86 protein-coding genes (2 of these 86 running past the window's edge) are annotated in these 115,343 nt (G+C 38.1%); 41 read left to right on the forward strand and 45 right to left on the reverse strand.

What is annotated here, in order from left to right; all coding sequences use genetic code 11:
* Window positions 1–2,399 carry the 3' portion of a PAS domain S-box protein gene (locus tag DK846_RS03910; RefSeq protein WP_181391606.1) on the forward strand. 337 nt of this gene lie to the left of the window's left edge, so only the last 2,399 of its 2,736 coding nucleotides appear in the window; the start codon falls outside the window, past its left edge; the stop codon is at window positions 2,397–2,399.
* 9 nt (window positions 2,400–2,408) lie between these two features.
* Here the strand turns inward: DK846_RS03910 and DK846_RS03915 are convergent, their stop codons facing one another.
* Window positions 2,409–3,095: a DUF4013 domain-containing protein gene (locus tag DK846_RS03915; RefSeq protein ID WP_109967580.1), complete on the reverse strand. Its 687-nt coding sequence runs from the start codon at window positions 3,093–3,095 to the stop codon at window positions 2,409–2,411.
* 365 nt (window positions 3,096–3,460) lie between these two features.
* Here DK846_RS03915 and DK846_RS03920 point away from each other — a divergent pair, with 365 nt between their 5' ends.
* A complete protein-coding gene (locus DK846_RS03920) occupies window positions 3,461–3,874 on the forward strand; it encodes a hypothetical protein (RefSeq protein ID WP_181391607.1) in 414 nt (137 codons plus the stop codon).
* A 173-nt stretch (window positions 3,875–4,047) separates the two neighbouring features.
* On the forward strand, window positions 4,048–4,674 hold the full coding sequence (locus DK846_RS03925; protein WP_109967582.1) for a YIP1 family protein: 627 nt from the start codon (window positions 4,048–4,050) through the stop codon (window positions 4,672–4,674).
* Between the two features lie 43 nt (window positions 4,675–4,717).
* On the opposite strand, the gene DK846_RS03930 is transcribed toward DK846_RS03925, so the two are convergent.
* The 5 genes from DK846_RS03930 to DK846_RS03955 all read right to left on the reverse strand — a co-directional run bounded on the left by DK846_RS03930 (window position 4,718) and on the right by DK846_RS03955 (window position 8,793).
* Window positions 4,718–5,380 carry a cysteine hydrolase family protein gene (locus DK846_RS03930; RefSeq protein WP_181391608.1) on the reverse strand — a complete coding sequence of 221 codons (663 nt, stop codon included), beginning with the start codon at window positions 5,378–5,380 and terminating at the stop codon, window positions 4,718–4,720.
* A 50-nt stretch (window positions 5,381–5,430) separates the two neighbouring features.
* Window positions 5,431–6,243, reverse strand: a complete 813-nt coding sequence (locus tag DK846_RS03935; protein WP_109967584.1) for a hypothetical protein — start codon at window positions 6,241–6,243, stop codon at window positions 5,431–5,433.
* 199 nt (window positions 6,244–6,442) lie between these two features.
* Window positions 6,443–7,093 carry a YczE/YyaS/YitT family protein gene (locus DK846_RS03940; RefSeq protein ID WP_109967585.1) on the reverse strand — a complete coding sequence of 217 codons (651 nt, stop codon included), beginning with the start codon at window positions 7,091–7,093 and terminating at the stop codon, window positions 6,443–6,445.
* A 265-nt stretch (window positions 7,094–7,358) separates the two neighbouring features.
* A complete protein-coding gene (locus tag DK846_RS03945) occupies window positions 7,359–7,859 on the reverse strand; it encodes a hypothetical protein (RefSeq protein WP_109967586.1) in 501 nt (166 codons plus the stop codon).
* A gap of 478 nt (window positions 7,860–8,337) precedes the next feature.
* Window positions 8,338–8,793 (reverse strand): IPT/TIG domain-containing protein, encoded by a 456-nt coding sequence (locus DK846_RS03955; protein WP_181391609.1) that lies wholly within the window; start codon window positions 8,791–8,793, stop codon window positions 8,338–8,340.
* 169 nt (window positions 8,794–8,962) lie between these two features.
* Here DK846_RS03955 and clpB point away from each other — a divergent pair, with 169 nt between their 5' ends.
* The 4 genes from clpB (at window position 8,963) to DK846_RS03975 (ending at window position 16,386) form a co-directional block, all read left to right on the forward strand.
* The gene (gene clpB, locus DK846_RS03960; protein WP_109967589.1) at window positions 8,963–11,554 is read left to right on the forward strand and encodes an ATP-dependent chaperone ClpB; all 2,592 of its coding nucleotides are present in this window, start codon (window positions 8,963–8,965) and stop codon (window positions 11,552–11,554) included.
* 347 nt (window positions 11,555–11,901) lie between these two features.
* A complete protein-coding gene (locus tag DK846_RS17990) occupies window positions 11,902–12,120 on the forward strand; it encodes a histone family protein (protein ID WP_281269815.1) in 219 nt (72 codons plus the stop codon).
* A 172-nt stretch (window positions 12,121–12,292) separates the two neighbouring features.
* The gene (locus tag DK846_RS03970) at window positions 12,293–15,826 is read left to right on the forward strand and encodes a PAS domain S-box protein (RefSeq protein ID WP_109967591.1); all 3,534 of its coding nucleotides are present in this window, start codon (window positions 12,293–12,295) and stop codon (window positions 15,824–15,826) included.
* Window positions 15,827–16,002: 176 nt separating this feature from the next.
* A complete protein-coding gene (locus tag DK846_RS03975; protein WP_109967592.1) occupies window positions 16,003–16,386 on the forward strand; it encodes a tetratricopeptide repeat protein in 384 nt (127 codons plus the stop codon).
* Between the two features lie 97 nt (window positions 16,387–16,483).
* Here the strand turns inward: DK846_RS03975 and DK846_RS03980 are convergent, their stop codons facing one another.
* The 4 genes from DK846_RS03980 to uraA all read right to left on the reverse strand — a co-directional run bounded on the left by DK846_RS03980 (window position 16,484) and on the right by uraA (window position 20,196).
* Window positions 16,484–17,848 (reverse strand): PFL family protein, encoded by a 1,365-nt coding sequence (locus DK846_RS03980; RefSeq protein WP_109967593.1) that lies wholly within the window; start codon window positions 17,846–17,848, stop codon window positions 16,484–16,486.
* A gap of 9 nt (window positions 17,849–17,857) precedes the next feature.
* Window positions 17,858–18,130, reverse strand: a complete 273-nt coding sequence (locus tag DK846_RS03985; RefSeq protein ID WP_109967594.1) for an ACT domain-containing protein — start codon at window positions 18,128–18,130, stop codon at window positions 17,858–17,860.
* A 202-nt stretch (window positions 18,131–18,332) separates the two neighbouring features.
* Window positions 18,333–18,575, reverse strand: a complete 243-nt coding sequence (locus tag DK846_RS18285) for a zinc-ribbon domain-containing protein (protein ID WP_109967595.1) — start codon at window positions 18,573–18,575, stop codon at window positions 18,333–18,335.
* 373 nt (window positions 18,576–18,948) lie between these two features.
* The gene (gene uraA, locus DK846_RS03995; protein ID WP_109967596.1) at window positions 18,949–20,196 is read right to left on the reverse strand and encodes a uracil permease; all 1,248 of its coding nucleotides are present in this window, start codon (window positions 20,194–20,196) and stop codon (window positions 18,949–18,951) included.
* A 197-nt stretch (window positions 20,197–20,393) separates the two neighbouring features.
* Between uraA and DK846_RS04000 the strand changes: the two genes are divergently transcribed.
* Window positions 20,394–21,008, forward strand: coding sequence for a response regulator (locus DK846_RS04000; RefSeq protein WP_109967597.1), 615 nt, complete (start codon window positions 20,394–20,396; stop codon window positions 21,006–21,008).
* A gap of 33 nt (window positions 21,009–21,041) precedes the next feature.
* On the opposite strand, the gene DK846_RS04005 is transcribed toward DK846_RS04000, so the two are convergent.
* The 3 genes from DK846_RS04005 to DK846_RS04015 form a co-directional block, all read right to left on the reverse strand.
* A complete protein-coding gene (locus DK846_RS04005) occupies window positions 21,042–22,439 on the reverse strand; it encodes a response regulator (protein ID WP_109967598.1) in 1,398 nt (465 codons plus the stop codon).
* Entirely contained in the window at window positions 22,440–25,580 is a 3,141-nt protein-coding gene (locus DK846_RS04010; RefSeq protein ID WP_109967599.1) for a PAS domain S-box protein, read from the reverse strand.
* Between the two features lie 257 nt (window positions 25,581–25,837).
* Window positions 25,838–30,409, reverse strand: coding sequence for a PAS domain S-box protein (locus DK846_RS04015; protein ID WP_181391610.1), 4,572 nt, complete (start codon window positions 30,407–30,409; stop codon window positions 25,838–25,840).
* Between the two features lie 942 nt (window positions 30,410–31,351).
* Between DK846_RS04015 and DK846_RS04020 the strand changes: the two genes are divergently transcribed.
* The gene (locus DK846_RS04020; RefSeq protein WP_181391611.1) at window positions 31,352–31,855 is read left to right on the forward strand and encodes a hypothetical protein; all 504 of its coding nucleotides are present in this window, start codon (window positions 31,352–31,354) and stop codon (window positions 31,853–31,855) included.
* A 149-nt stretch (window positions 31,856–32,004) separates the two neighbouring features.
* Here DK846_RS04020 and DK846_RS04025 read toward each other — a convergent pair whose 3' ends face one another.
* A complete protein-coding gene (locus tag DK846_RS04025; RefSeq protein WP_109967602.1) occupies window positions 32,005–32,625 on the reverse strand; it encodes a hypothetical protein in 621 nt (206 codons plus the stop codon).
* Window positions 32,626–32,933: 308 nt separating this feature from the next.
* Here DK846_RS04025 and DK846_RS04030 point away from each other — a divergent pair, with 308 nt between their 5' ends.
* The 3 genes from DK846_RS04030 to DK846_RS04040 all read left to right on the forward strand — a co-directional run bounded on the left by DK846_RS04030 (window position 32,934) and on the right by DK846_RS04040 (window position 37,581).
* Entirely contained in the window at window positions 32,934–33,197 is a 264-nt protein-coding gene (locus DK846_RS04030; protein WP_181391612.1) for a hypothetical protein, read from the forward strand.
* Between the two features lie 338 nt (window positions 33,198–33,535).
* Window positions 33,536–35,449 carry a transporter substrate-binding domain-containing protein gene (locus tag DK846_RS04035; protein WP_109967604.1) on the forward strand — a complete coding sequence of 638 codons (1,914 nt, stop codon included), beginning with the start codon at window positions 33,536–33,538 and terminating at the stop codon, window positions 35,447–35,449.
* A gap of 653 nt (window positions 35,450–36,102) precedes the next feature.
* Window positions 36,103–37,581, forward strand: coding sequence for a hybrid sensor histidine kinase/response regulator (locus DK846_RS04040; protein ID WP_109967605.1), 1,479 nt, complete (start codon window positions 36,103–36,105; stop codon window positions 37,579–37,581).
* Window positions 37,582–37,830: 249 nt separating this feature from the next.
* On the opposite strand, the gene DK846_RS18290 is transcribed toward DK846_RS04040, so the two are convergent.
* A complete protein-coding gene (locus tag DK846_RS18290; RefSeq protein WP_109967606.1) occupies window positions 37,831–38,004 on the reverse strand; it encodes a Lar family restriction alleviation protein in 174 nt (57 codons plus the stop codon).
* Window positions 38,005–38,584: 580 nt separating this feature from the next.
* The gene (locus DK846_RS04050) at window positions 38,585–39,127 is read right to left on the reverse strand and encodes a DUF1697 domain-containing protein (RefSeq protein WP_109967607.1); all 543 of its coding nucleotides are present in this window, start codon (window positions 39,125–39,127) and stop codon (window positions 38,585–38,587) included.
* Between the two features lie 277 nt (window positions 39,128–39,404).
* Here DK846_RS04050 and DK846_RS04055 point away from each other — a divergent pair, with 277 nt between their 5' ends.
* The gene (locus DK846_RS04055) at window positions 39,405–41,489 is read left to right on the forward strand and encodes a HAMP domain-containing methyl-accepting chemotaxis protein (RefSeq protein WP_181391613.1); all 2,085 of its coding nucleotides are present in this window, start codon (window positions 39,405–39,407) and stop codon (window positions 41,487–41,489) included.
* Between the two features lie 125 nt (window positions 41,490–41,614).
* On the opposite strand, the gene DK846_RS17405 is transcribed toward DK846_RS04055, so the two are convergent.
* The 3 genes from DK846_RS17405 to DK846_RS04065 all read right to left on the reverse strand — a co-directional run bounded on the left by DK846_RS17405 (window position 41,615) and on the right by DK846_RS04065 (window position 44,662).
* The gene (locus tag DK846_RS17405) at window positions 41,615–41,809 is read right to left on the reverse strand and encodes a hypothetical protein (protein ID WP_181391614.1); all 195 of its coding nucleotides are present in this window, start codon (window positions 41,807–41,809) and stop codon (window positions 41,615–41,617) included.
* 165 nt (window positions 41,810–41,974) lie between these two features.
* Window positions 41,975–42,541, reverse strand: coding sequence for a chemotaxis protein CheW (locus DK846_RS04060; protein WP_109967609.1), 567 nt, complete (start codon window positions 42,539–42,541; stop codon window positions 41,975–41,977).
* 9 nt (window positions 42,542–42,550) lie between these two features.
* Window positions 42,551–44,662: a HAMP domain-containing methyl-accepting chemotaxis protein gene (locus DK846_RS04065; RefSeq protein WP_109967610.1), complete on the reverse strand. Its 2,112-nt coding sequence runs from the start codon at window positions 44,660–44,662 to the stop codon at window positions 42,551–42,553.
* A gap of 1,000 nt (window positions 44,663–45,662) precedes the next feature.
* Here DK846_RS04065 and DK846_RS04070 point away from each other — a divergent pair.
* A complete protein-coding gene (locus DK846_RS04070; protein ID WP_109967611.1) occupies window positions 45,663–47,843 on the forward strand; it encodes a PAS domain S-box protein in 2,181 nt (726 codons plus the stop codon).
* Window positions 47,844–47,947: 104 nt separating this feature from the next.
* On the opposite strand, the gene DK846_RS04075 is transcribed toward DK846_RS04070, so the two are convergent.
* The gene (locus DK846_RS04075; protein WP_109967612.1) at window positions 47,948–49,006 is read right to left on the reverse strand and encodes an ABC transporter substrate-binding protein; all 1,059 of its coding nucleotides are present in this window, start codon (window positions 49,004–49,006) and stop codon (window positions 47,948–47,950) included.
* Window positions 49,007–49,374: 368 nt separating this feature from the next.
* Here DK846_RS04075 and DK846_RS04080 point away from each other — a divergent pair, with 368 nt between their 5' ends.
* Entirely contained in the window at window positions 49,375–49,632 is a 258-nt protein-coding gene (locus DK846_RS04080; protein WP_109967613.1) for a hypothetical protein, read from the forward strand.
* Between the two features lie 351 nt (window positions 49,633–49,983).
* Window positions 49,984–50,433 carry a hypothetical protein gene (locus DK846_RS04085; protein WP_146201116.1) on the forward strand — a complete coding sequence of 150 codons (450 nt, stop codon included), beginning with the start codon at window positions 49,984–49,986 and terminating at the stop codon, window positions 50,431–50,433.
* Window positions 50,434–50,575: 142 nt separating this feature from the next.
* Here the strand turns inward: DK846_RS04085 and DK846_RS04090 are convergent, their stop codons facing one another.
* From DK846_RS04090 to DK846_RS04115, 6 genes are all read right to left on the reverse strand, one after another.
* Window positions 50,576–51,736, reverse strand: a complete 1,161-nt coding sequence (locus DK846_RS04090; protein ID WP_109967615.1) for an AAA family ATPase — start codon at window positions 51,734–51,736, stop codon at window positions 50,576–50,578.
* Between the two features lie 179 nt (window positions 51,737–51,915).
* Entirely contained in the window at window positions 51,916–53,169 is a 1,254-nt protein-coding gene (locus DK846_RS04095) for a GntP family permease (protein ID WP_109967616.1), read from the reverse strand.
* Between the two features lie 324 nt (window positions 53,170–53,493).
* Window positions 53,494–54,282 carry a hypothetical protein gene (locus DK846_RS04100; RefSeq protein WP_109967617.1) on the reverse strand — a complete coding sequence of 263 codons (789 nt, stop codon included), beginning with the start codon at window positions 54,280–54,282 and terminating at the stop codon, window positions 53,494–53,496.
* A gap of 405 nt (window positions 54,283–54,687) precedes the next feature.
* Window positions 54,688–54,999, reverse strand: a complete 312-nt coding sequence (locus DK846_RS04105; protein WP_109967618.1) for a hypothetical protein — start codon at window positions 54,997–54,999, stop codon at window positions 54,688–54,690.
* A gap of 77 nt (window positions 55,000–55,076) precedes the next feature.
* On the reverse strand, window positions 55,077–57,968 hold the full coding sequence (locus DK846_RS04110) for a hypothetical protein (protein ID WP_109967619.1): 2,892 nt from the start codon (window positions 57,966–57,968) through the stop codon (window positions 55,077–55,079).
* Between the two features lie 98 nt (window positions 57,969–58,066).
* A complete protein-coding gene (locus DK846_RS04115) occupies window positions 58,067–58,441 on the reverse strand; it encodes a hypothetical protein (RefSeq protein ID WP_146201117.1) in 375 nt (124 codons plus the stop codon).
* Between the two features lie 578 nt (window positions 58,442–59,019).
* Here DK846_RS04115 and DK846_RS04120 point away from each other — a divergent pair.
* Genes DK846_RS04120 through DK846_RS04130 form a run of 3 tightly spaced genes read left to right on the forward strand, consistent with a single transcriptional unit; the run spans window position 59,020 to window position 60,349 of the window.
* Window positions 59,020–59,529 carry a hypothetical protein gene (locus DK846_RS04120; RefSeq protein ID WP_109967621.1) on the forward strand — a complete coding sequence of 170 codons (510 nt, stop codon included), beginning with the start codon at window positions 59,020–59,022 and terminating at the stop codon, window positions 59,527–59,529.
* A 32-nt stretch (window positions 59,530–59,561) separates the two neighbouring features.
* Window positions 59,562–60,113, forward strand: coding sequence for a hypothetical protein (locus tag DK846_RS04125; RefSeq protein WP_146201118.1), 552 nt, complete (start codon window positions 59,562–59,564; stop codon window positions 60,111–60,113).
* The gene (locus DK846_RS04130) at window positions 60,110–60,349 is read left to right on the forward strand and encodes a hypothetical protein (protein ID WP_109967623.1); all 240 of its coding nucleotides are present in this window, start codon (window positions 60,110–60,112) and stop codon (window positions 60,347–60,349) included. The genes DK846_RS04125 and DK846_RS04130 overlap by 4 nt, the downstream gene beginning before the upstream one ends.
* Before the next feature lie 306 nt (window positions 60,350–60,655).
* Here DK846_RS04130 and DK846_RS04135 read toward each other — a convergent pair whose 3' ends face one another.
* The 6 genes from DK846_RS04135 to DK846_RS04160 all read right to left on the reverse strand — a co-directional run bounded on the left by DK846_RS04135 (window position 60,656) and on the right by DK846_RS04160 (window position 67,038).
* Complete coding sequence (locus tag DK846_RS04135) at window positions 60,656–62,125, reverse strand: methyl-accepting chemotaxis protein (RefSeq protein ID WP_109967624.1); 1,470 nt, start codon at window positions 62,123–62,125, stop codon at window positions 60,656–60,658.
* A 117-nt stretch (window positions 62,126–62,242) separates the two neighbouring features.
* The gene (locus DK846_RS04140; RefSeq protein WP_181391615.1) at window positions 62,243–63,733 is read right to left on the reverse strand and encodes a PAS domain S-box protein; all 1,491 of its coding nucleotides are present in this window, start codon (window positions 63,731–63,733) and stop codon (window positions 62,243–62,245) included.
* 83 nt (window positions 63,734–63,816) lie between these two features.
* Complete coding sequence (locus tag DK846_RS04145) at window positions 63,817–64,038, reverse strand: hypothetical protein (protein WP_109967626.1); 222 nt, start codon at window positions 64,036–64,038, stop codon at window positions 63,817–63,819.
* Window positions 64,035–64,892: a HAMP domain-containing protein gene (locus DK846_RS04150; protein ID WP_181391616.1), complete on the reverse strand. Its 858-nt coding sequence runs from the start codon at window positions 64,890–64,892 to the stop codon at window positions 64,035–64,037. Before DK846_RS04150 ends, DK846_RS04145 begins: the two co-directional genes overlap by 4 nt.
* 977 nt (window positions 64,893–65,869) lie before the next feature.
* A complete protein-coding gene (locus DK846_RS04155) occupies window positions 65,870–66,535 on the reverse strand; it encodes a 4Fe-4S dicluster domain-containing protein (RefSeq protein WP_109967628.1) in 666 nt (221 codons plus the stop codon).
* Between the two features lie 65 nt (window positions 66,536–66,600).
* Entirely contained in the window at window positions 66,601–67,038 is a 438-nt protein-coding gene (locus DK846_RS04160; RefSeq protein WP_109967629.1) for a methyltransferase family protein, read from the reverse strand.
* A gap of 627 nt (window positions 67,039–67,665) precedes the next feature.
* Between DK846_RS04160 and DK846_RS04165 the strand changes: the two genes are divergently transcribed.
* Both DK846_RS04165 and DK846_RS04170 read left to right on the forward strand, forming a co-directional pair.
* A complete protein-coding gene (locus DK846_RS04165) occupies window positions 67,666–69,774 on the forward strand; it encodes a HAMP domain-containing methyl-accepting chemotaxis protein (protein WP_109967630.1) in 2,109 nt (702 codons plus the stop codon).
* A 21-nt stretch (window positions 69,775–69,795) separates the two neighbouring features.
* Window positions 69,796–70,344, forward strand: coding sequence for a chemotaxis protein CheW (locus DK846_RS04170; RefSeq protein WP_109967631.1), 549 nt, complete (start codon window positions 69,796–69,798; stop codon window positions 70,342–70,344).
* Window positions 70,345–70,383: 39 nt separating this feature from the next.
* Here DK846_RS04170 and DK846_RS04175 read toward each other — a convergent pair whose 3' ends face one another.
* Together DK846_RS04175 and DK846_RS04180 are read right to left on the reverse strand one after the other, a co-directional pair.
* Complete coding sequence (locus DK846_RS04175) at window positions 70,384–71,016, reverse strand: flavodoxin family protein (protein WP_109967632.1); 633 nt, start codon at window positions 71,014–71,016, stop codon at window positions 70,384–70,386.
* A gap of 278 nt (window positions 71,017–71,294) precedes the next feature.
* Window positions 71,295–71,675, reverse strand: a complete 381-nt coding sequence (locus DK846_RS04180; protein WP_181391617.1) for a methyltransferase family protein — start codon at window positions 71,673–71,675, stop codon at window positions 71,295–71,297.
* A 355-nt stretch (window positions 71,676–72,030) separates the two neighbouring features.
* Here DK846_RS04180 and DK846_RS04185 point away from each other — a divergent pair, with 355 nt between their 5' ends.
* The 7 genes from DK846_RS04185 to DK846_RS04215 all read left to right on the forward strand — a co-directional run bounded on the left by DK846_RS04185 (window position 72,031) and on the right by DK846_RS04215 (window position 85,323).
* Window positions 72,031–73,893 carry an amidohydrolase gene (locus DK846_RS04185; protein WP_109967634.1) on the forward strand — a complete coding sequence of 621 codons (1,863 nt, stop codon included), beginning with the start codon at window positions 72,031–72,033 and terminating at the stop codon, window positions 73,891–73,893.
* A gap of 273 nt (window positions 73,894–74,166) precedes the next feature.
* The gene (locus DK846_RS04190) at window positions 74,167–75,387 is read left to right on the forward strand and encodes an ABC transporter substrate-binding protein (protein ID WP_109967635.1); all 1,221 of its coding nucleotides are present in this window, start codon (window positions 74,167–74,169) and stop codon (window positions 75,385–75,387) included.
* Between the two features lie 655 nt (window positions 75,388–76,042).
* Window positions 76,043–77,386 carry a hypothetical protein gene (locus tag DK846_RS04195; RefSeq protein WP_219970614.1) on the forward strand — a complete coding sequence of 448 codons (1,344 nt, stop codon included), beginning with the start codon at window positions 76,043–76,045 and terminating at the stop codon, window positions 77,384–77,386.
* Between the two features lie 309 nt (window positions 77,387–77,695).
* Entirely contained in the window at window positions 77,696–78,514 is an 819-nt protein-coding gene (locus tag DK846_RS04200; protein WP_109967637.1) for a hypothetical protein, read from the forward strand.
* A 342-nt stretch (window positions 78,515–78,856) separates the two neighbouring features.
* Window positions 78,857–81,271, forward strand: a complete 2,415-nt coding sequence (gene kdpA, locus DK846_RS04205) for a potassium-transporting ATPase subunit KdpA (RefSeq protein WP_109967638.1) — start codon at window positions 78,857–78,859, stop codon at window positions 81,269–81,271.
* The gene (gene kdpB, locus DK846_RS04210) at window positions 81,264–83,369 is read left to right on the forward strand and encodes a potassium-transporting ATPase subunit KdpB (protein ID WP_109967639.1); all 2,106 of its coding nucleotides are present in this window, start codon (window positions 81,264–81,266) and stop codon (window positions 83,367–83,369) included. The genes kdpA and kdpB overlap by 8 nt, the downstream gene beginning before the upstream one ends.
* Window positions 83,370–83,373: 4 nt before the next feature.
* The gene (locus DK846_RS04215) at window positions 83,374–85,323 is read left to right on the forward strand and encodes a DUF4118 domain-containing protein (RefSeq protein ID WP_109967640.1); all 1,950 of its coding nucleotides are present in this window, start codon (window positions 83,374–83,376) and stop codon (window positions 85,321–85,323) included.
* Between the two features lie 45 nt (window positions 85,324–85,368).
* Here the strand turns inward: DK846_RS04215 and DK846_RS04220 are convergent, their stop codons facing one another.
* The 5 genes from DK846_RS04220 to DK846_RS04240 form a co-directional block, all read right to left on the reverse strand.
* Window positions 85,369–87,177 (reverse strand): KUP/HAK/KT family potassium transporter, encoded by a 1,809-nt coding sequence (locus DK846_RS04220; RefSeq protein ID WP_109967641.1) that lies wholly within the window; start codon window positions 87,175–87,177, stop codon window positions 85,369–85,371.
* A gap of 96 nt (window positions 87,178–87,273) precedes the next feature.
* Entirely contained in the window at window positions 87,274–87,966 is a 693-nt protein-coding gene (locus DK846_RS04225; RefSeq protein ID WP_146201119.1) for a hypothetical protein, read from the reverse strand.
* 129 nt (window positions 87,967–88,095) lie between these two features.
* A complete protein-coding gene (locus tag DK846_RS04230) occupies window positions 88,096–90,270 on the reverse strand; it encodes a PAS domain S-box protein (RefSeq protein ID WP_109967643.1) in 2,175 nt (724 codons plus the stop codon).
* Between the two features lie 260 nt (window positions 90,271–90,530).
* Window positions 90,531–93,707, reverse strand: coding sequence for a methyl-accepting chemotaxis protein (locus DK846_RS04235; RefSeq protein WP_109967644.1), 3,177 nt, complete (start codon window positions 93,705–93,707; stop codon window positions 90,531–90,533).
* A gap of 398 nt (window positions 93,708–94,105) precedes the next feature.
* A complete protein-coding gene (locus DK846_RS04240; RefSeq protein WP_109967645.1) occupies window positions 94,106–95,308 on the reverse strand; it encodes a serine hydrolase domain-containing protein in 1,203 nt (400 codons plus the stop codon).
* An 823-nt stretch (window positions 95,309–96,131) separates the two neighbouring features.
* Between DK846_RS04240 and DK846_RS17550 the strand changes: the two genes are divergently transcribed.
* The gene (locus tag DK846_RS17550; protein ID WP_181391618.1) at window positions 96,132–96,305 is read left to right on the forward strand and encodes a hypothetical protein; all 174 of its coding nucleotides are present in this window, start codon (window positions 96,132–96,134) and stop codon (window positions 96,303–96,305) included.
* A 243-nt stretch (window positions 96,306–96,548) separates the two neighbouring features.
* Here the strand turns inward: DK846_RS17550 and DK846_RS04245 are convergent, their stop codons facing one another.
* The 4 genes from DK846_RS04245 to DK846_RS04260 all read right to left on the reverse strand — a co-directional run bounded on the left by DK846_RS04245 (window position 96,549) and on the right by DK846_RS04260 (window position 99,519).
* Complete coding sequence (locus DK846_RS04245) at window positions 96,549–97,166, reverse strand: tetratricopeptide repeat protein (RefSeq protein ID WP_109967646.1); 618 nt, start codon at window positions 97,164–97,166, stop codon at window positions 96,549–96,551.
* A 220-nt stretch (window positions 97,167–97,386) separates the two neighbouring features.
* A complete protein-coding gene (locus tag DK846_RS04250) occupies window positions 97,387–97,800 on the reverse strand; it encodes an IPT/TIG domain-containing protein (RefSeq protein WP_109967647.1) in 414 nt (137 codons plus the stop codon).
* A 131-nt stretch (window positions 97,801–97,931) separates the two neighbouring features.
* The gene (locus tag DK846_RS04255; RefSeq protein ID WP_109967648.1) at window positions 97,932–98,126 is read right to left on the reverse strand and encodes a hypothetical protein; all 195 of its coding nucleotides are present in this window, start codon (window positions 98,124–98,126) and stop codon (window positions 97,932–97,934) included.
* 208 nt (window positions 98,127–98,334) lie between these two features.
* Window positions 98,335–99,519, reverse strand: a complete 1,185-nt coding sequence (locus tag DK846_RS04260) for a M24 family metallopeptidase (protein ID WP_109967649.1) — start codon at window positions 99,517–99,519, stop codon at window positions 98,335–98,337.
* A gap of 518 nt (window positions 99,520–100,037) precedes the next feature.
* Here DK846_RS04260 and DK846_RS04265 point away from each other — a divergent pair.
* The 4 genes from DK846_RS04265 to DK846_RS04280 all read left to right on the forward strand — a co-directional run bounded on the left by DK846_RS04265 (window position 100,038) and on the right by DK846_RS04280 (window position 105,584).
* On the forward strand, window positions 100,038–103,967 hold the full coding sequence (locus DK846_RS04265; protein WP_181391619.1) for a methyl-accepting chemotaxis protein: 3,930 nt from the start codon (window positions 100,038–100,040) through the stop codon (window positions 103,965–103,967).
* A 117-nt stretch (window positions 103,968–104,084) separates the two neighbouring features.
* Window positions 104,085–104,495, forward strand: a complete 411-nt coding sequence (locus tag DK846_RS04270) for a hypothetical protein (RefSeq protein ID WP_109967651.1) — start codon at window positions 104,085–104,087, stop codon at window positions 104,493–104,495.
* Between the two features lie 142 nt (window positions 104,496–104,637).
* Window positions 104,638–105,054, forward strand: coding sequence for a pyridoxamine 5'-phosphate oxidase family protein (locus DK846_RS04275; RefSeq protein ID WP_219970616.1), 417 nt, complete (start codon window positions 104,638–104,640; stop codon window positions 105,052–105,054).
* A gap of 14 nt (window positions 105,055–105,068) precedes the next feature.
* Window positions 105,069–105,584: a MarR family winged helix-turn-helix transcriptional regulator gene (locus DK846_RS04280; protein WP_219970618.1), complete on the forward strand. Its 516-nt coding sequence runs from the start codon at window positions 105,069–105,071 to the stop codon at window positions 105,582–105,584.
* A gap of 63 nt (window positions 105,585–105,647) precedes the next feature.
* On the opposite strand, the gene DK846_RS04285 is transcribed toward DK846_RS04280, so the two are convergent.
* Entirely contained in the window at window positions 105,648–106,142 is a 495-nt protein-coding gene (locus DK846_RS04285; RefSeq protein ID WP_109967652.1) for a helix-turn-helix domain-containing protein, read from the reverse strand.
* A gap of 105 nt (window positions 106,143–106,247) precedes the next feature.
* Here DK846_RS04285 and DK846_RS04290 point away from each other — a divergent pair, with 105 nt between their 5' ends.
* From DK846_RS04290 to comE, 6 genes are read left to right on the forward strand one after another with little or no spacing between them, the layout of a single operon-like run.
* Entirely contained in the window at window positions 106,248–107,027 is a 780-nt protein-coding gene (locus DK846_RS04290) for an ATP-binding cassette domain-containing protein (RefSeq protein ID WP_109967653.1), read from the forward strand.
* Between the two features lies 1 nt (window position 107,028).
* Window positions 107,029–107,733 (forward strand): GTP-binding protein, encoded by a 705-nt coding sequence (locus tag DK846_RS04295; protein ID WP_109967654.1) that lies wholly within the window; start codon window positions 107,029–107,031, stop codon window positions 107,731–107,733.
* 1 nt (window position 107,734) lies between these two features.
* Complete coding sequence (locus DK846_RS04300) at window positions 107,735–108,430, forward strand: (Fe-S)-binding protein (protein WP_109967655.1); 696 nt, start codon at window positions 107,735–107,737, stop codon at window positions 108,428–108,430.
* Window positions 108,427–109,653, forward strand: coding sequence for a methanogenesis marker 16 metalloprotein (locus DK846_RS04305; RefSeq protein WP_109967656.1), 1,227 nt, complete (start codon window positions 108,427–108,429; stop codon window positions 109,651–109,653). Before DK846_RS04300 ends, DK846_RS04305 begins: the two co-directional genes overlap by 4 nt.
* Entirely contained in the window at window positions 109,650–110,924 is a 1,275-nt protein-coding gene (locus DK846_RS04310; RefSeq protein WP_109967657.1) for a cysteate synthase, read from the forward strand. Before DK846_RS04305 ends, DK846_RS04310 begins: the two co-directional genes overlap by 4 nt.
* A complete protein-coding gene (comE, locus tag DK846_RS04315) occupies window positions 110,917–112,023 on the forward strand; it encodes a sulfopyruvate decarboxylase subunit beta (RefSeq protein WP_109967658.1) in 1,107 nt (368 codons plus the stop codon). The genes DK846_RS04310 and comE overlap by 8 nt, the downstream gene beginning before the upstream one ends.
* A 55-nt stretch (window positions 112,024–112,078) precedes the next feature.
* On the opposite strand, the gene DK846_RS04320 is transcribed toward comE, so the two are convergent.
* On the reverse strand, window positions 112,079–113,410 hold the full coding sequence (locus DK846_RS04320; RefSeq protein WP_181391620.1) for a PKD domain-containing protein: 1,332 nt from the start codon (window positions 113,408–113,410) through the stop codon (window positions 112,079–112,081).
* Between the two features lie 225 nt (window positions 113,411–113,635).
* Here DK846_RS04320 and DK846_RS04325 point away from each other — a divergent pair, with 225 nt between their 5' ends.
* Complete coding sequence (locus DK846_RS04325) at window positions 113,636–115,021, forward strand: hypothetical protein (protein WP_146201120.1); 1,386 nt, start codon at window positions 113,636–113,638, stop codon at window positions 115,019–115,021.
* A gap of 131 nt (window positions 115,022–115,152) precedes the next feature.
* Window positions 115,153–115,343, forward strand: the start of a protein-coding gene (locus tag DK846_RS04330; protein ID WP_181391621.1) for a NosD domain-containing protein. 3,055 nt of this gene lie beyond the right edge of the window; 191 of the gene's 3,246 nt are visible here — the first part of the coding sequence; its start codon is at window positions 115,153–115,155; its stop codon lies beyond the right edge, outside the window.

The following is a 115,343-nucleotide window of genomic DNA, read 5'->3' on the forward strand; positions in this document are numbered from 1 at the left end:
TATGTTACGCAAATGAGGAGGATGGAAATTACACAATTATATCTACTATAGGATCTGAAGGTATCACAAATGGAACTGACCGATATCTAGGGTTCTCAAGAGCAAGTACAAATTATTCATTCGAAGAATACCTGACTGACAATGAAGGCAGAATAATCAGACAGACAGTAAAACCATTACCATATGATCCCAGGACACGACCTTGGTATAAAACAGCCATAACTTCTGATAAACCTTCCTGGACTCCGATATATATGTGGGTTGAGGGAGTAGTAAGCCAGGATGCAGTTATTCCGGTACACTCAATTGATAATCGTATTATCGGAGTATTGGACACCTCATTAACACTTATAGGTATATCTGATTTTTTACAAAATCTGGAAATTTCCCAAAATGGAGAGGCATTTATATTAGAAAAATCCGGACTTCTTATCGCTTCATCAGAGTCAAATAATACATATTCTAATGAAAATGGGACCTTAATCCGCCTATCAGCTCTAAATTCATCTGATTTAATAATACAAGCAACAACCCGATATCTGATAAACCAAGCCCACTTAAATGGTAATATCACTGTACAAGAGCAATTTAAACTCGATATCAACAATACTCGTGAGTGGATTCAGGTTACGCCATACCAGGATCAATATGGATTGGATTGGCTCATTGTTGTTGCCATTCCTGAATCAGACATAATGGGTAAGATTAATCATAACAATAATTTGACATTTCTTCTTATTGTTACCGTAGTAATATGTATTATATTCCTTTGTATTGGTCTTGCACGATGGATTACCAGACCAATCTTATCATTAAACCGATCTGCCCGATCACTTTCCAGAGGAAATTGGACAGACTGGACTGATCTTGATCGACATGATGAAATTGGTGAGCTTTCTCAGTCATTCAAGCAAATGGCCAATCAATTGCGGACTACATTTGTTTCTTTAAAAAGTAGTGAGGAGCGATACATCAGGTTATTTCAATCTTCAGCAGATGCAATTCTTCTCTTTGATAATTTCACTCTTGTCCAGATGAATAAAGCCGGAGAAGAGATGTTTAATATTGCATCAAAGGATGCAATTGGTTTAGATATCAGAAATTTATTTGCCGATATTGGACTCGGGATTGGAGATATGATCCGCCAGGGATCAGAAAGTGGGAAATCCTATTTGGATCGGACTATATCACGGACCAATAACAGCGAAGAGCAGTATATGAATATCCGTCTTACGCATATTCCCGATGAAAATAGAAATTTAAGTCTGGTTCATATAAGAGATATTTCAGATCAACGAAAAGCCATTATTGCATTTGCAGAGCAGGATGCATTAAAAGAATCCTATAACCAAATTAATACAATCCTACAATTACTCCCAGATCCAACCTTTGTTATAAATGCAGAAGGACAGATCATTATCTGGAACCGGGCAATTGAGAAGTTAACAGGAAAAAACTGGGATGAGATGATTGGAAAGAAGAATTATGCATATTCTAAAGCACTTCATAATACAGAAAAACCAATTCTTATTGATATAGCTCTCTCTCCAAAAAGGTATGGTTTGGATTTATATCCAGATATCGAACAATCCGGAGATCTATTAAAAACGAGTTTCGATATTGATGTATCAGGAGAAAGAAAGTTTTTCTCTTGTCTGGCCGGACCATTGTACAATAAAGTCGGTGAGATAATTGGAGCCATTGAATCTATCAGGGATATCACATCACACAAACTAAATGAAGAAGCCCTGCTTATCGCTAATAAAAAATTAAATCTTCTTTCAAGTATTACTCGTCATGATATTCTGAATAAGATAATGATTACGAAAGCACATCTCTTCCTTCTTGATGATACCAATCTTACATCTGAACAAATAGAATCTACTTCAGCGATCAAACGTTCAATGATTGAAATCGAGCATTTCGTGTCGTTCACAAAAACGTATCAGGAACTTGGATTACATGTACCAATTTGGCAGGATGTAGGTGAAACATGTAATAGGGTTATAAAGGACATCAATGTAGGGTCAATAATCATCCTAAATAACGTTTTTGGTATTTCTATCCTTGCTGATCCTTTATTTGAGAAAGTCTGTTACAACATAATCGAAAATGCTATACGTCATGGAGAAAATCTTTCAGAGATTTCAATTTCTGGTGTTGAGCAAAATGGAAAACTCACGTTAATATTTGAAGATAACGGGATCGGAATCTCAACAGAAAATAAAGAGATCATATTTGAACGTGGGTTTGGAAAAAATACAGGATATGGATTATTTCTTACCAGAGAAATCTTATCGATTTCAGATATTAGTATAATTGAGAGTGGACAACCCGGTTTCGGATGTCGTTTTGAAATTCTTGTCCCAAAAGGGAAATTCAGATTTAATAATAAATAGTAAAAAAAGTTAGATTCCTGAATCATACAGGAGAGAGTAAAATCTGCTCGACATAAGTGAGATAAATGGTCCCAGGAACATACTCAAAACCCATCCAACAATCCATCCGACTACAGGAATTATGATGAGCATTAGTTCTATGATAGTTACAACTGTCATTAGTATAAAAACCACTACCATGAGGGCTAAAAGGGAAACGATATAATGAATCCACCCGATTCTACCAATGGTAGATACGATCTCTCCAATCGCGAATGCCTCACCCATGGATCCGGTTCTTGCAAACCTGACAGATCCAATGATACCAACCATTCCAAAGATTATTGCCAGGAATATAAAAATAAGAATTCCGGTTATAAATCCACCAAGAATTGGTAGTACAGAATTAATCGTAATTTCCTTTCCTGAGATGATGATTCCAAATAATGCATAACCAATTGTAGCAAAGAGTACCAGCATCGGTATAATCATGTATACAATGTTTATGATACATAATTTGACCCCATCAATAAAGAGACCAAAAAAAGATTCTTCTTCATATACTGGCTGATTTCCCCTCATTACCCGAACTGTATATCCATACATAATTGGAAAGATAATCGAACTGATAACGAGCATAATCCATCGGACCCATTTTCCAAATAGAGCTTCCTGAGCAAATCCCCAGGATTCACTTAATGCATCACTTATTCTCATGATATCACTATATGATGCTGTAATGTGCTGCTCCGATTATTATATAGATCGGTCATTTTGGAACTTCATGAATTTATTATTAGAATGTATTTTCATTCTAAACGTTTTATAAAAGATATCAATGATGTACAAAATTTTTTTTGAATCAAATGTGAATTTTTTATAGTTAAGAGGCCACGTAAAAATTTATTAAATTATAATCATTATTAGGCTCTACATATATCTATATACGTACTTCAACACCAGATTGGGTGTTGATAAGAGAATAAAATATGTTACAGTTATTTTATACAAATATGATTAAGATTTTACAAATTGTTCTAATCTTGATTCTATTGTTATTAATTCATCCAGTCTCTGCTGTATTGTTCTACAATAATGGAACCGATATTCCTGGTGCTCATCTTGTTGAATTCTTAAACAATGACACAAATTTCTCATCATCTCCATTCCCAATACAGTTCTTTTACAATACTCATTGTGGATCATGTGTATCATCTGTAAAATTTATCGATAATTTTACCATAAAGCACCCGGATATAGGGGTTGAATATCATGATCTATACAATAACACTGAGAGTTTTGCATTATATGAAGAAGCAAAAAAGCAGTATAACCGATCAGATCTATATTATCCAGTAATTTTTATCGGTGATATTGGGATTATGGGAAGTCCTGATATTGTGACTTACACCGATCTTCTAACACTCTGGTATCAGAATCATGTGAAGACTGATCCCCTTACAGAAGTCAGATCATGGGTAAGATCAGTTATCTGATGAACATCTTTTTTTCTACATACTTGTAAGAATTCACTAATTAAGAAAAAGAAATACAATGGTAGTTGATATTACAATCATAGTAGCAACAAAACAATTAATTTAGAAGAATTTTCTAAAATTCTTCATATTTTTCTATAACCTTCAAATACTTATCAAGAAAATAAAAATGTATGTTCGAAGACCTTATTCCTAATATCAGGGGGTTGCTATTATCACCTGTTGAAACCTTTGAAAATCTTAAAAAATCATCATTATCTGAATCTCACCAGCATTTTGTAATTCTTCTTCTCGTATACACAGTTCTTGTAGGTGTTGTCACTGCAATATCTTCACTGATGGCCTACTACAATATGATGATTCAACTTATCTCAATTCCAATAATCGGTCAATTTCTTCTCCCTAAAATCGAATTATTTAAACCAATTATTCTCAATTTAAGTTTTTTTTCTGTATATTTACTTTTTATAACTCTGTTTTTTGGAATTTTTCTCAAAGGGTTTTTTCTCCATGTTTTTGTGATACTTCTTGGAGGAGAACAGGGAGTAACAAAAACAATTCAGGTTCTTATGTATTCAATAACTCCATTCTTGCTTCTTGGATGGATACCATATATCTCCATATTAGGGTTGATTTGGACTCTGATATTATGTGTTATCGGTTTTCATATCATACAGGAAATTCCGGTCTGGAAATCGGCTCTTATAATTATAATCCCAATTATCTTTTTATTTACGGGATTAATTTTGGTTTTTTTTATAACATCATCACTCATTACTGCCACATCAGGAATAGTCTAATTACCTGATTTTCCATTTTCTCATCAAGGTATTTGTACACAATTTATCCGTATATTTCTTTCAGATATTCATTACATGAAATTGATCGAAGTTTGTCAGAACGGAAACTGCAATATTTCTCTTCCTCAAGAACCTGATGGATTTCTTTTTCAATGCCTTTAGTAAGATCAGAAATAATTGTCACTTGAGCATTTCTCTCAAGCCATCCTTCCATTGCGTACCTGATACAAAAATCTGATGCAACACCTATCATTGTTACATCTATCTTTGTAGTTGTATTATCTGCATATATTGTCGATATGAACTTGTCACGTTCAATTTTTAATTGTGGATTAATTGGATTATCAATAAGATAAAACAATGAATCATAAGCTACTTTTTTTGAGGGAGACGTGATATGGATATCTAGATTATCATTCATCCCCCACATATCGAACCGGTTTTTTAGTAGATAGTATTTGTGTGACAGATCAGGAACATCTATAGATAAATTCCAATCAGGTGAACCAAAAACACAATGAATTGGAAACTGTTTTCCTTCCTCAGATAAATAATATTCCTCTGCAAAATGAGTATCTAATACAATGAATATGTAATCAAAGTCTGTATTTTTTACCAATTTTAGAAAATTATTGGTTTTATTAATTAGGTTTTCAGCATCACGAACGTATAAATTACCATTTTTTGTGATGAATCCATTTTGCATATCACCGATATGTAATATTTTTATACATTTCATCCATATGTGCTTAAAATTTAATCTTTTAAATAATATCGGGGACAGGTAAATGAAATGGGAAATGGATCACTCATATTGCCATCACCATTTACAAGAACCAGATCATAAGGAATTGTAACATTATCTACTTGACAGCATGACAATGCATCGGGAGCTATCAGCGGATATGAAAAATTCATAAAAGTATACTTCGATATTATCGTCTTCCAGTCATACGTTTGAATATCCTGTATTCCAGGGAGAATATACAGAGTTATTGGATATTGAGGATCACCAGCCCAATATATTTTTATATCTTCAGGATTTCCACAGGAAGTAACAGATAATGGAGCATCTACACGTTCAATACTCAATCTTGTAGGGTTCTCTTCAATCTTTGGCTTTACATAATCATAATCGATCGAAGAAAACCCCATTCCCTGAGAATAATTATTGGCAGAGAGGGTTCTTTTATCAGAATCAATTATGGTATAATTGCCTGGCTTTACAAGAACATCAGGAAAGGCCCACCACCAAGTATTTGATACATTATACACTGGCTGGCCCTTTGTTTGCCAAGGACCGTATGAAGTACCATCTTCATGAATCAACGTTATAGTTCCCGATATCTGGGTTCCGTTACCCTGATTCCAATGATTAGTACCAATCTGAAGAATATGTGCCGGATAGGCAAGTGTAAGCTGTGGATCTGATGTAGATATTCCGGTAATTAATTTTCCGTTAGCTGATGTCCAGGTGCAATCATCCCACGCTTTAAGATTATTGCCATATACGCCGACGGATAACATAATGAGAATAAGAACGACGAATATGATAAATCTGGATTCCATATCTTTACCTACAAAATTCTTCAGATCCCATGGGATAGTCTCATTTAAAGTATTAATATATTGAGGATCTCTTTTGTAGTAATTATTTTGGTTATATCCGGATAATTGTAATAACGTTTCAATATACCAAACATTGATGGAAATTCAAAAAAGACTTCAGATGAAAAATAAAAAAGGGCTATTTAGATTCATATTCCGGTTACTTTGACAACCAATCTTGAAAATGAACTTTTTTCATTAAACCACCAATAAGGATTATAATATAGCCAACAAGGACAGCAGAAATGATTGTTCCTTCTCTAACTCCATTTAATGTCCCAAAATTCACAAGGGATATGATAATTGCTCCAGACACTAACGCAGAATCAAAAATAATCTTTATGATACCAAATCTTATCCGGGTTTTCACTGCAATTATCTGGACAAGGCCCTCTCCCGGATTCATTAAAACATTGGCTGAGACCTGAAGATAAATACCAAGAGCCAAAATAACACATCCAATTAATAAAACAATTATTTGGAAGATATATAAAAAGGGTTGAATTGATGAAACAATCAGCATACCCAAATCAACGAATAAACCTAAAAAAAAACCTACAAAAATCTGTGGATATTGATCGCGAGGAAATTTTGTACCCAAGAGACATATTTCTCCAATTAGAAATATGAGGCTAAAAATAAAAGTAAGAGAACCGAAAGTGACTGGATATATAAGACAGAGCACATAGGGTATACTGGATATGGGTGGGGTCCCAAGTGTTGATTTTGTTATGAGACTAATGCCTAAACCCATAAAAAAGAGACCCAGAATGAGTATGGCATATCGTTTTAATAAACCGATACTGAACATTTTTAAAATTCTCTCATTATTTAAGACAAGATATGGATTAAGTATAATGGTCTAAATTATTGCACATTGAATAAAAATATCCATATCAGTAATTATTCGATGTTTGTATCAATACCTAAATCTCTTGTAAACAACATCTATCATTCGAATTTTAGATTATATACAAGGTCGAAGATGTGATTTATTTGTACAAGAGGATGATTCAGTTGTTTGCAGCTATTTATTTGCGATATCAGAGCACCTGTTTTTCAAAAAAAGAAGAAAATTATTGAGGATATACGAGGGTATTATTAATCTCATGGATAATATCAGAATATTTAGATACAGCTTTCTGATTTGAAAAAATGAAGAGAATAATTTTCAGGTATCCAGACGTGTTTTCAACTGCTATAGTATTTATAAATCCACTTGCGTCTTTTCCGGCTACAACAATTCCACCATTTTGATACGATTTTGTCTGTTCAATAGTTATGTTTTTGCTCGTAGCTATTTCTTCAACAAAATTTCTCAACTCTGTTTCTCCTAATACCTGATTCTGTGGTTCTTTTTTATATCCAAATATTACCGACGCACTTGTATCAGACTCTTCTATCGTAAATTGGACTCCCTTATTATCAGAAGTTCCAATTTCGTTGTATTGCCACGTAGGTGGAACTTTGAATGAATATCCATTATCCGTAGACTGAGATACCCAATTTGATGTATCTACGGCCAGAACAGGTATAGCAATCGAAAATAAAAGTAAAAGTATCAAAAATCGATTCATGATCTCAGATCAACACTCAGAAAGATAACATTACCTCGCCCAAGCATCATGTTTACAAAAATGTTTATAAGATAACCCGGAATTTTGTCATAGAAGTTCAACATCGCATCGAAAAATACAACTATTCAAAAATAATCTAATACTTATATTGTTATTTTATACCATATGATGTATACTTGAATTATCCAATTTGAAATATAATATGAATATAATAAATAGTAGAGAGACAATTCTAATCTTTCTTCCTTGCATCAACTGGTTTTACCGAAAATTTTTATTCATTTTTCAATGGAATATAATGATACAGACAGATTTGAGAATTTTTTCATTGATATAGCACTTGACTCAAAACTCATCCGTTTAATATTTCTACAACTTCCAGATATTTCCGGATACGAAAAAAGTTATAACCCGGTATCTTTCTCAAAAACTAGGTCGGAAAATGTGAGGGTTATGAGAATTCTGACGCCGTTCCAGATTATTTAGTTACCATGAACGTTACATTGGATGGAAAGATTTCTCCTGCTTCTTTCACTGTAACATTCCATGCACCTAGTGTGCTGGTTTGTGGAATATTAAATGAACCAGTCAAAGATGTGGGTGATGTCACATTTACTGCATTAGCAATAATACTTTTTGAATTTTTCGTATCCCCATTTTCCAGATAGACCTTGATATTTTTTGATAATTCAGTTCCATTTAAAATAAACGGGACTGTCTCCCCTAACTTTCCTGTTGCCGGAGTAATTGAGGTTACTGAGGCTTTTACGTTTGATGAGATAACCGTAGTTTTAGGAGATGGATCTGTTGTAGATACAGCTGATGAAACTCCTGTACATATAAGACACAAAATTAAGGCCAAAGAAAAATACATTACTTTTGTAGTCATGCAAGTCCCTAATTTAGTATAGTAATTTGCTAATAGGTTTCTCATGACTTTTACTGGATCTCTGCAGGTTTCCATGAATTTAGTTTAATGAAAAAAATCTGAGTACTCATGGTGCACCTATGTGAGTGCACACGCGGACAAACTATTTGAAAAAAGGAATTATACAAGTAGTATATTGATAATTTCGAATTGAAAAATCAGGATTGATTCATTTATGAACTTCAACAATTTTACTCTCAAATCTCAGGAAGCAGTCCAGAAAGCTATGGAGATTGCTGTTGCAAAACAAAATCAGGGAATTGAAACAGCGCATCTTCTGAAGGGAATGTTAATTGTTGACGAGAATGTTATCCCATATCTGCTGAAGAAACTGAATGTAAATCTAGATAATTTCTCTCGTTCATTAGATCGCATCGTTGATTCATATCCCAAAGTAAGTGGTGGTGAGCAATATCTCTCACAAGATTCAAACAGGGCGTTGCAGAAAGCATCATCAATTTCCCAGGAATTTAAAGATGAATTCGTTTCCATAGAACACCTGCTATTAGGAATATTATCAGTGAATAATCCTACAACTAAATTGCTCAAAGAGAATGGAGTTTCTGAAAAGGATCTAAAAAATGCAATACAAAACCTCAGGAAAGGATCAACCGTACAAAGTCAGACTGCTGAAGAAACATACAATGCACTGAATCAGTATGCAAAAAATCTGAATGACTTAGTTAGTAGTGGAAAATTAGATCCTGTTATCGGACGAGATGAAGAGATCCGTAGAGTGCTCCAGATTTTATCCCGAAGGACAAAAAATAACCCAATACTTATAGGAGAGCCCGGGGTTGGAAAGACGGCTATAGCAGAAGGGCTTGCTCACCGGATCATCGATGGTGATGTACCAGATAATCTAAAAACCAAACAAATTTTCTCACTTGATATGGGAGCCCTCATTGCCGGGGCAAAATATAAGGGAGAATTTGAAGAGAGACTCAAGAGTGTTATCAAGGAGGTGATATCTGCTGAAGGTGAGATAGTCTTGTTTATCGATGAAATTCATACTCTCGTCGGAGCAGGCGCAAGCGAAGGGGCTATGGATGCAGCAAATATTCTAAAACCAGCTTTGTCCAGAGGAGAACTCCATGTCATCGGGGCTACAACCCTGAAAGAATATCAACGATATTTTGAAAAAGATAAAGCGCTTGAGCGGAGATTTCAGCCAGTAATGGTAGACGAACCTGATATTCCGGATGCAATCTCCATACTTCGGGGAATAAAAGAGAAATATGAGACTCATCATCATGTTCGAATCAAGGATGAAGCAATCATCGCTGCCGTGGAGCTCTCACAACGATATATATCTGATCGATTCCTTCCTGATAAAGCAATAGATCTGATAGATGAAGCAGCATCCAAGCTTCGTCTTGAGATAAACTCGGTTCCGGAAGAACTAGAAATAATTGAGCGAAGAATTCGCCAATTAGAAATAGAGCGAGAAGCAATCAAACGAGAAAAAGACCTGGATAAACTAAATTCTCTAAATGAGGAGATCGGAAATTTATCAGAAGAGAGAAACCAGCTGAAGGTTAAGTGGCAATCAGAAAAGGAAATTGTAGAACAGATTCAACAGCAGAAGAACGAAATTGAGACTTTAAAATACGAGGCAGAGAATTCAAACCGTAAAGGCGACCTTGGAAAGGTTGCTGAAATAAGATATGGCCTTATTCCTGCGATTGAAAAGAATATTGAATCATTAAAGACGAAACTCACTGATTTGCAAAAAGATTCCGCAATGGTGAATGAAGAAGTAGATGCAGAGGAGATAGCCGAAGTTGTTTCCCGATGGACCGGGATTCCTGTAAGCAGGATGTTACAAAGTGAAAAACAGAAACTTCTCACTCTTGAATCTGAATTACACAAACGAGTCGTTGGCCAGGATGAAGCTATTGAAGCTGTGTCGGATGCTATTCGGAGAAGTAGAGCAGGCCTTCAGGATACGAAACGTCCCATCGGCTCCTTTATTTTTCTTGGAACTACCGGTGTAGGAAAGACGGAACTTGCCAAGGCTCTTGCAGAATTTTTGTTTAATAATGAAAACAGTATGGTTCGGATAGACATGTCCGAATATCAGGAGCGACATACTGTCTCCCGGCTTGTAGGAGCTCCACCGGGATATGTCGGATATGAAGAGAGCGGACAACTTACTGAAGCTGTCCGAAGGAAGCCATATTCTGTTGTTTTATTAGACGAGATCGAAAAGGCTCATCCGGATGTATTCAATATTCTTCTTCAGGTTCTAGATGATGGCCGTCTCACGGATAATAAAGGGCGAACTGTAGATTTCAAAAATACCATAATAATAATGACCTCCAACATTGGGTCTCCAATTATTCAGGAGAATCTGGAACATATAACTGACGCTAACCGAGAAGAGATTTTTAACCGGACCCAAATACAAGTAATGGATCTCCTAAAAAAGACCATACGTCCTGAATTTCTAAATCGTATTGACGAAGTAATCATGTTCAAGCCTCTTACTAAAAATGAAATTGAAACTGTTGTAAAGTTGCAGATAGGCCATATCCAAAAAATGTTAGAAAAAAATGATGTCAGGTTTATTGCAACTGATCAAGCGGTTAGATATATTGCAGAACGTGGTTTTGATCCACAGTTTGGAGCAAGACCTATAAAACGAGTTATTCAAAAAAATCTTCTCAATGAACTTTCTAAAATGATCCTGGAAGGAAAAGTATCAAAGGATAAAGAGATTATTGTCAATGAAGAGAATGGCATATTGACCTTTATAAACCAATGAAACCCATTTTTATTATAATTCCACGATATGAATAATCGTATTACATTAATGAATTATAGGTTTAGATCAGGTTTTTTTTGAGAAGATATGGCAACATCACTACATATCTTCCAAAATACCAAAATATTTTTAAACTATTTATTCATACTATAAAATATTCATGATGATATCTGATGGGGGGATTTGGTCTGAACTTTTATCAGTTAGACAATTTCTCATTGTACATACAGTGCGTCATGATATTGGGGGAATGAATGGCAAAAAAAGCCACATCTAAGAAAGCAACAGCTAAAACTTCTGTAAAACAGGCTGTAAAATCTAAAAAGTCAACCACGGTAAAGTCAAAAATTGCGGCTAAGAAAACAGATTTGCCAACTGCGGCAATAATGAGGATTGCAAAAGCAAGTGGAGCTGAGAGAGTAGGGGCCGATGGGGCTGCCTCAATATTGTTACTTGCAGAGGAATATATTGGCAAACTCGTTAGAGAAGCAACAAATTTTGCTTCAGAAGCTGGCAGAAAGACCCTCAAAGGTGAAGATGTTGAGAACGCATCTCAAATTATCTAACACCTTTTTTTGTTGACTGCCTATTATTGATTCCTAAAAAATAACAAGTTCTTCCAGGCACTTTTCTATTTCTTAATCTTATCATCAAGGTCAGGCACGAAATCCTCATCTCATGGAAGGATACTATCCCACTTATTAAAACATAACCTGCTGAATAACATGTACCAAAAAAATGTCAGAGTCAACCCTTTCAATCCTGTATGTTGATGATGAACCATTATTACAGGTAGCTACTGTTGAGTATCTGAAAAGATACAAGATACTAGTGGAAATTGCATCATCGGGCTCTGAAGCTCTCTCAATATTAGAGAATCAACAATTTGACGCAGTAGTGTCAGATTATCAGATGCCAGGAATGAATGGTATAGAATTATTAAAGATCATCAGGAAAAAATCGGACATTCCATTTGTTCTTTTTACTGGAAGGGGAAGAGAAGATGTAGTAATTGAAGCTATCGAAAACGGGGCTGATTTTTACCTTCAAAAAGGTGGGAAACCCACACCCCAGTTTACAGAACTTACCCATAAGATAAGAACCGCTGTACAAAGAAGAAGAGACACAGATCTCATAAGGAAAAATGAACTTAAATTTGAATTATTAATTCAGAATTCTTCAGATATAATCCGGATTCATGATAAAGATGGCCTTATAATTTTTGATTCGCCATCCTCATCTCAAATTCTGGGTTTTCCAGAAGGTTATTTCATTGGGCATAATTTTTTTGATTACATTCACCCCGAAGATAAAATCCGAATTTATTCAGAATTCCAGGAAATATTGAGGACTACAACCAATCAAACACTACATGAATACCGGATACAAAAATCTGATGGCACCTATCTGTATGTAGAGTCCGTTGGATCTAATCTTTTAGATGTTTCTGGTATTGATGGAATTATCACAACAACTCATTCAATTCAAAATCTTAAAACTGCTGAATATGAAATTCGAAAAATGGCTGATGATCTTGCATCTGCGTATAAAGATCTAGCGAATAGTGAAGAAATACTCAGAAATAATTATCAAATATTAAAATGCCGTGAAATTGAGCTGGCAAAAAGTGAAGAACGATTCAGAAATATGGCTGAACGATCTTCTGATTTAATTATTCTTCTTGATACCAATTTATGTGTCTCATATGCATCCCCTTCTTCTACATTGATCACAGGATACGACCCGGATGAACTCATAACATTAAAAGAAAAATTTTCGGAACGGCTATTCTCAGAAAATCACCGGGAATTTTTATCCTGTGTCAGGAATGCAACGTATGGTGATCCCATAGAAAACCTCGAATTTGAGATTTTTAAGAAAAATGCGGAGGCGGGATTTGTCAGTATGAGCATTGTCCCAACATATGTATATAATAATATATCCGGTGTTCAGGTTGCAATACGTGATATTACTCGTGCAAAGCGATCTGAATTACAACTTAGGGAAAGTGAAAATAAGTTCAGGACCTTAGTAGAATATTCACTTGATGGAACATTTATTCTTGACCCAGTTGGGAATATCAGATTTGCCTCTACATCAGCAGCCGATATGGTTGGCGCTGACCATCCGGATGAAATAATAGAAAATAAAAATGTAATCGAATTTGTTGCCCCCGAATCAGTCGATGATGTTATTAAGGATTTTGAAACCGTTGCAAATGGTACTGATGGCTATATTGCACAATACAAAATTATAACATTAAAAGGAAAAACCCGATGGCTCGAAAGCATTGGGAAAAAAATTCTCTTTCAAAATTCTCCCTCTATTCTAATATCTATACGTGACATCACGGCAAAAAAACTGGCGGAGGATGTCCTCCAAAAAACCTCGAAAGAGATGGAACTGATAATCAGAAATATGAGTTCCGCTTTCGTTATTTATGAATCCGTTTTTGACGAAACCGGTAAGTATGTCAGTTACAAATTCGGGTATTTCAATGATACCTTTGCAGAGAGAACCAAACTAAACCAATTGGAAGTTCAAGGCAAATGTGTTTTCGAAGTGTGGCCGGAAACTGAACAGAGCTGGATAGATATGTTTGGTTTAGTTGCCACCACCGGAACTCATCAGATATTTGAAATGTTTCATAAACCTACTAACAAGTGGTATCATTGTAATGCGTATCGCCCTTCTAAATCTCCAGATTGTATTTGTGCTTTTTTTGATGATATAACAGAACGTAAAGCTGAGAAATTAGCATTTGAAGCACTAGTAAGAAGTATGGTCGGGACATGTGGTATTAATTCCCTTCATTTTATTACAGATACTATCAGATCATGGTTGAATGCTGATTGTGTTTTAATCGGAGAAATTCAATATAAAAATGACCTTGTAAATGTCCTAGCAATGAACCTGGATGGCAATATTATTTCAGATTTTAAATATTGTTTTAAAGGATCTCCTTGTGAAAGTGTCACAAAAAATGGATTTAAAATCTATCAAGATAATGTTGCGTCGTTGTTTCCAGATGACATAGATCTCCAAACATTAAAAATCCGTGGATATGTTGGTACACCGCTTGTTAACTCATCTGGTAATCCCTTTGGGATTCTGTGTATTCTTTTTAGAAATCCGATAACGATTTCTGAAACATTACGCGAGATTGTAGATATTATTGCAGTAAAAGCAGCTGCAGAAATTGAAAGAGCCCGAATAGAACAGGAACTGGTAGTAAGCAAAAACCTACTAAGCGATGCCATGAGTATGTCCCATCTAGCAGCATGGGAATATGATATTGCTACTCGTTTATTCATCTTTAATGGACGCTTTTACGAATTATATAATACAACTTCAGAAATTGAAGGGGGATATCAGATGACAATAGAGCAATATTTACATAAATTTGTATATCCGGATGATATCAATCAAGTAATAAAAGAAGTTACAAATGCCATAAACGCTTTCGATCCAGCGTACATTTCCACCTTTGAACATAGGATTATCAGAAGAGATGGCATTATTCGAACAGTTCATGTCAGAATTGCCATCACAATAGATCAATCAGGGAAAACCATCAAGGTTCAAGGTGTCAATCAGGATATCACTGACCGAAAAGAGACAGAAGAGAGAACACTGAGGGCAAACAGACAACTAAATCTTCTGACAAATATCACCAGGCATGATATTCTAAATAACGTCTCAATTGGCCAAATATATCTTGACAATGTACTGACCACATATACCGACCCGGGATTAATAAACAATCTAGAGAAAGTCCAACAATCCTTCGAGGGTATACAGGATCAGATTGAATTCACACGGATATATCAGGAACTTGGATCTCATGACCCACTATGGATTTCTCTTAATAATGCAATACCCATGGTAGTTCCAAAAACAATTATCTTTGAGAAAAAGATTGCAGACATCTCTGTCTTTGCCAATCCAATGTTAAGTGCTGTCTTTTCAAATCTTTTGGATAATTCAATCAGACATGGAAAAAAGGTTACTCGAATCCGTGTTTCAACAATAAAATATGATAATTATCTCAAGATAATATGGGAAGATGATGGAATCGGGATCGTTCAGGAGGAGAAGGAAGAGATATTTGAGCGAGGATTTGGTCAAAACACGGGTTTTGGATTATTTCTTGTAAGGGAGATCCTAATTTTTACTTCAATCTCAATAAAAGAGAATGGAGAATGGGGCGTAGGAGCCCGGTTTGAAATAACTGTGCCGTCTGGGAAATACCGGGAGACCGGAGAGATATAAAAAAAATGTGCAATTTTTTTCCCGATTTTAAGTATATCACGTATAGATTCTGAAATCATTATAATCTTTCAAGAATCTTCTTTTAAACCACATATAAATTAATAAATCATATAATATTCAGGTTCACTGTAACAGGAAGACCCATATCTGATTAAAACAGGTATGTAATAGATAATATGAAAAAAGAATTGATCATTGGTTCATTACTCCTATTCATGGCAGTTGTAATTGGCGGAGTTACAGCTGAAACTTTTGAGGATTATATGTCAAAAGCTCTCACCTTTGAAAACCAACAACGATATACCCAGGCCATAGATAATTATGACCTTGCATTGAAACTCAATTCTACGAATATAGACGCACAATATCAAAAAGCACTTGATCTATACAAGGCAAAACGTTTTTCAGAATCACTGGCAGCCTTTAAGAAAACAACAGAATTAAATCCAAAAAATGCATCGGCTTGGTATTATCAGGGAATAATTAATGAGCAACAGGGCAACAAAGATGATGCACTTGATGCCAACAACAAAGCACGTTTGCTTGGATATATAGTATAAACATTTTTTTCTTTCTGTTATCTGTCCCTTTTATAAAGTTTGTTTTTGAGAACCATATGTTTGGCATCATTCACTCAATAAAAAAGGAATGAGAATTTTAATTTCTAAAACTATGAATCGGTGGAGGAATCCTTCCACCCCGGTTAATAAAATCACTGCAACCAAATTTATTGACCTGTTGAACCGGAGCATGACCAAGCAGACCACCGAATTCAACCATATCGCCAACTTCTTTTCCAATTACCGGGATGAGTCGAACTGCAGTGGTTTTTTGATTAATCATACCAATCGCGGCTTCATCGGCAATGATTCCTGATATCGTAGACGCCGGAGTTGACCCCGGTATTGCTATCATATCTAACCCCACTGAACAGACACAGGTCATGGCTTCGAGTTTTTCAAGAGTTAGGGCTCCACGATTAACAGCATCTATCATTCCCTGATCTTCGCTAACCGGAATAAAGGCTCCACTTAATCCTCCAACAAATGAACTGGCCATCACTCCACCCTTTTTAACCTGATCGTTTAAAAGAGCAAGAGCAGCAGTTGTTCCCGGAGCTCCAACTGATTCAAGACCCATCTCCTCGAGAATCTCGGCAACACTGTCTCCAACCGATGGAGTAGGAGCAAGGGAAAGATCTACTATCCCAAAAGGTATATTTAGTCGTTCTGAAGCAGCCTGTGCTACAAGTTGACCTGCACGAGTAACCTTGAAGGCAGTTTTTTTCACAGTCTCGCAAAGAACTTCAAAATCCTGACCACGAACCCCTTCTAGTGCATGTTTCACTACTCCGGGACCACTTACACCAACATTTATAACCGCATCAGCCTCTGAAACTCCGTGAAATGCTCCAGCCATGAAGGGATTATCATCTGGTGCATTGCAAAAGATTACAAGCTTCGTGCAGCCAAAAGAATTATTCTCTTTTGTTGCTTCAGCAGTCTCTTTTACAATAGTTCCCATGAGTTTCACGGCATCCATGTTGATTCCGGTCTTCGTTGAACCAATGTTAACAGAACTACAGACCCACTCTGTAGAAGAGAGAGCCATCGGAATCGATCGTATAAGATTCTCATCTGCAGGAGTCATTCCTTTTGAGACAATTGCCGAGTATCCACCCAGGAAATTGACACCCATATCATATGCAGCTTTATCCAGGGTTTTGGCAACTGATACAAAATTCTCCGGAGTTTTACAGGCCTGGCCTGCTATTAAGGAAATTGGTGTTACGGAAATCCTTGTATTAACAATCGGTATTCCATATTCACGTTCTATCTCTTTTCCTGTAGAAACGAGATTTTTTGCTAGGGTTGTAATTTTGGAATATATTTTTTTATTTAGCGAATCCAGATTTGAATCAGCGCAATCAAGAAGACTGATGCCGAGCGTAATCGTTCTCACATCAAGCTTCTCCTGCTCAATCATTTTATTGGTCTCATTGACCTCGAAGATATTAATCATAGGAATTTTTCAGATCCGGTGCATGTTAGTAAAAATCTCTTCACGCTGACATCTAATTTTTACACCAATCTCATTCCCAAGATTTTCAAGGTCTGTTACCATATCAGAATATGATTTTTCCAGCCGTTCAGTGTCCACGATCATCATCATATTGAAGTAGCCCTGCACTATTGTTTGAGAAATATCTTCAACATTTACCTGATTATTAGCAAGATATGTACAAACTTTGGCAATAATTCCTACTGTGTCCTTTCCAACTACTGTGATAATTGTTTTTTTCATATAATCGAACAATCCTACATTAATATGTACACGTATCAGAAATTATAATTGATACCGGGAAACATTTTCCACTGCTAGGAAAAATGCATTTTTTTTATTTCGGCCCTCCTTAAGAAGAAATTGTATATAAATCAAAGATGAGGACTATTAAATAAAAAACATGCATTCATATCGGAATCCAAAAAGAAAATAAATTATCAAATTAAGGCAATCCGATTCCGGATTTAAGGTAATGATACCCTGCAAAGAATAACATAAAAACCAGAACCACAATAAGGGCCCAACCTAACCGCATAACCCGGTCTTTTGGATCCATGTCTGAATATCTGCCTGAATATGATCTCCTATTTTGAGAGATTTGGGATCCTCCATCTAATTGTGTACCGCATTTCGGACAAAATCTAGCTGAATCAGCTAGTTTCTCACCACAATTTGGGCAAAACATGATATCTGATCATATAAAGTGATCATATCGTATTTATGTATAGAGTTCAGATTTCAATTCTGATGATTATAACTTAATACAATTTTGAATAATTGGAGTTTAAATCTAAAATACATGATTGAAGAAAATTTTAAATCACGATTATTTCATTCGTGTTGTGGGGGTTTCCCCCCAAAAATGTAGGAGAAATCAGTTGTAGGATTACTGTAAAAAGCCTCAAAGATTGAATTCTTTTTTGACTCCTTCTCCTCTCATCAAAAGATGACGGTGTGATGAATAGTAGTAGTTCTCTCAAACATATATAATTAACGAATACCTTTTCGACATATCACGAACTTCTTGAAAATTACAATTGAAAATTTTATTTCGGGGATTATTCACAAACTATTCCATATTTTGATAATGCTATAAAAAACAAGTTTAAAAATATTCCAATGATGGTCGCGAGAGACATCCCTTCCATATTATATGGTCCGAGTTTCATCACTGCTCCTGAACATCCAACTACCAATATTATAGAAACAAGAACCATATTTTTTATTTTAGAGAAATCTACTTTTGCATCGATTAACATTCTAAAACCCTGAACTGCAATTACCCCAAAGAGTAGTAGAGATATCCCCCCAATTACAGGATCAGGGATGCTCATAATTGCTGATGAAAATTTTCCACAAAAGGATATTAAAATTGCAAAAACCGCACTGGCTGCAAACACAGTTGTACTATATACCCTGGTGATAGCCATTACACCAATATTTTCTGAATATGTAGTGTTAGGTGTGGATCCAAAAAATCCAGATATTGTGCAGGCTATTCCTTTAGCGGCCACTACCCGAAACAGCCCAGGATCTTTCATCATATCTGACCCAACAATACTGCCTGTAACCTCCAGATGTCCAATTAATTCTACGAGAGTTACGAAAAAAGCCGGGATGAGAATTATAATGGCATGTATAGACCACTCCGGAGAGTATATTGGAGGAAAAGCCAGCCATGGGGCTTCAATGATTTTATCAAAAGAAAAATATCCAAGCAGGACAGCCAATGAACTCCCACAGATAATTCCAACAAGAACCGGGATAACCCGGAGAAAACCTTTAAAGACTGTCATGCAGATGAGCGTAACCAGAAGAGTAAAAAGTGAAATTGCAACGATATTGAAATCAGAATTATCCAGAGATAAACCCGACAATTTAGCAGCTGTTGGTGCCAGTGCAAGACCGATAACTGCAACTACACTACCCATAACAACATCGGGAAAAAGAATTTTTACCCAATTTGTTCCAACCCAATAGATTATCAAAGCAGAAATGAGAAAAAATATTCCAGTTGCTATATACCCGGATAATGCTGCTCCATATCCATAAGATCCAATGATGAGAAGAGAAGGGGCAATATATGCAAAGCTTGATCCAAGATATGCAGGAACTTTCCATTGACAGATAATGAGAAAGATCAAGGTACCAATTCCATTAAACAATAAAATAGTTGCAGGATTTATACCAAGAAGAACTGGAACAAGAACTGTGGCTCCAAACATTGCAAATAAATGTTGGATACTCAGGGGGATCAAAAGAGAAAGAGAAGGTACACTATTCACCGGAATATCATCAGTATTCATTTAGTAAGAGTCGGTATCACAAGGAATAGGTTTTTCGAAAAACATCAATAAGAACACACATCTTTCATTGAATTACCTCTCTTCAATCTTTTGAGATAACATTAACATAGTTGAGAAATGTATTATCAAAGAGAAGTGATTTCATGTGAAGTTTTTGAATAATTAGTTTTTTATAAAATAACATGGAGGTGTATTAAATGAAAATAGTATTGCTTGATGATAATGATCGATTGGCTCAGGTATACCAGTCAGTTCTCATGAGTAAGGGCTATGATACTGAAATTATTGGAGATGCCAGTAAAATAGTTGAAACATTAAAAACAAATAAACCAGACCTTCTTTTACTTGACATTATGATGGAGCCATTATCCGGTTGGGATGTACTTGAACTCATAAAAAAAGAACCTGATCTTGATGATATTCTCATTATAATACTCACTGGTAAAGTGATGACAATTGAGGAAGCGCTAAACTATGGTATGAATATTGATGGATATGTTATGAAACCTTTAGAACGTTCCATATTATTGTCTGTTATCGAAGAAATAATGGAGATTTCCAGAGAAAGTTCTTCCAGGTATTATAAAGCACTTGAAACTGGAATGTCTGAAGAGGAAGCATCTCAATGTCGACGCATCTTTCGAAAGCGAAAAGTACTTTCATACCTTAAAGATTTACTAGTAAAACAGGAGAAAATGCTCTCTCTTCGTCCAGTTGAACAATCGGATATTCTAGAATCTATTGAACATCTTAAAAAAATGATCACAAATCAATACCATATATTAAATCAGAGTGAGATGACCTGTCCATAATATTGAAAACCTGTCTGTGTAAAGATAACAATATTAAATATTTTTTTGTATCTGGTCCTTTATTGCTGCATAATCCACCCATGCGACATCAAGTTCATGAAGCAGATTATTCAGGTTTTTGACCCAATCATCAGTTTTTTTCCCGCTATTTCCCTGTTCATCTTCAATTTTTCTGATCATTTCCTGAAATGGAGCTTTTATTTCCTTTGAAAGAATTTGGAAACTTTCAAGAGAAGATACTAAATTAGAAAAAACCTGTTTAATTTTTTCTGACTCATATAAAGCTTGTTTTTCTGCGGTTACATCCTGGAAAATCATAACAATATGAGTAGTTATATCATCCTTTTTTAGTGGTATCCGAATAATCTGGATATAAATAAAATCACCATTAATACGAAATTTTTTTACCTTTTTATCTTGATATCCTAATTTATAGGCATCCTGAAGATCCTGAATATCAGCAAACATAGAAAAGTTAGGAGTTTCAAATAGAGGGCGATTCAGCATATATTGACTAATACCCACCTTACGTGCTAAATCACAGAATTGTTGGTTATAACCAACCAATATCATCTTTCTATCAACCACAAAGGCAGGAAAATCCAAAGCGCCCATTATGGACATGAAATATTTTATCGCTCCAGGACCAAGAAGAGAAGATGAGACATCAGCAATCTCTTCCGTCTGGATTACATACAGATTACGATCATATTCTTTTAATTCACCGGATATAAGGCCCACTGATACGGTAACTGGAATTTCAAGTTTTCCCTTTTTCTTGAGTACCAATTGATCAGGCATAACCAAATGATACTTCGGTTCTGACCGCTCATTGTTCTCTTCTATTGCTTGTGTCTGCTCTCCAATTAAAATAGAAAGAGGTTTATTTAAAACTTCATGTAATGAAAATCCTGATATTTTTGAAACTGATGAATTGATAAATTCGATAATATCATTTTTAGTTGTAACAATAACAGGAACTGGAAATTGCATCAAATCCTGGTATAAACCAGCAGATGTTTTTGGAGTTGTTTCTTCCCTGATTTTTTGTTTTATGCGGTGTTTGTGTAAACTCATTTCGATATTAGTCATCAATTCTCTTTCTTTGAAAGGTTTGAGAAGATAACCTGAGGGAGAAAGAGCAACTGCACGTTCCAGAGTTGCTTTATCTGAATGTGCAGTTAGAAAAATAATTGGGAGATCATACAGATCCATGATCCGTTGTGCCGCACTAATACCATCCATCTCACCTTTTAGTCTAATATCCATAAGGACTAAATCAGGCTTTGTCTCTCCAGCTTTTTGTATCGCAGATTCACCAGTAATAGCCTGACCTACAACAATATAACCCATCTCAAGGAGTTTTTGTTTAATTTCCATTGAAATGATCATCTCATCTTCTACAACAAGAATCTTACTTCCGTGCGGCATTTAATTCTCCTCTTTTGTAAAAAAACCTTCATTTATTGGAATTTTCAAAGTAACAATAATTCCTTTATTAGAAGACATAGTCATCTCCCCACTGGATTGGAAAACCAGATTCTGTATCAACTGCATCCCCAATGAATCACAATTATCTAAAACAAATCCATCAGGTAATCCTTTTCCAGTGTCACGGTAAATAATATTAATCCACCCCTCTTCCTCTCGACTTACATTAATACTAATCTTCCCTTGTTGATCCTTAGAAAAACCATGTTTAAATGAATTAGTTAATAGTTCATTAATAATAAGACCTAATGGAATTCCTACGTCTATTGTCATCTCTATTGTTGGATCACATGAGAGATCTAAAGTAATAAGAGATTTTTTCAGAGAAAAATCAGAGATAATGGTATTTGCAAGAGTATCGAGATATTCTAGAAGATTAATACTTTCAAGATTAGCAGTATTGTATAATTTTTCATGTATCATCGCCATAGATAAAATTCTGTTCTTGCTTTCTTGAAGGATATCAACAATTTTCGGATCATCAATCATGTTTTTCTGCATTCGAAGTAAACTGACAATTATTTGCATATTGTTCTTTACACGATGATGGACTTCTCTCAGAAGAATCTCTTTTTCATTAAGAGATTGTTTAAGTTCAATTTCAGAATTCTTTCTGGTTGTTATATCCATTATACTACCGATTACTGCAGGCCTTCCCTGGAATGTAAATTGACTCAATAAATTTTCTAAAAAGATTGTCCGACCATCTGCTGTAATAGCCCGGATCTCATAATCATCATGAGCTTCTGGAGTTTCAATAATCCGATTATGACGAGAGATCGCCATATTGATATCATCCGGATGAAAACACAAAGCAAAGGGCATCATTTGCAATGAATCACGTGGATATCCAAGAATTTCTGACATTCGAGGATTCACATACATAAACATGTTATCTTGAACCAGGTAAATACCCACAAGAGATCGATCCACTGGTTTATGAAATAATTCTTCAGTTTGGGTTCTTTCGATAACAGAACCCATAATTCCTGATGCCGTAATTAACGTATCAATTTCAGCAGGGGTTGGTTTAAAATTATTTGAACCTATAAAACCAAGAACAGCAGGTATAGATACCGATGTATTAATTGGAAGAATAATATATGAAAAAAGAGATGTATTTTTAGATTCTTCAGATATATCATCAGAATTGATCTCAATAGTTCCTTGAATTGATGGACTGTCTTTTAAAATATCGAAATTTTTAACGATTTGATCGTTTATTGCCGATAAAATTTTCGACCTCATAAGATCCGATGGATTATTCTTCCACCAATTATATGAAGGTCTACAGGATAGCGAGCCGTCATTCGAAGTTAAACAAGAAAAAAAGGCGCATTCCTTTTCTGTAGCTTCTCCGAGAAGAGATAAACATTGAGGAATAAGAGGGCCCCAATCTGAATTTCGGACCAATAAAAAAGCAAGAGTACTTACGGCACTTAGAATCCTATCCCTAATTTGCAATTCTTGCCTAGTCTGCACGAGTGAGGTAATATCAACTGAGGTTCCAACAATTCCAGTAATTTTTCCCGTTTGATCGTGAGTTGGAATTTTAGATGAAACCAGCCAAACAGGGGTTCCATCGTTAAAAAAGAATTCTTCTTCTACATCATAGACCGGCGAATCTTCGGAAATTACCTTAAGATCGATTTCTTTTTTTTGTTTTGCAACAGTGGGAGAGAAAAGATCATCATCAGTAAGTCCATAAATAGATTGGTCTTTTACATTCACAAACTGTATAAATGGTTCATTAGCAGTAAGATATTTCAGAGATGCATCTTTCATATATATTTGAGCAGTTGAAGAGGATAAAATCGCCTTTAATCTTTCAACATACTCATATAGACTTTGTTCAGCTTTTAGTCTGTCACCAATCTCTCTACTGATACAAAATAAGACATGATGCCCCGACCATACTCCGATAGTGCCTCTTGTTTCAACGGGAATCAATACTCCATTTTTAGTCATAAATGGGTGAGCATTTCGAATTTTCCCTCCATTTCGTGTTAGATCAAGAAATTGAAAAACAATTGAATCTCTAATTTCAAAAGGATAAAGGATATGTATTGGTTCACCAAGAAGTTCGTTTTCAAAATACCCAAGAGTTCGAGTTACCGCTGGATTGATATTGAGTATAGCACCATCCATATCAATAACTACGACTAATTCTTCCATTGCATTATATAGTTCGTTTAATTCTTCCTGCCGATTTCTCACAAGTTCTTCTGACTTTATTCGAAGTATTGAATTACCCAATAATGAAACGAGAAGTTCGACAGTATCACGGAGATCTGGTTTTACAGTCTGATGAATATCAAATATGAAGGAAAGGACACCAATTATGTTGTTGCTACCAGAAATAGGGATTTGACCGCCAGTAATCAATAATGGATTTTCACTATCTTCTGCAGAAAAATACAATGGTTGTCCTGTATTAATGACTTTGTAAACATCGCCATATGTAAAGTGCTTTAAAAGTTCGTTCGGAAGATTGTGTGCTATTAATAACTCAATTTTTTCAGAAATTGGATTATAGAGGTGAATACTTCCAGTTTGACAATGCAGAAGATTTTTAACCGATGACAAGCAGGTGTCTGAAGCCTGGTTAAGAGTTGTTGAACAGGTCAGACGATTCATCAATTCTCGTTGAATATTAATATAATATTCGCGTTTTTTAATTCCCTTTTGAACTTCTTTTTGTGCGCGATTTTTTGCTACGGCTGATCTAATTTTCTGGGCGATTTCAGTGAATAAAATAGATGGCTTAGTATTTTTAAATTGGATAAAATCTATCCCTGAATTCATAGCATTCAGGATGATTTTCTTTTCATCGTATGCAGTTAAAAGAAGAAAGGGAATATTGAGATGTCTCGCCTTTATTTCATTATAAAATGATATCCCATCCATTTCCGCCATCGAATAATCAGAAATAAATGCATCAGCATTATCAGATAGGAGATGGTCTAATGCTTCAATTGGTGAGGTATAGGTGACAATGTCAAAATCTCCAAAATCTTTAAGGTATATTTCAAGTAATTCCGTAAATGCAGGTTCGTCATCAACGGCAACTAATTTGATCATGTATTCCCCGGATATGAGATACTTTCGAGGAATAACTCTTATAGTTATTGCCTAATCAACGATTCATAATAGGGGGTACACACAAACATTAGAAAGAGATTGTACAAACAAGAAATCTATCAAATTATATCGTAAACAATAATTCAAATAAAATAACTCAACAAATTTTATTTTTTGATTAATATATTATATAAGACATTTATTTAATCAAGTTATTTAGCGTTAAAATAAATAAAAGTTGATAAAAGGTTCGCTATTTACTCTATGAATGTTCTTCTAAAACTGCCTGAAGGAAGCACGATTTCAAATTTTACACCGTCCCCTTCTTTCCCTGTTTCCCGAATTAAAATGTCTGTCATAGAGAGGATTTCCCGGACTAGAAAAAGACTTGATCCAATTTTTCCTTTAAAATTCCTGTCAAAAATGTGGGTCTTATCGTTATTGCAAATACCTCTTCCATCATCCTCATAGATAATAATGAGAGAATTATTCATTGATTCTGAAAATAGTTTGATTTTTTGAACATCTCCTCCATGATCTATCGAATTTTTTATCAGTATAAAAAATACCTGCCGGAGCATCAAATCAGCATATATCTCGATATTATCTTCAATTTGATTAATTATTTCGATATCTGACGACTTAAAAATTAGAGTTATTGAATTGATTAGAGAAGTTATGTTCTGCCATTGACAGAGATGAGAGTTATGATTGTTATATTGAACAAAAAAATTGATAATCTTTTCAATTTGATTACCCTCATTATGAGCTAGTTGAATATTTTCATGAATCATTTCTAAATTTGATGATTCTAATGATTTTTTTTCGAGAAAATTGATAGTAGCAATTAATGAATCAATATCCTGATTTAATAGACTAATTAAAAGATTAAATCTCATATTTAATTCTTTTATCATCGTACCTTGACTTTTTATTCCGGAAATATTACGGAAAAGAGCGGTAACTTCATTTGGTGAACAATATATAACGTAAATTTCATACCAGTGACGTTGTTTTTCATCATCTAGGAAAAATTCAAAATGTTGCTTTAGATTTGTAGAAATCGCTATATTTATTATTTGTATGATCTGATTTGCAAGATGACAGGGTAACAATTCATGAAGGGATTTCCCTTGATCCAATTCTGGATTAGATGAAAATAATGATAATCCTTTGGTTTTATTTTCTAATATAACACCTTTCCAGTCAATGGTATAAATTAGATCTGGTATTATCGATATAATAGCAACTTCATTTTCAATTTTTTTTCGAAGAGTTTCTTCAATTCGTTTTTGTTCTGTAATATCTTTCAGAATATCAAGAGAAATTATGGAATTTTCATATTGAATAAAAAATTTGTGGATAATGGTTATCTTTTCAATACCTTCCTTTGTAATGAAAGTTACGGGAGGAATAGTTTTATTACCAGATCCAGAAATTATTTTTATAACATTTTTCTTAGATTCTGGAGTTAGGTATTCCAGAAGATTAGAACCAACCATCTCTTCAGAAGTATAACCTAAAGCGTATAACGCTGAGTTATTAGCAAAAAGAATTTTTCCTTTCTTATGGAGAATTATATATTCCGGAATATTTTGGAGTAGTGTCCAGAAGCGATCTTCACTATCCCATAATTCACGTTCAATATGTTCTTTTTCAGTTATATCATTAATAGTACCAAGCAATGCAGGGCTTTCCTGGAAGAATATTTGTGATATAAAAAGTTCTAACGTTTTATTTGAACCATCTTTTGTTTTTACATGGATAATATATTTATCCGGGACCTGTTTTCCTTCCTTTCTTTGACGAGATATTTCTTTTATCCATTCATAGTCAATTGGATCAAGGAATTCTATCATTTTTTTATTATAAATCTCATTATGTGAATAACCAATAATTTCTGTTAGAGCATCATTCACAAAAACAAAAGAATCATTTTGAAATATGAAAAAACCGGTTTTTATATGTTCTGCAATAGTTCTGAATTTTTCTTCTTCATTACGTATTCCGGTCTCAGTTTGTCTTTGTTCGGTTATATCGGATGCAATTTCAATTTTTACAAACCTTCCATCAAACCAACGGAATGCCCAATCCCGGCAGGAATATACTCTTTTATTATCAGGTTTGGTAGATTCCCATCGATAAACTCCTGTAGGGCCATATTCATCTATTAAATATGAATTCGGACAATATGGACAGGGATTGTCATTATCCTTCTGAAAAATCTGGTAACATTTTTTACCGGGAAAATCCCCTACCAGATTTCTTAAGCGGCGGTTTATAAATACAAGTTCATATGACTCAATATCAACTACATACACAAAATCATCAAGACAATCCAATATTGAAAATAAAAGACCTTGAGACTCTTCAACTAATAATTGAGGCTCTTCTTTTTCACTGATAGATTGATTTATTTTTAATTGAATTTCCTGATTATTTGTTACTGGATTGATACTTATCTGGTGATGTTTGGTCAAAAATTTTAATATTTTATCAGATTCAGCCCATCTTTTATCTAATTGAGTAACGATATCATTGATAATATTGACTTGCTCTAATATTACATTTTTTTCCTGATTTTCATTTTCTCCACTTGATAAAAGAGAAATGATTGTTAGAGGGTTTCTGATTCCATCATTTAGTATTGCAAGTTGGGCTAGGTTCTGTTTTACCTGTTCAATGGCGATATTTCGTTCATTTTCGTATTTATTTTTGGCTGTAACATCCTGCCCCTGGGCTATTGTAGCTATTGGCACATTGCCATCATCTGAAAAAAGTGTGGATGAATTCCATACTACTGTTTTTATAGTCCCATCAGTATGTTGAATCTGAAGTTCTACTGTCTCCCATCTTACACCTTCAAGGGTAGACTTAATCAACCTCATTGAACGATCAACAAGTGAAGGAGGAAAAATAATTTTTAGTGACTTTCCAAGAGCATCTTGACTTGATAATCCAGTAAGTTTTTCAAATGAATGATTACACCGAGTTATTCTAAAAGCAGAATCCCATACAATAATAGGGACATTTGCGAGGTTAATTAGGTTTTCTAAGAAATTATTCGTTTCTTTAAGTTTCTCTTCATTCGCCTTGATTTTAGTAATATCCTGAATTACTCCGGTAATTTTTTGGTTTTTACCAAATTCGTCTCTTTGGATAATCGCAACGAGGTGGATAAATTTTTGTGGAGATCCATCTACAGGATGAATCATGAGAACTTGATTAAACTCATCAACTTCAATTATTTGTTTACTAAGTAATTGAATGAAATCATCATAATCAGGAATGCATTTTTTTATTTTTTCTAATGAAACATCTCCAGCAATTGGGGGATATCCAAAAATTTTTAACGTTTCAGCAGATGCCCAAACAATTTCTGTTTGAAAAGAATATTCCCAACAACCAATTTTTCCAATTTTTTGTGCTAAAAGTAATTTTTCTTCATTTATCTTGAGCATTTGCTCACTTACATAAAGATCAGATACTTTTCGCTTAAGATGTTCTTCACTGAGTGAACATTGATTATACGTTTCAATTAATTCCTGATGTTCTTGTGCAAACTGAGTCTCCAGGTTTTTCCATGCAGATATGTCTACTATCAATCCAGAAATCTTATTAAGACATTCATTTCCAAATCCTGATACAACCATACCTTTGATCAGTATCCATTTCCATTCTCCAGTTTTAGTTTTAATTCGAAATTCATGTTCAAGGACAGTATCTTCCCGATGGATGATATTGTGCATTTTTTTTTCTAATGACTGTATATCCTCTTGATGGACAAGAGACTTCCATGATTGGAGATTATTTCCAACTTCATTATAATTGTATCCAAATGCAGCATACCATTTTGGACTAATATCAATCAAATCTTCTGTTATTTGCCAATCCCAAAAATCTTCAATTGCAATATCATTAAAAAATGATGTTCTCTTTTCACTATTTTGGTCAACCTTATCGGATTGAGTATTCTGTATTTTAAAAAATTGAATACCAATAATAGTTTCATTTATATCGAATATTTTTATATTGTATTTTAAATAATTAACATTTAAAAAGAGTTTATCATTTGAGATATCTCCAGTTAGAATAACATGTAATAATCGATCCGTCAAATCATTTAAGAATTGCGAATTAAGTTCGGTTAATTTTTTTCCATGAATATTATCAGTTACCTGAGAAAATTTTTCTTCAAAAGCAGGATTAGATTCTATAATTTTAAAATCAATGGGAAATTTTGACGAATTATAAATTATTTCACATATTATTAATCCATCATTACTTTTTTCCCAAAACAATTTTATCAGTTGGAGATAATCAATGGTATTGCCTTGGTCATCTAATTTTGATGGCAATGCCTGAAATTCGTTATTGTTACAAATCTGATAAAATTTTGATAATTCCTTTTCAACTGATTGACGTGCAGATACTGCTTTCCATTCTTTCAATATTCTATCACAGATTTCTGGTAAAGCATTAAGAATCCGTTCAGTTATAGGGATATATTCAATAAATTGATGTTGGGAGAGGAGATCGGGTAGATCGCTGATATTATTTTGAAGTAAGAAAATAATTGGAATCTTATATAATTCAGCATTTTCTCCAAAAAAAGATGATTCTGAATTTAAAAATTTTTCTTCGATATAGATTATATCCGGTGGATCTTCATGAATTACTTGGTATACTTGTTCTAAAGAGTGAATACATGTGAAGTGAGACTTTTTTTCCCAGGATTCAAATGCCTTCAAGATTAATGGATATAATATTTGAGCATTTTCAATAATTAAAATATGGAGATCTTGATCCTCTGCTGGTTCACAATTCATCCTCATACCTGCTTTTTTTTACAAAAACCCTAAACTAAAGTTATGTTTTGCCTTTAACAATTGAATTTCCCAAATTTTTTGGTGACCATATATAGACCATTCAATAATCATAATCTTGATTATTAGTACTGCTATCTTAAACTATCGGTAAAAAAATAGAGTGAAGGTATCGTAAAATCTAGTCTGAAGATATAGAAACAATATCATTGTAAGTTATGTCCCATCCGGGAAAAAATACAACCTAACATATACATTTCTTGTTGAATCATTTTCTCTTGCAAACTATATTGCAGCCTTCAATGCTGCAATTGTCAATATTGTTCTTCCGACTATCTCTAAAAATTTTTTCCTTTCTTTCCTGGACCTTCAAGAGTGGTGTAGACTGTATATGTACTCGTTATGGCTAGGTTTGTTCTGATATTCTGGAAAATATCAAAAATTAATAGATATCTGAAAACATTTTCCATCAAATTTTTTTCTATTTATACGGGGTTAATTTTCTTTGGATTTCTTACCAATAACCTAAAATTCATTTTGTAATTATTATGAGTTTTTTCTGATAATTGTATTCCTTGTATATCATGAGACAAACTCTACTTATTTATCAGAAAAAATCAATACCTTAAAAATTAATATTGATCGGACTCATTATCTCACAAAAAGATTTACAACTTTTCCAATCAGATGAATTAAAAATTATCTCTAATTTTCATCATAATATTTTCTTTTTTTACCTTATCTCACTTTACTGGTGATAAATTGTCTACTTTTTGGGAATGAATCTACTACTCAATAAAAAATACATGTATATTAAAAGAAGAAGGGCTTTTTTTACTCAAGAAACAGTTTCGAAATTTATTTAGGTATTTAAGGATACCCATTAATATGAAACTGATAGTACAATCATTAGCATCTATACTTATACTCTTACTCATGATAGAAATGATAATCCCGGTTATGGCAAACGATGATGGACTAACATATCCATTAAAACCATCACCTTCAATCGGACCTTACGATGATCAAAAATTTTTGAATAATTCTACTGCAATCCTCACAAAACTATCTGGAAAAATAATTCCAATTGAAGGGCCTGACCTCCTTAATCTGAAGTCCGAACAGATCCAGTTGTCACGTTTAAATATTAGTCCCGACTTTTATCCAGAGGCTACGAAAATTAACGCATACTTATTTAAAATCTCGCAGGCCGGTGAAACGTATGGTACTTCAAAAAGGTTGACTGAACATCCTGACACTTTAGGTAGTCCGGTGTATGATCAATATACAAAAGCCAGAAGTTATTACTCTGATGCAATGGAAATTTGGACAGATATTAAGGATTTATTCCCAAATACAAAGCCACCAGTTCTTCCAGATCCAAAACTCCCAATTCATCGTTCCAATGAGAATGGTATACCTTCAGATTCAATTTTTGGAAACAAGTAGATTATATCAAATAATCTGAAAGATATAACTCTTCAACACATAATTTTTGTATTATTTACTGACATATCAGTCCTGATCTTTAAAAAATATGGAGATCATTATTATTTTATTCCCAATCATCCAAAAGTTAAATATCAAAAAAGAAAGAGTTATTTTATACGTGTTGCATTCCAGGTATCTACCTCTTTTTGAGGCTTATTCCCATATGTGTATGTCCCATTATAATATGAGCCATCATCTGAAAGAATAAACAAAATATTTCCAGATTCATTAAACGTTCCTGTTATCTCTTTTCCATCAGGAGAAACGGTTGCATTAATAAACCCACTTACTCCCGTTTGATCATCGATTGATTCATAGGTTCCAAATACGAGAGAATCTTTTTTCTGAAGATTTAATGACAGACTGCTAGAATTCCATGTACCATCAATGTCATTATTACTGTCCATTTTCAAGAACTGTTGGACTTCATCACTATATGCCCATACACCATCAAGGGTTGAATTATCATTAGATACATTAAATAATACGTCCCCGGTTTCTGTCCAGGATCCGGTGAGTCTAGATCCATTATTTGTAAGGGTACCATTAATTATTCCATTATCCTTCAGAGAGTTCGTAAAAGGAACATACGTTCCGGTGACGTTTGTTTTGTTCTGCTCTAAAGTTTCGGTATATAGAAGACTCTCCCATACACCACTCCAGGAAGGCTGTATATCTGAACCAGTTTCATTTTTGTCAGCACTTACAATACAAGATGAGAATATCATACAAATAGTCATAATTCCTAAGACCCAATTAAACCTCATGTTTCACTTCCAATAAGGAATAATCATCCAGCGGGTATAACATTTTTGAATTTGTCAAAGAGTTACACCATATAATAAGTTTGTAAAACTAGAAAATTCAGAGATATCATCTTTATTGCTAATATCCAGAACCTATCTGGGAAGACAATTGGAACATATGTTCAATCTGTTCTGATTAGTTACCTGAACAACATTTTTAGTATGATCGGGATGATTAATAAAATCCAGTAAAGAATCCAAAAATTGTTAATTACACCAGTGAAAATGATGTGATACATGATCTTGTATCTTCTAAAATCGATGCAATTTTATTTCCAGATACAGAAATTGATAAAGTAATTGCTAATGGTACACCGATAATTGCATTAAAACCATATGCATTTTTAGGGTATTCAGGGATAGCTGTTGAAAAAGAGAATAATACATCTTCTAAATCTCTAGTTAATAATTTAATTGAAATTACTCATGTAATGCATCAAGATAGGACCTTAACATCCATAATCATGAATTATTTCAATAATGATTATAGTTAAGAGATGGGATTTTGATATCTCAACTCAACCAGTTCAATGAGACAAAGAGATGAATCTGAATTTCTTCCTTATTTTCTGACTATTTTATAAATATCCAGACCTTATTTTTTATCGATTATTCCATTAGTCAAAATGTGATGTTTATGAAAATAATCATTCGGTAGAATGTATATTTGATTTTTAGATTTTATTTATTAGAGAGATTAATAATAAATTTCATACAATTATCATATTTTCGGGTCTGAAGATAGATTCGGACCAACATTTTTTTCCAAATCATCTTAAAAAATATTCAATAAATTCGACAGGCCTATATAACTAAACTTCACATACAGATTATGCCTCTAAAACCACATCTATTTCTTTTTATTTTATATTGTTTTCTAATTATTACCAGTATATCTGTTAACGCAGACACCCAGACAACTACTCTGCATGATCTTACTTGGGTTACTGAAGAATATCCACCGTTTAATTTTCATGAAAATGGTACAGCATCAGGTCTTATGATAGATCTTATTTCTGCAATATCGCAAAAAGCAGGTGAAGAAATTCCTATAGAATCATTTATATTTCTACCATGGAATGAAGCATATCATAAAGCGATAACTGATCCTGATACGGTTATTTTTGCAATTGCTAAAACACCAGATCGTGAAGATCTATTCAAATGGGTTGGACCTATTTTAACATACAATATCTCTCTTTATTCAAAGAGAAGCAATAACATTACTATAACCAATTCTAATGAACTCTCAAAATATAAAATCGGAGCCGTAACAGATGATGTTGCAATCGATAATCTGATTCAGGCAGGAATTAAAAGAGAGGATATTTTTACTAGATCTGATCCGAGAATCCTAGTTCAGGAACTGGAAAATGGGTCTATTGATCTCTTATCTTATGGCGACATTGCAGCAAATTATTATATAAAAAATGTAACTGGAAATTCTGCATATTACAAACTATCTGGTAAAACTGGAACCGTTCCGATTTACATCGGTTTTAATAAAGAAACTCCAGATAACGTGGTAGAAAAATTCAGGAATGCCTTTGATGAATTGAAAAATAAGCCTGAATCCGGAGAAATGAGTGAGTTGGATCAGGTATTATCCTCATGGATGCTTGGAGATGGGCTTTCTAACACTCAGTATTATACTGAAGGATACTACCCATATACCTTTATTGAAAACGGAACTCCGAAGGGAATTTCCATAGATATTCTTCAATACATTGCATCTCAATATGGAGCACAAATTCCTGTTGACCACTTTACGTTCGGAACATGGGAAGATGTCTATAAGACTACTATGAACCAGAATGGAACTGCTCTTGCCATTCTTGCAAGATCTCCAGAACGTGAAAACTTATTCAAATGGGCAGGTCCTGTAGATAAAACACCGGTGGTCATATTCACCATTCGTGATTCTGCTGATAAGTTCAGAAATACCAGTCCGTCTACGATGAAGATTGCTACAATTACTGAAGATATAGCTGCCACTACTCTCGTAAATGCCGGAGGAAAGGATATTATCTACTCAACTGAGCCCAAGGAACAAATTAAAATGCTTGAAAATGGATCGGTTGATGGATGGGCTTATGCACTTCTCCCGGGTCGTCAGTTAATTAGTCAATATGCTGCTAATGCTTCTGCCATTGTTCCAGCACAAACTCTACAGACATATGATTTCTATATAGCCTTTAACCGGAATACATCTCCTCATATTGTTAATTCACTCCAAGATACAATGGATCTATTGAGAACTGAAAAAGATACTTCAGGAGTAAGTATATATGACCAAATCCTGTATCGATATGTTCAACCGGTCTTTTCAGATTCAAATGTTACAGTTTCAGAAGTGACAAGTCTGATTAATCAGACCGTACATGATATTAGTCTGGATGCACCAGGTACAATAAAAAATATCAATGCAGGTCAGACACCTTACAGAAATACCGAAAAACCTGACCTCTATGTCTTTGTCTATGATCCAGATGTAAACATGGTGGCCCATGCTGAAAATCCCGGAATGGTGGGGCTCAATTATCATAATAAAGGAGATGTTTCTGGCAAACCATTCAGAGACCAGCTTGTCCGGGAAGCATTGACTAACGGATCTGGTTGGGTGGATTATATCTACAGTAGTCCTGCTGAAACAGGCCTGTTCTGGAAGAGTACCAGATGCCAGCTTGTAACCGGAAGTGACGGGAAAAGATACATCATTTGTGTTGGAGTGTATAAAACCAAGTAAAAAATTTAATAAACATAAGAAAAATCAATAATCTAATATCCACATATTTTTTCAGTCATTTCCTGATCAAAAACACCGATCTATAAACTATGAATTCTTATTTAGTCTTTAAAAAAGGGGATTTTGCGGTTTCCTATGGAGTAAACCATATGGTAACGGGCAAGGCAATAAACAATGATGGAGTGGTATATGGTTCAGATTACTTCAATGGGGTTCCTCTGTTGACAGTCCGAAATTAATAGGAAGTGCTACTCGTTATGTGAAAGATAACCCAAATATGTAAAACTCTATGCATATATCATTACCCGAACAAATTCAATGGAACGTTATACTCATACAGTTCCAAAGGGTCCATCATTGCAGGGAATTAGGCTACATGAAAATATGTGACTCGGCTCGAGAACATATATATGGAACCAGAAACTAATGTTGCATCATTATATCCGGAACTAGTCTATGACAACGTTATTATCTTCACTTCAACATAAATCTCAAGAATACATACCATTTTAAGATAGAATGTTATTTTTAAATTCATTTGTTCAAAATTTATTGAAAACATATAGATTCTATTTAGCAAATACGAAAATCATAAATCTTCCAGGTCATAGAAGAAACATATTATTAAATATCGGCACAGTGTTTATTTGATTATGTCTGGAAAAGATTGTAACCCATCATATCCAGAACAATATTCAATTCTTTACGTAGATGATGAACCAGATCTTCTCAATACTGGAAAGTGTTTCATAGAAAAAACAGAAGGTTTCAAAGTACACACTATTTCATCAGCAATTAAAGCCTTGGAGTGTTCCGATTTATTAATATATGATGCTATTGTGTCTGATTACCAGATGCCAGGAATGGATGGTATTACATTTCTTAAGGAAGTTAGAAAGAGGTATAAAGACATTCCATTTATTCTTTTTACGGGTCGTGGAAGAGAAGAAATTGTTATTGAAGCCATCAATAATGGTGCTAATTATTATGTTCAGAAAGGAGGAGATCCGGTCTCCTTATTTGTGGAATTAGTACATAAAATTCGTCTGGCAGTTGATCATAACCGGGCAAATAATCAGATATCCCGGCTCGATGAATATCAAAAGAAACTTGCAACAGCAATGAATCTGATAAACGTCGTAAGCTGGGAATGTGATGCTGTCAGTCATATTTTTACATTTGATGACCGGTTTTTTGCCATGTATGGAACCTCAGCCGACCGCGAAGGCGGTAATCAAATATCAACAGATCAATATGTTAAAGATTTTATTCATCCTGATGATCGTGAGTATGTGTTATCAGAAGTAAGAAGAGTTTTTAAAAATCCTGATCCTCAAGCGGTGACCTACATCGAGCATCGAATAATTCGACGGGATGGAGAGGTTAGAAATATTTTAGTGGGGACAGGTATTGTAAGGGATGCAAATGGTTGTATTATCCGGACATATGGTGCAAATCAGGATATAACGGAACGGATAAAAACGGAACTTGCATTAAAAAGAGCATATCGTCAAATAAATCTTCTAACCAGGGTTACCAGACATGATATTCTTAATAACCTTTCAGTGTTATATATGCAACTTGATGCAGCAAGGACGAACTGTCCGGACTCACATTTCAATGAATATCTGAAAAAAATGGAGGATGTCGTCGATATAATCCAGTCCAGAATAGAGTTTACCCGGATATATCAAGAGTTAGGGGCAGAAAAACCATCCTGGATTTCTTTATCCTCAATTCTTCCGGATTCTGATTCCTCAATCACGATATCGTATGAACCCATAATATGTACAATCTCTATTCTTGTCGATCCATTAGTAAAAACAATCTTTGATATATTTCTAGATAATTCAAAAAGACATGGTGAACATGTTAAAGATATTAAAATTATGGCCAAGGAATCCGAAAATACTCTACTCATTATCTGGGAGGATAATGGGGTTGGAATATCTGATAATGAGAAGAATCAAATTTTTGAACAAGGCTATGGAAAACATACCGGTTTGGGATTGTTTCTGGTAAAAGAAATACTATTTTTAACTGGTATTTCTATTCAAGAAACCGGAATATTTGGGTCGGGGGCCAGGTTTGAGATATTAATTCCCAAAGGATCATACCGGTTTAATTTGTAATGATTCATCGATTCAGAATATATTTGATGAAGCATATCAATATTGGATAATTAGTTTTTTGTTCGAAATATGCATGTATAGATGATTCTTCGTAGTTAGCAACAGAATTTTGATATTAAATATAGAATTGGTTACTAGAACCATCAGGATCGGGGAAAGAATACTATAACCAAACCTGAAAATAGATTCCATTGAAATTATTATAGTTACTATAAAGAGGAGAAATTACGAATTGAAAGAATTACTGATTCAAACTCTTTGATTCCATTTAAGTATAATCTCTTCTCTGGTTTTCCCATAAGGGATATAAACCATGTGACATCTAGGACAATGGATAGTCCATACATGATTATAATCATCATCTGGTTTTATTTTAACATAATTACTTCCACAAAACGGACATGGTTTATAAGATTCAGTCATTCAAACCTTCCAGGATGTTTTAAGAGCCTTAAATGTACTGGAAAAAATGCAATATTTACAAATTTCAAAATTATTCTTACCACTATTAATATGTAGATAATGATCCATGTTCTTTGTCCAAAGTTTATGATTACCGAAATATTCGCTAACATTATATGAAAAATAATCATCGCGAATGTTTACTTACCTGTTCAATAGCAGGACCGCATCTGGTATTTTTCAGTCTATCGTATCATAATTCTTCTCAAAAAATTCTCTGCAACGTCCATCTTCTCCGATATGGACCTTTTTAAGGCTGCATCGGCCGTCTTCAAATGAGCGAGATTGACACATAAAAGCACTACATGTATGGATAATGGTATCAGTCATTACTCCACCCTGCTATTCATATAAATCCTAACCTAATAATACCAATATATCAAACAAAAAAACTCTGAATATTACGACTCATAATTATGCTTTGATCCTCTTATATTAAAATCGTATAAAATTTTTAAATATCATCAATTCATATACGAGATGAATTTATTATAAAAGCATTATTTGTTAAATATTTAAAAAAATACAATAATCTAACAATTCATGAACTGTTTTGGTATGTCATTTCCTTAGTAATTGACACGAGCTTTGTAAGTGTATTGATATTTCTTATAGTGCCGTTGGTAAACCGCTTTGGCCATTTTAATGTAGAGCGACCCATTCCATCCGGATAATACACATATATTTCCCTGTTTCCTAGAATTATCTCCTCTTTTCCCTTGATCCCAAATTCAATAATTCTCATGTCCTCTATTATATCATTTACCATCATCACACCTACTTGTGATCCTTTTTGAACAGAAAAGGGGTTACTATTAATGATTTGTTCAAGTTCAACTGCATTACGGATAGTAATCAGAATCTTTTTTCCAAATTTTCTGAACAATCCGGTTTCAAGAATTTCACGAAGGTTTACTTCAGGAATAGAACTTCTAATAATTAGGTTCCCGCTATTTAGATAACTCCTGGCATTTTCAAAACCCAGGTCAGTACAAATCTGTACTAAGTCCCTCATTGAGACCATAATATTCCCTCCGACATTTATCCCTCGAAGAAAAATGATAAAAATATCCTTAGATTCCATAATTATTCCTAAATTCTTCAATCCTATATTTAATAAGGATAGTAAATTAGATTTGAGGTAATAATGGTATGATTATTGTGTAATAAGGGTAGATAATCAATTAATTACTACGCTTAAACAACTAATCAATTGTATTTTCGATTATTCTCTTCATGATTCTGCAATAATTTTCCGGTTACAGAGACCCTTTATATTTTTGCAAACAAGTTTCATAAGTAAACTGTTATTCACAGGAAAAAAATGGAGCATCAATATGAAATATTTAGATAATATGCCGATGAAACGCAAGCTAATCGGCTCCTTTTTACTTATTGCACTGGGTCTTTTTATCGTAGGGTTAATTGGATATCTGGGAGTTACGACTTCTGATGCCTGTGCCGATGCTATTTATGAAGATCAGTTTTTACCAACCTACCAATTGGAGATAATTGCACAAGAAATTTCAGAAATAAGAGGAAATTCTTTACTATATTATTCAACACCAGAAACTAGAACAGCGATATTAAAGAAAAATGAGGCACTTATTGCAGATATCGATGCAAATATTTCAGAATATAAATCTCAGGTTGTTGATAATGAAGATCAGGAATTATATTCAGCATTAATGAAATCATGGTCTACCTATAAAAACGCTCTTTCGACCTTTTATAACAATGTAGACTCTGGTGATGTAAATGCAGCAAAGGTTGCATTAAATTCCGGTGACCTCATTACACAGAAAAACATCATCGATGACACGATGCAGAAATTCAATCAAATGAAATTGAGAGAGGCTAAAGCCGCATATGATCTCAGTAACAACAATGTCTTTCTGATTAGCAATGAAATTATTGTCGGTCTATTCATTGGTATAGTTCTATCACTCGTTCTTGGTTTTCTCATCAGTCAAAGCATTTCAGTTCCACTTTCAAAGGCAGTCTATAATCTAAAAGAGATGAGCACAGGACATCTCAATACCAGGCTCAAATTAAATAGAAAAGATGAGATTGGAGAACTTGCTGATGTTATGGATACATGGTCTGATGGCCTTCAATTCGGAATTCTGGATGGACTAAAACGTATTGCTGCAGGAGATATGTCGGTTCATTTTCCTCCAAAGGATGAACAGGATGAAATTGCGATTGTTTTCAATAAATTAGTCGAATCAATAAGTTCTGTGGTTACTGACATCAATAAACTCATTCATGAAGCAGAGGAGGGAAATTTACGTTTACGAGGTGACCCGACTCATTTTACCGGAGCATATAGGGAGATAATTGCCGGTATAAACAATATGCTCGAAACGATAATGACTCCAACAAATGAGGCATTACGAGTCTGTGAGCTTTTTTCTCAGGCTAAATTTTCGACGCGGTTTAATGAGCAGATACAAGTAAAGGGGGACTTGATAGCTTTAAAGATGGGTCTCAATAATGTTGGTATAGAAATATCAAAAGCAATTGAAGAGATTTCAGGACAGGTAAATTCACTATCAGCTTCGTCTGTTGAAGCAGCTGCAAGTGTTGAAGAGATAACAGCAGGCTCGGCATCTCTTGCTCATAGTGCTTCTATGGTCAGTTCACAATCTACTAGTTCAGTTCAGGCAATTGAGCAAATCCATGCTGCTATGGAAGATTTATCTACATCAGTATCCACGGTTGCTACCAAGGTTGATTCAGTAAGTCGTTTGTCTCAGGAGACAGATATTGCATCAAGACAAGGAATCGAACAGGCTGCTGTAGCTGAAAATGGAATTACTACAATAGATGGTGCTGTTCATGATGTAGAAGCAATTATTCTTGAAATCAAAGGACAAATGAGTGAAATTGGTAAAATTGTAAATATAATTACTGATATTGCAGATCAGACAAACTTACTTGCTTTAAATGCCGCAATTGAAGCTGCCAGGGCTGGCGAAGCCGGCATGGGTTTTGCAGTAGTAGCCAATGAAGTTAAAACCCTAGCCCTGGAGTCACAGCACTCAGCAGAGAATATTGGAAAGATTATTGCATCACTGCAGAATCAATCCGAACGTGCTGCTACAGCAATGAATAATGCAACATCTGAAGTTGAAAAAGGGTCAACGGCAATAACTGATACCATCAAATTCTTCCATACGATTGCAACCCAGATAAATCAGATATCAGATCATATGACTGAAGTAGCCAGTCTGTCTGAGGAAGAAGCTGCATCTGTAGAAGAAGTCACAGCCAGTTTCTCTGAAATTAAAACATTGGCAATCGAATCTGCAAAAGAAGCAGAACAATCTGCAGCTGCATCACAAGAAGCATCTTCTGCATTATCACAGGTTTCAACAATCGTAAGTAATTTATCGGTCATTGCATCACGGATAAATGAAGCTACTTTAAAATTAAATGGATAAAATAAAAACACTGCGCCATCAGAAAAGAAATCAGGATGGCCCAGTATCTAGATACAAAGACAATCAACTACATGGAGAATTTAAATCTCCACCTTTTCTAAAAAAAAATCGATAGTAAGAATATATTATTTTTTCATCGGGACTTTTCCATCCCCATCAAGATCTGTCCCGAGAGTTTCTTCTAATTTTGTGATGACATTTTCAAGCAGAGTGCCCATCTCGTCGATCTCTTTTTCAAGTTCAGCCACTCTCTGCTCAAGTGAAGCAGATGCCATCATTTGTCTGGCATTCCGTCTTCTACCCTGGCTTTGTTGATGCATTTCCCAGATTAATCCCATAATATGAATATCTAGTATCAGTGAAAATAAAAGGCTTGTGAATTTATTTTTAAAGTCCGGTTATTATCGAATACAGATCTTTTTCTGGTATTTCTGGTGAATAATTGATCTGAAACGGTACACATTCAGAGATCTTGACTCCTGGTTTTACAGATCTTTCTCAATTTTTTTTATCATCTTCTTGATATCCAGCCAGATAACAAGAACACTCTTCTCCTTACCCCGGGAATCTTTTCTCTTTTTTCTAATGACTCCAATAATATCACGATGACTCTCATGTGATGAATGGGCATCCTGATCGATATCCTCTTTTGTGTATGTTGTAACAGAATGAACATCATCTACCAGGATTCCTATCATCTTTTCACTGACTGTTTTATCAAGCACTATTACTCGTGATCGTTTTTTCCCGGTTGACTCATGAGTAATGTTCATCATGACCCGGAGATCGATAATTGTTGTAATTACCCCCCTGAGATCGATCATACCGGTAATAAAACAAGGAGCATTCGGAATTGGAGTTACTTCCGGTGTTGTTATCACCTCCCTGGTATCAAAGAGATCAACGGCAAATAGCTCATTTCCGATGACAAACTCTACAACCTGTTCTGCCCCATTCATCCGGGAACGAGAGGAGTTGGTTCGAATACTCCTCATCGATGATCCAGGATCTAAATTTTCTGATATTTCTTCGTCAATCAGTAATTTTCCCATAATCACTCCTTACGAGGTGGTAAATTTACTCATTTCTACAGATATTCTTTGGATAGATGCTGATGCTTCAGATATCGCCCGGGTAATCTGATCTATAGATGCTGTAACCTCCTCGGTTGCGGCTGCTGAATCTACAGCTTCTTTAGCAGTCTGCTGTACAAGACCACCGACTTCATGGACACTCGCCGTGATCTCTTCAACAGCTGCAGCCTGTTCTTCAGTGGCTCCTGCCACTTCGGTCATATTATTGTGAACAATATTAATAGCCTGGACAATCTCGTTGAAGACATTGAGAGTGGCACTTACAGCCTCATTTCCGGATTTTACTTCTGAAGCTGAAACCTTCATGGACTCAGAAACTTTTTGAGACTTCTTCTGGAGGTTTCCTATTATTGTTGCAATATTTTCTGCTGATTTCTGTGACTCAAGAGCAAGAGATTTGACTTCATCTGCTACAACTGCAAAACCCATCCCTGCATCTCCAGCCCGGGCTGCTTCGATAGCTGCATTTAGAGCAAGAAGTCCGGTCTGTTCTGCTATTCCGGTAATAACTTCAACAATCTTTCCAATCTCATCCATCTGACTTGTGATATCAGTAATTATAACACTCGTCTCATCAACAGACTGCATAATTCCTTCCATCCCTTTCTCAGCTTTTCCGGCTAACATGACTCCTTTCTCTGAGAGGTCCACGGTCTGTTTCGCCATGGTAGAGGCTTGTTCTGCCTTGGTAGCTACCGAACTTACTGTGTTTGATAGATCATCCATCGCTGTCAGAGTTTGTTTGACTCCGGATCCACTCTTTTCGGCAAGAACACTCACTGAGTTGGAACTCTGTGCAAGCATACTGGAAGTACTTGCGACTTCTTCTGCACTGGCGTTGGTCTCTTCCATCCCGGCACTGAGACTTTCAACTCCATCCTTTACGCCACCGATAGCACTGCTAATCTGAATTCCAATCTTATTGAGTGCCTCTTTGAACTGGATGAAATCTCCTTTAAGCGGAATTTTTTCGCTGATTTCATCAGTGAAATCTCCATCAGCATATGAATTGGAAAGACGCATTGCTTCATTTACCGGATTGATAACCGAATCAAGGGTTGCATTGAATCCTTGCAATACCTCTTTGTATCCCCCCTGGAACCGGTTTGTATCTCCGCGAATTCTGAGATTTCCCTCAATAGCAGCCTGACTGAGCATCTTAGCTTCTGATACCAGACCACGGATAGATTCAACCATGTTTATCATTGCCGGTGAAATCTCGTCATTTTCATCCTTTGGAGTTATCGTCACTGAGAGATCACCAAGGCCAACTTTTTTCATCGAAGATACGATTACATTCTGCAGATCATCAGAAAAAGAGTCCATGACCTTTGTAAGCTCACCGATTTCGTCTTTTCTTTCCAGATTTAACCGGTTTCCTAAATGACCAAGACTCATTTCCTGGATTAAAGAGACTCCTCTTGCAAGCGGAACTGTGATACTTTTGGTAATAAGAAATCCAAGGGTTAGAGCTATTACAATACTCAAAATAATTGCACAAACCATCTGAATTATAATTTCAGCCACAGCCACTTCGCTATCGTCATTGAGTTTTTTTGCTTTTTTCAAATTCTGAGCAATAACATTTTTGAGTGCATCTGATGTTGCCTGCCTACTGGCAGTCAATTCTCCGGTCGAAAGAGATTCTTTTACATCATCAATTTTTCCATCATCTACATTTTTTATACTGTTATTAATTGCATTGTGGTAACTTCCCCATGCCTGAACAATATCATTATATGAATTCTTTTCTTCATCTGTGACCGCAAACTGCTCATACTTCTTTATATCGCTTTCAACAATTGCAGTATTTTCATTTACTGTTTTTAGGGTTTTTTCACGGGCATCATCTATACTCATATATTTGTATACATCGCCCCGGAGTTCCCAGACATGAGCATTGATAGTCTCAATATTATCAGTAGGAATAAGTTGTTCATCATACATTTCGTTTAATCTGGAATCAATCGATACAATTCCCAGGTATCCGACAGTTCCAATGATTATCATTATCAGAACGATAACGATAAATGATCCAATCAATTTTTTTCCAATTTTAATATTATCAAGCCAATCCATAATTTTCTACCATTACATGAAACCAAGATGATCTCATTCCACTCTATCATCCATCTGAATGAATCGAGGGAATCCATACACTGAATAATTAAATAATCAATATTCTCTTTTTTTCAATATCCTGGACATAATGTTCTACAGGCTGTACTCTGGATTATACCCCTTTTCCACTGTACCGGAGGAGGTTTTAATAAACGAGGATAAAAAATCGTTATTGAAAAAAACTGAATATGTATGATAAAAATTTTAAATAACAAAAATGTAACAACAGATACCCTTACACGATTCCCTGACTTATCCATATTTATCAGAAAGGTACACCGTAACGATTTTTCCCAGTTTTTCCGCAATATTCAACTGATAGTTTCTTCCCACTAGCCTAGTACTGCCAAAGCGTACAATTCCCGGGTAAGAAGATGCTAAATCAATAATTCAATATATTAATATCGAATTAGTCAATGAATTTCTATTAGATAAGAAATTCTTTGAGTGAATTCCATTTATATAAGTGCCCGGCGGTGTCGTAGGGGATAAATTCAAATAGAGAAAATCCGGGTGTTACGTTAATGCTAAAAAAATCGTGCCTAACAGTTCTTTGATATTTGATCAAATTAAATGAGTTTTATGAGTTATACTAATTCTATGTTCTTTTATACGAGTTCAATTGGGATAATGTCATGATTTATTAATGGATTTTGAGAAGTCTAATATAAAAAACATTTGATAATAATAAATCCTGCCAGATTTTTTAAAAAAATCTTGCATTATCACTTTGGAAGAGCTATCAAGAGACGATCTGGTATAGATATTGCCACTTAAAATTCATATAACTGCTTTTCAACCATTTAACATATGATTCTTGGTTTTTTTACCTCAAAACTAATATCGTTGTTTTTTTGAGAGAATGATAGTAATTCTGTATGGAAATTTAGTTTTTATCTATCTTCCCGGTGTCTAAAGTAGACATCATTGGAATCTTTAAAAAACTGGAGATTATGCAATGGATGGTATATATGAAAAGATAATCCACGCCCTATCTGGTGAAAGAAAACCGCTTATGATAAAAATTATTGCGGAAAAATGCTGTCTTCATCCTCAGACTGTTGCAAGGAAACTTGAAACACTCGAAGCTCTTGGCAGAGTCAGAAAGATCCAGATGGGTCATGCCAAAAAATATTACCTTGTTGATACGATGCCGATTTCAAATCTCATTGATATAAGTTCCGATTTTATTCTCATCCTCAATACGAATCATACGATACAATACATCAGCAAATCTGCTGAAAAAATCCTGTCCTTACAAAGCCGGAAAATAATTGGAGAACAATTAGAATCATTACATCTGGACATATTTTCAACTCCGCAAGTTCTTTCGGGTCTTCAGAATTTCTCCCGTGAAAAGGTATTCAAAACTGAAATTGAGTATGTAGTTAATGAAACAACATTCTGGTATCAAATCAGTATAATGGCTCTTTCACTAAATATCAATAGCATTTCTATAGCCATCATTGCAAGTGACATTACAACAAAGCGGGAAGCTGAACAGAAATTAAAAGATAGTGAAGCCAGGTATAGACTGATTTCAGAAAATACAACCGATGTTATCTGGCTTTTAGATACCACAACATTCCGGTTACTGTATGTGAGCCCGTCAATATTTGATTTGACCGGGTTTGAAAGTAAAGATTTAACTGGGATTTGTTTAAAGGACATGGTAAATCACCCTCAGGAATTAAAACTACTACAATCCTTTCCCGAGAGGATAGAGAAATTTTTAGCAGGAGATGAATCAGCAAAAGTATGCATGGATGAAAGTGAACTTATCCGGAAAACCGGATCTATTATTCCGGTTGAAATGGTTACCACTCTTCTTATAAATGAGGATGGAACAATAACCCGGATACTCGGAGTCACCAGGGATATCACAGAACGAAAGAGATCAGAAAATGCCTTAAGAAAAACTCATGAACAGGCATTAGTTCTTGGAGAGATTCTGAAGCACTCTTTTCAACCAATTATTGTACTGAATCCTGATTTAAGCATAGACTACTGTAACAGGTCTTTTGAATACCTCATCGGGTATAATATGGAAGAACTTATTGACATGAGCCGGACAAACAGGACCGGATATGAGAAATGGGTTACTATCGCAAGGAACATTGTCCAACAGGTTCATGAAAAAGATCATCCTGTTACATGTGAATATTCAATAAAACGGCCTGATGGAACTGATGTACACCTTGAAATATCTACCCATATGATCTTCAATAAAGAGGGGGATGTTATTCGATATTATGCAATAATTTCAGATATTACAGAGCGTATTCAAACTGATGGGCAGAATAAATCATATCTGGTTGAGCTTAAAGGACTCATACAGGATAGGACATATAGTTTACAGGAAGAGATAAAGGCTCGGATTCTGGCAGAATCTGAATTTCGGATAAATGAAGAACGGTACAAACAGGTAGCAGAGACATCAGGAACCTGGGTGTGGGAGATTGATAAGCACGGTACGTATACCTATTCCAGCGATGTTGGCACCAGGATTATCGGATATTCTCCGGATGAAGTAATCGGCAGAAAATATTATGATTTTTTTCATCCTGAATCAAGGAAAGAACTCATAACAATTCTCCGGTCAGTATCTCTTCGTCATGAATGTATTCGCTTTTTCCAGATAGATCTTGTTCACAAAAACGGTTCAATTATCAGGGTTGAAAGTAATGGTCTTCCGATTTTCAACAATGAAGGAGTTTTTTCAGGGTACCGGGGAACAATGATTGATATCACCGATAATTTTCAGATGGAACATGCTCTCGTTGAAAATAGGAAATATTATCGCTCACTTTTTGAAAATGCACCGGTTCCACTGATTCTTGTGGATGCACAAACACTGACGATACTTGAAGGTAATAAGGCTGCATCGCTCTTTTTTGGATATTCATTGGATGAACTGGTTGGGCAGAAACCACATATTCTTACGATAAAACCCGGTTTAGGTGTTGATAATCTGTACAATCATTTTGAAATGAATCAAAAATCAGAAAATGACGCATATGAGGTTATTTATCTGAAGTCCAATGGAATTCTCTGGACCGGAACTGCATCGCTCAGCTATATTGATGTTTCAGGGAAAAATTGTATTATGTATGCACTTCAGGATTCGGTTAAGTCATAAATTTCATATTTATTCCTTTATCCAGCAATGTTGTAAGGCATATGTTTTAATACCGGACATTATTTTTATATGGAAAAAAAGTATAAAAAATAAAAAATGGGAAATTAAGCAGGAGACAGATGGTTTAATATCCGGTCTGCTTCATCATCGGTCAAAGAGTAATTATAGAATGTTGAATAAAATTCTTTAATTTCTTTAATCATATCGATGTTAGAGAATTTATCCGGGTAAAACATCTTAGCAAGGTATTCCAATAATAGGACTCCTTCACTTGAATAATCCCAGGACATGACTCCATCAGGGTTTGTATAGACTTTCCCTTCTTTAACCGCTTTTATATCCTTCCATTTTGGATCATCCATTATCAGTGAAGTTGAATTTACCCTTCCCATTACTATGATATCCGGATTCCAGGAGATAACCTGTTCAATAGAAACTTTTGGCATCATATCCTGTAACTGATCTGAAACAAGATGACCGCCGGCCATTGAAACAAGCCACGCAGTGTTGGTGTTTTTCCCATGTGTTGTCAGAGCATCAGGACCCCTCACATAGTATACCTTTGGCTTTTCATTTTCCGGGATAGATGAAGTAATATTTAGGATCGGATTTACTTTCTCATCAAAATATGTGTTGAATTTTTTAGCTTTTGCTTTGGCATCAGGTCCTAACACATCTCCGTAGATACTGATATCTTTCTTGAAATTGTCTTTAAACTCATCTATCGACTGTGGCTCTGTTTCCGGAGTTGTTGCAAGAGTCACTACTACCGGAATGCCAGCATCAGTCATTTTTTCTATCGGTTTTGGATAATCACAGAATAAGACAACATCGATACTCTGATTCAGCAACCCTTCGATGCTCGGATCATCTATTGAATCAGAGGGGATATTTTTGATTCCCGGAATAATTTTCGTAGCCCAGGAATTACCTTTGTAAAATGGAGGAACGAGAGCCAACTTATCAATACCACCCAGGAGAAAGACTTTTTCAGGACCAGGTCCGGAAAGGGCTGCCACATGGTGAACAGTTTCTGGAATATCTACTGTTCGCCCAATAAGATCTGTAATTGTAACAGTTTTATTTTGTTCTGCAAATACAACTGCAGGTGTTCCCATACAGATGAGCACTACGATCATAAGAGAAATAATTTTTATTTTCATTGAACATCCTGCTCATTTATACTAAAATAAGCATACATGATTTATTTTGAGAACTTATTAGAGATTTCTTTTAATCGCATTTCAATTTTTTTTCAGATAAAAGAGAGATAGACTTAAAGAAATCAGATATATGGATTATATTCATTAAGAACCGATATTCATCACTATATTCGATTTTTGGTTTCTACTAAAACGCTGAAATATTTGTATTGAATCCGGGATTTATCTGCATTGAGGACTCATTTTTTCTGCTGATCTAATCAGGTCTATCATTAATTATTGTTAAGAATCGCTCATATCTCTTGCTTTGAGTTGCAAAAAATGCAACTCCAAGACAGGTATATATAACCAACAATTGAGTACACACCATGAAATCCAAGGAAAAAATACCGGTTAAAGAGAAAAAAACATTGAAAGCCGGAGTTAACCCAGCTCAGGAATCGGTTGAAAATCCAGATGCACCGGTCCAGGGCCCAATTGAAAATGCCAAAACCAAAGGAAAAAAGGGCGGTACTGATGGTAAAAATAAAAAAATATTCGACCTGGCACAAATGAAAGCAAATCAAATGAGTTCAAATATTAGGATTAAAGCACATCAGGTTTTAGCAGGTAACCGGAAGAAGTGATCAAAGATGAAAAGGGTCTTGGCACAAGGAATCGATGAATGAACAAGTAATTCCGGTATTTAATAATTTACTTACACCCTTCAGGAGGTCCATGTACAATTTATTTTTTGTAAACAACAAACATCCCTATATACAACTTCCTACATGTATTCCTATATTCTGATGTGAATCTCCCGATATTTTATAAGAATTTAAGGAATTTTTATGAAATAATTCATATCAGATTCCCGAGTTCTAAATTATTGTATAATGCAAAATCTTACGAATAATTCAGAGCCTTTGCATTATACAATGAATCACTAATGAACACATCTAGAAATAATTTTCATTTTAATTCGATTATTTCAGAGGTTGTTCATTCTACTCACATTACACGTTTCTATAGAGGATATTATTATGCAAAACTATGACACTCTCAAAATCAGCATCCAAAAGAGGAATGACAGTACTGCCGAAGAACACAAAATCGCAAATATAAAAAAGAAAAGAGCAAAACTGCTGAAACAGCAGAATGATATCAGGGAAGATACCCTCAAAAGCAGTTTAAAAATTCAAAAGATAAGCGATACTGTGGACCTCAATTTCATACCAGTATCACCATCATCTCAGGAACATTCGATTCCATCTGCAAATTTAACTTTTGGACATTTAAAACCCGTTGAACAGAGAAAACAAGATCCGATGGAATTTCAAAAGATAGGTGAATTTTCAACCAAAATTCCATTTGGATATCAAAACCCCGGAGGATCAGTATACAATAAGGTATCTGAACGTGTAAAGAACCTTCACCATGTACAATAATTTTTCATATGATCTGTAACAACAGTGAACTCCGGATACATATTTTGTCAATTATCGCTGATGTTATGGATCAAATGAATGGGTTTTGATACCAACAAAGGTATCTCCATTTTTTGGGTGAAGAGAGATTAAATGGGGGATTTCACCATTTCTTCAGTTCTACCGGGAATAAACCCCTCCCCCATTCCATCTTATTCTCAATACAGAGAGTTACATCATCCGGGGAAATTGAGTCTGCATTGGTTGGATCATTCAGGTATTCTGCCCGGAGCCTCATGATCTCATCTATAATGATTGCACTCTGGGTCCCGATAATTACCCGGTACCCGGATTTTACCATCCTGACAAAGAGCCGGGCAAGGTGTATCTGCTGGTCCGGGGTCAGATGCTCTTCGGGTTGTTCGATGATGAAGACCTCGCCCGGGATATGTCTGTATTTCAGCGAGAGAAAGATAGGGATGAGACTTGAAACATCAGGTGAAGTCTCATTTGGAGGAATGTCTCTATCACCGGTTCTGACCACGATCTCATACCTCCCTTCAGGATCAATAATAAGGTGGGAAGATGTCCTGATGAGATTGTTTTCATCTTCTTTCCAGGTTTCAGAGTCATAATGATCATTCCTGAATGAACAACCATCAAACTCCTCGAGGAGTTCATTTACGATAGGTGCATTTTGGGCAGGATCCAGTTCTTGATCATACACATTTGTAATTTCTCCCCGGTTTGTTGGGAGATACAATGAGTGAGGAAGATTTCCTTCAGAGATTGTGATCACCCATATCCCGATTGCTCCTGAAATAAGCGAACTAAATGCGGTTGTAGATGTTCCCGGCCTTGGAAGTTTTTTCGGTCCTTTGGCAAACAGTTCGAGAGGGAAGGGGCATTCTGATTCGCAAAATTTTAATTCGCCACTCTCGTTGGTTTTGAGATACGCCCCGGCTGTTTTTGATTTCAGGATTATTTCCGCAGCACGAGTTTTTGAACGTCGCAGATCCGAAGTTTCCACTCCTAAATATGATTCAAGCCGGTTCACCAGATTTCGTTCGTATACTTCTCTCAGAGCTGTCGTGGCAACAAGGTCAACTACGTTTTTATCAGGATACTGTTTTACTTTAGGTGCTCTTTTGAGATCCGGGATATTGGTTCCATAACTCTCGTGAAGGCGATAGAGCGTGTGGATGAACCTGAGAAGATAGAGATAGTCTGAATGTTCTGGTCCGGTGAGGATGGTCAGAGGTGTTATTGGAATCTCAGCCTGTTGATACGGGCCGATGTTTTTCAGGATCAGGGTGAGAGTCATGAGATTACCGTTGAAGGTGAGTTAGGGAATCAGGTACGAGAATTTGCCTATGTGCATCCGGTGTATGAGAACTGGCTGCCAACCGGGGGGTTATCCGGGGTAATAGGAACTATTGGTAAAGAATACGTTTCCATTTGAGATAATGGTCTTCTTTTATTCTCATATTTTAAAGAATTTTGTTATGGAAAAAACCATTGAATCCCAAGCGCTAAAATACAGGTTACACACCCAAAAATTAGTTGGGGCAGAGTATAATATTTTATTACTGTCTTAACATCATCACCGGTCTCCCGATGAATTAACCAGAAATATGGATCTGTCACGAAGCAAATAACTCCCGTTCCAGCAATAATAAGTAAAAATAATGATATCGGGTTTAATATTCCTGATATTTTTTCCTGTGCCATTAATAATGAGGTAAGTGATGCTGTAACAATTCTCGATCCTTGTGCAGTTTGAATAAGTGCAGCTAATAGAAATGGAACGATTATTAATGGAACTGTTTTGTAGATCAATCCAAGGGCATCATCGGCAAATGATGTCTGTTGTATAACATATCCCAGGGCACCTGCTCCGCAGATATCAAAAATAATAACACCGGCATGTTTTGCACCAAGAACAAACCCGGTCCATCTCTCATCAGGTTTTGTAACTACAACTGCTGTTATCATTCCTGATAGCATAAAAAACTGTACAAGACTAAGGTGATCAAGATTAAATACGAAAATTCCAATAAAAATGCTAATGATTAATACGATAAACGGAGCCCATGCCTTTGGATGAAATTTCTCATGATATTTGGGAAAAAGTTCTAATTCCTCTAGTGTGATGGTTTTCAAAAATTTTTTCTGCATATACATAACCATTATACCAAGAAAAATCAGGGCAATGGGTATCGCAACCAAATTATAGATAATAGGGGAAAGATGAGATGAAAAATTCTCAAATAATGAGAGGGTAATTGGTGTTGGATAGACATATGCAATTCCAAGAACACTTCCAATTGCAATCAGGTATAATAGGGCTGATTGCTTTTTTCTATCAGAAGTGAAATTTTCCATCATTGGAGATAAAACTAAAAATGATGTTATCGGGCAGGTTGATGGAATTGCGAGAGCAAAACCTGACAAAGAAGATAAAATTGATGGATTTTTAATAATTTGTCGTATATCAGAGATTATTTCCTGAATGAACCCCTGTTCGATAAGATATTTAGCCATTACCGAACCTGCAAGGATTGGGATTCCAAAACTATTAAAAATCAATGCAGATCCCTGGGAAATTTGAACCAATACAGCGTTTAAACTGGTTCCCATAGCTAACCCAAAAACCAAGGCACCCCCGGTTAAGGTAAAAAACGGAGGCATTTTATTTTTTATTCCGATTATTGAGATTAGGATAATCACCAAAAGAAATACGAGAAGTGAATACATGAATGATTAATCAAATGTAAAAAGGTAATAAGTTTCTTTAGTTATAAAAAAAATCAATTTTTTTAAGTAGAAAATTTAATACCCATATGCTCCTTTTTTTGTACTAAAAAGTCAGGGTGAGAGTCATGAGGTTACCGTTTGACATAAGTGATTTCAACCTAGGTCATTTCATTTCAGAGCCGAATTAGTCAACGTGCTCAAATTTTTGTAAAATGATGAAGATATTTCCCTCTATTATATGAGAATTAACATATGAGTGACCCAAGCGTACAATAACTAATAAATCTTTATTGAACCATATTTTCAAATTTCATTTATATAAGTTTAAAGACTAGATTTTCTTATCTTAATAGTTGAAGGATTACCATTTTTATCATCCAATAGTAGTCTAATTTCAGATTCTAGGTCATTGTCAGCGTTTGGACGCATAATAATCTCATCTATTAAAAATTCAAGATTAACACTAATACGTTTTCCATTTTCTGAATCTATTCCGGCATTTTTATCTTTGAGCAAATCGTAAGGGTCTGGTTTAGTTATCAAGACCCGATATTCATATTCATCACGGTATGCAGGTCTTTTATAGAATAACCTGAAACAGTTATCAGTTAGGTATTGTTTATTATCCAACATTGTTGTATCATAAGTAACAAATCCAATAACAAATTGATGTTCACTGTGATTTTCTACTATTTTCTTTATTTTTCCAATAGATGTTTTTATCGCAACTTGACTGCTGCCTCCTTCAAATTCATTCCACATATATAGGGACTCTTCTTCACTTGTATGAAAGCAACATCCGTATGAATAGTGCGTTAATATCGAATAGAACTGACAATGCGACTCATAATTACCATAAAGTCCGGGATCCTTATCTGATAAATTATAATCCTTTCTAAATTGATCATAAATTTCATTAAAGTCATTTTGAGAGATAATACCTTCCCTCTTATCTTTCCAATCTGATATTCGAGAAAAAAATAACTTCTTTGTTTGAATAAATTTCTTAAAACAATCAAAATTTGAATAATATTTATACAGAGATAACTTTTCATCAGGTGAAATTATTAAATGGTTACCATCTATTGCATCTACTAATTCTGATAAACTCATTTTTAAAAATCAGATTTCATCTTATATAAGTCATATTTTCCTAATGAATATTGAGCGGGAGAAAAAACTCAATCCTTGGTTAGAGCGGGACCTCCCGCTCTCCTTTGCCCCATATATCCCGGGTAAAACTAAGTTTTATCTAATTATTATAAGTATTAATAATAGAGAGCGGGAGGAAAGGGTCAGAGAGACCAAACCCATAAACCGAATTTCCTCTCTCTCCGTGTGTCTGTGGATCCCGCTCTCCCGCCCAATGATCCACCGGACAACGGAATACCAACAAAATTAATAACCAACGAAAATATGAGAGCGGTACCTTCCCGCTCTCATCACTATTCTCCCGCTCTACCAGATAAATCAGAATAGATCTGAATTTACTGACAAAAAATAATAAATAAAATTTTTTTATCTAACCAAACTAACAGGCCCTTTCCGGTTCTTTCCTTCCATCACAGCTCTCACCCGGGTGACCGGAATTGCATATCTCACCCCCTTAATATCAAGATATACCCCCCGGCCACTCACAGACAGCCGGACTCTCCCCCAGGACAACTCTTCATCACCAAGACCAGCAAGAACATATACCAAAACCCTCCCCGGGATTTCAAATCTTCCCACCTCATCAACAAACACTACAAGGTTCTCATTCTCTTTGATAATCCGCCCACAGAGCACAAAACCGGGTTCAACTTTTTCTTCAACAATAAACTGACCCATACAACGTTCACCTCACTTTTTTTGACACTCTCAAGTACACATGCAAAAATCGGATCCCGAATCAGGATACCAATTACTTACGGAGGACCGGGACTGAGAGAATCCGTGTCAAAATTCTCGCTGATCGTCTTTTTGTAGCACTGATCACACACATGAACCCGGGAATCTGGATCAGACCAGACAGCAGGCTGAAGATTGCAGACCTGACACCGGCCACTGGGAACGTCTCGTTTCACGAGATTCTTTGTATCAATCACGCCCGGAAGAGTGATGATAGATGCGACCTCACGCGAAACTGTACGTTTATAGCACGAACGACACAGCATTCTTTGAATGGCCTTTGAATTTTCAGCAACCCGCTCCTTGTACTGTGTCGGGCATTTTCCACAGACACTACATCTCTGGCGATCTCCATGACCTGATATCCTGACAAAATTTCGTGACTGCACATCTGCCATCGACATCGAAGTATCGCAAACATCCGGATTTACATGAGCCGGATAAGATGATTCATTCATATCATCAGGATCATTCCCATCAGAGTCATCAGATTCCTGATATTCATCATCACAGAGCCAGACACTCCCGCCTTTCTCCCAGGCTTTGTACAACGCAGCATCCCAGAGATACACCCGGGTCCGTCTCATTGTTGAGCAGCCTTCATCACCACTCGTTACCGTCCGGTCAAGAAACGAAACAGCCGGACACTTGTCAAGCAGACCGGAGTAGGTCTTGCCATACGAATGATACCCGTGAAGAAGTTTTCCTACCGATGAATTTGTAAGACCTGAGGCATGCTGCAGATCTCCAATCGTCACCTCATACTGATTCATCGAAGACAAAATACCAATGAGATTACTCTCACGTTTCGTCAGTTTGTTGGCCTGGGCTCCGGTCTCACCATTCAGCATTGCAAACAGCCGTGCTGCTTCATTAAAATCAGTTCTATCAGCAATCACACAGGTCACAGAACCGATGGTTTTTGTCTCACGCTGACGCTGGTTGAGTGCTGCATTCGTTCTCACCAAATCAAGCAGCATATCAGGATTTCGTCTGTTTTCAGCAGACTGAAACCTGATCTTTCTTGCATATGGAATGACCACCCAGACCGGTGAGAGAGACTCCCAGATCTGCCTGCATACAAGCACTTCCTCAGATTCAGGACTAGTAGCATCAGGGAGATCTTCAGCACCGGAAAGTGTCCTGTCAAGAACTCTCTTATCCTGATCTTCTGAATCATCGATCCAGCAGGTCAGCATCCGGTTAAAGACCTGATCATCACCGGGACCTTCAACCTTTGCAATCCACCAGACACACCGTTCAGGAATTACATAGGTCTCAGCCTTTCGATCCTTGCTCACTGTCCGGTAGGGAAACGGCTTTTGAAAAGAAGTTGTAACACCTTTCAAAACTTCCTGCATCTGATCTGAAAGACTCACATCATCAAGTGCAATGACACTGCCTGCAGAAAGATCTTCCATGTAAAATAATGCCTTGTCACTCAGCCTGCCTTCAAGTCTGAACTTCTTTGGAACAAGACTCTTCATCGTCTCGATAGCATGAGACTTCCCTTTCCCTGACTCACCGGTAATAGAAACATGAAGACCTTTACTGTTGATGACAGACCGGGACGCAAAAGAATGAATAAGACATTCTGCAACAGTCTGATCTCCTTCATGAACAGATGCAAACGTTTCAAGCATGAAAGAGAGAGGATCAGCAGATTCAAGGATCCCTGTGCACCGGGACAAGATAGACTCATTCACCTCATCCGGCCCATCATCACCGTGACCGGAAGAATCACTTGAGCCAGATGCTTCGTACAGGGCTTTAGCCTGTGCCATCTCTTCTTCAGAAAGGGGAAGCCGTCCTTCAGCCTCCATCTTTGCTCTGATCCGTTCTGATCGCAGTTTTGCGAGTCTTGCCTCAAAATCCAATTTGGGTGGATCAAACCTGGCACGAAGTTCTGGCCATCTCTGTTTCCCTCCTCCACATGATGTATGATGGCATCCTGCAAAGATCGCCCCGTTCTCAAACTGAATAGCATATGCTCCGTCAGTATGAGCTGAAGAGAACGGACAGGAATCAAACACAAAAACCTTGCCACCCTGATACGGTTTTTCAGTATACGAAAAACCATGACCAGAGAGCCATGATCCAAGATCTATCCGGGAATCAGATTTCAGGACATGTTCTTTATCCGGTCCAGTGCAAAGATCAGGGTGCTCAGATGAAAGAAGCAGACGAAGCTTATCTTCACTAACAAGAGAATCAGAAGACTGTGGATCAACAATGGACTTGAGAATTTTCGATCTCCGGTGTGGTCGTTCTAAAAGATTATCTCCTTTTCTTGACAGCGTCCCATACACTTTCCAAATTCTTGAAGCGTTGAAATTGGCTGTATCCACCATGCAACGTGAATCAGAAAACCGGCGATCAAGCAGCTCTAGAACAGATTTAACAATCGCTTTACTTTCATCATTCTGAGGGAGATCAATCCGGTACAGAAGATGAGCACCATTTCCAGAATCAGCAATAATCGGATCAGGCCATCCAAGCCCGGAGAGAAATTCTGCAATTGTATCAGCCCTGCAGATGGCATCTGCATGCTCACTCTCAGAAGAAGAGACTCCTGACGGTCTGCGGGGATCGATATCAATCGGCAGCCACCGTCGCCTGATAATATCAGAATCGCCAGTACTTGCATCTTTTTTCCCAAGTCTGAACTTGATCCGGTTTGCACGACGGACAAGAAGAGCAGGATCAACATCATTCAGAGTGACATAAATTCCTGAAACCTTGCTATCTGCATCATACTTGAGAATTTCTGTAGCAGCTTTCTCCCGGTCTGAAAAGTACCCGCTACAGATCCCATCATCCCGAATGATCCTGATCTCAAAGATGCCGTCATGCTGAGAAAGAAGATGAAGAGAAGTAATTATCTCCTTTACCTGTATCTCTTCAGGCATAACCACCTCGACAGATACTAAAAACTCCTTTTACACGAGCAGTTCTGCAGGAGAAGTCTCCTGGATGATACAAGGATTGAACATCAGATCTATGTAAATTATGACCTGACATCCTTATACTCTCTAATTTTATACTCTCCAATTCGTACCGCTCCACCTGCATGAATCTGATATGCTTTATAGGCAGAATCCTCAAAAACCCAGAGTTGAATCAAACCGGGAATTGTATTACTGCGAAAGAGTTCAGAAAGTTCGATGATCTCTCTGCGAAAACACTTTCGTGTAAGATCACGCCTGATGGATTTTACCTTGATGAAAATAAGTTCATCAAATCTCCATGCAATTAGATTAAACGGAATAGAACCGGGGCGTCGTTCTGTTATCCTGACAACGTGATAATCCTGTCCTTTCAGATACTCCCTGACTGCGTACTCGGCGATTCTGTTATTCTGATACTCATATGATGGGCTCATCCACTCTTCTCCCTGGAGCGCCTGATCTCCAGCCGTGAGCAATGAAAAACCCAACCCGGTTTATCAGTTTTCCTCTTATCCTACCAGACAGGACAGATATTCTTAACAGACCAGCCGATAAAACATGATCACTCCCCAAGTTACAAAGCCTGCAAGCGAAAATAACTCCCGGGGAGTACAAGTCTATCATATCACAATTCCTGGTGTCATGATGATACCTCGTTTACTCTTGTTCAAATGCGTTCGTTTCAATTGATACCAGAAATCTGGCACCGAACACATAGTCTTCCTGAGACATTCGTAAATGTTTTGAAATAATCTTGAAAAGTTGACGAAATATATATGTACATATAATGTTTATCGGATTACGATTTTTTACCTGAACCAGATATTTGCGCATGTTTACATAATATCCAAAATAACATGCCTGGAACGAAATGCCAGAGCAGGTGATCTTGTATGACCTCCAATCACGTTTCTGACTATATATTTGAGCCCGTTTCCCCCCCTACCCAGAATACTTTATATACTCGTGACCTACCCCATAGTGTCGCAGGAAGAGCGACAGGGTGAAAAAGATGGGGGATTTCACACAAAAAAGCGTTGTAAAGTCTGCAACCAGAAAATTAACTGCACCGATCTCGGACTATGCTTCCTTTAGCGCACTCATCCAGGATGTAGTTGAAAACAATCCATGGGGATGTACAGCGTATGAGTCGGTCGGAGTTACCAAACCTGCTGTAGAAAAGACAAAAGAGACGTATGCTGCAGCAGTTACCTATGAAAATTCAGAGGCAAAACAGATTGGAAAGATTCCTGTCCGTGGACCTTCAATGGCAGCAGTAAACACTGCAGTAACCCAGATCACGGGCAATGCTGCAATCACTACTGCAATGGGTTCTGGTGTTTCAGCATCACGTGACAGCTCTGAAGATACCTTCAGTTGCACACTCAAATGTCATGCAAGCAATGGAGAACTCTATTCGGTGACGTTTAAACGTGATAGTATCAACCTCTCCAGTTATGAGGCTGATACCATCCGGACCGGACTTGAAACCTGGGCAGATACTGTTGCTATTCTGGCATGATTGGTAATTTTTTTTCATTTCCGGGGGGAAACATGAAAGGGAGTTACATCATAGCAGGATTAATATTCCTGCTTATTGCCGGACTTGTTGGAGCAGAATATCACGCAACGACAATTACTTCTGATGGATCAGTGATGCTTTCATCTGCCGGTTCAGACGAGAACGGATCAATGATATCAAGAGTGATGGCCCTTGATTCTGCAAAAGTCAGTAGAACCAGTGAAAATGGCATTGATATCAATGAAGATCTTTCAGTTTCTGGGACCGGACCGGTGTTATTCACTGAATTTGTTTCAGGTGCTGTAAAAAATTCGGATATACAATCCAGATGTTCATTTCTAGACGAAACTGATGATAAGATTCTCGCTGAAGCATCCAGTGTAATATCCGGAATCCTGCAACATGGGGAGGTCAAATCATCACGAAAAGTCGGACAATCATTCTCTGATATGATGGAAACAAACGGATCAGGCATGGTCTTCATGGGTTCACAGATGAATGGAAACAGGAGTATGATAAGTCAGGGGTTTATCTCAGGAAACATGACAATCAGGGATCTTTTAAAAAACGGGGGGAAAATTTGATCCTTGAACTGATATCAGGAGGTGCTATCAGTGCATGTGCATTCAACCTGATTGTATTATACATACTCTACCGGCGGTATATCTCTTTGTTAGAAGAATCCATCGAATTTGTAGGGATAATACTCACTTCACTTGAAGAACAGGAGGATGGGTCGATACAGACTGATCTCCTCTCACTCGCTGCTTTCTCAATGGATCATGTGAGCAGACTCACTGCTCTGACCGGAAGAATCTGACTTCGGTCAACTTTTTTGGTTGAATTGCATTTCTTATCTTAATCAATGATTACTATTTACCCTTCTGTTGACCATCTGTACATTTTCATCGTAAAAATTATTGTGGAACTGCTATTTTTATGTAAAAAATACAAATTCCTATAAAGATAGGTCATGGATTCGTTAAAACCAACCATCAAGACAAGGTTAAACTAAATATCAAATAGAAACCAGTATTTATTATTTGAAAATGGTGAAAAATGAGTAATGACACAATCAATTGTAGAAAAAAATGTCAGAAATCTATTCAAAATAATAATAAGATGGTTAAATCTTAAAATGTGACATCATTACCTGTAGATCCTTGACCAATGACAATATCTTTGTCGCCCCATTTGCCATTTCCTCCACAGATGTATTTGATTTTTCTGCCAGATCTGATAGTTCGTCCATTTCTTTCTCATCATCGTTGATGAGTCGTGACAGATCCTGAATATCCTTGTTAACCATTGTTGTGTCATCTGCCTGTGAATCAGCGGCTTTAGAAATATCAGAGATACTGGTGACTGTCATCTCAATCGTCAAAACAATCCCGTTCAACGAGGCAATAGTATTGTCGACATTCTCTATCTCACTCATAGTTTCTTCATGAGCTGACGTGATGGATGCTGCAGTTTTCTCAGTACTTCTGACGATTCCCTCAATTACTTCACCTATCTTTCCGGTAGCCTCCCGTGATTCAAGGGCTAGAGATTTCACTTCACCAGCAACTACAGCAAAGCCCCTTCCATGTTCTCCAGCCCGTGCTGCCTCAATAGCAGCATTTAAAGCAAGAAGATTTGTCTGGCTGGCAATTTCACCTATAAGTCTTGAGAATTTAGCTATCTCTGCAGCACGAACGGTAAGTTCAGTGATCTGGTCTACAGCCTCTTTGGAGATTGACCCGATCTTCTGCATCTTCTTTGAGGTGTTTTTTCCGAGTTGGATTGCTTCCTGACCGATGGAATGTACATCACTGGTCAGACTCCGTACCTCCTGGATACTCCCGGCAATCTCCTCGATAGATGCTGAGAGGTCACTGATTTTTGATTCAATATTATTGACATTTTCCCGCTGTTGAATTATCTTCTGTTCTGTTGAATGTGCGGTTTCGGATACCTTCTGGCTTACCCCTACAACCTGATCTGTAGCTGATGAGATCTCAGTGATCATCTTCTCGAGAATTGCAGATTTCTGCCTTATCTTCTCAATTACATCACGGAGATACATAATAGTATTATTATAGTCAGTCTTTATCCGTGAGAGAGGATCCCCGTCATTAATCGATACCAAGAGGGTCAGATCCCCAGAAGATACCGCCTGAAGACTCTTTTCAAGGTCAGTAATACTCAACTCATATGCATTTTCTCCCGTTTCTTTAGGTTTTTGCGGTATGATACTTACAAGAATTCCGGGAGACTCTTTCCATGTGATTTTGGTAAAAAAGGATTCAGCCGTAAAGGAATATCCTGTACGATCATTATAATTCCACGTAACAGTATCAGAATCGCCTGAAAGGACCCGGGGAAAAATAACTCCATTCAAATATTCAACCGATCTTCCATCTGTTTGTGTTGAAGAACTAATGATTTCGTGTTTCTTTCCGATGATATCGGCAATATTACTGGCATGGAATAGAGTTAATGCAGAATGGTTACAAAATACATGCACTTCGTTCTGAATAATCAGAATCGCCTGAGGGAGTGCATCAAGTATGTTCTTACAGTCTCCAGAAAAAATTAATTCAGGATTAGACATTTACTACTTCCTCACGTTATAACGGACAGAACCATTTCACATAAAAACCAACTCGAACTGGACAATATTATATATCATTTAATAACTACAATATTCAAGTTCAAGTAATCTGACCTTTTAATCCTTATTAACCTCCTGATTCATAGCATTCATGATCTTAAATGCATTAATTAAACGTTTGAAAGATTCGACCAATTCCCCAATCTCACTATTCCTGGTTTCGACATTAATCTCGGCACTTAGATCACCCATACTAACCTGCTTGGCAACATCTGTAAGTTTTTGAATTGGTATTACATACTCTTCCATTAAATAATTCAGATTCTTCTCTGATTTTTCCTCATCCCCTTGTAATTGAGAATTAATTGCCTCCATAATTTTAAATGCATTAATCATCCGTTTGAATGAATCAGTCAATTCATCAATTTCTTCAAAAGAGATCTTTTCTACCTCTACATCAAGATCTCCCATACTTACCCGGTTTGCTACCTCGGTTAACTGTTTAATTGGAATCAAATAATGTTTCAACAGAAAATTCCGGATTTTTTCTGATCGGATCAATCTCTGATCCAAAAGGTCGATAATATGATCAATAGCATCCACCTGTTGATTGATCTGATCCGCAATAGGTTTCTCTATGTCATCTGTGAGTGTACTGATTATGGTAAGAGGATTTCGAATCTGATCATTCAAAGTAGAAAGAGTTTCCATATTTGTATTGATTTGGGAAATAGCATCCTTGATTTTTAAATCCTGTTCCTTTCTATCAGTAATATCCCGGTCGATAACGAGTACCTGGTGTTCATTTAGGATCTTGAGACGTGCTTCATAGTATTTTCTATGGCCTGACAAAATATGCTCATATTCAAACTGACATAAATCCTTATTCTTGAGAGTCTGGGTAATCTTCTGCTCAAAAATATCAATCATTTCTCTTGAAAGGCCAATTGTCTGTATATTTTTACCGACAAAGTCTTTCAAGTCTGATGATGATGACAATTTTGGAATATGGGAATCAAGGAATACACCTTCATCTGAAATAATAAACATGATATCTGGTATAGCATCAAGAATTGTGCTATTCCGTTCCATGATCGAGATAAGTTCCTGTTCTTTTTTAAGTAATTCCTGATAATTTCTCCGTGCTTCTTCATCTTTTAATAGTAATTCTTTGGTTTTTGCGTGAAGTTCTTCATTCGAGCGTTTCAGGTCATCCTCCATCTGTTTCCGCTCAGATATATCTTCAATACTCCCTTCGTAATAACTGACTACCCCGTTTTCATCAAAAAATACTTTTCCGGTATTTTTTACCCAGATGCGAGTTCCATCATATTTTATAAGTTGTGTTTCAAAGTTACGTACAATCCCATCATGGTTTATCATCTGCATCCATTTTGTCCGTGTTTCTGGATGATAATATAATGAATTCAGGGGAACTGCCATCAGGGTATCCCGATCAGGATACCCAAGTAGTTGTAATAAAGCAGAATTACAGTCCAGAATACAACCTTCCGGGGAAGTCCTATACAGGCCAATTGGGAATGTATCATAAAAAGATCTGAGTTGCTTATCTTCTATCATGGGAATTTTAGATGGATGTTTCTTCATTTTTATGGAACCCATTGAATGACAAACGTTAATCATAGTTTTAAGATATTCCCGTGTATTCTTAAGTTAAAAGCAGGAAGCTTTTATTTCATGGCCTTCAAATTTTCTTTAATCTTCAGGGCTGTTTCATCACCCAGCGTCTTCTTAACCCCTTCATAAATTAAATCAATAAGTACGTTCATATCGGCTTTGGTGAGTTCTGCAGGTGTTTTTTTCATCTTCATACATACCTGCTTGAGAAAAATCGGTGCAGAAGGACCGATACTTTTTGCCAGTATGGTTGTAATATCGGCATCTAGACTCATTTTTCTTCCTCCTCCTTATCTTCCTGCATAGAGACCATAATCTTGAAAGCATTAATCATCCGCCTGAAGGATTCCGCCAGATCATCTATCTCATCATTGGTGTGAACATCAATTTTTGTTTGAAGATCACCCATGCTTATTTTGTCAGCAATCACTGTCAGCTTTTTAATTGGTCTTGAAATGCTCATGGCCATTACACATACAATGACAATGACAATGATCATGGTGATAATTGTAATCAACAGAATAGTATTGCTGGAACTCATGCTTTCTGTTGCAATTTTTATATCATTTACCGTGTGCTGAATGGAAGAATTGAGTTTTTGTTTGAGTTGTGTGGATGGGACAGTAAATTCTTCCATATACGTCGTTGCGGAAGATTGTAACATCACTCCATCAGCAGTGGGAACTCCAATGGGTTGTATGTACATGAATTTAGATCTTGTTACACCATCTGGATCAGGCCAGTCATAATATCCCCCATGAGGTGTTCCATTTATTGTTGGTTCAACTACTTTCCAAAAAGACGGATATTTCACTTTAAATGGAGCGGTATCAAAATTTATTAAATTCGGGTTTGGATGGAATCGAATAATGGAAGATATATTGTCATATTCGACAGTGCAAACGTATCCTCTGTCTCCTAATTTCTGGACCGCTATTTTTTGAAATTCTGTATCGTTTTGAAGATCACTCAATGTTTTAGTCGGATTTGCTTTGATATATATTGCTGCCTGGGCAGCTGTATCTATGGCTTTTTGAGTAATCAGTTTTTCACCAAGATCCATCAAAGCTTTCGAACTATCATTAATTGCAACATCGCCCATATTTTGGGCATTATTCGCAGCATTCATGCCGATAGCTTTCTCATCCTGTAAAGCCAGGTATCCCATGATACCAAGAGGAACCAAAGTCAGTATCAGCATTACAACAAGAAGTTTTGTTAAAATTGTTGTCTTCATCTCTATACCCCTTTTGACTACCCCGGTATTCCATAACATGTAATTGAGTACTCTTTTAATCCTCTGAAACTACTCCCGGTGAAGGTATGTTCAAAAATCAAAAAGGGGAAATGAAACGATAGTCTCAAAGGAATAATTAGAAATCGGCGTAGTTGCTCCAGAAAAAACTGACCCGTACGTTGTACATACAAAAGCAATGTAACCAGTAAGATAATCACACATAAGTGCATGATTTCTAACTGTGTATTTAGAAAATAAATATAAAAAAGAATGGGTTAAAAGAGTTCTGGTTTCCAGATTACCAGAAAGGGTTTACCTGATAAAAGAATGTTTTCTTGCTCTATATAGAAACTAATTACTAGAAAAATAAAAAATATTCAATGAAATATATTAAAAAACATTTTTTACTTGAACTAACTAAAAATTGAAAGAATTAACAAACATATGGATAAACACCCTAAATTCAATTGAATTCAGAATATTGATGCAAATAATTATCTGCGCTTTTTCTTATCTATCGATATCGTGTATTATTCCACAACAATCATTGAAGCCGTTGCGAAAATTATTTTAAGGATTATTTAATCCAGGTAATTCATCATCAAATAGGTAATACTTCCGTCTAATGAATAATAAAAACCTGATGAGACTGTCCAAGGAGGTCCAATTATTTAAATTGTTCATAAAATTTCGCGATTTTCAATTCCTTTTTCGTTTCTTTAATTCCTGGGGAACCAGATTTGGACACTATTATATTCTATGAAACTGGCCTTTATACTCGTTGACTCAAATGAAAAAACACTTCACATGGGACTGTAAATCCAACAAATAGTTTTTTTTCAAAAAAAGAACTCTGATATCTGATCTATTCAAATTCTCTTTCTCATTACTGTTGCCTGTGTAGGGCAGACAGAAACGCAAAGTCCACAGCCAAGACACCGGTCTGATTGATACAGAAGGGTATTATCAGTTATTTTCCTTGCATTAAATACGCATCTTACGATACAATCACCGCATGAAGTACATAGACCGGAATCTGTTTCAGCCACATAGTCAGATCTGGCTATCAGATCTGTACGGTTATAGTTGATCACAAGTTGAAGATCGTGACAACAGCAGGCACAACAACTACAGAGTGCATAGATCTTATGACCTGGCATAAACAGTGCCATATGAATAAGGCCATGTTTGTCTACCTCTTTTAATCGCTCTGATGCTTCATATAAAGTGAGATATTTTGCTTTTCCTAAAGATACCATTTTATCTGCCAGATCATCTATGAGCAGACAGACATCCCTGGGTTTGTCGCACCGGTTATAATGAATTCGGCAGAGACAGTCAATTAATGCAAATGAACGGGATTCCTTGAGTATAGTAAGAACCTGATCTGATGGCATCACCCATTGTTCAGGTTTAAATGATTCACAAACAGGATAGACCCGGGAGGAGGTAGTAAAACTTCCGGTTTTTCTCCATTTGTCATATTTGTCTACATACCCTTTCAGGTATTCATCCATAGGTTTTTCGAAATCCATTTTTCCTTTTCCTCAATGAAGATCTTCACGATATGAAATTGTATTAATTATTCCGCATAGAAAGATCATATCCACTTTCTTACTGTACGCTTATAGTGTATGAATTCCTCTCCAAAAACTCTCTCCAGAGTTTTTTCCTCAAGGGGAATAAATCTGACCTCCATAATTACAATAAATAATAGAGGAAATATAAACGAAATGCCGGTTCCCATAAGAATAGCAGTTCCAAGTAATATTGCTGCCATTCCAAGATATACCGGGTTACGGCTGAATCTAAATGGTCCGGATGTCACAAGTGCCCCGGGTATTTCAAATGGCGATAGTGTTGTGTGGTTTTTTATAAGGACCGATCGGGTCCAGCAACAGAGGAATAATCCGGCAATGACAAATAACAGGCCGAGATATGTGACCGGTGTATTAATTATTGGAGGAGTGCTAAATCCAAAATATGCTAGAACTGACAAACCGAGCATTAAAAGAAAATATGATTGACCATCTGCCATAGAACTGACCCTAATTAAACCTTTACACACGAGTGCATGAAAATTTTATTCTGTTATACGGGTTTATGGAGTCACATATATATTTGAATCGCAAAAATATAGAATTCTCCTGCTAGTGTTTTCTGATAAATATCCATTTTAGTTATCTCAATCTCTCTGATAATTAAATCCGAAATTTGATTTCCGATATAAATACTCGTTCTTTCAACAAAGTATTATTTAGTGTAAGAATCATATACAGATATTTGATAAATCACACAATAGCCTGGTTTAATTAAAAATTAAACATGATATTGAAGAATTTTCAAAGATTTTTCAACACACGATATTTAATAATATTCCTAATGGCGCCGTTGACGCCGCATTTATCCTGATACAACCAATACTCTGTATTCTATAATACTGGATGGGGCGAAAAAAATCCACAGTATTATTATCATCACACTAATTTCTAGTTACACGTAATGGGTTAATTGTACACATCGAACAAGCTGCCCAGGATGATCCAATCGGGGGGTTGGATCATCATGAAGGATCCTTCAGGAATTACCCTGGCATGTCTATTCCGCCAGGTAAACTGAGATCGAAAGAGCGGAGCAACCGGTTACAATTTGAGCAAATGATATTATGCAAACGTTAGATGATATAAAAATCGGACCCAAACTTATTGGTTCTTTCCTCGCTGTGGTTCTCATAATGATTATCGTTGGAATAGTCGGATTTTCCGGGGTGTCAACCACAAACGGGTACCTCAACCAGATGTATAGTCAACAATTGATCCCGACAGATATACTTGAAAGAACCCAGTCTGATCTCTGGCATATCAGAGGAAATCCCACAGGGTATCTGGCGATAATCTCAACGCGGGATACCAACAGACAAGAGGGCACCGATCTCATGAAAGTCATAGATGATGATTTGTCATCGTATGAGCCATATCTGGCAACGGAAAATGAACATGCCATATATGATGAAGGCAAGAAATCATGGGTAAAATACAAAGCTGCCCTTGTCAATTTTTATAATCTCGTTGATTCGGGAAAGACAGATGAAGCTCTAGCAGAACTGACAACCGGAGACCTGGTTAACGAGAGAAAAGCCTTTTCCAGTGCACTCGATAAACTGATTACACTCAATATCAATGATGCCAAGGAATTATCTCAAGAGGGTGCAAATACAGTATCATCGAGTATTATCCTCCTTATTGTATCAATTATTATAGGTGCCATTGCAGCATTCTCTCTCGGGTTGATCATAAGTAAAAGTATCACCGGGCCTCTGGCACAAGGTGTTCTCATGATGAAAGAGATGAGCACCGGTCATCTTGGCAACAGACTGAAGATGACACGAAAAGACGAAATCGGTGAACTTACTACTGCCATGGACAGTTTTTCAGATCAACTCCAGTTTGTCATAATTGGAGGAATGAAACAGATAGCAGCGGGAGATATCTCACTTTCAATTACAGCACAGGATGAAAAGGATGAAATTGCACCAGCCTTCAACCAGTTAATTGGTGCGATTAACGATATTATTGGTGAAGTTGGGATACTCATCTCTGAAGCAGAAGAGGGACGCCTTAAAAAACGCGGTGAAACAACCAGGTTTACAGGAGCCTATCAGAATATCATTATCGGTATTAACAATATGCTTGATGCCATTACAACTCCGCTCAATGAAGCGCTCAGAGTCGCTGATCTCTACTCACATGCCAAATTTTCAGCACGGTTTAATGAGGAGATCGTTGTAAAAGGAGACTTAATTGCACTTAAAGAAGGTCTCAACACCATTGGACTTGAACTCTCTACTGCAATAAAAAATATATCTGAACAGGTTAGTGCTCTTTCAGCATCTTCAGAAGAAGCGGCAGCAAGTGTGGAAGAAATTACATCGGGCTCTGCCTCTGTTGCACAGAGCTCAGGAATTGTAAGTGCAAATGCAGATAAAAGTGTCAATGCTGTAAACCAGGTCCTTGGTGCAATGGAAGAACTCAACAGGTCTGTTGCATCTGTTGCCTCAAAAGTCGATTCAGTAAACAGATTAACACAGGAAGCAAACGGAATTTCTACTAAAGGAGTGAAACAGGCAGCAATAGCTGAAGGTGGAATTACATCAATTAATGGGGCTGTGAATGATGTTGGTGTAATCATCAATGAAATCAGAGACCAGATGAATGAGATCAACAAAATTGTTGTAATTATTAGCGATATAGCAGATCAGACAAACCTTCTGGCTCTTAATGCAGCTATCGAAGCAGCCCGAGCCGGTGATGCAGGAATGGGTTTTGCTGTTGTGGCCGACGAAGTTAAGACTCTTGCACAGGAATCACAGGGATCTGCTGAAAATATCTCAAAGATCATTACTTCTCTTCAGCAACAGTCTCAACGGGCAGCAAGTGCAATGGATCTCGCAACTACAGAAGTTTCTAAGGGATCATCTGCAATAACAGAAACTATCCAGTTATTCCATCACATGGCAGAGCAGGTTGAAGAGATCTCAATGCATATGACAGAAGTCGCCAGTCTGTCTGAAGAAGAGTCTGCAGCAGTTGAAGAGATAACGTCCAGTGTATCTGAAGTAAAAGATATGGCAACCGGGACAGCAGAAGAAGCAGTGAGCACTGCAGCAGCAACAGAGGAGACTGCTTCTGCTCTCAATCAGGTGTCAGAAATTATCAGTAACCTTTCAGTCATAGCAACCCGGATTGATGAATCAGTTACTCGATTGAACGGTTAAAACAGATATTCTGGAGAGAACATGGAATTATCAGAGATTGAATCAGGCATGAGTAAGTATACTGATCACAACACTCACTCTATTTCAAAAAAAGAAACCTCAAAAAAGAAAGATATAGAGTATCTTCAATTTGTAGAATTTACACTTGGAACTGAGTTTTTCGCAATTAACCTGTTTAATACAAAGGAGGTTATTACACCAACAGAAATTACACCTCTTCCAAGCACCCCGGTATATATCAGGGGAGTGATGGATCTTCGGGGAACGATTACCACGATTGTTGACCTGAAAATATTATTACAGATTCCAGAAACAGAAAAAGGGAAAAAGAAATCACGGATAATTATTTTGGATAGCAACCCGTCAGAAAAACCAGTCGGAATCCTGGTTGATGATGTATATTCTGTAAGTACCCATCATTCATCAGATATTGAACGTGATGCAGAAGATGTATCTCATTCAAACAGATTTATTCTCGGTGTTATCAGACAAAATAAGGCATCAGGGCAGAAACTTGTTCTGTGGATTGATATTCAGAAGATTCGTGATTCGATAAAAAGCGAACTCTGATACACTATACTCACTTTTTTAAAAAGGAAGAATAAGAGATTATCTGATAAAGTTGGTAAAAATCCGTTGTTCTCGTTTTGGAAGTGAAATCCCGGATTTTATAGCCACGTCTTTACACTTCAAGAAGAAAGCCATATTTCTTGCGAGCACCCGCATAACCTGAAGACCCTCAAGATCAGCCATAACATCTTCAGGATTCATTCCGTGAACCATATTCCAGTAACATGAAGAAATTACAGGCATTTCAGAGATTGTGAAATATTTGTTCAGTTGATCAAAGGCAGCAGTTGTTCCTCCCCTTCTTGCTGAAACAATTGCAGCAGCCGGTTTTAAGTAAAAAGACTGCTTGCCCGAGTGAGCATCGGTATAAAAAACCCGGTCGAGAAAGGATGTGATTGCCCCTGATGCTGCTGCATAATGCACCGGTGATCCAAAAATGAACCCGTCTGCTCCTGGAGCGATCTCAAGAAAATCGTTTACACAGTCATCAAAAAAGCATTTTCCCGATTTTGCACAGTTAAGACATCCAATACAACCGGCAATTGGTTTTACACCAAGCCAGAATTGCTCTGTTTCGATTCCTTCTTCCTGTAATGTCTTTTCAATTTCTGCCAGCGCAACAGAGGTACATCCCTTTTTGTGAGGGCTCCCGTTTACCAATAAAACTTTCATAGGTATTTCTCCCGGTATGTGTATTGTTCGGTGGAGATCCTGTATATAGGTAGACGTCAAGTTTTATCTTCCCTGGAGATTTTTCTACATGTATCGGGTTTAAAAAAATTGAAACCATCTTTACTGAACGGCTGATCAAAGATTAGGCTCTATTCGTCTATTTCTGATAAATGGAGACAATATATTTTGAAACCGGTTACAGATGGCCGAATCTGGATATTATCTAAAAACATTCAGATTCAATGTACAAAAATTCAAACGCTTTTGTATTAAAAAAATTAATAAATATATGGGATCAGGGCTTTTACATCTTTTTTATATTGGGTATATTCATCAGGAAACCTGGTCAGCATAAGTTTTTCTTCGATTCTGATTTTTATTATGAAAACAATCAGAACTACGACTAATATATAGAAAAAGAGAAATGATCCAATCATCAGAGCAGAACCAATTATTCCAACAAGAAATCCAGTATAGATGGGATGCCTGACGATCTGATAAGGGCCTGATTTAATGAGAGTATGCTCTTTTTTAACCTCAGGAATACTACTCCAGTTTTTGCCAAGATGAACTCTTGCAAAACAGGCAAATCCCAAACCAATGCAGGTAATTATGAATTCGGCAAGAGATATGAGAACATTATCCTTGAGAATTGGCAAAAAAGCAGACCCTGCATTGGTGTTCAGGTACCATACGATAAAAAATAATAAACAGTGGGAGGAAAAAGACCCCTGAAAAAATTTTTCCAGATGGTGAACGATAATAAAATGCTGTTGAAATCCAGAATACGGTAAAGAATAGCCAGATAGCGATAACGAGTATTGAGAGTACATTCAATTTGATATCTTATAAATCATTAGATGATATCAGGGTTATAGTGATAGTATTAAGATCTCTACAATGCTTTCTTTTTAGACGATATGTAATACTATTGGGGGAAATATTGCCTATCGTTCTATCCATCAGACTACTGTTTGATAATTATTATATCAAAATTCTTATCATATACCTTGTATGCTGAAACAATATTCAGGTCAGTTAATTCTGCTCATTTGTATTGCATTTCTATCCCTGACATTTATACCGGTACAAGCAGACACCGGGCCATATGCAGATATCGTTCTTCTCAACGGATCAGTCTATACTGTAGAGCAGAATACTGACTGGTCTGACCACCCCCTTGAAGCAATTGCAATAAAAGGCAATACCATACTTTCGGTTAATTCATCCCAGGATATCCAAAAATTTATCGGACCAAAAACACGTGTACAGGATCTCTCTGGCAAAATGGTGCTTCCCGGATTCATTGATTCGCATATTCATTTTGGAGCATCAGCCGAACTTACCTTTGGAGTAAATCTTTCTGACTGTCATTCAATTAGTGAAGTTCAGAAATTACTTGCAGATTATAATTCAGATCATCCGGAATTGGATGTTATTCGAGGTTACGGATGGAATTATTTTCTATTTACTGAATCAGGACCCGATAAAGCCATCATTGATTCAGTCATTTCTGATAAACCGGTAATTCTCACATCATTTGATGGGCATGCTTCATGGGTAAACTCAAAAGCTCTTGAAATAGCTGACATTACAGCAGAAACTCCAGACCCCCAGGGTGGAAAGATAGAGCATGATAGCAACGGCCAGCCAACAGGAGTTCTCAGAGAACTTGCAGCTACAAATCTTGTAACCATTAGAGTAACTCCTCTCTCTTCAAAGCAAATTGAGGACAAACTCAATGTAATCCTGCCAAAGGCTGCATCATATGGAATAACAACTGCAGATGATGCAGCACTGACTCCGGAGATGATAGCAGCATACTCGCATCTTGAGAGCCAGGGAAAACTGCCAGTGCGAATCTTTGGAGAAATTGTTGCTGTTCCTGAACTTGGTCAGAAACAGATGGCTCTGATGGAACTTGAGCAGGATATTTTCAATACCTATTCTGATTTGAATCTCTTGCATACAAACATCAATTCCAGCCAGACAGACTCGAATATACCCCCTGATTCTATTGCTTTGGAAAATATATCCGAATACAGAGATACAAAAGGATTATTCAGACTTCAAACAGGAAAATTATTTCTCGATGGTGTTGTAGAAGGCCATACCGGATATCTCCTCTCCCCATATACTGATAAGCCTGACACAAACGGAATGATAAACTGGAATATCTCAGAGTTCAACCAGATGATTTCGCTCCTGGACAGGAATGAGTTTCAGATAGATATTCATTCTATTGGTGATGGAGCAGTTCGGTTATCTCTTGATGCCTATGAAAATGCACAGACAGAGAACGGAGAGAGGGATGCAAGACATAAAATATCACATATACAACTCATCAATTCCAGTGATATACAGAGGCTCAAATCCCTTCATATAATAGCATCTCTCCAGCCGAACTGGTTTTATTATGATGATAATTTCAAGAATGTTTCCCTCCCGTATCTTGGAGAAGAACGGGCAGAACATATGTATACGCTCAAAACTCTCCTGGACAATGACATCCCGGTTGCAATTGGATCTGACTGGCCGGTGGGAACAGATTATCTGACATATAATCCGCTTGATGGTATACGAACTGCGGTAACCAGACTTCCTCTCCCCTCAAATTCAACATACACAATCCCGTACAGACCTGAAGAGCGGATTAGCCTGAAACAGGCGATTGAATCTGCAACATATACGGGGGCATATGCTGACTTCATGGAAAACTATACAGGTACACTAGAACCGGGAAAACTTGCAGACATTATCGTATTAGACAGAGATCTTTTTTCATTGCCACCAGAAGATATCAACAAAGCTCATGTGATTGCAACATATCTTGAGGGGAAAAAGGTGTTTGAAGACCCACAGGCCTTCACCTCCTGACGTATAAAACCTGAAAGTTGTAGAACTTTTTCAGGCATGAAATATTCTTTAATTTATTCTACAATATCCAATTAAAGACCTGATTTTTGAGAAATCTTATGTTTTGAGATACAGGAATTTCAGAGACATTTTTTCCTGCATCTTATTGAGAGAATATTTCTTGTTGCGTGTTGTTCTGTTACACATTTAATTAAGTAATAAAGACTGGAATCATGCAAATCCTAGCAGATTCGAATAAAAACGTATAAACAACCTGTAAATAAAAAAGACAATATGGATTTCTACCGTCCACTTTTTATTTTCATCTGTTTATCTCTTCTCTGCGGATTTGTATTAGCAGAGAACCAGACACAGACGATAGTCATTGGAGGCCTTCTTCCATTAACCGGGAACGGATCAGCACATGGTCCTTCTTATAAGGCAGCAATGGAAATGGCAGCTGATGACCTGAATTCCAAGTATACTTCACTTGGACTCCCTTATCAGGTAAAACTCAACATTGTAGATACTGAGACAAATCCTGATATCGCAAAGAAAATCGGGACCGAGATGATAAAGGAAGGAACTCATTTCATTGTCGGTCCGTTGACTTCTGAAGAGATGAAGGCTCTTGAGAAAACTGCAAAAGATTCCAACACCGTCCTGATTGGTTATGGAAGTACAACACCGGGAATTTCCAGCGAGGATAACACAATCATCAGACTATGTCCTGACGATAAAATCCAGGCACTCGGAATACAGGCATTGTTTAAGAAAAGTAACTACACTACAATCATTCCGGTTGTAAGAGATGATGTGTATGGACAAAACCTGTATGATCTCATGAGTAATCTTTCAAAAACCGGGAACTTTACTCTGACAGACCCGATCATGTACGAGGCTGGAACAAATCAATTTGACACAACTGTTGATAAAATCGCCCAGACTGTTCAATCAATAAACCAGAAATCCGGGGTAGCAGTTCTGATCATTGGATTTGACGAGGCAACAGAGATTCTTAACACTGCCTCAAAAAACAAGGATCTCAGTACTGTCTCATGGGTGGGCACTGATGGAATTGCTCTGTCAGATTCACCATTGAAAAACAAAAATGTTGCAGAATTTGCAGTTAAGACCAACTTTACAGCAACAATTTATGGAGAAATGGAAAATGAACCAAAGTTTATGGAATTTTCCAAGAGATTGCAGACTGCTACCGGCATAAAACCAACTCCTTATGCAGTTGTTATCGATGATGCCGTGCAGCTTGCAGCACTAACAAATATTATGAGCCCGGGAAATCCGGATTACCGATCTGTTTTTATCGATAATGCCAACCACTTCTATGGAATTTCCGGGTATACATCTGTTACAGATGCAGGGGATAGGAAATTTGCAAACATAGATTTCTGGACTATAAAAGATAATAATGGAACCTATGGATGGACCAAGATCGGGCGGTTTGTAAACCAGATGGCAGGTCCGGTAATAGAGATGAAGACTAAAACCACATAACTTTTTTACTAAACTCACTTTTTATTTGGACTTTCGTTTTTTGTTAGCCCTAAACTGCAGAAAAAGTGACATATCTCTTTCAGAGAAAAGTTTTTCAGATTTTTAAAAATTATATTAGATAGATGCAAAAAAGAGAGTTTACAGAATTCTCATATTTTAGAGTTTAAATAAATAGAACCATATAATTTTTCAATAGTAAGATAATGACAGAATATTAAAAAAGTATAACTAGAACTTCGTAAATGTCAAAGAATGATCCTTAAATACATGACATATCTATATGCTACACGTGGATTAGTATATGAATAGCAAAAACATGTTTTCATAAGTCAGTACAACAAAAAGAGCAGCATTATTACTGCTAATATGTGTAGTATTTTTTTTAGGAACATTCCAATGTGTATCTGCAGCGAATAATTCCACAGCGATTAATAAAATCAGTAATGAAGATAAAACCGGTTTTGACAATATACCTCCGGTTAATCCGTACTTAGCAGCTCCCCTCTATGCAATTACTCACTTTGATTCATCACAGAGTGACAGTACTCCATACGGACCACCTAAAGGAGAGTATAACATTGACCCGACAAATGAACCGGTAGTTCCTGGAGGACCAATTAACATACTTACTCTTGCTTCAACAGACAAGAATTACATGTGGGCCGTAGGTACAAACCGTGTAGCTTATGTAAATGTCGCAGGAGACAACCTGACACCTGTTTCCAGTTACGAAGCTCTTGCTGATGCAACTAAAGGCAAGCTGCCAGCCATTCCGGACGAAAATTTTACCGCTTTTGGAAAAATGACTGCTGTTGGAATGAACACGACCTCCATGAATGAAACGCTGCTTAATTTATTTGGAGCAAATTATGATTTACGGTTCAAAAACGGTTTTTACTCAGTAGTTGATAACGAAAATACTCTATATTCAGACTTTGGTGGAAATCTGTATGCCTTTGCATTAAAAGATCCACAAAATCCAGCAGCAGGTATAATAAAACGCTACGAACTTAAAAACGTATTAACTGCAATACAGGGTGATGATTATCCAAACGGAACATTGTTGTTTGGACTGGCAATGACATATGACGGTCACCTGATCATTACATTCAGTGACGGAGTGGCAGTAATTGATAGAAATCTTGATGTTTCTACTGCCTCACTGTATCGGTTTAGCGATACTGAATTCCTCAGCAATTCTCCGGCAGTAGATGAGAACAGCAGCATATATGTTGCCAGCGACAAAATCATGCGAAAACTGGTCTGGACTGGAACGAAACTTTCAGGAGATGAAGCAGATGGTGCTTGGTCTGCCCCATATACCCATTCAGAGCAGCCACCGGTCATTAAAGTCGGAGTTGGTACTGGATCTACCCCGACACTCATGGGCTTTGGAAATGCATCAGATAAACTGGTAGTCATTACCGATGGTGCCAAGCAGATGAATCTGACTGCATTCTGGCGTGATGAAATCCCAGAAGGTACTGAACGGATCGCAGGCCAGATTCCTGTAACCTGTGGATTCATAACTCTTCCAGAATGGATACAATCTGAGCAGTCAGTCGTTGTTTCAGGATACGGAGCATTTGTCGTAAACAATATGCCTGTAAATGTCAGCCCTGAAATGATTAATCAAAATAAGGTCCTTCAGGTCGCTCTTATGGGTCCGGCATATGAGACCTCATATGGTGCTGAACGGTTTGAATGGAATACAAAAACACATTCATGGTCATCAGTATGGGCAAGACCTGATGTTTCATCGACAAGCATGGTCCCGATTTATAGTAAAGCAGGTAACATGGCGTTAATCAACGGGTATCGTGAACCACAGGGATGGGAAGTGCTTGGTCTAGACTGGAACACCGGAGAGACAACTCATCAGACAATCTTTGGAGATGTTAACTTCGGAAACGGGGCATATGCAATTCTTCAGTATCTTGAGAAAGGAGAATTACTCTTTAATTCATTCTCAGGACCGATTCGGATTAAATACACATAATCTGACCAAAAAATAATCCATCTTTTTTTAAAATACTAATTCATATCACAGGCATTTTTGAAATTATCCAATCGAACTAAAAATAAAACAGGCATCATGTATCTATTCGATCAGATTATTCAGATACAATAACCCGGACTACCAAAATTTCCAAACCCGAAGATAATCGGGTTTATTCATTATATATAAAATTGAATTACCGTTTTTTGAACTCTCATCTGTTTTTTCTCAGTTCAATAAGAAACTAATTATAAACTCCTATTAAAAATAACTCAGATATCTGTCGTGGTGGACAGGTGGGGTAACTATATGCGAAATATATTATATATCGGAATAATATCGTTGCTTTTTGCAACCGGAGGGGTTACAGCAGACTGGCTGCCAAACCAGACTCCTGAAAACCAGATGTTCTCAATAACAACTGTTATAGACGTTGTTGGGTATGTCTCTGACAGCACGTCCTTATCGTGGGTAATTGCTTCTCCAGGGGCCATACCTACGGGAATCCTGGCACCCGGACAATCTGTAGCTGATGTCAGTTATCATGATTCGACCATGACCAATGGTGGACATCTCATGATGAATAAGAGAGTTGATTTCGATTCAGGCGATCAGACAGTGGGTACCAATAACCTTGAAACCCAGAAAGTTATGACATATTCAGGAATTGACGGTTCTCACCTCGTTGGTGAAGAAGAGTACACACTCTCGGTTGCTGGTAGGAATTCAACATCAGATGATGCCATCAGATGTGTATTCTCACAGGGACTTGGATCCGGTCTGCCATCATTCTGTAACATTGTAACTGCAAAGAGTAGTCTGATAAACGTAAACAGTGCACAGATCTCCTCGAAAGGAGGAGTAAGGGCAGTTGCAGAGAATGCGAACACACCGGCTACTCTCAACTACCAGATTGCTGTAACACCAGACACCAATTCAGGATCCGGTTATGCAGATGCAATCGTAAAGACAGAATTTGCTGGAAGCATCATGGAAGCCAGGGATACTTCAGGAGATAACTGGAACAAGACATCAGCCACAAATACCTGGAAAGATTCATCTTCAGTAAGTGGCGGAATTAAAAACTTCCAGAAATCGTTTGGGTATACCTCAGGACTGCGGGTTTAATCCAGCCCTCTGGCATCTTGGTTTCCTTTTTTTTATTTCTTTTTTAGAGATATCAGGTTCTTCAATTTCTAAGAGAGTCATATCCCAGTCCCTCTCATAAAAAAACTGGATTTCAATTGCGGTGCGGGTAGTGTAAATGAAACTAAATACTACTCATGGGCATGAGAGTCAATGCAATTTTACCGCGTTAACCTCTGCAGAACAGTCCTGTAAAAAATCTTTAAAAATAAAAGTATCTTGCCTGATTTTGCAAGGACTTCCATATGCAAAGAGGAAACTTATTATTACCGATCGAGGATACCGGTAATTGTCGCAGAAAAATCTCGATATGAGTTGAGTTGAGTGTATCTCAATCCGAAAACCCCCCACATATTAAGGCAGATTAAACCTGCCATCACGATCTTTGTACTGCTCACGATCATTACCGGAATCGCCTATCCGCTCCTGGTTACCGGACTTGCTATGATATTCTTCCCATGGCAGGCCAACGGGAGTTTATATGATCTTCATAACCATCATACCGGATCAGACCTGATCGGACAGCCATTTACTTCAGAGAAGTATTTCTGGTCACGTCTATCTGCTACTTCACCGTCGTACAATTCGAGCTTGTCATCAGGTTCAAATTATGGTCCGACCAATCCGGCCTATCTGGAAAGGATGACCTCTTCAGTCCAGGATATGCAGGCTAAATCTCTCAATGCTGCCACTCTTATTCCTGTAGATCTCATAACATCTTCAGCGAGTGGACTGGATCCAGATATTAGCGTTGCATCAGCGTATTACCAGATTCAAAGAGTTGCAAAAGCACGTGGTATTGACGCCCGGGAACTTACGGCACTTGTAAATCAGCATATTCAAGGACCTCAGTATGGGATACTTGGTGAGAGCAGGGTCAATGTTCTGGCTTTGAACCAGGCATTGGACTCATATCAGGAGTCCGGAGATCACAGCATCATTTCCTCATCAGAAAAAATTTCTGATAAAACACCAGTCATCTTCGGTATCAGGGGAACAGACTGGATTCAGTTCGCTATCTTTTTTATTCTCCTCTTTGCCCTGGTTGTTCCGGTGGGCAGATACATGGTTGAGATGTACCAGGGTAAATCATCCGGAATATTCCGGATATTCAGAACCACCGAAACCTGGATATTAGCCAAAGCCGGAATCAGACCAGATGATGAGATGGATTACAAAACATTTGCCATCGCCCTGATTATCTTCAACCTTCTGGGTATCATCGTTGTATTCCTTCTTCAGCAGATCCAGCAGTATCTTCCACTAAATCCTCTGAATCTGGGTCCTGTCGCTCCGGATCTTTCTCTCAATACTGCAGTCAGCTTTGCAACCAACACCAACTGGCAGGCATATGCTGGTGAGACAACTCTCAGTTATCTGACACAGATGCTTGGCCTTACCGTTCAGAATTTTATTTCTGCCGCTACCGGAATGGCAGTCCTTGTGGCGTTGATTTATGGATTTTCCCGGAGAGAAGCAGAAACCATCGGAAATTTCTGGGTACTTCTCATAAGAAGTGTATGGATTCTGCTGCCTCTCAGCATCATCCTCTCCCTTATCCTGGTATCACAGGGAACAATTCAGAATTTCAACGCACCGGTTGAGATTCAACTCCTTGATCCTCTTACTGATAATGGTTCAGTCGTTGCTTCGACTCAGGTTATTCCCCAGGGACCTGCAGCATCACAGATTGCTATTAAACTCCTGGGCACTAATGGTGGTGGCTATTTTAATGCAAATTCAGCTCACCCATATGAAAACCCGACCCCTCTGTCAGATATTTTAGAAATTATCGCCCTTCTTCTCATCCCTGCAGGACTATGTTACACCTTTGGAAGCATGATTGGATCGATAAAGAAAGGGATTGCCCTGCTCATCGCTATGGTCATCATCTTCATCCCATTGGTTGGCCTCTGTTACTCTGCAGAACAGAGCACCAATCCATTCTTTTCTCAACTTGGTATCGATCAAACAGCAAGTGCTATTCAACCGGGTGGAAACATGGAAGGAAAAGAAGTACGTTTCGGAGTACTTCACAGTGCCCTCTTTGCCGTTTCCACGACTGCTACCTCATGTGGTGCAGTAAACGCTATGCATGACTCATTCACCCCACTCGGTGGGTTGGTTCCACTCATGATGATCCAGTTCGGAGAGATCGTCTTTGGAGGAGTCGGATCCGGCCTTGGTGTAATGATCGTGTATGTCATCATCGCCATGTTTATCGCCGGGCTGATGGTTGGGAGGACTCCGGAATATCTGGGAAAGAAGATTGAACCACCTGAAATGACTCTGGCAGCTGTTGTCATTCTCATTCCAATCGTGGCCATCCTTGTCGGAACTGCCATCGCAGTTGTGACAACAGCGGGAACGTTTTCAATACTTAATCCAGGTGCTCATGGTTTTACAGAGATTTTATATGCTTTCTCCTCGGCTGTCGGAAATAACGGCAGTGCATTTGGAGGCCTGAGTGCAAACACGTTGTTTTACAACTGTGCTCTTGCTCTTGCCATGATAATAGGAAGATATCCGATGCTCATCCTCCTTCTTGCATTAGCCGGATCATTTGTCCAGAAGAAAACTGTCCCCCCATCAGGAGGAACACTTCAGGATCACCGTCCTCTCTTTATTATCTGGCTCGTATTTGTCATCGTAAGTATTGGAGTTCTCAGTTTCCTTCCAGCCCTGGCACTTGGTCCGATAGCAGAATTTCTTGTTCAGGGAGGGATGATGCATGTCTGAAACTGGTCACCAGAAACGGAATACATCATCATCGCGTGATCTCTATATCAGAGCCATACAGGAGTCGTTTATAAAACTTGACCCCCGTCTCATGGTTAAAAACACAGTCATGTTCGTTGTTGAGATCGGAAGTGCGTTAACGACGATTTTCTGGCTGATGGCTGTTCTAAAGTTAAGTGATGAATCAGCCATATTTATCGGATTGATCTCAATCTGGCTCTGGTTCACGGTTATCTTTGCAAACTTCGCTGAAGCTCTGGCAGAAGGGAGAGGAAAAGCACAAGCCCAGGCATTACGCCAGATGAGGCAGGATACTGCTGCAAAGCGTCTTCCTACTCAATACAAACTCGGGCAGACAACTCCTCCGGAAAATGAGATTATTGATGAGATATCATCAAGCAAACTACACAAAGATGATCTGTTCTTTGTTGCAGCAGGAGATCTCATTCCTGTTGATGGTGAGATTGTCCAGGGTATTGCATCAGTAAATGAGAGTGCAATCACCGGGGAAAGTGCACCGGTAATCAGAGAAGCTGGAGGTGACAGGAGTGCCGTCACAGGTGGCACAACAATTCTTTCAGACTGGCTGATCGTCAGAGTGACAGCAAATCCTGGCGAAGGATTTCTTGACAAGATGATATCCCTGATAGAAGGAGCGAAACGCCAGAAGACACCAAATGAAATTGCTCTCAACATTCTCCTCATCAGTCTGACTGTTATCTTCATCTGTGTCTGTGCAACACTGTATGCATTCTCTTTATACAGTGTCAGGGCTGCCGGAACCGGTACAGTAGTCAGTGCAACAATCCTGATTGCCCTGCTGGTCTGCCTGGCTCCGACAACTATCGGAGGTCTTCTCAGTGCCATCGGAATTGCAGGTATGGACCGGCTCATCAGAAGAAATGTAATCACCACTTCCGGTCGGGCGATTGAAGCTGCCGGAGACGTAGATGTACTGCTTCTCGACAAAACCGGAACGATTACCCTTGGAAACCGTGAAGCGGTAGAACTCATCGCTGTAGATGGAACAGATCTATCTGACCTCGCTGAAATTGCACAACTCGCTTCCCTGGCTGATGAAACACCTGAAGGTCGGAGCATCGTAGTCCTGGTAAAAAACCAGTACGGTCTTCGGGGAAGAACTGTTGGTGCTCATGACGATTCGCCTGAAATGAAATTCATACCCTTCTCAAGTCAGACACGGATGAGCGGGGTTGATATCAATGGTAACGAAATCAGGAAAGGATCTGCTGAAGCCGTGTACGCATACATGAAAGAGAAAGGCAGACCGGTCTCTGACGAACTTATCTCAAAGGTGGATGCGATCTCACGTGCCGGGGGAACACCGCTGGTAGTAACAAAGAATGGAAAAGCACTCGGTGTCATTTATCTGAAAGATATTGTAAAAGGTGGAATAAAGGAGAGATTTGCTCAACTCCGTCATATGGGAATCAAGACAATTATGATAACCGGAGACAACCGGCTCACGGCTGCAACAATTGCTGCCGAGGCAGGAGTCGATGATTTCCTTGCTGAAGCGACACCTGAAAGTAAACTTCACCTCATTCGTGAGTACCAGAACGGAGGACGACTTGTTGCAATGACCGGGGACGGAACCAATGATGCTCCGGCCTTAGCACAGGCAGATGTGGCAGTTGCAATGAATACCGGTACACAGCCGGCTCGTGAAGCTGCCAATATGGTTGACCTTGACAGTAACCCTACCAAACTAATCGAGATTGTGGAGATTGGAAAACAACTCCTTATGACCCGGGGTTCACTGACAACTTTCAGCATTGCCAATGATATCGCGAAATATTTTGCCATAATTCCTGCTGCATTTGTGGGAACGTACCCTGCACTTGCAGCTCTCAATATTATGGACCTTCATCAGGCAATTCTCTCGGCTGTGATCTTTAATGCACTTATCATTGTTGCTCTGATCCCCCTGGCCCTCAGGGGAGTCACCTACAAACCACTTTCAGCAGATGAGGCACTCCGAAATAATATCCTCATCTATGGACTCGGTGGAGTAATTGCTCCGTTTATTGGAATAAAAATTATTGATCTCATTCTGATTCTGGCAGGCATGGGATAACATAATGGATGATGGCAGACCTGATCCAGATCTCCTTCTCTCTCAAATTCAAAAAGAAGAAAAGAAGGAAACAACCGGGAAATTAAAAATTTTTCTTGGTTACGCTGCAGGAGTAGGAAAAACCTACGGAATGCTCAAAGCAGCTCATGACCGCCTTGCTGAGGGTATCGATGTCAGAATCGGGTATGTTGAGACGCATGGGAGATCAGAGACAGATGCTTTACTGGATGGCCTTCCCATCATTGACAGGGTAGCAGTTCAATACAAGTCAACCATCCTGTACGAAATGGATATCGATGCCATTTTAGCATTACATCCCGCTCTTGTTTTAGTTGACGAACTTGCCCATACCAATCCTCCTACTTTCAGACATACAAAACGATACCAGGATGTTGAAGAACTTCTTGCTGCGGGAATTGATGTTTATACCACTCTAAATATTCAACATGTAGAAAGTTTACGGGATGTTGTTGCCAAAATAACCTCAATCGTTGTTCATGAAACTGTTCCGGATCGAATAATAGACCTTGCCGATGAGATAGAACTGATGGATATTCCACCTGCTGAGCTGCAGTCCAGGCTTGCAGAAGGGAAGGTCTATGTCCCAGATATGGCTTCCCGTGCGATAGAACAGTTTTTTAATGAAGGAAATCTTTTTGCACTTCGTGAACTCTCTCTTCGCAAGACCGCAGACCGTGTTGATACCCAGATGTTTGAGTACATGCAGACCCGGTCTATTCCCGGGCCGTGGGCAACCTCAGAACATCTTCTCGTCTCAATCGGACCAAGTCCCCTCTCAGAAAAACTGGTCAGAACCACAAAACGTCAGGCAGATCGTTTGAACACAGACTGGAGAGCAGTATATGTCGAAACACCGATGCATCATCGGTTATCTAATAAGTCCAGGGAACAGATCTGGAAGACTGTAAAACTTGCAGAAAGTCTCGGTGGGAAGACAGAAACGATATTTGGACTTAATATCCCGGATACCCTGATTGAGTATGCTAAAAAGAATAATATTACACGGATAGTCATCGGTAAAACGCTCAGGACACGATGGAAAGAAATCTTATTCGGATCTATCGTGGATCAGATGATCCACAAAAGCGGAGATATCGATGTATATGTAATCAGCAGTGGCGATAGGATCAAAGAAAACATTTCGTACTCCGATGAATCCATCCTTCCGGTAACCTTACCGGGAAAATATCTTGAAAGTCTGGTTCTTGTAAGTATTGTAACCATCTGCGGAGAACTTCTGAAAAATTACATCTCACAGACCAACCTCATCATGTTCTACCTGATGGTTGTTGTTATTGCAGCATTCAGGCGGGGACTTAATCTCGCAATCTTTACATCGATCATCGGTGTTCTGATGTTTGATTTCTTTTTAGTTCCACCATATTATACCTTCAGAGTATCAGATACCCAGTATATTATCACCTTCTTTGGAATGATCCTGGTCGGAATTGTCGTCAGTATTCTTATTTCAAAGGCTCAGGATTATGCAAAATCAGCACATCACAGAGAGGAAGAAAATGCTGCATTATACCGGCTTGCAAAAAACCTGACAGGTGCATCAGATATTAAATCTGTACTCTCTGCTGTAATTCTCAAGATAGAAGAGAACTTTAACTGGCAGGCTGTAATCCTCATGCCCGAATCTAAAACTCTGGTAGTCAAAGGGTCTTCCCATGCATTACACATCACTGATGATGAAATATCTATAGCGCAATGGGCTTTTTCAAAAAATGCCATTGTCGGGTATGACACAGATACTCTTCATGCATCCCGGCTCCGGTTTATCCCAATACGAAGCAGAAAAAAAGTGCTTGGGGTTCTTGGTGTTAAACCCGATGAAGTGGAAGGTGTCATTTCTCCTGATGAAGGAAGAATGCTTGAATTATTCACCGATCTGACTGGACTGGCTATTGAACGGTTTGAAAAAGGATAAACAATATCCCTTCCATTTTTTTATCAGATCAGGAATATTCTGATCTCACATCTCAAGCCGTGTTACAACACCATGAACCCGGTCAGGTGGCAGGCGGTAATACTGGACAAACGATGGTGAAAGCCGCTTGATCACAGCATATATCTTCCAGATAATATTGTTCGTGACGATCTCTTCCATTCCGTAAAAAACCGTGGTCTCTTCTATCCCAACCTGCCTGATAATGGAAAGAAGATGAATGACCTGCATGTACCCATACTCTATAGAAAGAGACCGAAGTCCGGGCCTTATCTCCTTGAGATGCCAGCTCACACCATAGGCCTCTTCTTTTGGCCTGACAGAAATGATGACGTTGTCCTTGTAGATTATCCCATGAATAAACATCGTCCGGGTCATATATGCCGGAATATGATCCATCGACTGGGCGAAAAAGACTGCAGTACCTGGTAATTTTGGATAATGGGTGTACCGGTCCTCAAACTTTTTCATAAATACCCCGTTATCCATCGGGTTGAGACCCCGGTACAAAACCTTCTGCCCTTCGGTAAAGATTACAAAGATAGAGAACGGGATTGCCGCAATAACAAGTGACCAGTATCCTCCTACCGGAATCTTATGCAGAAGTGAGAGGAAGAAGATCAGGTCTACACAGGTTACAAATATTGAGAGGATAACCGGTAAAAACTGGCGTCTGTACAGGAATATGGTACTCATCATCACCCCGGTAATCAGCATCGTTCCGCTGACTGCAATCCCGTATGCAGCCGCAAGCCTTTCTGATGAGCCGAAGATAACGAGCATGAAAATGACAGCAATACATAATCCCCAGTTTACAATGTTGATATAGATCTGAGTTCGCAGTTCTGATGAGGTATAGTCTATTGGAAGTCTTGGAAGGAGATGAGTATTGATAGCCTGGTAAATAACAGAGAAGATTCCGCTTATGACTGCCTGGGATGCAATCACTGTTGCCATCACTGTCAGGAACAGGAACGGAATATACAATATTGCTGCTTCACTTATAATCAACCCAAAAAACGGGTTATCAACCGGGCCGTTTCTGATGAGAAAGGCCCCCTGACCAAGATATACCAGGGTCAAAGCAACAAGAACAATAAGCCATGCCCATCGAATCGGTTCTCTCCCGAGGTGACCCATATCTGCAAACAATGCTTCTCCTCCGGTTGCACAGAGAATTATGAGCGAAAGAGAAAGGAACGCTTTGTCAGGATCCTGCATTATAAACAGGAGTGCATGTGTGGGACTGAGTGCAAGGAGGATCTCTGGTGTCCGGATAATAGATATTAAACCAAAAACAGCAAGAGATACAAACCAGATGATCATGACCGGCCCAAATGTTTTTCCTACTTTATCGGTACCTCGTTTTTGAAACCAGAATAATCCAATCGATATGAGGATGGCAAGCATTACGAGCGTTCCCTCTGATATCCCTGCCCAGCCCGGAATGAGTTTGATACCCTCAACAGCAGAGAGAATACTAATCGCCGGAGTGATGACGCAGTCTCCTATCATCAGAGAGACTCCGGCAAAAGTAATGATCGTAACAGCAAGAATACCAAACTTGCTCTTGACCATTGGCAGAAGAAGTTCCTTGAGCACAATGGTTCCACCTTCACCATTACTGGAGAGACGCATCGCAAGAATAGCATATTGTAATGATACAAGGATAATCAAGGTCCAGAATATCAGGGATATCGTACCAAAGATATGACTTGTCGTTGGCTTTACAACAAGGTAGAGAGAAGCGAGAGTGTATATTGGACTTGTTCCGATATCTCCGAAGACCAGACCGATTGATTTTAATATTGAGGGAAGAGGAGGTGGTTGTATCATATCCACCTCAGTATTTCAATCTATAGAATAAATGGACTCTGGTTTCAGACACTGATTATTACCACATACTTATAATATTACCACAATTCAGGAGTATCATGTCTGAATTCTTATGATCAACTGGATCGCCGAAGTTTTGTCCCACACAACTTCTTTAATCCAAAGATCAGCAATCTGGTTTTTTGATTCCCTTATTCCAAATTTCAGATCAGAAAGTTCAATCATTGCCCCTTCTCTGGCTTTCATGATGCCTGATCGGATCATCTCATAATTATCAGGACTAAACAAGTGTATCCAGAAATCTACAGATCCCGGCTGTGAATCACCGGTAATCAGATCCAATCCTGCCGGATTGATATATCGGACATCTTCACCCGTGATGATTATGATGGAAAGGGGCGAGGATTCCACAATGGCCTGGAACTTATCTTTACTAATCTGAAGAAACGACACCCTTCTTTTATTACTCCAGATAAGAGACGCAAGAACGATGAGGAGCAGACAGAAGAAACTCCGGTTTACCAGAGCATAAAATTCTGACATGTCCCGGGGTGAGAAGAAAAAACTGACTATTATAAAAAGGATGGAAATCCCGGTCACTACAAAGGGGCTATACTGCCATCGAAGATACAGGGTCATGACGAGCGGGATAAAATAGAGTATCCATGTCATCAATCCAAGTGGAGTTGAAATATCAGAATAGAATACAAGGAGCAGGATAATTCCGATGAGTGATATTATCTGAACCGGATTTTCTTCAGGTGAGCGTATGTCAAAAAGTGCAGCCATGATATATCCTTGATCAATGCGGATATATCTCTGGTGGTCTTTCAATCATGAACTCTGAAAAATATTCTGGTGAAAGATGAAATTTTTTACCAAATACGTCATGAATGAGATAATTTTCGGTTTGGATTTTTAAAACTTATCAGGAAGTTCGAAGGATCCAGTGGGAAGAGAATCTTGATCCTTTTGATCAGAAATTTCACGTAAAACTCCGATTATTTGTGTAACATTTCTATTATTATCAGCAATGAGTGAAATACAAACATCTCCATTTATAAGATTACCACTTCGATGTCTGTAGATTGTTGAAATCCTTATATTTCGAGCAGATTCATCACCGCCTTGAAATTTTATTATCTGTTCTTTAATTTTTAGGATATGGGTATCATCTTTAGATAAGTAATTCATAGAATACAATTCATCTAATGTTCGACCTAAGATCTCATTCGGATTATATCCACGCAAATTCAGGATATATGGGCTTATGTATGTTACCTTATGCGTAGTAAGATCGAAAGTCCAGAAGACATCGCCCATATTATTAAAAATAAGTTTGAATTGGGCTTCATTATCGGCAAGTACCTGATTGAGAATCTTTTTATCTGTAATATCTCTTGATATTCCGATGATCTCCACTGCACCGGTCTCTTCATCTCTTGAAGTATGGGAATTAATTTCTGTCCACAAAAAAGTTCCATTTTTTGTGAGGATTTTCAATTCATTCGTATAATATTGTTTACTATCATTTTCAAGATATAACGCATACCGGCGTGAACATTCCGAAATAAAAAAATCTACCATATCAGGTGAAATAATGTCTTCTAACTCCATTTGATAGAGTTCAGATGGAGTCCAGCCAAGTAATTTTGTGACAGACGGACTGATATACCTGAGAGTACGATACACTGGATCCAATATCCAAACAACATCCTTGACCGATTCAGCCAGCAGTTTATAGTGCTGTTCACTTCTTCTTAATTTCTTTAAAATTTCCAGATGCAAGGAAATGTCTCTGCAGACCCCAAGAATCTGTATGATTTCACCGGTAGAGTTTTTTACAAAAGATATTGCAGCTTCAGTCGGAATTACTGTTCCATCAATCCCGGAATAATATATTCGAAGCCGGCAGTAGGATGGATTTCTTCCATCCATGTGAGACCTCATGAAATATGGTAATTTAACTGTTATTCGAAGATACGATTCAGGTGTAATAATCTCCTGGATTTTCTTTTTTATTACAATCTCAGGAGATAATCCAATAAGACGTTTTATCGATGGACTAATATAAGTAAATGAAAATGTAACCGGATCAAGTGTCCATATTACATCCTGGGTATTATCAGCAAGCAAACGGTACAATTTTTCACTTGTACGTATTTTTTCCTCAGTCCTCTTTTGTTCACTGATATCCCTGGTCAAAATAAGCAGACAATCGCGATTTGGAAGATGAATGATACATGCTGAACAGGATACATCAATTAATTCTCCAGATTTTCTCCGTACACGTAATTCATACCGGTGTTCTGCCAACTGACTTTGAATAATTTTCTGAGTTATGATTGTATGGTAGCCAGGAGATTCAAAAAGATCAAGATCAACAGGAGTTTTACCGATAATTTCATGCAATGGGTACCCGATTATCCGGCAGTAGGATGGATTAGCTTCAAGAATTTCACCGGTTTCAATATCTCTCATTACCACTCCGTCAGGAGAGGCACGAAATGCGAAAATATATTTCTCCTGGGCAATTTTAAGTTCTATTTCAGCTCTTTTTTTATCAGTAATATCTGTACAGATTATCGCTATCTGATTCGGAGCCGCAAGAAGAGAAAATCCAAGGAGGGTTATCTCAAACCAGGATCCATTATCATCCTGCAGAGTTACCTTCTCTGATTTTTCATAGGTAAATGAATTGATCGTTTTGATAAAATCACGATGCAATAACAGAGGAAATTTTAGAACCCTGATATCTTTTCCGATACATTCCTGCAAAGAAGTTTTAAAATGACGGGCGGCTGATTCATTGAGATATTGAACTGATAATTGGGGATTGACAATAAAAATAAAATCTGTACTGATATCAATGAGCCCGTATTCAGGTATTTTTTTTACCAACAGATACTTTTTTGCCCTTCCTACATCCAGTTTCCTAACCTTTCCAAGCATTTCCAGTGAATCCATATGGCGGGCAACAGCATGACGGTTAATCCCCGTATGTAAAGCTATAGTTGATATGGATATACAGAAATTTTCCCTATCCAAAACACGAAGAATACTGGTACGTTCTTCTTCTATCTTCTTATCCATGAAACCATTCGGTGATGTGAAGGGTAATTGTTCTTTTTCCTATTTTTCAAGACACAGACCGTGGTGTATAGATAGATAATAGAGGACTGGATAGTATAAATGATAAATTCAAAAAGATTTACAATTATAACCTTATCATTGTAAGATCAAAGAGGATGAGTGAAAAGTCTTATCATCCGGAAATACTCATAAATCCAAATATCCTCATCTCTCAATACACCTCAGTCAATACAGCAGATATTTTTGAGAATTCCCGATCCTTATTCAACCTTGAACTTGGTCATTTCCTCGGAGATATTCTCAACGATACCTACAACTCCATTGATAATACGTCCAACTTCATCGATTGATGCACTAGCCTCTTCTGTTGCAGCAGCAGCATCCCCAGCCTCATGTGAGGTATTTTGTATGAGATTTGATACTTCCTGGATACTGGCTGTCACTTCTTCAACAGATGCAGCCTGTTCTTCTGAAGCCGACGCCACTTCAACAGTATTCCGGTTAATATTCTCGATAGTATCTGCTATTTTATTAAAGGCATTCAGAGTTTGTTCTAATGCTACACTTCCATCCTGAACAGCCTGGTTTGATTTACCCATGGCTTGTGTTGCCAGTTTTGCTTTGGTCTGAAGAGCCGCAATCATATCCTCAATATTTTCTGCAGATCTTCGTGAATCCTGGGCAAGTGATTTCACTTCAGCAGCAACCACAGCAAACCCTCTGCCTGCTTCACCAGCCCGGGCTGCCTCTATTGCTGCATTGAGGGCTAACAGATTAGTCTGGTTTGCAATATCCGATATTAACCTGACAATCTTTCCAATCTCATCCATTTGGGTATTAATCCCAGTAACAATAGTATCAACTTCCCGGGCTGAATGAGTGATATCTTCCATCGCCTTTTCTGACTGATGTGCAAGATTTATCCCGTCTTTTGCCAAACTGTTTGCCTGATCAGATGCAACGGATACTGATTCGGCTTTTTGTGACACAGCACTCACCGTCACATTCAGGTCTTCCATCGCCTTGAGAACCTGTATCATTCCATCTCCACCCTGATCAGCATTCTGACTAACCTTTCCGGTATTTACGGCGATTTGCTGAGCTCCGGTCACTACTTCTGCTACACTTATGTGTGCTTCTTCAGCGTTGTTAGTCAGGTCATTGAGATTTTTATTAATAAGACTGATTACATCACATATGCTCTCTCCAATTTTATTTAGAGCATTTTTAAACTGAATCCAGTCTCCTTTGACATCAAGGGAAGAAGAGAACCTGACAGTGAAATCATAGGATGCATAATTTTCACACACATTAAGGGATTCATTGATAGGCAGAATTATACTCTCAAGAGTTCTGTTTAATCCTTCGACGATCTTCCTGAACTCTCCATGATGCCGCTCAATATTTGCCCGAGTCTTCAGGTTTCCATTAGTAGCATCATTTGCAAGATTATCTGTGTCATGAATGAGATTCTGAAGAGCATTGATGAGGGTAGAAATACTTGAATTGATCTCTTCAAACATCCCTTTTGCTTTCTCTGAATACTTATCAGACTCAGTCATTTTCATATTCAGATCAAAGTTTCCTTCACTTAATCTCACAATATTTTCTGAAAGACGAGCCACCTCTTTTTGTAAGAATTCTATCATCCTGATCTGTTCAGTAAGATCCTGAACAGTCTCAACATAGCCGACTGTTTCTCCACTGGCATTTACAACCGGAGCCGTAGTCTGCTTGTTAGAAGCGCCCATCCAATCAAAGAATGTCTCATTCTTTCCAGTTGTTCTGAGCTGATGAATTCCGCATTCACTAGTTTTACATATGTTGGCATTAGCAATTGAGCAGGGTTTTCCATAAGCAGATTTTCTATCCTGAATGACCCGGTTATTGTGAAGAATCGTTTCAAACGGTTTATTCATATACGTCCAGTTCATATCCATATCAGTGACGTGAATTGGAAGTGGCACAGCATCAAGAATAGATTCATAATATGCAATGAGGTTTCTCTGCTCGGTAAGGTCAGAGAAAATTTCAAGGAACTTGACAACTTCCCCTTTTTTGTCCACTATCGGGATATAGACATATTGAAGATGCCTGATTCCTACAGGAGTATCAGCAATTACTTTTCCAAATACGGGTTTTTTTGTCTGTAAACCCTCACTAATTGTTCCTCCATCCCGCTCAAGAACTTTAAGATCGTTGAGTTTCATCCGGATACTTTCTTCATACGTATATCCCATAATTCTGGAGAAAGCAGGATTGACATTTGTAATTTTTAAATCAGGAGTAACGGTTATGATTGCATGAGGATTTTCATAAATAAAGGTTTCAATCTCCTCAACATATGCAACCTGATCAGATACATCAAGATACATTGCAACAACGGTAATTACAGCATTATTAACGTCTAATACCGGGATGTATGTAAAGTCCAGGGTTTTAACAGCCCATCCGAAATCTACTACCAATCTTCCTTTGGAAGACTTTTTTGAAGAAATAATTTCCTTTAATGTCAGACCTTCACGATTCAGAATATTGAACTCATAAATGTTCATTGTGAGTAATTTTTCTTCAGATATTTTGGATATATTCTGAAAAGCCTTATTCACGTTTAGAATTTTTCCGGATGTGTCCATTGAAAAAATGGATGCAGGATTCTCATCAATTAAAGAATTAGATTCGTTTATTTTTTCAACTAGTTCGGTGAAATCTGCAAGAATATCGTAAATTTTGATTACTTCTCCATCTTGATCGAAGACTGGAAGATAGGAGTAATTCATGTTCTTTATGCCATTTGGAAATTCCACTACGATTTTGCCGGTTACTAACTTTTTCTTTTGGATGGCATCCTGGACCGTCGGTCCATCACGTTGAATTATATTAAAATCCTTTAATTCCCGTCCGATCCAATCTAACGATTTGTATCCGGATATATGAGAAAATGCTTTATTAACATCAGTAATAGTCAAATCCGGGTTCAGAGAGATGATAGCATGTGGGTTTAGAGAAATGAGAGTTTCATTTTCTTCGATCCTTACCTGACCGGTCATATCTGCTATCGTACATATGAGACATTGTTTACCTTCGTACTCAATCTCTGAAAGTGTAACTTTTGCAGTAAATATAACTCCACTCAAAGTTTGATGATCATAATAAAACATACATGAGCCATGTTCATGAGCTTTTTCGATATATCGAATACTTTCAGTAGAAGAATCTTTACCATTTCTTTGTTTTAGCGGAGAAAGAATGGCCGGAGGTTTTCCGATTACATCATTCCTGCTTGCAGCACCAAATATCTGAAGCGTTGCCTTATTGCAATCAATAAACGTTCCATCTGGATCAACTATGAGTGTTGCAACAGGAATCGAATCTATAATTCTCTGAAGCGAGGAACAGTCCTGAGATCCGATAATAGTGTTATTATTAGTAAACATAATACAACCCGAAATTTTCTGCAATCCCACCTATGCAGAATGCATCTATAACGCCAAATTTTAAACCCAGCAAGCGTTACATGGTATGATAAAATGTGAATTGTGTTCACGAAAGAGAAACTAAAATTCTCCTTAGTTCCTCCAAATGTCAACGATTCACGTTTCATGATACAGAGATACTCCTTATACATCAAAGTATATAATCTACGGGCATATAGGCGCCAATAACTTTCACTATTATATGCAGATACAAATGAAATCCGAAACCCGAAGTCAACCTTAAATGCATTGGTTAACACAAAATTGATTTTTTTAAAAGATTTAAGATCAAAAAAATTAAAGCCAGAATTTTAAGATAACCAATCAAGGAAAAATTGCAGTATATCCATCATGCAATCTCATCTTTTATTCATCTGTTTAACCTGCATCTTTTCAAGGAGAGCAATAGCAGTATCTTCCACATGAATGCCACCAATATGTGCAGTATCAGAAAGGATCGCAACTCCAGAACCGAGGGATGGATTCCAGGCAATTTCAGCCTGATGAGAATTCGTCTCTCCAGGTTTCTTCATTATAATAGTTCCATCACGATTATGGAGGATATCCAAAAAAATTCCTTGTTCTAATAGTGGAGGTCCATCTGAAGCTATTGATAGTGGAGTATGAGTTTTAAGGATGGCCTTGGAAAGTGAAGAGTCAAACAAACCAAGTTCAGCTCCAAGAAATAGTGCCATATCATCAGCATCAGAGTGAATACCCCCGGTAGCTGTCCAGAATTCATTAAATCTTATGAGATGAGCCTCATCAGTGGGGTAAGCATATCCCCGGTAACCTGTTACTCTTCTGCTTAAATCATCAGATGACCATGACGATCCTGTACTGGTCATTCCAAGAGGTATGGTTATCGTATCAGCAAGAAGATCTGAATACGCCTTATTCTGAGATTTAGATACAATATCTCCGGCTATTGCACCTCCAAGGTTGGAATAGAGATACTGGTATCCGGGAGGAGCCATGAGTGTACTATTAGAAATCTCCTGATACGTATCATCAGCACTCATTGTCTGAAAATGCTGCATAGATTCTTCAATCTGATCGGCATCTGAATCTGCCGGGTTTACTTCAGAAAATTTTTCCGGTGAACGGGGAAGGCCTGACTGGTGTGTTACAAGATCAATTCCTGTGATTTCAATATCTCCATCACCTGGAAGAAGATGATCATCTGAAAGCCAGGAATTCACAGGTGCAGATAGATTGAAGGTTCCTTTCAAATCTGAATCTGCCATGAGAATTCCGGTCAGTGTCTTGGAGATAGATCCGATTTCAAAAAGTGTTGTATTATCTATTGGTTTTCCAGTTTTTGGATCTGGTGCACCATAAGAGTACCAGACATATCCATTTTGATCTGCAAGTACAACAACAATCCCTTTACTCAGGTTGTAAGTAATGAGAGGAGAGATAAAAGAATCTACTTCCTCTTTGGAAAGAGAAGAAAAATTCCCGGCAGATGATGTCTTCCATTCTTGTGGAGAAGACAGTCCGCTTGTGTGTGTAATAAGAAACAGGATACAAAGAATTGCAGTGCTTACCTTAATATTCATTATACTTTCAACCCTTTTTGGATTGTTTACTCCTCATTTCGCTTATAGATATGGAAGAGGACTAAATAAAGTCCGATAATTATTACATATCACCATTCAATCAAGACATTTTAGGAATAATTCCGATTATTTTCACTTATGTAAAATCAATAAATAATGGAATAAAAGTGAAACTATAATTTACAGCATACGAAACAGAAAACCTATTTATCAGATATCAATCGGTTATAGAGAATTAACATCGATAATCAAGGTTCTACCTAGCGTATACTATTTTAAAGAAAAGCACCTCTGACTAGAATCAAGATGAATATGATAGAAAATTTTTACAGGTTTATTACCTATAAAGCGCTTTTAAAAAAACTGGGACCCATTCACTGTTCAAATACTTCAATCTGATTTCAAAAGGGAAGGATATACCTTCCCGGGGAGTGGTTTCTCATTTATTTCGCATACAAAAAGTGGCATACCATATGAGGATAAAATGTCGCGGAGTGTACCTCGTTCTGCTTCTGTTGGTGCTCATCTAATACCAATATCCCGGAGAGAGATGTAGGTGATATTTTCGATGCTATCATACAGCATGCCAGATTTTCATATACCGCTCAATCATAGACATTGCTATAAGAGAGCAAATGATATCCGATTCTCTTGTATTTAAGAAATAAGCAATCAGCAGGTTGCAGAAAACACCAGACTGGTATTACTATTAACTAAGTTACCCAACATGTGCCACTTGGAATATCCTGCACATAAGATAAATGGAAGTGGAAAGGAATTGTTTCCTTTCTCTGGATTGGATCACAATGTTCTATGATAAAGAATGATTCAGGTTCCCCGTTGGGAACAGCGAATAATCAGACCAGTGAAATGCAATTCATTATGTGGTGGGAAATGGGGAATTCCGGTTGATTATAGTGACACATACGTGGCTGGACCTGTAATGTGGCCTCTTCCTGTTTCTGGTAATCCTGAATCATATAATACTCAGTCATGAGATACTCATGGAAAGAGTACCCTTTGTTTCTCATGTACATATTTAAGATCGAGAAATCCATTTGGTTGATAATACCAACCAACTGATTCAGGATCAAACAATATTGATAGTAGATGCCCAAAACCAAAAAATTGTCGATTAATATGAGAGTACTACAGATTCAACGAAACACTATAGCATACCGATGATATCTGTACAGTATTGAATAAAAAAGAAACGATAATTCTGAAACAACCCTGATAATCAGGTTATGATTCCAGAACGAATTCGTAATGCACGGTCAAAAGCTTCAAGTGCTTCAGGGTATTTTCCCAACTTGCTTAATACAACACCTTTGTTGTTCCATGCACTTGTGTACTCAGGATCAATCTGGAGGGCTTGATCATATGCTTTAATGGCTTCATCATACTTTCCCAGACGACTCAGAGTCACTCCTTTGTTATTCCACACAATACCCTTTTTTTCCTGCGGTTTTACTAATTTATCTGATGACTTTGTAGCTAAAAAAACCCCTTGGACTCCTGGTTTTTTAGAGTTGTCCATAGGATCTTCAATGACAGGATCTACTCCTGAATGTATGACTGGAATACCAACACTGACAGCAGATTCGTTTGTTGGCTCCTCACTTTCAGAGATCCTGTCAGTATGAACATCATCAATAGGAACATCGTCTGGTTCCTGAACTTCAGGAGTTGATTTAGAAGAAGATTCTAATGATTTACTAAAAATCTCTTTAGCTTCTTCTTCTGCTGGATCCAGATCATCTAATGCTTTAATCTCATACAATGAATTAAAATCCTCAAAATCATCATCTGGATTATTGATGTGAGTGATGTTTGATCGATTGAATAGAAATCCCATATCTTACATAAAATGCCGATTCTTGTTATAAGCGAACAGCTGACATAATGATTCTAATATCCAATAGGATTGGTTCACCATTCAATAGAGGAAATAAGGTTTCTCGTAGATCAGGAAAAATTCATTATACATACGCATCTCAACTCCAGAGATCGGTCTTCAGGAGGTAACTTTCAAAGAAATGTTACTGATGTATCATAGAACCCGAAAAAAGATAATGTTAATTTGTAACTGTGAAATTTACATTCGAATTGGTTACCTGGCTATCCTTTTTCGTAATAATTAGCCAATTTCCGGGGGTTGCACTTTTGGGTACATTAAAGACACCTGTAACCAGAGTTGGAGAAACAACATCTATGAGTTGGGCACTCATTATTTTGTTTGATTTTGCATTCTGATCCTCTAGATAAATTCTGATTCCATTTGCAAATCCTGACCCGGTAAGATTGAAGGAGACCTGCTCACCAGCTTTTCCTGTGGTCGGATTAATAGAAGAAACAGTTACATCTGAAAAACCAGAAACAGTGCCTACATTATCGGTTTTAGACTGGTTTGTCTGTACTGCAGCTGAAGCAGCAGTACATATAATGCAGGATGTTATCATGATGCCAATAATCAGGAATTTCAAGTTCATACTGATCAATAATAATTTTTCATGTCCATGGATTAATATATCGGCTATTGGTTTGGGAATTGCCTAACCGCAGAATATCGGAAAAAAAACAAAAAGAAAAGAAAAGAAAAAGATCTGATTTTTTTTCAGAATTACTCAACTACAGCGACTAATACACGAAGATTGTTGGAAAGGCCGACAACAATTCCCGTACGGATTTTCCCATCGATGTAGCGGACAATAGGTTGGTAAATACCCTTTGTAAGTTTTTTCTTTAACTGATAGTACTCACTTGATTTGACAAGTACTTCATGGACATTTTCTGGGTTTATCTGTTCCGAGTTCATTTAGTACAATTCTGCAAATGAAAATATATAGATTACCAAATGATTTGATGTCCGGATTCCAATTTAAAATTTGGATAATTTTTGAATATATTAACAATGATCATTTAATTCCGATGCCAAGACGGGATTACATAAATATTAATGAATATAAATTTGAAACGAAAATTGCATATATTTCGACCAATTTAACATTTCAAATAAAATATTATCACCACACCTCAAGCAAACCTTTACAGGTACCGGTAATAGATTCTCCACCATTGGCTGTAACCAGGAATGTATTCTCAATTCCTACAAGGCCGACATCAGGTATTCCTTTTTTGGGTTCAATGGCTAAAACCATTCCTTCCTGAAGCGGTTCATCAAACCCTTCAGCAATAACCGGAAATTCATCTATCCACAAACCTATACCATGACCGAGGAAATTAACCCGGCGTTTACCATATCCCATAAAATTATCAAGAAATGTTGGCTCAAGAGTGCTCATTACATCATGATATATCTCTGAAGGAATAGCACCGGGAACAAGACGTGTAGCAATTTCATCCTGTATTTCAACACATCTCATATGAATAGATATCGCATCTTCAGGAATTGGACCACCAAACATATAGGTCATGGTTTTATCAGTCTGATAACCCTCAATACCACATCCAATGTCTATATTGACAAGATCTCCAGCAGTCAGTTTTCTATCCCGGCAACCCATAAAGGGTGTTGATGGGTGTAGTCCATACATCCCTCCAGGAGTGTCGATACAGGTAGGATATATTGAGTTAGTGCCAAATCCGATCTGCCCTAAAAGCATCTCACTAAACATTCCAAACCGTATAACCCCCTGATGCCCTTTTTCTACCATTAGTGTAAAGAGGTCACAGGTCAGGGAAGCCTCATTAATGCCTTCTCTGAGCATGGAAGGCACGCAATCTTCAAGGACCTCTCTATGTATATTACCAGCTTTTTTTAATAGAGCAAGTTCATACGGGCTCTTAACAGATCTTACTGCAGCAACCTGATCATCGAGTGATCTGATCTCAGTAAATGGCAGATACTTCTGAAGACGGTTAAGCTGTGCAAGAGTCATGGTACCAGTCTCCAGATAGATTGTAGAAGGGAAAGGACCCATTCCGGATGCAATATCCCGGTAACTCCTCATTTTCCTGATATCAGGAAAGAGAGATTCATCAAGAGCACGATCATAACTTTGTCGGACCCAAAATACAGCATCACCTCCCTGGAGAATCAACAGGATACCATCCTGTATTGTCCCAGTAAAATAATACAAGGGAATTTTTCCAACGATGGCCGCGATCTCCCAATCCGGACAGGATAAGTCCAATCGTGCCCTGAACCGGTTTATCCGGTCAGTGAGTTCGGATAGCGGGACCTTCATGCGGTATAGAATAGGTGATATGATACCTTAACTGATACGAAGCAAACATGAATCCTACCTATCTGTGTCGATGAAGGACCTGCTATTTAGAATGTATCACAAATCTGATTTTACTCTCCAAGTCTTCATGGGAGAATATCTGGTGCAATTGATAGTAAGTATCGGAAGAAATTTGCGCTCAAGGTGGCATTTACCCTTTCACAAAATATTTATTAAATATAAAAATATGCCATGCAATATCGCAGGCAGAATCACAAACAAATATTGATAAACAGTAAATTATTATTGAATAATGGAATATTCCGGCTTTCTAGGATAATTTTATCGAATTTTTTTTCCTTATGAGTAATGCTTATTATAAATTCTTAATTCCATATACCATGGAACTTAAATTCTCAGAAATATAATTTAACTGTTACGTTTATTCCTGAATTTCCACGGTGAATACAATGGACTCCCCGACATTGTCAACAATTATAAATCATTTGATAAATGGAACATTATCAGATGAAATTCTCATGCAAAGTACCTTGAGGGAAGACCCAACCCTCATAGAAAAAATAAGAGAACTAAAATATGAATTTGATTCAAGAGAACAGACCTGTAAACGAATGGATGCTGTCTTTGGTTCAAGTCCACAACCAATTATAATTACCGATGATACATACAAAATACTTTCAGTAAATCCTTCTTTTCTCGAAATGAGTGGAATGAACCCAGATGAGATGATTGATAAGCCACTTAAAGAAGCGATACCAGCCATCTATAAGAACGCAATATCAGAAGAATTAGAACAGGATACAAATAATGCTTTTATCACCATTGACTTTCCTAATGGAAAGAAAGTCCTGGATCAATATACAATAAAGGTTCCCTGTGAGAATGAACGGAATAATGAGATCATCCTTATTTTCAAAGATATAACTATCAGAGTATCAGCCCAGGAGGAAGCAGAACAGATAAGAAAGAAACTGCTTCACGATTATGGGGAGAGAGTAAAAGAGCAAAAACTCTTCTATTCTACTGCATCTCTTATTCAGGATGATTCAAGGCCAGCTGATGAAATTCTTATAGATATTGTACAACTTATACCGCCAGGGTGGCAATATCCGGAAATCACAGCTGCACAAATATCATACGATTCTGCTGTTTATTCAACAGACAATTTTATAGAAACTCCTTGGGTACAAAAAGCGCCTTTCAAAACAAAACATGGTGTTGAAGGTGCAATTTCTGTCGTATATCTTCAGGAACGCCCGGTTGAACACGAAGGACCATTCCTCCTTGAAGAAAGGAATCTTATTAATTCACTTGCAGAGATGCTCAAAACTTTTCTTGATAGAAAAGAGAATGAACAGGAACTGGCAGTCAGGATGCATGACCTTGGTGAAAGAGTAAAAGAGCAGAAACTCTTCTATTCTACTGCATCCCTAATTCAGGACGACACCAAAGATATTCCGGAAGTACTCCAGAAAATATCTGAACTCATTCCTCCAGGGTGGCAATTTCCGGAAATCACGGCAGCACAAATCACATACGAAGGAATTATCGCAAGAACACATAATTTTGAAAATTCACTCTGGAAACAGGACGCAATATTTAAAACAAAATCTGGTAGAGAAGGTGTAATATCAGTCGTATACCTGTCAGAGCAGAAACATGAGTATGAAGGACCATTTCTTCTGGAAGAGAGGAACCTCATTAACTCACTGGCTGAAATGCTCAAGACATTTATTGACCGTAAAGAGAATGAGCAACTTCTTGCTGTAAGGATGCATGACCTTGGGGAGAGAGTAAAAGAGCAGAAACTCTTCTATTCTACTGCATCTCTCATTCAGGATGATACCAAGGAGATCCCGGAAGTACTCCAGAAGATATCAGAACTTATTCCGCCTGGATGGCAGTATCCCGATATTACAGCGGCACAAATAGCCTATGGGGGCAATTTTGCCAAAACGCAAAATTATCAGGACACACTCTGGAAACAGGAAGCCAGGTTTAAAACAAAATCTGGTGGAGAAGGAGTCATATCTGTTGTATACTTGACAGAGCAGAAACATGAATATGAAGGACCATTCCTCCTTGAAGAGAGGAACCTCATAAATTCACTTGCTGAGATGCTCAAGACATTTATCGACCGTAAAGAGAATGAACACCTCCTTGCTGTAAGGATGCATGACCTTGGGGAGAGAGTAAAAGAACAGAAACTTTTCTACTCAACCGCGTCACTCATACAGGACGATACCAAAGATATTCCGGAAGTGCTCCAGAAAATATCAGAACTCATTCCACCAGGATGGCAATACCCGGAGATTACAGCAGCACGTATTACTTACGGTGGAAATGTCGCTAAGACGACAACATATATTGATACAAGATGGAAACAGGATGCTATCTTCAAAACCAGAACCGGAAAAGAAGGAGTCATATCTGTTGTATACCTTAAGGAGTGCCGGGATGAGTACGAAGGACCTTTCCTTCTGGAAGAACGTAATCTCATCAACTCACTTGCTGAGATGCTCAAAACATTTATTGATCGTAAAGAAAACGAGCAGGAACTTGCCACCAGGATGCATGACCTCGGAGAAAGGGTTAAAGAACAGAAACTTTTCTATTCAACTGCATCCCTTATTCAGGACGATACCAAGGAAGTATCAGAAGTACTTCACAAGATAGCAGAACTTATTCCACCCGGATGGCAGTACCCGGAGATTACGGCAGCACAAATAACTTATGGTCATGAACAAGCAAAGACCTACAATTTCATAGACACAAGATGGAGACAGGAAGCAAAATTCAGAACCAAAGGGGGTATTGAAGGGGTAATATCTGTCGTCTATCTAAAAGAATGCCCAAATGAACAGGAAGGACCATTCCTTATTGAAGAGAGAAACCTCATTAATTCTCTCGCTGAGATGCTCAAAACGTACCTCGACCGCAAGGAAGGAGAGCAGGAACTGGCAGAACTGGAGCATTTAAATAATTCAATTGTACAGCAACTTCCAATGCCGATTCTCCTGGTTGATGAATCACAACATATACTGGTCACCAATGATGCATACATCAAACTTACAGGTTTTACCCGAGAACAACTGGTTGGAACCAATCCCTGCGAACTAAAAGTATTAGAGCATACTGGAACCGGATTTCGTGATCTAATCTCTACCCAGCGGCCTACTTACGGCGAACTGACGATACAATTCCCGATTGGTATGAGGACTCTTGAGCAGTATGGTATCCCCATCTTTAACCGTTCAGGAACTTTGGAAAATTACCTGATTGTGTATAATGATATCACGACACGAAAGGAAAAAGAACATGAAGTCTCCTCCCTTCTCGGTGATGCCAAGAGTAAATCAGATGCACTCGCAAAGAGTGCAGAAGATCTTGAAGATGCAATGTCAAAGATGGCAGGGGGAGATCTAACCAGGATTACTTCAATATCTTCTGATGATCCCCTCGCGAGAATAAAAGAAGATTATAACACAGCACTTGCAGCTATTAATGCAGTATTATCTGAACTAGAGGGATCAATATCAAGTCTTTCTGATACTGCTGATAAAACCATAAACAGAACTGACTCTATTAGAACAATAATAACCAGCGTCTTTGAACGTGTTCAGGGATCCACGGCAGGAGCCAGAGAGCAGATGAATCAGGCTCTTCATATGTCAGAGGAGGTCAAAACCCTCTCATATTCTGTTGAGGAAATTGGAAATACCGTAGAAAATCTTATGGGTCAGGCAGAACTCGCATCAAGACAGGGAGAAGAAGCAAAACTTCTTGGCGGTGAGGCAGAAAGGAAGATGTCATCAGTAGGAGAGATCAGTGCAAAGAGCATGGATCAGATCACTGAACTGAACAACCAGATGCTTGAGATTAATAAAATAGTACGGATGATTTCTGATATCTCAAGCCAGACCAACCTCCTTGCTCTTAATGCAGCTATTGAAGCGGCGAGAGCAGGAGAGCACGGAAGGGGATTTGCTGTAGTTGCTCAGGAAGTCAAGAATCTTGCTGGTCAATCTAAAGTTGCCACCGGGCATATTGAAGAACTCATCAACTCAATCCAGAAGAGTTCTGGTGAGACTGTGGAATCCATACAACTCCAGTACAAAGAAATTCAGTCAGGGATAGAAAGTGTGAGCCAGACAATAAATGCTCTAGGAAGCATTTCTAAAGTGGTCGGGGAGATTGCAGAAGAAATGGCTAATATTTCTCATTCAACCAGTGAAGAGCGTGAACTTATGGAGCAGGTGATGAGTGGTATCACTGTGCTTAGTAAGGAGAGTTCTGAAAACCTGGAGCGAATGGTTGAGGTCTCTGCAAGTGTAGAAGAAGCAAACATATCAACTTCAGAGATAGCTGGATCATCACATGATATCGCTGACCTGGCGAGCCGGCTCCGTGTTCAGGCTGACAGGTTCACACTTCAGCAGAACAGATAATTTATTCTTTCCCTTTTCCTGCTCACAGACACAAGAAATATAGACTCACAATCCCTACATTCGATAATGCACAGATCGATGTGGTCTTTCTCACTTGTTTCTTTACTATTGGTATGTATGGTCATTCTTCCGGCTAGTGCTGTGGACACTCTCTCTGGTGACGATGAAAAGTTTATTACAGATGTTACAACAGAAGGACTTCCATTACTGAATGCGATTCCTGATATTATGAAGGATGGTTTTTTCAACGGTAATGAATCCACGCTTCAGACGGTAAACAAGACACAAACTGAGAAGATTAATACCTTTGTCAAAAAGGTCAATGAGTATAAACTTTCAGAGAAGGTCACTCCTGTACGTAATCAGTACATTAACACAACTGAATTGTTCAAGACTGATCTGACTGAATACTCAACTCTTACCAACTCTTGTGGGTCATGTGTTGCCAAGATGAACGAGATGTATCCAAAACTTCTCGAAGAAGTAAACAAAACCAGTTCTGTTGTTAATCAGTATAAACAGGCCTAACCTTAAAATCCGTTAATTTCGGATCTTTTTTTACCTCATATTAATCACTATTCCTGATTAGATCATACAGTTTGATATCTAACTAAATTGTATTACCATATGAACACACACATTACGTGTTCAGGTATGGAGGAGAAATACTATGAATCCGGATTCTATGACCCAGATAACTGAATTTTTTAAGCCTGGAACTACTGTGAACATTGCAACAATTGATGATGGACTCCCACGAGTTCGGCCTTTTCAATTTCAGTTTGAATCAGACGGAAAGTTATTTTTCTGCACTGCAAAAACCAAGGATGTATACAATCAACTAACCAAAAACCCTGCTATAGAGTTTGTAGCAACCTCACCTGAATATGTAACTATGCGGGTAAGTGGAAAAGTAACCTTCACTGATGATAAAAATCTAAAAGAAAAGATCTTATCAGGAAATGAACTAATAAAAACCATTTATCAGACATCTGACAACCCGGTCTTCACACTCTTCTACCTTGATCACGGAAGCGTGAAGATATCTACCATGACTGGAGAACCAGACAAGTACCTTACTTTCTGATCTCACTTGAGATCATGTGCCACACTTTTACAACAAACAAAAGTGTCATCAAAGAGTCTACAGATTTTCAATTAAAGATGATCGGAAATGCAGTTGCATTGATGGCACGTGTTCTTGACCGTGCCAACCAGTTCCTTATCAATGAACTTGAGCAGAACGGAGTTCAGGGTATTGTCCCATCCCATGGGGACATTCTTGTAATATTGCTTCGTGAAAAACAATGCACCATGCAGGAACTTGCCAGCCGGATTAATCGGACAAAACCTACAGTAACCATTCTGGTTCAGAAACTTGTTGACTTTGGATATGTCACAAAAACCAAAAATCCAGAGGATAAACGGGTTACATTCGTAACCCTGACTCCTAAAGGAGAAGCTCTGGAACCGATTTTCAGAAAGATTTCGTCCCATCTCAATGAAAGGGTCTATGGGGGAATCTCATCAGAAGAATCTATCCAATTTGAAAGGATGCTGATGACTATCTTTGAGAGGTTTGGGGAAAAACATCATATTAATCATGAAAATGAATAATCTGTCGTGAATTCTCATAAAAGAAATGAAATAATAATCTGTTCATTTCAACAGAAAACCAGATTACTCATTTGAGATCTGTCGTGTCAGGGACTTGATCGCCTCTGTGTATGATACAACATCAGGTTTGAGAATAACAACCGGAATATCCACGATTCGTTCGATCAGAGCGGCAAGGATAGGAGCACAGATTAGACCTGCGGCCCCCTCTTTTTCAGCTCTGACAGCTGCTACAATACAATCTTCCATCGTGTGAGCAGGATATCCTTTCACCCGGTATTTTTTACCTTCATGAGAAATTGTTTGATTTCCAATCTCATCAAGTAGGAATTTGGCAGCAATAATCGCGATGGTATCCTGATCATACGGTTCAAGCGCCTGCACTATGGCACGCACGGTGGACAGGCGGGGGTCACGTTCGCCTGAGGTAATTTTGTAGATCGTTGCAACGGGTATTTCTGCAAGGTCAGCGAGTTCTTTCAGGCTCATTTGTTTGCGATCGAGTGCCTCTTCAAGAGCGTCCTTAAACTCCTGTCTGAAGATTGCCCGTGAAAACATACAGTACTATTGTATAATAATACAATATAAAGTTTGTACTAAAAGGAACATTTTTCATTATGACGACAAAAACATCTTATCTCTACCTGTTCTATCTTCCCGTACATGCCTGAAGATATTATTCATGAGATCACTATCCTTTCCGGAAAGAATAGAAATGGAGTTCCAGAAGGTTTTGATGAGATCCGTATAAAACCAGGAGATACTATCTCCATTGTTGGTCCAACCGGCTCAGGAAAAAGTGCTCTCATCAATGATATCGAAATATTTGCAAACCGGGATACTGTTACGGGCAGGAAAATCCTGATAAACGGAGCAATTCCTCCGGAATATTTCATTAGAGACCCGGCAAGAAAACCGGTTGCTATGATCACTCAGAATACCCGTTGTCTCTGTGACCTGTCGGTTGAAGATTTTCTCCTGATGCATACCAAATCCCGGGGTTACCAGGGTCAGGATCTTGTTGACACCACTATTTCTCTGGCAAATCAGTTCACAGGTGAACCTATCCAAAGAAAAGTCAGAATGACCCAGTTATCCGGAGGACAAACCCGTTCACTGATGGTGGCCGATGCCATCCTCATTTCAAACACCCCGATTATTCTACTGGATGAGGTTGAAAATGCAGGAATATTTAAAGACCGGGTAATTGAAGCCCTACGCAGATATCACAAAGCTCTTCTCTTTGTCACTCACGATCCACTGGTCTCTCTTCTCTCTGACAGACGGATTGTTATGCAGGATGGGGCTGTTGCAAAAGTGCTGACTCCAAATGGCTTAGAGCAATCCGCACTCAAACAGATGCTTGCATACGATGCGGCCATCGCCCGTGTACGTGAGATGATCAGAGCTGGCGAACTGATTACAAAAGCGGTACCGGCTTGAAATGAGGTTAATAATAGTTGCCGGTCCCCCATCTACTGGGAAGACCTCAGTAATCAAACAGATCATCAGATCAATGCCCGATTTCAGGTTCTCGTACCTCAAGATAGATGTGGTAGTGGCTACTGAGGATGAAGAACTTGCAGCCGAGTTTGGCATCCCAACTAAAAAAGTGTATTCTGGTGATCTCTGTCCTGATCATGCCGGAATCATGGTGATGGATGATGCCATCTCCTGGGCTTCTGATCAGAAAACAGACTATCTTATCGTTGAAAGTGCCGGTCTTTGTCTTAGATGCACACCATATACAACACAGTCACTTGGTATTGTCGTCCTTTCGGCAATATCTGGTATTCATTCACCTGTCAAAATGGCACCGATGATTGCCCTCGCTGATATCGCTGTTGTAACAAGGATCGATCTTGTTACCCAGGCTGAAAAAGAGGTATTCAGAGAGAAGATCAAATCCATCAGCCAGGGTATAGAAATTGTTGAAACAAATGCCATTCAGGGAACTGGTCTTAGGTTCCTTATCAGAGCAATAAGTGAAGGCCCGGAAATTACTGATTCCAAGGCTATCACACTCAGAGGAATTCCACCACTCGGGGTCTGTACTGTCTGCATTGGAAAAACGTCCATCGGTTGGCAGAATCATTTTGGTGTCATCAGAAGACTTGACGGGGCTGATTACCTTTTCAGAGGTGAGTAACATGACAGGATCCATAGATCAAGATCTTCAGAATGTCCCACTCACACCAAACTGGGCTCCACCAGGACGGAATTGTGGGGCGTGTGGACATGACTCATGCATAACGTTTATGAATGAGGTTTCTGAAGGTAATGGAAGACTTACAGACTGTCCTTTTTATGAACCTCAATCAGATATCAGATCTCACGACCAACATACCGGAAATATACCTCCAGCCAGAAATCTGGATCAGATACCTGAACAGGACATACTCGGAAACACACTGGATTTTATTCTCATTCCACTCCCGGGCGAGTTGTCCGCACGAAAATTTCTGCTTCCATTCAGACCTGACATGGTTGAACGGTGGGACATAAAGCCTGGGGACATCATAACCGGCAGACCGATGGGAGCAGGTTGTCCGGTCCAACATGTCGTACAGGTAATTTCTGTAAGCAGAGTATCAGGTCTTATTACTGGTCATGTGGTAGGGCCCTCCTTCTCCCGAGGACGGGAGGTGAAAGACCTGGAAGCCTATCACATGATAGGATTTGAAGGAATTGCTGTTCCCTCATTGAATGAACCTGTCTTTGGAAAACGGATGAGGTTTCTTCCTGGGTTCTGCATGATGAATATCGGACATACCGGAGTAGTGAACATGGTTATGGGGACGAAATCCGGTCTCCATGTAAGAGTTGAGGATATCAGGATCCAATGACCAGACTTCAGGAGATCCGCGAGCGGATCAGGAATAAGAGTGCCGTTGTTGTTACTGCGAGTGAATTCAAGAAACAGATCTCTGAAAGCGGACAGGATAAAATAATTAAAGACGTTGATGTGGTTACCTGTGGAACCTGCGGCGTTATGTCAGGGACCTATGCAGTTCTTTCAGTTCCAGTTGCCTCGCCGGGATCATTTCTCCGTGCTGACAAAGTAGCACTTAACGGAGTCCCTGCTATACCAGGGCCATGTCCGAATGAACGGCTTGGACTTGTTGACCTCATCGTGTATGGAACTGCCCATGCTTCTTCATCATATGGCGGGGGACATCTGTTCAGGGATATCATCTCAAATCATGAGATTCACGTTGATGTTACTGCCGAAAAAAAAGATTTTCAGGCAGATGTTCATGGACATGATCTGCCTCATGCACGTCTTTTCACAACCCGGAGTACATTTAAAAATTATACCGCAATTATCAACAGATCAGATAAACCTGAAAAGACTATCTTCTCCACCCTCCCTCTTGCAGGAAAGAGCAGGGAGGCAACGGTTTCAGGATGCGGCGAAATTAACCCGATTGAAAATGACCCATCACTCCGGTTTCTCACTCCTGGCACACAACTTCTGGTAAATGGTGGAATGGGGTTTGTCATTGGGCAGGGAACACGTACAAGTGTTGCACGTCCAAATATCGCAGTTCATGGAGAAATGACCTCGATGGATCCGGATTATTGTGGCGGATTTCTCACTTCTGCAGGACCGGAATGTCTGACAAGTATTGGAACTGCCATCCCACTCATTGATGAAAATGTGACCGCCGGACTCATGATCCGTGACGCAGACATCCCGATGCCAGTGATGGATATCTCAAACAGGCAACAGGTATCATGCAGTTCATATGACAGGGTCTGGACCGGAACAGCGGGAGAGATCAGGTATCATCCAAATAACTGCCTCAACTGTGACCCCTGTCTGGCTGAAAAAATCTGCCCGGTTCATGCGATTACTGGTTCAGGAGAGATAGATCATACACGTTGTTTCACCTGCGGCACCTGTGTGCATCTTTGCAAGGGCAAAGCGTATACAGGAAATTTAGGAACTCTCGATTTACCTGAAGGAGATGTTCCGATCGTGCTCCGACAATCTGACCGGCAGAGAGGGGAAAAGATCTCTCAAAAAGCTAAAGAGATGATCCTGAAAGGAGAGTTTCAGATATGAATTCAGACTCCTATCATCTGGTCTGTCCTATCTGCGGTACGAGGTTTGATGATGCATACCAGTTAACCTGCCCGTCCAGATGTAATGCTCTCATCAGAGCAGAATACTCAGCACGGCAGCTGACAATCCGGGATCTTCCTGGAATGTTTAGATATTCTGACTGGCTCCCGGTAAAAGGACATCTTGCCACAAAATCAGCTCCTATCTGTTATCAGAGTTCAGGTCTTGCAAATGAGCTTGGTTTGAATAACCTCTGGATAGCATTTGCCGGGTACTGGCCTGAACGTCAGGCATATGTTACGAGTGGATCATTCAAAGAATTTGAAGCACTTCCCACGATGGTACGACTAGCTGAGCGGGCGAAAGGAGTGATCCTGGTTGCATCAGCAGGAAATACCGGCCGGGCTTTTGCTGAAGTTTCATCAAAAATTGCCAAACCTGTAATCATAGTCGTTCCTGCAAAAGCCAGGGAACGAATCTGGACAAGTACACCAGCAGAACATATACTCCTTGTCACTGTAGATGGCGATTATACCGATGCTATCAATCTCGGGAATCAGCTTTGTACCCTTCCCGGGATTTATCCAGAGGGAGGAGCAAAAAATATTGCACGCCGGGATGGAATGGGGACTATGATGCTAGAAGGAGCTATGACTATCAGGCATCTTCCTGACTGGTACATTCAGGCTGTTGGGAGTGGAACCGGAGGGATTGCAGCATGGGAGGCATCAATGAGACTTGTAGCAGATGGAAGGTTTGGATCTGATCTTCCCCGTTTACTTTTGATACAAAATGATCCTTTTACTCCAATGGTTCATGCATTTCAGGAGGGCAGACGAGATATCACTCTTGATGATATAAAAAATCCTGAAGATGCCATCTCAAAAGTTCATGCTGATGTACTCACCAACCGGGCACCTCCATACGGAATTTCAGGCGGAGTATACGATGCTCTGGTGGCAACCAATGGTATAATGACTACTGCGACAACTGATGAAGCTATAAAAGCAGGTGATCTGTTCAGAAAGACTGAAGGAATTGATCTTGACCCTGCTGCAGCGGTCTGTGTGGGCGGACTTATAAATGCAGTGAAATCCGGAGTTATCAAGTCAGATGAAAAGATTCTCCTTGCAATAACCGGTGGAGGATATGAAAGAATCCAGAGAGAACTTTCAATGCATATTCACGCACCGGATTTTGAAGTTGATCAGAATACAGACAATGAAGAATTAATGAATTCAGTCAGAGAATGGGTGAGCAGGTATGTATGAAGAGCAGGTTGCTGAACTGCTGCACAATGAGGGAATAGAATTTGTAGTTTCACTTCCCTGTGACAGGACAAAGGATCTCTGTATGATCCTTGAAGATGAATTCAGGTATGTTACTATCTCACGGGAAGAAGATGGCGTAGGTATCTGCTCAGGGATTTCTCTCATGAACGCCCGCAGTGTTCTGCAGATGCAAAGTTCGGGACTTGGAAACTCACTCAATGCCCTGATGACTCTCCCCGCGTTATATGGACTGCCCCTCCCAATTTTAGCAAGTTGGCGGGGATATTACCAGGAAAAGATCGCAGCTCAGATTCCATTCAATGAAAAAATTCCAGAACTTCTAACACTATATGATATCGCTTATACTCTGATTCTCACTCCTGCAGATATTCCTAAGATCCAGGATGTAATCAAGGATGCTTACAACAATCGCGGGATTCATGTTGCCCTGATATCACCCCGGGTGTGGGAAGGGTCAGTTCCTGAAAAACGCTGTGAATTCAAGTCACGTGAGAGAGAGACAAACCTGACATATTCCGGGCTATTCAAAAAACCGGAAATGAAAAGGGCCGATGCAATCAGGACTATTGCATCTTTGCTCAATGATGAATACGTCATCTCAAATATCGGAGTTCCCTCAAAAGAACTTCATGCAGCCATGGACCGGAAAAGAAATTTCTATATGCTTGGATCATACACCCAGGCGTCACCGATAGGTCTTGGGGTAGCACTGGCAACCAAAGACAAGGTCGTTGTTCTTGATGGTGATGGAAGCCTGCTGGGAACTGCCATTCTTCCAGTGGTATCTGAAACAAAACCTGATAACCTGACGATCGTATGCCTGGATAATGGAGTATACGGCAGCACCGGTGACCAGTGTTCCCCTGCATATCAGACGATTGATTTAGAACTCATTGCCCGGGCAAGTGGTTTTACACATACTCAAAAGGTGCATACAGCAGATGAACTCACAAGTGCATGGAATCATCAGACTCAAGGACCCAGGTTTATTCACGTCATCATTGAACCAGGGAATAGTTCTGCTCCCAATATCTCTTACACTCCTCACGAGATCAGAAACCGGTTTTCAGCAGGATAATTCTGAATAATCATTTTTAAAAATTCAAATGAAAGGTAGTTAAAGGTGAAGAGATTCAGGTTACCACTATTGAAGATGCTGCACTCCTTACATTAGATGAAATTGTATCAGAATTTTTTGACTCTGTCCTGATGAAATATTTGCCTGGAATAGTATCGGCTGTATCCCAGATTACAGATATCTTCCCAGTTTCGTTTAGCCGTACCAGTCCGTATGAGGCTGTACCCTGATAGACCGGATCAACAGGAATCAGAGATTTAAGTGAGATTTCACCCCCTTCACCAGAAGGAACATAAGATCCAATCTCATACGGTCCGGTTGGGTTATCTCTCATGATATCAGTCTGGTTCCTTGCAAAAAACGGAATAATCGGGTTTTCTAAAACTGTTCCGGTTTCAGGAATAACAACCCAAATATAAACATCCTCACCAGATTTACCTGAAATCGTAGATCTGAACAATTCACCGGTCTTTACAGAGGTGGGAGTTGTACTAACTGTAAGAAGATCTGATGGTTCACCGAGACGAGATGTAGTAAGTAATGCCTGAGTCTGGTTATAATAATCAATTAATGGCCTATTCAGGAGTGAATACTTCTCATCACTCATGGAATCCTGTGATGATGGTATATCAGTTATGGTTGAATGTACAACAGTTGATGATTCTGTATGAGACACATTATCGTTAGTCTGTGTCGAAGTAACAGAAGGCGATATTGCAGATTCCCGCGTCTGAACAATAGTACCTGTATTCATGGAAGCTGTTGCCTGTCCCTTATTAACAGTAATAAAGTTCTTCTCTTCTTTTGAACTTGTACTTCCTTCTTTCTTGATAGAGAGAGATACCGAATATATTCCAGGCATTGTATAGATATGAACCGGGCTTTGTTCTGAAGCAGAATTCCCATCACCAAAATCCCAGTACCATGTCGTCGGATTTCCCTCTGAAAGATCAGTAAACTGGATCTGAACTGGAGCAGTTCCTGAACGTTTATTTACCTTAAAGTCTGCCATAAAGGATGGATTCATACCAGAAATCGTAGGCATCGGTGAGAAGAAAGGATTTGTCAACACCTGGATGGAATCTGGAAATGTCCTGGTATCAGTACCTGCCTCATCAGAAACGGTCATTGAAACAGTGTATACTCCAGGCTGAAGATAGGTGTGCATGATCTGCCTACCTTCTCCAATGAAACCATCACCAAAATCCCACCGCCAGTCAATAGGGCTTCCTGGAGTCGTATCAATAAAAAAAACTGTCAGCGGTACCTGTCCCTGAACAGGATTCATCTCAAACTGAGCATGTATTGCAGAAACCTCCCCTCCGATACTGATCAGGACAACAAATATGATAATGAACAATCCTCCCCAATTGTAATTTCTGTTCATCAAAACCACCATCCATGAAGATATGTGAGTAGTATTTTGTTAACTATTTATACCTATCTTATATCAAATCAAAAAAGATCACAATATTGATGCCAATTTATAAAATACCATTAATAATTAAAGATTAATTCAAAAATTAACAAAACCAGATTTCTTGTTTCAGTGGTCGCTATTGTTAAATACTCATCTGCGTATATCCCCTCCTCACACAAAAAGGGAGGAAGCATGACAGCAGGATGTATCAGAAAACTAATACAGGTAATAGGAGTTTTTCTCATTTTTATTACCGGATCGGCTCTGGCATATACAGAAGATATCAATTCACTGCCTTTGGATCATAATAGCATATCTGATACGACTACATCACTCTCCATATCGCAGTCAAGTAGTTCAATATCAGGTATCTCTTCCAGTAAAGTTGTCTCATATACACCATCTGGTGAAAATGCTGCCCAGACCAGTTCATTGGTACCTCAAAATATTCAGGAGAAACCACCAGAGCGGTGGCTACAGGATACAAAAACGGGAATGTTTTACGATCCAGTCTCACGAACTTACTGGAGATACGATCCTGTCATCAGAAAATTCACCAATAAAGAGAAAGGATGGTACTTGATCACACGCTTTTCAGAAAGTCAACCCGGACGCATCATCGGCCAGTATTATTACGATCCACATTCTGTCAACCTCATTGACATTGACACCGGAGAGTCCATCAATCCCAGTACCATGGAGATCATACAGCCAACACAGACAGCATCTCCCTCAAGAACAGTGAAACCCACCCAGACGCAGACTCCTGTTCCTCAAGTCACTAATAAGGCAGAGGGCGGTGATACACCTTCCAAATTAGGAACTGATGGAACCTGCCTGGTCACGTGTCAGGATTGTCCTCAAGGGTACTGTAATGACTGTAATCATAATCAGGTCTGCGACGAGGTAGAAGCAACATCCGGGAGCGGTACCACAGGGGGACAGAGCGAGAACCCTCAGGGATTGGTTCAGCCTATTGCAAAAGTGACCAGTCAGCAGGGAGGACAGAGTGAAACACCCCAGGTCATTCCTCAGCCGACGCAGACTCCTGCTTCGCAGGGAGGATTAAGTGAGACAGCTCAGGCTCCGATTCTTGCTATGAAGATGGGGTTAACATGGACAAACGAAAACACCGATACCGTTACAAACAACCCCACGTCTCCAACTGCGATTCCTTTTGAAACTGATGTTCAAATATTATCTATCTCCACGTATCACTGGAATAATGGACAAGGTGTGCCGGTTCCCGGAACGATCGGGTTGAAGAGTTCTGATGGAACTATTTTCGGACCATGGAAGGCAACCGGTGAAAACGGACAAGGAGGAGTGCCTAATGCAAGATGGACTGCTGTTCCTGACAATTCAGATGGAGCCGGACAGATTTTAAAGAAAGGAACCTACACGATCATAGATTCAGATAAGTCAACCTGGTCAGTTAATGAAAAATCAAAGAATCAGGGATTTTGTACAGTACAATACATAAGCGCTTCAGAAATAAATCCTGTAACAAATATCTCTGTTTCATCAGTCAAACATCCTGATATAGAAAATATTAAACTCGGAGATTTGACATCATGAACATCTTTTTTCGGTTTTCCGGAACAAAATTAATACCGAAAATCGTAACGATTTTTTTTATCTTTTGCATTTTCTGCCTTATCTCTCCGGTTTCAGGCATTGGGAGTGTAACTACTGCCGGAGATGAGATCATGAAAACAAGTCAACTTCGAAACCTTACCGGAGGAGATGGAGATGGTATTCGGGTTGGTGTCATTTCAAACGGAGTAAAACATATTGAAGATGCCCAGAAGACTGGAGATCTCCCTCCAGAAGTTCATATCATTAAAAAAGGAAAGATGGATGAAGGGACAGCAATGCTTGAGATTATCCATGATATTGC

Origin of the sequence: Methanospirillum lacunae, from assembly GCF_003173355.1 — an archaeon.
Lineage (GTDB): Archaea > Halobacteriota > Methanomicrobia > Methanomicrobiales > Methanospirillaceae > Methanospirillum > Methanospirillum lacunae.

What these genes read in the sequence shown, in the direction of transcription:
- DK846_RS03935 (WP_109967584.1), bottom strand. Translation starts at nt 6,243, where the DNA reads ATGGAATCCAGATTTATCATATTCGTCGTTCTTATTCTCATTATGTTA.
- DK846_RS03980 (WP_109967593.1), bottom strand. Translation starts at nt 17,848, where the DNA reads ATGATTAATATCTTCGAGGTCAATGAGACCAATAAAATGATTGAGCAG.
- DK846_RS04080 (WP_109967613.1), top strand. Translation starts at nt 49,375, where the DNA reads ATGAAATCCAAGGAAAAAATACCGGTTAAAGAGAAAAAAACATTGAAA.
- DK846_RS04060 (WP_109967609.1), bottom strand. Translation starts at nt 42,541, where the DNA reads ATGGGAAAATTACTGATTGACGAAGAAATATCAGAAAATTTAGATCCT.
- DK846_RS04120 (WP_109967621.1), top strand. Translation starts at nt 59,020, where the DNA reads ATGGGGGATTTCACACAAAAAAGCGTTGTAAAGTCTGCAACCAGAAAA.
- DK846_RS04175 (WP_109967632.1), bottom strand. Translation starts at nt 71,016, where the DNA reads ATGAAAGTTTTATTGGTAAACGGGAGCCCTCACAAAAAGGGATGTACC.
- DK846_RS04090 (WP_109967615.1), bottom strand. Translation starts at nt 51,736, where the DNA reads ATGACTCTCACCCTGATCCTGAAAAACATCGGCCCGTATCAACAGGCT.
- DK846_RS04185 (WP_109967634.1), top strand. Translation starts at nt 72,031, where the DNA reads ATGCTGAAACAATATTCAGGTCAGTTAATTCTGCTCATTTGTATTGCA.
- DK846_RS04075 (WP_109967612.1), bottom strand. Translation starts at nt 49,006, where the DNA reads ATGAAAATAAAAATTATTTCTCTTATGATCGTAGTGCTCATCTGTATG.
- DK846_RS04195 (WP_219970614.1), top strand. Translation starts at nt 76,043, where the DNA reads ATGTGGGCCGTAGGTACAAACCGTGTAGCTTATGTAAATGTCGCAGGA.
- comE (WP_109967658.1), top strand. Translation starts at nt 110,917, where the DNA reads ATGTATGAAGAGCAGGTTGCTGAACTGCTGCACAATGAGGGAATAGAA.
- DK846_RS04140 (WP_181391615.1), bottom strand. Translation starts at nt 63,733, where the DNA reads ATGAAGAAACATCCATCTAAAATTCCCATGATAGAAGATAAGCAACTC.
- DK846_RS04310 (WP_109967657.1), top strand. Translation starts at nt 109,650, where the DNA reads ATGAATTCAGACTCCTATCATCTGGTCTGTCCTATCTGCGGTACGAGG.
- DK846_RS04115 (WP_146201117.1), bottom strand. Translation starts at nt 58,441, where the DNA reads ATGAGCCCATCATATGAGTATCAGAATAACAGAATCGCCGAGTACGCA.
- DK846_RS04000 (WP_109967597.1), top strand. Translation starts at nt 20,394, where the DNA reads ATGAAAATAGTATTGCTTGATGATAATGATCGATTGGCTCAGGTATAC.
- DK846_RS04035 (WP_109967604.1), top strand. Translation starts at nt 33,536, where the DNA reads ATGCCTCTAAAACCACATCTATTTCTTTTTATTTTATATTGTTTTCTA.
- DK846_RS04225 (WP_146201119.1), bottom strand. Translation starts at nt 87,966, where the DNA reads ATGGCTGCACTTTTTGACATACGCTCACCTGAAGAAAATCCGGTTCAG.
- DK846_RS18285 (WP_109967595.1), bottom strand. Translation starts at nt 18,575, where the DNA reads ATGTTTTGCCCAAATTGTGGTGAGAAACTAGCTGATTCAGCTAGATTT.
- DK846_RS04285 (WP_109967652.1), bottom strand. Translation starts at nt 106,142, where the DNA reads ATGTTTTCACGGGCAATCTTCAGACAGGAGTTTAAGGACGCTCTTGAA.
- DK846_RS04290 (WP_109967653.1), top strand. Translation starts at nt 106,248, where the DNA reads ATGCCTGAAGATATTATTCATGAGATCACTATCCTTTCCGGAAAGAAT.
- DK846_RS03955 (WP_181391609.1), bottom strand. Translation starts at nt 8,793, where the DNA reads ATGAGAAACCTATTAGCAAATTACTATACTAAATTAGGGACTTGCATG.
- DK846_RS04240 (WP_109967645.1), bottom strand. Translation starts at nt 95,308, where the DNA reads ATGAATATTAAGGTAAGCACTGCAATTCTTTGTATCCTGTTTCTTATT.
- DK846_RS04275 (WP_219970616.1), top strand. Translation starts at nt 104,638, where the DNA reads ATGAATCCGGATTCTATGACCCAGATAACTGAATTTTTTAAGCCTGGA.
- DK846_RS04190 (WP_109967635.1), top strand. Translation starts at nt 74,167, where the DNA reads ATGGATTTCTACCGTCCACTTTTTATTTTCATCTGTTTATCTCTTCTC.
- DK846_RS04125 (WP_146201118.1), top strand. Translation starts at nt 59,562, where the DNA reads ATGAAAGGGAGTTACATCATAGCAGGATTAATATTCCTGCTTATTGCC.
- DK846_RS04050 (WP_109967607.1), bottom strand. Translation starts at nt 39,127, where the DNA reads ATGGAATCTAAGGATATTTTTATCATTTTTCTTCGAGGGATAAATGTC.
- DK846_RS03930 (WP_181391608.1), bottom strand. Translation starts at nt 5,380, where the DNA reads ATGCAAAATGGATTCATCACAAAAAATGGTAATTTATACGTTCGTGAT.
- DK846_RS04110 (WP_109967619.1), bottom strand. Translation starts at nt 57,968, where the DNA reads ATGCCTGAAGAGATACAGGTAAAGGAGATAATTACTTCTCTTCATCTT.
- DK846_RS04065 (WP_109967610.1), bottom strand. Translation starts at nt 44,662, where the DNA reads ATGGATTGGCTTGATAATATTAAAATTGGAAAAAAATTGATTGGATCA.
- DK846_RS04305 (WP_109967656.1), top strand. Translation starts at nt 108,427, where the DNA reads ATGACCAGACTTCAGGAGATCCGCGAGCGGATCAGGAATAAGAGTGCC.
- DK846_RS03985 (WP_109967594.1), bottom strand. Translation starts at nt 18,130, where the DNA reads ATGAAAAAAACAATTATCACAGTAGTTGGAAAGGACACAGTAGGAATT.
- DK846_RS04200 (WP_109967637.1), top strand. Translation starts at nt 77,696, where the DNA reads ATGCGAAATATATTATATATCGGAATAATATCGTTGCTTTTTGCAACC.
- DK846_RS04070 (WP_109967611.1), top strand. Translation starts at nt 45,663, where the DNA reads ATGGATGGTATATATGAAAAGATAATCCACGCCCTATCTGGTGAAAGA.
- DK846_RS03970 (WP_109967591.1), top strand. Translation starts at nt 12,293, where the DNA reads ATGTCAGAGTCAACCCTTTCAATCCTGTATGTTGATGATGAACCATTA.
- DK846_RS04160 (WP_109967629.1), bottom strand. Translation starts at nt 67,038, where the DNA reads ATGGCAGATGGTCAATCATATTTTCTTTTAATGCTCGGTTTGTCAGTT.
- DK846_RS04025 (WP_109967602.1), bottom strand. Translation starts at nt 32,625, where the DNA reads ATGATATTCTCATCTTGTATTGTAAGTGCTGACAAAAATGAAACTGGT.
- DK846_RS04280 (WP_219970618.1), top strand. Translation starts at nt 105,069, where the DNA reads ATGTGCCACACTTTTACAACAAACAAAAGTGTCATCAAAGAGTCTACA.
- DK846_RS04230 (WP_109967643.1), bottom strand. Translation starts at nt 90,270, where the DNA reads ATGGATAAGAAGATAGAAGAAGAACGTACCAGTATTCTTCGTGTTTTG.
- clpB (WP_109967589.1), top strand. Translation starts at nt 8,963, where the DNA reads ATGAACTTCAACAATTTTACTCTCAAATCTCAGGAAGCAGTCCAGAAA.
- DK846_RS04010 (WP_109967599.1), bottom strand. Translation starts at nt 25,580, where the DNA reads ATGATCAAATTAGTTGCCGTTGATGACGAACCTGCATTTACGGAATTA.
- DK846_RS04135 (WP_109967624.1), bottom strand. Translation starts at nt 62,125, where the DNA reads ATGTCTAATCCTGAATTAATTTTTTCTGGAGACTGTAAGAACATACTT.
- DK846_RS04150 (WP_181391616.1), bottom strand. Translation starts at nt 64,892, where the DNA reads ATGAATGCTGCGAATAATGCCCAAAATATGGGCGATGTTGCAATTAAT.
- kdpB (WP_109967639.1), top strand. Translation starts at nt 81,264, where the DNA reads ATGTCTGAAACTGGTCACCAGAAACGGAATACATCATCATCGCGTGAT.
- DK846_RS04040 (WP_109967605.1), top strand. Translation starts at nt 36,103, where the DNA reads ATGTCTGGAAAAGATTGTAACCCATCATATCCAGAACAATATTCAATT.
- DK846_RS04300 (WP_109967655.1), top strand. Translation starts at nt 107,735, where the DNA reads ATGACAGGATCCATAGATCAAGATCTTCAGAATGTCCCACTCACACCA.
- DK846_RS04255 (WP_109967648.1), bottom strand. Translation starts at nt 98,126, where the DNA reads ATGAACTCGGAACAGATAAACCCAGAAAATGTCCATGAAGTACTTGTC.
- DK846_RS04105 (WP_109967618.1), bottom strand. Translation starts at nt 54,999, where the DNA reads ATGGGTCAGTTTATTGTTGAAGAAAAAGTTGAACCCGGTTTTGTGCTC.
- DK846_RS04250 (WP_109967647.1), bottom strand. Translation starts at nt 97,800, where the DNA reads ATGAACTTGAAATTCCTGATTATTGGCATCATGATAACATCCTGCATT.
- DK846_RS17550 (WP_181391618.1), top strand. Translation starts at nt 96,132, where the DNA reads ATGATTCAGGTTCCCCGTTGGGAACAGCGAATAATCAGACCAGTGAAA.
- DK846_RS03975 (WP_109967592.1), top strand. Translation starts at nt 16,003, where the DNA reads ATGAAAAAAGAATTGATCATTGGTTCATTACTCCTATTCATGGCAGTT.
- DK846_RS04320 (WP_181391620.1), bottom strand. Translation starts at nt 113,410, where the DNA reads ATGAACAGAAATTACAATTGGGGAGGATTGTTCATTATCATATTTGTT.
- DK846_RS04295 (WP_109967654.1), top strand. Translation starts at nt 107,029, where the DNA reads ATGAGGTTAATAATAGTTGCCGGTCCCCCATCTACTGGGAAGACCTCA.
- DK846_RS04245 (WP_109967646.1), bottom strand. Translation starts at nt 97,166, where the DNA reads ATGGGATTTCTATTCAATCGATCAAACATCACTCACATCAATAATCCA.
- DK846_RS04095 (WP_109967616.1), bottom strand. Translation starts at nt 53,169, where the DNA reads ATGTATTCACTTCTCGTATTTCTTTTGGTGATTATCCTAATCTCAATA.
- DK846_RS17405 (WP_181391614.1), bottom strand. Translation starts at nt 41,809, where the DNA reads ATGCATCAACAAAGCCAGGGTAGAAGACGGAATGCCAGACAAATGATG.
- DK846_RS18290 (WP_109967606.1), bottom strand. Translation starts at nt 38,004, where the DNA reads ATGACTGAATCTTATAAACCATGTCCGTTTTGTGGAAGTAATTATGTT.
- DK846_RS04015 (WP_181391610.1), bottom strand. Translation starts at nt 30,409, where the DNA reads ATGAATTGTGAACCAGCAGAGGATCAAGATCTCCATATTTTAATTATT.
- DK846_RS04055 (WP_181391613.1), top strand. Translation starts at nt 39,405, where the DNA reads ATGAAACGCAAGCTAATCGGCTCCTTTTTACTTATTGCACTGGGTCTT.
- DK846_RS04220 (WP_109967641.1), bottom strand. Translation starts at nt 87,177, where the DNA reads ATGATACAACCACCTCCTCTTCCCTCAATATTAAAATCAATCGGTCTG.
- DK846_RS03925 (WP_109967582.1), top strand. Translation starts at nt 4,048, where the DNA reads ATGTTCGAAGACCTTATTCCTAATATCAGGGGGTTGCTATTATCACCT.
- DK846_RS04265 (WP_181391619.1), top strand. Translation starts at nt 100,038, where the DNA reads ATGCAAAGTACCTTGAGGGAAGACCCAACCCTCATAGAAAAAATAAGA.
- DK846_RS03915 (WP_109967580.1), bottom strand. Translation starts at nt 3,095, where the DNA reads ATGAGAATAAGTGATGCATTAAGTGAATCCTGGGGATTTGCTCAGGAA.
- DK846_RS04325 (WP_146201120.1), top strand. Translation starts at nt 113,636, where the DNA reads ATGACAGCAGGATGTATCAGAAAACTAATACAGGTAATAGGAGTTTTT.
- DK846_RS04100 (WP_109967617.1), bottom strand. Translation starts at nt 54,282, where the DNA reads ATGAGTTTATCAGAATTAGTAGATGCAATAGATGGTAACCATTTAATA.
- DK846_RS04020 (WP_181391611.1), top strand. Translation starts at nt 31,352, where the DNA reads ATGATAATCCCGGTTATGGCAAACGATGATGGACTAACATATCCATTA.
- DK846_RS04005 (WP_109967598.1), bottom strand. Translation starts at nt 22,439, where the DNA reads ATGCCGCACGGAAGTAAGATTCTTGTTGTAGAAGATGAGATGATCATT.
- DK846_RS04260 (WP_109967649.1), bottom strand. Translation starts at nt 99,519, where the DNA reads ATGAAGGTCCCGCTATCCGAACTCACTGACCGGATAAACCGGTTCAGG.
- DK846_RS04270 (WP_109967651.1), top strand. Translation starts at nt 104,085, where the DNA reads ATGGTCATTCTTCCGGCTAGTGCTGTGGACACTCTCTCTGGTGACGAT.
- DK846_RS04215 (WP_109967640.1), top strand. Translation starts at nt 83,374, where the DNA reads ATGGATGATGGCAGACCTGATCCAGATCTCCTTCTCTCTCAAATTCAA.
- DK846_RS04170 (WP_109967631.1), top strand. Translation starts at nt 69,796, where the DNA reads ATGGAATTATCAGAGATTGAATCAGGCATGAGTAAGTATACTGATCAC.
- DK846_RS03940 (WP_109967585.1), bottom strand. Translation starts at nt 7,093, where the DNA reads ATGTTCAGTATCGGTTTATTAAAACGATATGCCATACTCATTCTGGGT.
- DK846_RS04165 (WP_109967630.1), top strand. Translation starts at nt 67,666, where the DNA reads ATGCAAACGTTAGATGATATAAAAATCGGACCCAAACTTATTGGTTCT.
- DK846_RS04235 (WP_109967644.1), bottom strand. Translation starts at nt 93,707, where the DNA reads ATGTTTACTAATAATAACACTATTATCGGATCTCAGGACTGTTCCTCG.
- DK846_RS03945 (WP_109967586.1), bottom strand. Translation starts at nt 7,859, where the DNA reads ATGAATCGATTTTTGATACTTTTACTTTTATTTTCGATTGCTATACCT.
- DK846_RS04155 (WP_109967628.1), bottom strand. Translation starts at nt 66,535, where the DNA reads ATGGATTTCGAAAAACCTATGGATGAATACCTGAAAGGGTATGTAGAC.
- uraA (WP_109967596.1), bottom strand. Translation starts at nt 20,196, where the DNA reads ATGAATACTGATGATATTCCGGTGAATAGTGTACCTTCTCTTTCTCTT.
- DK846_RS04145 (WP_109967626.1), bottom strand. Translation starts at nt 64,038, where the DNA reads ATGAGTCTAGATGCCGATATTACAACCATACTGGCAAAAAGTATCGGT.